General features: G+C 60.6%; 93 protein-coding genes and 11 pseudogenes (2 of these 104 only partly in view). 61 read left to right on the top strand and 43 right to left on the bottom strand.

The window, feature by feature from the left end; translation table 11 throughout:
• The 4 genes from J7302_RS12890 to J7302_RS12905 form a co-directional block, all read left to right on the top strand.
• Nucleotides 1–826: the 3' portion of a LysR family transcriptional regulator gene (locus J7302_RS12890; protein ID WP_215374967.1), read on the top strand. Its footprint begins 101 nt before the window's first position; only the last 826 of its 927 coding nucleotides appear in the window; the start codon falls outside the window, past its left edge; it ends in the stop codon at nt 824–826.
• Nucleotides 827–949: 123 nt separating this feature from the next.
• On the top strand, nt 950–2,404 hold the full coding sequence (tcuA, locus tag J7302_RS12895; RefSeq protein WP_215374970.1) for an FAD-dependent tricarballylate dehydrogenase TcuA: 1,455 nt from the start codon (nt 950–952) through the stop codon (nt 2,402–2,404).
• Entirely contained in the window at nt 2,385–3,566 is a 1,182-nt protein-coding gene (gene tcuB / locus J7302_RS12900; RefSeq protein ID WP_215374973.1) for a tricarballylate utilization 4Fe-4S protein TcuB, read from the top strand. Before tcuA ends, tcuB begins: the two co-directional genes overlap by 20 nt.
• A gap of 203 nt (nt 3,567–3,769) precedes the next feature.
• Nucleotides 3,770–5,074, top strand: coding sequence for a CitMHS family transporter (locus tag J7302_RS12905; RefSeq protein WP_215374976.1), 1,305 nt, complete (start codon nt 3,770–3,772; stop codon nt 5,072–5,074).
• An 8-nt stretch (nt 5,075–5,082) separates the two neighbouring features.
• On the opposite strand, the gene J7302_RS12910 is transcribed toward J7302_RS12905, so the two are convergent.
• The gene (locus tag J7302_RS12910; protein ID WP_394359089.1) at nt 5,083–6,153 is read right to left on the bottom strand and encodes an AbrB family transcriptional regulator; all 1,071 of its coding nucleotides are present in this window, start codon (nt 6,151–6,153) and stop codon (nt 5,083–5,085) included.
• Nucleotides 6,154–6,268: 115 nt separating this feature from the next.
• Between J7302_RS12910 and J7302_RS12915 the strand changes: the two genes are divergently transcribed.
• Both J7302_RS12915 and J7302_RS12920 read left to right on the top strand, forming a co-directional pair.
• On the top strand, nt 6,269–7,177 hold the full coding sequence (locus J7302_RS12915) for a LysR family transcriptional regulator (protein ID WP_215374979.1): 909 nt from the start codon (nt 6,269–6,271) through the stop codon (nt 7,175–7,177).
• Between the two features lie 6 nt (nt 7,178–7,183).
• Nucleotides 7,184–7,408, top strand: a complete 225-nt coding sequence (locus tag J7302_RS12920; protein ID WP_215374982.1) for a DesA/ISL3 alpha bundle tail domain-containing protein — start codon at nt 7,184–7,186, stop codon at nt 7,406–7,408.
• A 202-nt stretch (nt 7,409–7,610) separates the two neighbouring features.
• On the opposite strand, the gene J7302_RS12925 is transcribed toward J7302_RS12920, so the two are convergent.
• Both J7302_RS12925 and J7302_RS12930 read right to left on the bottom strand, forming a co-directional pair.
• Nucleotides 7,611–8,384: an SDR family NAD(P)-dependent oxidoreductase gene (locus tag J7302_RS12925; RefSeq protein ID WP_215374985.1), complete on the bottom strand. Its 774-nt coding sequence runs from the start codon at nt 8,382–8,384 to the stop codon at nt 7,611–7,613.
• 170 nt (nt 8,385–8,554) lie between these two features.
• Nucleotides 8,555–9,307 carry a helix-turn-helix domain-containing protein gene (locus J7302_RS12930; RefSeq protein ID WP_215374988.1) on the bottom strand — a complete coding sequence of 251 codons (753 nt, stop codon included), beginning with the start codon at nt 9,305–9,307 and terminating at the stop codon, nt 8,555–8,557.
• Between the two features lie 240 nt (nt 9,308–9,547).
• Here J7302_RS12930 and J7302_RS12935 point away from each other — a divergent pair.
• The 7 genes and pseudogenes from J7302_RS12935 to J7302_RS12965 form a co-directional block, all read left to right on the top strand.
• Nucleotides 9,548–9,736, top strand: a pseudogene (locus J7302_RS12935) (thiaminase II); the annotation flags it as partial.
• A 388-nt stretch (nt 9,737–10,124) separates the two neighbouring features.
• Nucleotides 10,125–10,874, top strand: a complete 750-nt coding sequence (locus J7302_RS12940; protein ID WP_215374993.1) for a hypothetical protein — start codon at nt 10,125–10,127, stop codon at nt 10,872–10,874.
• 308 nt (nt 10,875–11,182) lie between these two features.
• Nucleotides 11,183–11,462: pseudogene (locus J7302_RS12945) on the top strand (PAS domain-containing protein); the annotation flags it as partial.
• Between the two features lie 539 nt (nt 11,463–12,001).
• The gene (locus J7302_RS12950; RefSeq protein WP_215374996.1) at nt 12,002–12,685 is read left to right on the top strand and encodes a DJ-1/PfpI family protein; all 684 of its coding nucleotides are present in this window, start codon (nt 12,002–12,004) and stop codon (nt 12,683–12,685) included.
• 117 nt (nt 12,686–12,802) lie between these two features.
• Nucleotides 12,803–14,278, top strand: coding sequence for a M20 family peptidase (locus J7302_RS12955; protein ID WP_215374999.1), 1,476 nt, complete (start codon nt 12,803–12,805; stop codon nt 14,276–14,278).
• 123 nt (nt 14,279–14,401) lie between these two features.
• Nucleotides 14,402–14,887: an alpha/beta fold hydrolase gene (locus tag J7302_RS12960; RefSeq protein ID WP_215375002.1), complete on the top strand. Its 486-nt coding sequence runs from the start codon at nt 14,402–14,404 to the stop codon at nt 14,885–14,887.
• A 79-nt stretch (nt 14,888–14,966) separates the two neighbouring features.
• Nucleotides 14,967–15,878 carry a GlxA family transcriptional regulator gene (locus J7302_RS12965; protein ID WP_251702050.1) on the top strand — a complete coding sequence of 304 codons (912 nt, stop codon included), beginning with the start codon at nt 14,967–14,969 and terminating at the stop codon, nt 15,876–15,878.
• Between the two features lie 82 nt (nt 15,879–15,960).
• Here J7302_RS12965 and J7302_RS12970 read toward each other — a convergent pair whose 3' ends face one another.
• Nucleotides 15,961–17,439, bottom strand: a complete 1,479-nt coding sequence (locus J7302_RS12970; RefSeq protein ID WP_215375009.1) for an MFS transporter — start codon at nt 17,437–17,439, stop codon at nt 15,961–15,963.
• Nucleotides 17,436–17,978: a cupin domain-containing protein gene (locus tag J7302_RS12975; protein WP_215375012.1), complete on the bottom strand. Its 543-nt coding sequence runs from the start codon at nt 17,976–17,978 to the stop codon at nt 17,436–17,438. The genes J7302_RS12970 and J7302_RS12975 overlap by 4 nt, the downstream gene beginning before the upstream one ends.
• Before the next feature lie 144 nt (nt 17,979–18,122).
• Here J7302_RS12975 and J7302_RS12980 point away from each other — a divergent pair, with 144 nt between their 5' ends.
• The 9 genes and pseudogenes from J7302_RS12980 (at nt 18,123) to J7302_RS13020 (ending at nt 28,435) form a co-directional block, all read left to right on the top strand.
• Nucleotides 18,123–19,019 (top strand): LysR family transcriptional regulator, encoded by an 897-nt coding sequence (locus J7302_RS12980; protein WP_215375016.1) that lies wholly within the window; start codon nt 18,123–18,125, stop codon nt 19,017–19,019.
• 26 nt (nt 19,020–19,045) lie between these two features.
• Nucleotides 19,046–19,656 (top strand): annotated as a pseudogene (locus tag J7302_RS12985) (transposase); the annotation flags it as partial.
• A 236-nt stretch (nt 19,657–19,892) separates the two neighbouring features.
• The gene (katG, locus tag J7302_RS12990; RefSeq protein ID WP_215375020.1) at nt 19,893–22,088 is read left to right on the top strand and encodes a catalase/peroxidase HPI; all 2,196 of its coding nucleotides are present in this window, start codon (nt 19,893–19,895) and stop codon (nt 22,086–22,088) included.
• Nucleotides 22,089–22,412: 324 nt separating this feature from the next.
• The gene (locus J7302_RS12995; protein ID WP_215375023.1) at nt 22,413–23,081 is read left to right on the top strand and encodes a TIGR04211 family SH3 domain-containing protein; all 669 of its coding nucleotides are present in this window, start codon (nt 22,413–22,415) and stop codon (nt 23,079–23,081) included.
• 322 nt (nt 23,082–23,403) lie between these two features.
• On the top strand, nt 23,404–24,252 hold the full coding sequence (locus tag J7302_RS13000; protein ID WP_215375026.1) for a TauD/TfdA dioxygenase family protein: 849 nt from the start codon (nt 23,404–23,406) through the stop codon (nt 24,250–24,252).
• A gap of 51 nt (nt 24,253–24,303) precedes the next feature.
• Nucleotides 24,304–25,359, top strand: coding sequence for a BKACE family enzyme (locus J7302_RS13005; RefSeq protein ID WP_215375029.1), 1,056 nt, complete (start codon nt 24,304–24,306; stop codon nt 25,357–25,359).
• A gap of 278 nt (nt 25,360–25,637) precedes the next feature.
• The gene (locus tag J7302_RS13010) at nt 25,638–26,141 is read left to right on the top strand and encodes a GNAT family N-acetyltransferase (protein ID WP_215375032.1); all 504 of its coding nucleotides are present in this window, start codon (nt 25,638–25,640) and stop codon (nt 26,139–26,141) included.
• Between the two features lie 204 nt (nt 26,142–26,345).
• Nucleotides 26,346–26,774: a nuclear transport factor 2 family protein gene (locus J7302_RS13015; protein WP_215375038.1), complete on the top strand. Its 429-nt coding sequence runs from the start codon at nt 26,346–26,348 to the stop codon at nt 26,772–26,774.
• Between the two features lie 626 nt (nt 26,775–27,400).
• Nucleotides 27,401–28,435 carry a GlxA family transcriptional regulator gene (locus J7302_RS13020; RefSeq protein ID WP_215375044.1) on the top strand — a complete coding sequence of 345 codons (1,035 nt, stop codon included), beginning with the start codon at nt 27,401–27,403 and terminating at the stop codon, nt 28,433–28,435.
• Between the two features lie 167 nt (nt 28,436–28,602).
• Here J7302_RS13020 and J7302_RS13025 read toward each other — a convergent pair whose 3' ends face one another.
• The 3 genes from J7302_RS13025 to J7302_RS13035 all read right to left on the bottom strand — a co-directional run bounded on the left by J7302_RS13025 (nt 28,603) and on the right by J7302_RS13035 (nt 30,932).
• Complete coding sequence (locus tag J7302_RS13025; protein ID WP_215375068.1) at nt 28,603–29,496, bottom strand: polysaccharide deacetylase family protein; 894 nt, start codon at nt 29,494–29,496, stop codon at nt 28,603–28,605.
• Complete coding sequence (locus tag J7302_RS13030) at nt 29,496–30,368, bottom strand: GNAT family N-acetyltransferase (RefSeq protein ID WP_215375075.1); 873 nt, start codon at nt 30,366–30,368, stop codon at nt 29,496–29,498. Before J7302_RS13030 ends, J7302_RS13025 begins: the two co-directional genes overlap by 1 nt.
• A 162-nt stretch (nt 30,369–30,530) precedes the next feature.
• On the bottom strand, nt 30,531–30,932 hold the full coding sequence (locus J7302_RS13035; RefSeq protein ID WP_215375080.1) for a hypothetical protein: 402 nt from the start codon (nt 30,930–30,932) through the stop codon (nt 30,531–30,533).
• A 349-nt stretch (nt 30,933–31,281) separates the two neighbouring features.
• Between J7302_RS13035 and J7302_RS13040 the strand changes: the two genes are divergently transcribed.
• A complete protein-coding gene (locus J7302_RS13040) occupies nt 31,282–32,076 on the top strand; it encodes an alpha/beta fold hydrolase (RefSeq protein WP_215375085.1) in 795 nt (264 codons plus the stop codon).
• A 150-nt stretch (nt 32,077–32,226) separates the two neighbouring features.
• Here J7302_RS13040 and nahR read toward each other — a convergent pair whose 3' ends face one another.
• Complete coding sequence (gene nahR, locus J7302_RS13045; RefSeq protein WP_215375091.1) at nt 32,227–33,129, bottom strand: HTH-type transcriptional activator NahR; 903 nt, start codon at nt 33,127–33,129, stop codon at nt 32,227–32,229.
• 161 nt (nt 33,130–33,290) lie between these two features.
• On the opposite strand from nahR, the gene salA reads away from it, so the two are divergent.
• The 3 genes and pseudogenes from salA to J7302_RS13060 all read left to right on the top strand — a co-directional run.
• A complete protein-coding gene (gene salA / locus J7302_RS13050; RefSeq protein ID WP_215375095.1) occupies nt 33,291–34,586 on the top strand; it encodes a salicylate 1-monooxygenase in 1,296 nt (431 codons plus the stop codon).
• Nucleotides 34,587–34,661: 75 nt separating this feature from the next.
• The gene (locus J7302_RS13055) at nt 34,662–36,014 is read left to right on the top strand and encodes an MFS transporter (protein ID WP_215375099.1); all 1,353 of its coding nucleotides are present in this window, start codon (nt 34,662–34,664) and stop codon (nt 36,012–36,014) included.
• A 135-nt stretch (nt 36,015–36,149) separates the two neighbouring features.
• Nucleotides 36,150–36,431, top strand: a pseudogene (locus tag J7302_RS13060) (carbon-nitrogen hydrolase); the annotation flags it as partial.
• 44 nt (nt 36,432–36,475) lie between these two features.
• On the opposite strand, the gene J7302_RS13065 reads toward J7302_RS13060, so the two are convergent.
• Nucleotides 36,476–37,453 carry a GGDEF domain-containing protein gene (locus J7302_RS13065; RefSeq protein WP_215375103.1) on the bottom strand — a complete coding sequence of 326 codons (978 nt, stop codon included), beginning with the start codon at nt 37,451–37,453 and terminating at the stop codon, nt 36,476–36,478.
• Nucleotides 37,454–37,548: 95 nt separating this feature from the next.
• Entirely contained in the window at nt 37,549–37,980 is a 432-nt protein-coding gene (locus tag J7302_RS13070; RefSeq protein ID WP_349814447.1) for a group II truncated hemoglobin, read from the bottom strand.
• A gap of 231 nt (nt 37,981–38,211) precedes the next feature.
• Between J7302_RS13070 and J7302_RS13075 the strand changes: the two genes are divergently transcribed.
• Nucleotides 38,212–39,768, top strand: a complete 1,557-nt coding sequence (locus J7302_RS13075; protein WP_215375109.1) for an alkaline phosphatase D family protein — start codon at nt 38,212–38,214, stop codon at nt 39,766–39,768.
• Nucleotides 39,769–39,810: 42 nt separating this feature from the next.
• Here J7302_RS13075 and J7302_RS13080 read toward each other — a convergent pair whose 3' ends face one another.
• The 9 genes and pseudogenes from J7302_RS13080 to J7302_RS13120 all read right to left on the bottom strand — a co-directional run bounded on the left by J7302_RS13080 (nt 39,811) and on the right by J7302_RS13120 (nt 45,604).
• Nucleotides 39,811–40,302: a thiol-disulfide oxidoreductase DCC family protein gene (locus tag J7302_RS13080; RefSeq protein WP_215375463.1), complete on the bottom strand. Its 492-nt coding sequence runs from the start codon at nt 40,300–40,302 to the stop codon at nt 39,811–39,813.
• A 70-nt stretch (nt 40,303–40,372) separates the two neighbouring features.
• Nucleotides 40,373–40,954: a DUF3501 family protein gene (locus J7302_RS13085; protein ID WP_215375112.1), complete on the bottom strand. Its 582-nt coding sequence runs from the start codon at nt 40,952–40,954 to the stop codon at nt 40,373–40,375.
• Between the two features lie 17 nt (nt 40,955–40,971).
• The gene (locus J7302_RS13090; protein WP_215375115.1) at nt 40,972–42,315 is read right to left on the bottom strand and encodes a (Fe-S)-binding protein; all 1,344 of its coding nucleotides are present in this window, start codon (nt 42,313–42,315) and stop codon (nt 40,972–40,974) included.
• An 84-nt stretch (nt 42,316–42,399) separates the two neighbouring features.
• Entirely contained in the window at nt 42,400–42,819 is a 420-nt protein-coding gene (locus J7302_RS13095; protein WP_215375118.1) for a rubrerythrin family protein, read from the bottom strand.
• A gap of 340 nt (nt 42,820–43,159) precedes the next feature.
• Nucleotides 43,160–43,411, bottom strand: coding sequence for a hypothetical protein (locus J7302_RS13100; RefSeq protein ID WP_215375121.1), 252 nt, complete (start codon nt 43,409–43,411; stop codon nt 43,160–43,162).
• Nucleotides 43,389–44,093, bottom strand: coding sequence for a YebC/PmpR family DNA-binding transcriptional regulator (locus tag J7302_RS13105; RefSeq protein ID WP_215375124.1), 705 nt, complete (start codon nt 44,091–44,093; stop codon nt 43,389–43,391). Before J7302_RS13105 ends, J7302_RS13100 begins: the two co-directional genes overlap by 23 nt.
• 263 nt (nt 44,094–44,356) lie before the next feature.
• A pseudogene (locus J7302_RS26515) lies at nt 44,357–44,590 on the bottom strand (alpha/beta fold hydrolase); the annotation flags it as partial.
• Nucleotides 44,591–44,612: 22 nt separating this feature from the next.
• Nucleotides 44,613–44,819, bottom strand: coding sequence for a tautomerase family protein (locus J7302_RS13115; RefSeq protein WP_215375130.1), 207 nt, complete (start codon nt 44,817–44,819; stop codon nt 44,613–44,615).
• Between the two features lie 53 nt (nt 44,820–44,872).
• On the bottom strand, nt 44,873–45,604 hold the full coding sequence (locus tag J7302_RS13120; protein ID WP_215375133.1) for an SDR family NAD(P)-dependent oxidoreductase: 732 nt from the start codon (nt 45,602–45,604) through the stop codon (nt 44,873–44,875).
• A 136-nt stretch (nt 45,605–45,740) separates the two neighbouring features.
• Between J7302_RS13120 and J7302_RS13125 the strand changes: the two genes are divergently transcribed.
• Nucleotides 45,741–46,661, top strand: coding sequence for a LysR family transcriptional regulator (locus J7302_RS13125; protein WP_215375136.1), 921 nt, complete (start codon nt 45,741–45,743; stop codon nt 46,659–46,661).
• Nucleotides 46,662–46,799: 138 nt separating this feature from the next.
• Entirely contained in the window at nt 46,800–47,276 is a 477-nt protein-coding gene (locus J7302_RS13130) for a YbhB/YbcL family Raf kinase inhibitor-like protein (RefSeq protein ID WP_215375139.1), read from the top strand.
• 62 nt (nt 47,277–47,338) lie between these two features.
• Here the strand turns inward: J7302_RS13130 and J7302_RS13135 are convergent, their stop codons facing one another.
• Nucleotides 47,339–48,043 (bottom strand): DUF2459 domain-containing protein, encoded by a 705-nt coding sequence (locus tag J7302_RS13135; protein WP_215375142.1) that lies wholly within the window; start codon nt 48,041–48,043, stop codon nt 47,339–47,341.
• Between the two features lie 160 nt (nt 48,044–48,203).
• Here J7302_RS13135 and J7302_RS13140 point away from each other — a divergent pair, with 160 nt between their 5' ends.
• From J7302_RS13140 to J7302_RS13150, 3 genes are read left to right on the top strand one after another with little or no spacing between them, the layout of a single operon-like run.
• Nucleotides 48,204–48,872, top strand: coding sequence for an ABC transporter ATP-binding protein (locus J7302_RS13140; RefSeq protein WP_215375145.1), 669 nt, complete (start codon nt 48,204–48,206; stop codon nt 48,870–48,872).
• A gap of 1 nt (nt 48,873) precedes the next feature.
• Nucleotides 48,874–51,348: an FtsX-like permease family protein gene (locus tag J7302_RS13145; RefSeq protein WP_215375148.1), complete on the top strand. Its 2,475-nt coding sequence runs from the start codon at nt 48,874–48,876 to the stop codon at nt 51,346–51,348.
• The gene (locus J7302_RS13150; RefSeq protein ID WP_215375151.1) at nt 51,338–52,414 is read left to right on the top strand and encodes a lipocalin-like domain-containing protein; all 1,077 of its coding nucleotides are present in this window, start codon (nt 51,338–51,340) and stop codon (nt 52,412–52,414) included. The genes J7302_RS13145 and J7302_RS13150 overlap by 11 nt, the downstream gene beginning before the upstream one ends.
• 9 nt (nt 52,415–52,423) lie before the next feature.
• Here J7302_RS13150 and J7302_RS13155 read toward each other — a convergent pair whose 3' ends face one another.
• Nucleotides 52,424–54,376 (bottom strand): alkaline phosphatase D family protein, encoded by a 1,953-nt coding sequence (locus J7302_RS13155; RefSeq protein WP_215375154.1) that lies wholly within the window; start codon nt 54,374–54,376, stop codon nt 52,424–52,426.
• Between the two features lie 326 nt (nt 54,377–54,702).
• On the opposite strand from J7302_RS13155, the gene J7302_RS13160 reads away from it, so the two are divergent.
• Both J7302_RS13160 and J7302_RS13165 read left to right on the top strand, forming a co-directional pair.
• Nucleotides 54,703–55,554 carry a CAP domain-containing protein gene (locus tag J7302_RS13160; RefSeq protein ID WP_215375157.1) on the top strand — a complete coding sequence of 284 codons (852 nt, stop codon included), beginning with the start codon at nt 54,703–54,705 and terminating at the stop codon, nt 55,552–55,554.
• A gap of 513 nt (nt 55,555–56,067) precedes the next feature.
• Entirely contained in the window at nt 56,068–56,424 is a 357-nt protein-coding gene (locus J7302_RS13165; protein WP_215375160.1) for a BON domain-containing protein, read from the top strand.
• A 111-nt stretch (nt 56,425–56,535) separates the two neighbouring features.
• Here the strand turns inward: J7302_RS13165 and J7302_RS13170 are convergent, their stop codons facing one another.
• The 3 genes from J7302_RS13170 to J7302_RS13180 form a co-directional block, all read right to left on the bottom strand.
• Nucleotides 56,536–57,246, bottom strand: coding sequence for an rRNA pseudouridine synthase (locus J7302_RS13170; protein ID WP_215375163.1), 711 nt, complete (start codon nt 57,244–57,246; stop codon nt 56,536–56,538).
• A 222-nt stretch (nt 57,247–57,468) separates the two neighbouring features.
• Nucleotides 57,469–59,229 carry a SulP family inorganic anion transporter gene (locus J7302_RS13175; RefSeq protein WP_215375166.1) on the bottom strand — a complete coding sequence of 587 codons (1,761 nt, stop codon included), beginning with the start codon at nt 59,227–59,229 and terminating at the stop codon, nt 57,469–57,471.
• Nucleotides 59,230–59,451: 222 nt separating this feature from the next.
• Nucleotides 59,452–60,696 carry a putative bifunctional diguanylate cyclase/phosphodiesterase gene (locus J7302_RS13180; RefSeq protein ID WP_215375170.1) on the bottom strand — a complete coding sequence of 415 codons (1,245 nt, stop codon included), beginning with the start codon at nt 60,694–60,696 and terminating at the stop codon, nt 59,452–59,454.
• A gap of 280 nt (nt 60,697–60,976) precedes the next feature.
• Here J7302_RS13180 and J7302_RS13185 point away from each other — a divergent pair, with 280 nt between their 5' ends.
• Complete coding sequence (locus J7302_RS13185; RefSeq protein ID WP_215375173.1) at nt 60,977–61,159, top strand: hypothetical protein; 183 nt, start codon at nt 60,977–60,979, stop codon at nt 61,157–61,159.
• On the opposite strand, the gene J7302_RS26520 is transcribed toward J7302_RS13185, so the two are convergent.
• The 3 genes and pseudogenes from J7302_RS26520 to J7302_RS13200 all read right to left on the bottom strand — a co-directional run.
• Nucleotides 61,156–61,488 carry a BRO-N domain-containing protein gene (locus J7302_RS26520; protein WP_251702052.1) on the bottom strand — a complete coding sequence of 111 codons (333 nt, stop codon included), beginning with the start codon at nt 61,486–61,488 and terminating at the stop codon, nt 61,156–61,158. The genes J7302_RS13185 and J7302_RS26520 overlap by 4 nt on opposite strands.
• Nucleotides 61,489–62,427: 939 nt before the next feature.
• On the bottom strand, nt 62,428–62,772 hold the full coding sequence (locus tag J7302_RS13195) for a hypothetical protein (RefSeq protein WP_215375176.1): 345 nt from the start codon (nt 62,770–62,772) through the stop codon (nt 62,428–62,430).
• A gap of 258 nt (nt 62,773–63,030) precedes the next feature.
• Nucleotides 63,031–63,883, bottom strand: a pseudogene (locus tag J7302_RS13200) (transposase); the annotation flags it as partial.
• Nucleotides 63,884–64,388: 505 nt separating this feature from the next.
• On the opposite strand from J7302_RS13200, the gene gcvA reads away from it, so the two are divergent.
• From gcvA to J7302_RS13225, 5 genes are all read left to right on the top strand, one after another.
• The gene (gene gcvA / locus J7302_RS13205) at nt 64,389–65,288 is read left to right on the top strand and encodes a transcriptional regulator GcvA (RefSeq protein WP_215375179.1); all 900 of its coding nucleotides are present in this window, start codon (nt 64,389–64,391) and stop codon (nt 65,286–65,288) included.
• Nucleotides 65,289–65,619: 331 nt separating this feature from the next.
• On the top strand, nt 65,620–68,115 hold the full coding sequence (locus tag J7302_RS13210) for a CoA transferase (RefSeq protein WP_215375182.1): 2,496 nt from the start codon (nt 65,620–65,622) through the stop codon (nt 68,113–68,115).
• 259 nt (nt 68,116–68,374) lie between these two features.
• Nucleotides 68,375–70,021: a BCCT family transporter gene (locus J7302_RS13215; RefSeq protein ID WP_215375185.1), complete on the top strand. Its 1,647-nt coding sequence runs from the start codon at nt 68,375–68,377 to the stop codon at nt 70,019–70,021.
• 116 nt (nt 70,022–70,137) lie between these two features.
• Complete coding sequence (locus tag J7302_RS13220) at nt 70,138–71,295, top strand: iron-containing alcohol dehydrogenase (protein WP_215375188.1); 1,158 nt, start codon at nt 70,138–70,140, stop codon at nt 71,293–71,295.
• 65 nt (nt 71,296–71,360) lie between these two features.
• The gene (locus tag J7302_RS13225; RefSeq protein ID WP_215375191.1) at nt 71,361–72,857 is read left to right on the top strand and encodes a CoA-acylating methylmalonate-semialdehyde dehydrogenase; all 1,497 of its coding nucleotides are present in this window, start codon (nt 71,361–71,363) and stop codon (nt 72,855–72,857) included.
• Between the two features lie 754 nt (nt 72,858–73,611).
• Here J7302_RS13225 and J7302_RS13230 read toward each other — a convergent pair.
• Nucleotides 73,612–74,521: pseudogene (locus tag J7302_RS13230) on the bottom strand (transposase); the annotation flags it as partial.
• Nucleotides 74,522–74,767: 246 nt separating this feature from the next.
• On the opposite strand from J7302_RS13230, the gene J7302_RS13235 reads away from it, so the two are divergent.
• The 3 genes and pseudogenes from J7302_RS13235 (at nt 74,768) to J7302_RS13245 (ending at nt 77,987) form a co-directional block, all read left to right on the top strand.
• Nucleotides 74,768–75,697 carry a malate dehydrogenase gene (locus J7302_RS13235; protein ID WP_215375195.1) on the top strand — a complete coding sequence of 310 codons (930 nt, stop codon included), beginning with the start codon at nt 74,768–74,770 and terminating at the stop codon, nt 75,695–75,697.
• A gap of 107 nt (nt 75,698–75,804) precedes the next feature.
• A pseudogene (locus J7302_RS13240) lies at nt 75,805–76,218 on the top strand (transposase); the annotation flags it as partial.
• A gap of 389 nt (nt 76,219–76,607) precedes the next feature.
• Nucleotides 76,608–77,987 carry a purine-cytosine permease family protein gene (locus tag J7302_RS13245; protein WP_215375197.1) on the top strand — a complete coding sequence of 460 codons (1,380 nt, stop codon included), beginning with the start codon at nt 76,608–76,610 and terminating at the stop codon, nt 77,985–77,987.
• Nucleotides 77,988–78,135: 148 nt separating this feature from the next.
• Here the strand turns inward: J7302_RS13245 and J7302_RS13250 are convergent.
• A pseudogene (locus J7302_RS13250) lies at nt 78,136–78,766 on the bottom strand (transposase); the annotation flags it as partial.
• Between the two features lie 534 nt (nt 78,767–79,300).
• Between J7302_RS13250 and J7302_RS13255 the strand changes: the two are divergent.
• Nucleotides 79,301–80,263 (top strand): helix-turn-helix domain-containing protein, encoded by a 963-nt coding sequence (locus tag J7302_RS13255; RefSeq protein ID WP_251702053.1) that lies wholly within the window; start codon nt 79,301–79,303, stop codon nt 80,261–80,263.
• On the opposite strand, the gene J7302_RS13260 is transcribed toward J7302_RS13255, so the two are convergent.
• Entirely contained in the window at nt 80,250–80,633 is a 384-nt protein-coding gene (locus J7302_RS13260) for a helix-turn-helix domain-containing protein (protein ID WP_215375200.1), read from the bottom strand. The two genes, J7302_RS13255 and J7302_RS13260, sit on opposite strands and share 14 nt — an antisense overlap.
• A 229-nt stretch (nt 80,634–80,862) precedes the next feature.
• On the opposite strand from J7302_RS13260, the gene J7302_RS13265 reads away from it, so the two are divergent.
• From J7302_RS13265 to J7302_RS13285, 5 genes and pseudogenes are all read left to right on the top strand, one after another.
• Nucleotides 80,863–81,981: an SMP-30/gluconolactonase/LRE family protein gene (locus tag J7302_RS13265; RefSeq protein ID WP_215375203.1), complete on the top strand. Its 1,119-nt coding sequence runs from the start codon at nt 80,863–80,865 to the stop codon at nt 81,979–81,981.
• A gap of 145 nt (nt 81,982–82,126) precedes the next feature.
• A complete protein-coding gene (locus J7302_RS13270) occupies nt 82,127–82,951 on the top strand; it encodes an alpha/beta fold hydrolase (RefSeq protein WP_215375470.1) in 825 nt (274 codons plus the stop codon).
• Between the two features lie 41 nt (nt 82,952–82,992).
• Nucleotides 82,993–83,499, top strand: a pseudogene (locus J7302_RS13275) (catalase); the annotation flags it as partial.
• Nucleotides 83,500–83,531: 32 nt separating this feature from the next.
• Complete coding sequence (locus J7302_RS13280) at nt 83,532–84,377, top strand: alpha/beta fold hydrolase (RefSeq protein ID WP_215375206.1); 846 nt, start codon at nt 83,532–83,534, stop codon at nt 84,375–84,377.
• A 336-nt stretch (nt 84,378–84,713) separates the two neighbouring features.
• A pseudogene (locus tag J7302_RS13285) lies at nt 84,714–85,307 on the top strand (transposase); the annotation flags it as partial.
• Between the two features lie 246 nt (nt 85,308–85,553).
• Here the strand turns inward: J7302_RS13285 and J7302_RS13290 are convergent.
• Entirely contained in the window at nt 85,554–86,993 is a 1,440-nt protein-coding gene (locus tag J7302_RS13290; protein ID WP_215375474.1) for an HD domain-containing phosphohydrolase, read from the bottom strand.
• Nucleotides 86,994–87,103: 110 nt separating this feature from the next.
• On the opposite strand from J7302_RS13290, the gene J7302_RS13295 reads away from it, so the two are divergent.
• Nucleotides 87,104–87,880, top strand: coding sequence for an alpha/beta hydrolase (locus tag J7302_RS13295; protein WP_215375209.1), 777 nt, complete (start codon nt 87,104–87,106; stop codon nt 87,878–87,880).
• A gap of 946 nt (nt 87,881–88,826) precedes the next feature.
• Here the strand turns inward: J7302_RS13295 and J7302_RS13300 are convergent.
• Genes J7302_RS13300 through J7302_RS13310 form a run of 3 tightly spaced genes read right to left on the bottom strand, consistent with a single transcriptional unit; the run spans nt 88,827 to nt 94,016 of the window.
• Nucleotides 88,827–91,172 (bottom strand): hypothetical protein, encoded by a 2,346-nt coding sequence (locus J7302_RS13300; RefSeq protein ID WP_003451022.1) that lies wholly within the window; start codon nt 91,170–91,172, stop codon nt 88,827–88,829.
• Entirely contained in the window at nt 91,169–92,107 is a 939-nt protein-coding gene (locus J7302_RS13305) for a TniB family NTP-binding protein (RefSeq protein ID WP_081608068.1), read from the bottom strand. Before J7302_RS13305 ends, J7302_RS13300 begins: the two co-directional genes overlap by 4 nt.
• Entirely contained in the window at nt 92,082–94,016 is a 1,935-nt protein-coding gene (locus J7302_RS13310; protein ID WP_003451024.1) for a DDE-type integrase/transposase/recombinase, read from the bottom strand. The genes J7302_RS13305 and J7302_RS13310 overlap by 26 nt, the downstream gene beginning before the upstream one ends.
• A gap of 956 nt (nt 94,017–94,972) precedes the next feature.
• Here J7302_RS13310 and J7302_RS13315 point away from each other — a divergent pair.
• On the top strand, nt 94,973–95,947 hold the full coding sequence (locus tag J7302_RS13315) for a hypothetical protein (protein WP_131679694.1): 975 nt from the start codon (nt 94,973–94,975) through the stop codon (nt 95,945–95,947).
• A gap of 147 nt (nt 95,948–96,094) precedes the next feature.
• Here the strand turns inward: J7302_RS13315 and J7302_RS13320 are convergent, their stop codons facing one another.
• Nucleotides 96,095–97,084, bottom strand: coding sequence for a DNA-binding protein (locus J7302_RS13320; protein ID WP_003454594.1), 990 nt, complete (start codon nt 97,082–97,084; stop codon nt 96,095–96,097).
• A gap of 180 nt (nt 97,085–97,264) precedes the next feature.
• Between J7302_RS13320 and J7302_RS13325 the strand changes: the two genes are divergently transcribed.
• Nucleotides 97,265–98,254, top strand: a complete 990-nt coding sequence (locus tag J7302_RS13325) for a site-specific integrase (RefSeq protein ID WP_003454597.1) — start codon at nt 97,265–97,267, stop codon at nt 98,252–98,254.
• Nucleotides 98,255–98,804: 550 nt separating this feature from the next.
• Here J7302_RS13325 and J7302_RS26845 read toward each other — a convergent pair.
• Entirely contained in the window at nt 98,805–99,098 is a 294-nt protein-coding gene (locus J7302_RS26845) for a BPSL0761 family protein (protein WP_069776293.1), read from the bottom strand.
• 372 nt (nt 99,099–99,470) lie between these two features.
• Here J7302_RS26845 and J7302_RS26965 point away from each other — a divergent pair, with 372 nt between their 5' ends.
• From J7302_RS26965 to J7302_RS13345, 4 genes are all read left to right on the top strand, one after another.
• Nucleotides 99,471–100,382, top strand: a complete 912-nt coding sequence (locus J7302_RS26965; protein ID WP_003454599.1) for a site-specific integrase — start codon at nt 99,471–99,473, stop codon at nt 100,380–100,382.
• 205 nt (nt 100,383–100,587) lie between these two features.
• Complete coding sequence (locus tag J7302_RS13335) at nt 100,588–100,794, top strand: antitoxin Xre/MbcA/ParS toxin-binding domain-containing protein (RefSeq protein WP_036993563.1); 207 nt, start codon at nt 100,588–100,590, stop codon at nt 100,792–100,794.
• Between the two features lie 78 nt (nt 100,795–100,872).
• Entirely contained in the window at nt 100,873–101,730 is an 858-nt protein-coding gene (locus J7302_RS13340; protein ID WP_051050765.1) for an inositol monophosphatase family protein, read from the top strand.
• A gap of 191 nt (nt 101,731–101,921) precedes the next feature.
• Complete coding sequence (locus J7302_RS13345) at nt 101,922–102,236, top strand: hypothetical protein (protein WP_036993597.1); 315 nt, start codon at nt 101,922–101,924, stop codon at nt 102,234–102,236.
• A 253-nt stretch (nt 102,237–102,489) separates the two neighbouring features.
• Here J7302_RS13345 and J7302_RS13350 read toward each other — a convergent pair whose 3' ends face one another.
• The 6 genes from J7302_RS13350 to J7302_RS13375 form a co-directional block, all read right to left on the bottom strand.
• Nucleotides 102,490–102,933: a hypothetical protein gene (locus tag J7302_RS13350; RefSeq protein ID WP_131679695.1), complete on the bottom strand. Its 444-nt coding sequence runs from the start codon at nt 102,931–102,933 to the stop codon at nt 102,490–102,492.
• Nucleotides 102,934–103,305: 372 nt separating this feature from the next.
• A complete protein-coding gene (locus J7302_RS13355) occupies nt 103,306–103,731 on the bottom strand; it encodes a MarR family winged helix-turn-helix transcriptional regulator (protein ID WP_036993564.1) in 426 nt (141 codons plus the stop codon).
• 238 nt (nt 103,732–103,969) lie between these two features.
• Nucleotides 103,970–104,527 (bottom strand): GTP cyclohydrolase I FolE, encoded by a 558-nt coding sequence (gene folE, locus J7302_RS13360; RefSeq protein WP_036993599.1) that lies wholly within the window; start codon nt 104,525–104,527, stop codon nt 103,970–103,972.
• On the bottom strand, nt 104,517–105,155 hold the full coding sequence (locus J7302_RS13365; protein WP_003454609.1) for a TetR/AcrR family transcriptional regulator: 639 nt from the start codon (nt 105,153–105,155) through the stop codon (nt 104,517–104,519). Before J7302_RS13365 ends, folE begins: the two co-directional genes overlap by 11 nt.
• A gap of 52 nt (nt 105,156–105,207) precedes the next feature.
• Nucleotides 105,208–106,389 (bottom strand): acetyl-CoA C-acetyltransferase, encoded by a 1,182-nt coding sequence (locus J7302_RS13370; RefSeq protein WP_036993566.1) that lies wholly within the window; start codon nt 106,387–106,389, stop codon nt 105,208–105,210.
• 97 nt (nt 106,390–106,486) lie between these two features.
• Nucleotides 106,487–110,053, bottom strand: coding sequence for an indolepyruvate ferredoxin oxidoreductase family protein (locus J7302_RS13375; RefSeq protein WP_003454616.1), 3,567 nt, complete (start codon nt 110,051–110,053; stop codon nt 106,487–106,489).
• 298 nt (nt 110,054–110,351) lie between these two features.
• Between J7302_RS13375 and J7302_RS13380 the strand changes: the two genes are divergently transcribed.
• The 5 genes from J7302_RS13380 to J7302_RS13400 all read left to right on the top strand — a co-directional run.
• Nucleotides 110,352–112,016 (top strand): DUF1302 domain-containing protein, encoded by a 1,665-nt coding sequence (locus tag J7302_RS13380; RefSeq protein ID WP_003454618.1) that lies wholly within the window; start codon nt 110,352–110,354, stop codon nt 112,014–112,016.
• 106 nt (nt 112,017–112,122) lie between these two features.
• Nucleotides 112,123–113,475: a DUF1329 domain-containing protein gene (locus tag J7302_RS13385; protein WP_003454620.1), complete on the top strand. Its 1,353-nt coding sequence runs from the start codon at nt 112,123–112,125 to the stop codon at nt 113,473–113,475.
• A 22-nt stretch (nt 113,476–113,497) separates the two neighbouring features.
• Nucleotides 113,498–114,295, top strand: coding sequence for an SDR family NAD(P)-dependent oxidoreductase (locus J7302_RS13390; protein WP_003454622.1), 798 nt, complete (start codon nt 113,498–113,500; stop codon nt 114,293–114,295).
• Nucleotides 114,296–114,344: 49 nt separating this feature from the next.
• On the top strand, nt 114,345–114,791 hold the full coding sequence (locus J7302_RS13395; protein WP_003454623.1) for a nuclear transport factor 2 family protein: 447 nt from the start codon (nt 114,345–114,347) through the stop codon (nt 114,789–114,791).
• Between the two features lie 26 nt (nt 114,792–114,817).
• Nucleotides 114,818–115,343, top strand: partial view of a phosphotransferase family protein gene (locus J7302_RS13400; protein ID WP_003454625.1) — the 5' end (the start) only. 851 nt of this gene lie beyond the right edge of the window; the window shows 526 of its 1,377 coding nt (coding positions 1–526); the start codon lies at nt 114,818–114,820; its stop codon lies off the right edge, out of view.

The following is a 115,343-nucleotide window of genomic DNA, read 5'->3' on the forward strand; positions in this document are numbered from 1 at the left end:
ACAGATCAGCAAGCTGGAGAGCGAACTCTCCACGCGGCTGCTGAACCGCACCACTACAGGTGTCTCCCCAACTGCGGCTGGCCTTGCCTTCGAACACCATGCACGCCTTACCCTGCGTCAAGCAGAGCACGCCGTACTAGCAGCCCAGAGTGGCCGTATGAGCGGCTATACCAGCGTCGGCCTGGCACCGACTACAGCTTCGGTCCTTGCATTGCCGCTGATTGCCGCCATGCGTGAGCGCTATCCGCAGGTGCGCCTGCATCTGGTCGAGATGCTATCGGGGTACCTGGTTAGCCAGTTAAACGCGCGTCATCTGGACTTGGCGGTACTGTTCCAGTCAGAAGTGGGGCCTCGCCTAAGTATTCGCCCGCTGCTGCAGGAGCGCCTGTTCGTCATTGTGCCGCCCAAACTGGTTCGACCCGAATGGGGTGAGGAGCTGTCATTGGCTGAACTCGATGAGTTGCCGTTGGTATTGCCCAGCCAACAGCACGGCCTGCGTACCACGCTCAATGCCGCTTTCGAACGTATCGGACATGAGCCGCGGGTAATCATGGAGATTGATGGCCTGTCACTATTGATGGATGCGGTTATCGCTGGTCACGCTGCGACGATTCAGCCTGGTGCAACGGTGGCGCGTTCGTTGCACGCGGGTCTCAGGGTTCTCCCGATTGCTGACGTGGACGCAGAGCGACGCAATCTGCTGGCCAGTTTGTCGGACGATGAGCTGTCCCCGGCGGCCCTGGCCACTCGTATTGTCCTCCTGGATGTGGCTCGTGATCTGGTCACGCGTGGCCAATGGCCGGGCGCACGGCTTTTGTGTTCGTAGATCTTTAGAAAAACTAAATACCTGCGCAGCCGCAGCGCGTTTCGGGCCAAACGCCCCCGCTCTAAAGTCCTCGCCATTGCGGGGAGCAGCTTAACTTCCGTCTCCTCGCTCAGAGGAGGGAAGATGATCGATGTCCTCGTCATAGGGGGCGGCAACGCGGCGTTGTGTGCGGCGCTGATGGCTCGAGAAGCTGGCGCCAGCGTACTGCTGCTGGAGGCGGCGCCGCGGGCCTGGCGCGGTGGTAACTCGCAACACACCCGCAACCTGCGCTGCATGCACGATGCGCCGCAGGACGTGCTGGTGGATGCCTATCCCGAAGAGGAGTTCTGGCAGGATCTGCTCAAGGTCACGGGTGGCCTGACCAATGAGAAGCTGGCGCGCTTGGTGATTCGTGCGTCCTCTAACTGCCGAGGTTGGATGCGTCGCCATGGAGTGCACTTTCAGCCCTCATTGTCTGGAGCTCTGCACACGGCTCGAACCAACGCCTTCTTCATGGGCGGAGGCAAGGCCTTGGTGAACGCCTACTACCGCAGCGCTGAAAAGCTGGGCGTCGAGATTCGCTACGACTCGCCCGTGGCTCGCGTCGAGGTTAAAGGTGGCCGCTTCATCGCCGCGCACATCGGTGAGCGTGAGGTGGACGGCCGACGCCTGCCTGCTGAGCGCCTTGAGGCCAGGACCTGTGTTCTGGCTGCCGGTGGCTTCGAATCCAATCGCGAATGGCTACGCGAAGCCTGGGGCCAGAATGAGCGAGGCGAATGGCCGGCGGAAAATTTCCTGGTCCGGGGTACCCGATTCAACAATGGGGTACTGCTGCGCGAACTGATGGGGCAGGGGGCCGATACCATCGGCGATCCAACTCAAGCCCACATGGTAGCCATCGATGCTCGCGCGCCGCTCTACGACGGAGGCATTTGCACCCGGATCGATTGCGTATCGCTGGGTGTGGTAGTCAACCGCAATGGCGAGCGCTTCTATGACGAAGGCGAGGATTTCTGGCCAAAGCGTTACGCCATCTGGGGACGTCTGGTCGCTCAGCAACCGGGGCAGGTGGGCTTTTCCATCATCGACCAGAAGGCATTGGGGCGCTTCATGCCGCCAGTATTCCCCGGCACCACAGCCAACACCCTGGATGAACTGGCACGCCAGCTTGGGCTGCCCGAAGCTACCTTCGTTGCCACTGTAGAAGCCTACAACCGAGCCTGCCGAGTCGGGACCTTCGACCACACCAGCCTGGATGACTGCCATACCGAGGGCATCCAACCTGCCAAAACTCATTGGGCGCGCCCGCTCGACTCGCCGCCGTATTACGGCTATCCGCTGCGTCCAGGGGTGACCTTCACCTACCTCGGGTTACGCACCGATGAGACAGCCACCGTGCACTTCGACGGAAAACCCAGCCCAAATCTCTTCGTAGCGGGAGAAATGATGGCCGGCAATGTCCTTGGCAAGGGCTACACCGCGGGCGTTGGCATGTCCATTGGCACCGCATTCGGCCGGATAGCGGGTACCAGAGCAGCAATGGCTGCTGGCTACCGAACCACTTCCAGAGAGAACGAACATGACTGCGCAACTGCCTGAACCACGATTAGTCGATCCCGCAGAGGCGAGCCGCCAGTTGATTCCGCTACTCAACATTGACGAGAGCGAAGTGGACCGACAGATGCGAATCTGCAACGCCTGTCGTTATTGCGAGGGCTTCTGCGCCGTATTCCCGGCCATGACGCGCCGGCTGGACTTCTCCAAGGCCGATATTCATTACCTGGCTAACCTCTGCCACAACTGTGGCGCGTGCCTGCATGCTTGTCAGTACGCAGCACCCCATGAGTTCGCGGTCAACGTGCCGCAGGCGATGGCCAAGGTGCGCGTGCAGACCTACGGTGACTACGCCTGGCCCAGCCTGTTTGGTCGCTTTTACCGGCACAACGGTACATTCCTTGCTGTTGCGCTGGCGGTTGGGCTCTCGCTGTTCTTGGTACTGACCCTGGTGATGAAGGGCACGCTGCTTCCGGGCAGCCTCAAAGGTGACTTCTACGCAGTGTTCCCGCATAACACCCTGGCGTGGATGTTCGGTGGTGTGTTCGGTGGGGCGGTGCTTGCCTTGGCAGTGGCGGTGCGCCGCTTCTGGCGCAATGTGACACCTGCCTCCGACCCAGTGGAAACACAACCTGGTGCAGTCCGTGAAGCTTCAGCGGCCGTGCTTACCCTCAAGTACCTGGATGGTGGACATGGACAGGGCTGCAACAATGAAAGTGATCGATATACGCTCTGGCGTCGTCGTTTCCACCATCTGACGTTCTACGGTTTCATGCTGTGCTTCGCCGCTACAGGTGTCGCCACCAGCTATCACTACCTGCTAGGTAAAGTGGCTCCTTATTCGGTGCTGAGTCTCCCAGTGGTGCTTGGCACATTGGGTGGTGTCGGCTTGCTGATCGGGCCCGCCGGCCTTCTGGTGCTCAATTATCGCCGTGACCCGCTCCAGGGCGACATCACTCAGCAACCAATGGATCGTGGCTTCATCGTGCTGTTGCTGCTTGTGAGTCTCACCGGCCTGGCCCTATTGGTTGGTCGCGATAGCCCTGCAATGGCAATCCTCCTCGCTATCCATTTGGGAAGCGTGATGGCGTTCTTCCTGACACTGCCTTACGGCAAGTTTGCACACGGGATATTTCGCAGCGCCGCGCTGCTGAAGTTCGCAATCGAAAAGCGCCAGTTAGAGAAAGTCAATCTCGGCAGCGAGTAGCGCGTTCACGTCCAGCAGACCTCTGGTTTAGCGCCACAGAGGTCTGGTCCCTCACCTAGACAGTACCGGAACCGGCCATCCGTTCAAGTTGCGGCCACCGGGGCGTCCGTGCGCCCCGGCGAATGAGCACCTTCGCGACCACCGCAGTTCAACTGGGGAGGTTTCGCGAGGGGGGAACCCCATAATTACAAGAGTCCAACGCCATGCTTTCTCTGCTCGGTTTGTCCATGGTGGTCGTGTTCACCTATCTGATCATGACCAAACGCCTGTCCCCGGTAGTGGCCCTGACAGTGGTTCCCATCGTCTTCGGAGTTCTTGGCGGCTTCGCCCCCGACCTCGGCAAGTTGATGCTGGACGGCATCAAGACCGTGGCTCCATCGGCGGCATTGCTGCTGTTCGCCATTATGTTCTTCGGCATCATGATCGATTCCGGGTTATTCGACCCGCTGATCCGCCGCATTCTGCAGACCGTCAACGGCAACCCGGTGAAGATCGCCATCGGCACCGCAGTGCTGTCGCTGCTGGTGGCGCTCGATGGTGATGGCACGACCACTTACATGATCACCGTGGCCGCCATGTGGCCGCTGTACAAGCGCATCGGCATGAACCCGCTGATTCTCGCGTGTCTCGCCATGCTTTCACTCAGCGTCATGAGCGGCATGACCCCTTGGGGCGGTCCGGCAACTCGCGCCATTGCAGTGCTTGGACTGGACGCCAGCGAGTACTTCATACCCATGGTGCCGACCATGGCCGGCGGCGCACTGTGGGTGGTGTTCACGGCCTGGATTCTCGGGCGAAAGGAGCTTAAACGCATCGGCAACACTCACCTGAAGACCGGCGGTAATGACTGCTACATCAAGGCCATCCTGGCCGACAGTCCGCACAAGCGGCCACGGTTGCTGTTACTCAACTTGCTGCTGGTAATTGCATTGATGGCTGCGCTGGTGATCGGCGCGATGAACGCGGCGGTCCTGTTCATGCTCGGTTTCGTGGTGGCGTTGATGATCAACTACCCGCGCCTGGAGGAGCAGAAGGAGCGCATCCTGTCCCATTCGGGCAATGCCCTGACTGTGGTGCTACTGGTGTTCGCCGCTGGCGTGTTCGCTGGGATCTTCTCTGGCACCAAGATGGTGGATTCCCTGGCCAACTCCCTGGTAGAGATGATCCCGACCTCGTGGGGCAGCTTTTTCCCGCTGGTGGTGGCCATCACCAGCATGCCGCTGACCTTCGTGCTGTCCAATGACGCCTACTACTTCGGCATGGTACCCATCCTCGCCCAGGCGGCCGCCGCCTACGGTATCGACCCGGTGGAAATCGCCCGTGCGTCCATCCTTGGCCAACCGGTGCACCTGATGAGCCCCCTGGTAGCTTCGACACTGTTGCTAGTGGGGATGCTGGATCGTGATATCGGCGACTTCCAGAGATTCGCCTGGAAGTGGGCAATGCTGACTTCCTTGGTGATGACTCTTGTGGCCCTGCTTACTGGCGCCATCAATCTAAGCATTTGACGGTGCGCTCATCGAGACAGGCGGATGATCTGTCGCGCCAAGTATGGGCCGACCAGAATGACGCCGAACAGGCGCATGGTCTGCATGGCCATCACCAGACCGACATCCGCCTCGGTATCCAGAGCCATGATTGCCATGGAATCCAGCCCTCCCGGGCTGGTGGCGAGATAAACGGAGAGAAAGTCCTTGCCCAGCAGTTTCGCAATGAAAAGTGCGGACAGGGCGCAAAGAGCAATCAGAGCAAGTGCGCTGAGGAGCATGGCGGGAAGCCGGTGGACGACGAAGTCGAAGGTTTCGCGATCGAATCGTAATCCCACGTAGCAACCAAGGGCGCCGTAGGCCAAGCACAACAGCCACTGTGGCAGGTCGATGATGAATACACCGCCCAATTGCATCACCGCTCCAACCAGTAGCGGAACGAGCAGAGCGCCTGCTGGGAAGCGAGCACCGATCAACACACTGCCGATCAGAACAAGGATAGTGAGGATGCCGTTGGCAGGCACAGCGAAGCCGAGGGAGGCTGTGCCAGCCGGGATCTGGGGGGAAGTAATTTCGCTACCGAGGGCGTGGCTGACGACTGCACCTATTAGCACGACGCAGACCACTCGCACGTATTGCATAGTGGCGACCACTCGGGAGTCTGCTCCGTGATCCTCGGCCATAGCCACCATGGCGGACGCCGCCCCGGGAGACAGGCCCCAGGCCGCTGCGCTACCCGGTAGGTCACCGTAGCGAACGAGGAAAAGCGCCACGAGCAAGCTCATAACCACCGTTATCGCGGTGGCCAGCAGCATAACAGGCCAATCATGAGCAATGCTGGCAAGCGTTTCGGCACTCAGTGAATGAGCCACCAGCAAGCCGATGCAACCCTGACCGAACTTGAAAGCGAGCGTTGGTACGCGGATGCGCGCGCCCCGCACGCCAAGTCCAATGGCTACCAGCATGGAGCCGAGGAAGTCAGCCGCTGGCATTCCGATCAGTCGCAGCACTTGACCTGCGATTACCGCAAGAACGAGCAGAAGCAGCCACTGCCGCATAAGGGCAAAGGAGTCGAGAGAGTGGCGGGTAGGCAAGGCGATTCTCCGTACGCGCTGTGGGGCAGGGTGTGTCCAACGCGCATCGGCAGTATTCTGGTGCTGATTCATCAAGTCTATTTTCTAATTGTGAAGAACCGATAATTAAGAGTTATCGATTATGGATCTGCGTGACCTTGCCTATTTCGAGACCATTGCTGAGCTAGGCCACCTAGGCCGCGCTGCGGAGCGCCTGTGTCGTAGCCAACCTGCGTTAACCAAGAGCATTCAACGCCTGGAGGAATCCCTTGGAGCCAGCTTGTTCCAGCGTGATGGCCGACGCATCAAGCTGACCCCAGCGGGGCATTTGCTCTTGGAGCGAAGCCGTCAGCTACGGCACAGCGTTGATGAGACGCGCCGTGAGGTACGCGACTTTGCCAATGGTTTGGTAGGAAATATTCGACTGGGCTGTGCAGTCTCTATGGCCGAATACCTGCTGCCACAGCTCACGGCGACGCTGCTGAGCCTCGCTCCCAATGTGACATTGACACTTACGGTTGGGATGGACGATGTGCTTCGCGAGGGTCTGTTGCAGGGAAATCTGGACTTGGTCATCAGCCCCTACGTCGACAAGGTAGAGGGACTGGAGACCCACGCTCTGCTGGAAGATCAAGCCGTGGTTGTGGCACGCCGCGATCATCCGCTTTTCAGCGGGCCAATCAGCCAGCGCGATCTGTGCCGTTACCGCTGGGTGCTGCCGCCTCTCTCAGCCAGTGCGCGCAAGTGGATTGATAATGCCTTCATCAGCCGGCAACTGCCGACACCCATGGTGCAGGTGGAAAGCACGTCGATTTCCTTGATGCCACGTTTGATTGCCCGTACTGACTTACTCAGCTTCATTGCGCGTGAACACCTGTTAGGTGGAAAGGCGGAGGCCAGTCTGCGGGAAATACCCTTGGCGGAAACCACCATGACGCGGGTAATCGGGGCGAGCTATCGCTCTGAGGGTTACAAGTCGCCGGCGACGGCAACTCTCCTGGAAATTCTGCTGACTCATCAGGCCAGCCTATTTCTGCAGCTTGATTCGTGAGGTCCGGTGAACCGTCGCCAGCATGGCAAATCGACGCGACGGGGCATCAAGCAGGCGCGTTGGCTATTGCTGCGCAATCCGGAAAATCTGCGCCAGCCCGAGCAGCAGGTCCAACTGGACAAGTTGCTGGGCTCCAACCAGGCGCTGATGATCGTGTCCCTGATGAAAGCTCAACTCAAAGCACTGGCACCTAATGACGCGCCATCCAGGGCCTGGTCTGTCCCGGACTGAGTGAACAGACTACACCTCTTAATGGACCTCATTTTGAGACTTGGAGGTGTTTACGAAATTGGGAGCGATTCATTCGTCGCAAGCTCGAGGCAATGCCAGCTACGGGTATACCGATCCGGCAGCGGTCCAACCTTGGTCTGGTACACCGGCGCCATTGCGCAGCTGGCGGCCTCGCCACGCAATGTGCGTCATCACCAATGCCCTAGATGCCGTATCCGCCTGACACGTTCAGTTGCTGCCCAGTGATGTAGGCTGCGTTATCGGATGCCAGGAACACGGCGGCACGACCGATTTCCTCGGGCTTGCCCCAGCGCTTGAGTGCAAGCATCGTCATCGTTTCGTCGATCCACTTCTGGTTGAACTGACCCTGCTCCAGGAGCTGCGGGAACATGCCGGCCTCAATGACACCGACCAGAATGGAATTCGCACGGATGTTGTGGCGGCCCTCCTCGCGGGCGAGGCCCTTTACAAGCGATTCATTGGTGGCCTTCGGCGCGACCGACAAGCCGTCGCGATCCGGCCAGCGCAAATGGCCGGCAGAGCCCAGCGTAACGAACGAACCGCCCCCCGAGGCGCGCAGATGTGGCAGCGCAGCCTTGGCGGCATTGAAGAACCCCATGACTTCGACATCGATGGCGCGCCGCCAGTCGTCACGGCTCATTTCGCTGATATGGAGCTGGTTCACGAAAGGGCCAGCCGCCCAGACGATGGTGTGCACGCGGCCGTGGGCTTCAATGGCTGCAACCAGCGTTGCCTTGACCTGGGCGGCATCGGTTACGTCAACCTGGTGGGTGCTCGCGTTGACGCCCTCTTCCCGGATCTGGTCGGCGACACGCTGTGCCACGTCGGCCTTGCTCCGGTAGCCGACTGCGACCGGTACTCCAGCGCGGGCGAACTCAAGGGCAACGCCTTGTCCGATGCCACCGCTACCGCCAAAAACCAATGTGGCGCCATCTGGGAATCCGCTCTTGCTCATCTTTGCCTCTCCTGTCCTCGGTATATCGACACGTTGTCGTTGAGGAAAAGTATCAGCAGAAGATCCGACAATAACCGCTCAATAGTGGACTTTCGATAAAGTATCTCAAGGTGATACTTTTCGGTGGCGCATTGCGGTACGCCGCACGAATGGCAGCACCACGGCCAGTGTCACTTGGCCCAGAAGATTCGGGGATCGGTAAGGCGAGCCACGTAAAGCATGCTGTACCAGTCTGTCTGCCCGGCAGGCAGGGAGCGGTCGTCGGTCGCGAGTTCTCGCATGCGCTGCGAAAGCGACGCCATCATCTGGCGCAACTGGTCTATTGATCCGCGCGACAACTTGACGGTTTCGAGCTGCCAAAGCGACTGCGGGTCGTGGAAATCCATCGTTTCAAAATGCCGGCGCATCGCATCGTCCACTGCCCGTCGCAACGGGCCTCCCGGAATCCACTCCGGATGCCGCACAGTCAGCAGACGGACACGGTTGCCGGGAAACAAGTCGAGCAAACGGAGTTTTTCGAGTCGCCGCAAATGAAGGAAGATGCCCGGCTCGTCTAGCTCGAACTCCTGTTGTATCTCCCGGGGTGTCCAGTCATAGCGCAACAGCAGGAAGATGAACGCCGTGAACGGGGCGTCGGCCAATCCCTGCTCCTGCTCGATGCTCAACGCATGAATCTTGGTATCGCTGCGTCGCGCCGCCAGCTCGGCAAGATCGATGAGGCGGACGCCTGCAATGGAACAAACCGACTCGAGCATCGCGACGCTCAGACCATGCCCGGTCAACTTGCGCTTGATGGTTGTCTCGCTCACGTTCAGCTGCTCGGCGATATCGCAATAGCGGATATTGCGATCCTTCAATAAGCGCTTTAGCTCCGCGAGCAGCAGCGTTTCATCGGTGGCTCCATCGAGGTTCTTCGGATGCATTGTCGGGTGTCCTTCCAGTCGCACATTCGGAACGTTCGCCATGCCGTGCCGGGTTGCGCTGCTTGGTGGGCATCAAGGGTGGGCACGCACTATATATCCAGCCAACTTAGCTGAGTAGGCAATGCGCACGTGCGTGCACGCCCCCGCGGGGCCTACAGCGCTACTTGGGCTACGATGATCAGCTATCGCCGCAGGAAACACTTCGATGTACACGCGACCATTCGCCATCCACAGTTCGCTTTGGGTCGCAACCTGACGCCCGACGGTGTTGCGGCACTGGGTGATCTTCCCGACCGCGAGTGGATTGGCGAGTACGTAGGCTAGGTGTATCAGGGCGTGGCCGCAGCGGCATGCAAACACCTCGACGAACTGGCGGCGGGCAGCATGACGGAGCGACGTTTCGAGGAATTGGTGGCCGTGTTCGCCTAGGCGTCGCGCCTGGAGGCAGACACCTGGCAGATGGGCTTGGCGAGTGTACAAGCCTGACCAGGGAAACGTGGACAGATTAACTTTCTGCTCTTTTTATCTGCGCGCATGGCGCATGGAGATGCGTGGCGTATGAGGGAAGATTGGAGTAGCGAAAGTTAATCTGTCCTCCTTTTGGAGTATGCCCCCCTTTTGGGTCCCGATTACTATCCGCCAGCTGGCCGACCAGCTTCTCACCTGTGCAGGAGTCTTGATGCCCCGTTGTTGTAGGCCTGGCGAGCCACGATGAACCTCGTTGCGCCGGAGGCAGGACGCATGGGGAGCCGGTCGGACGGGCTGCATGGCTTTGCGCTGCAACCCAACATAACAACAAGAATTGAGGATATGGATCATGCAAAAGAAGTTGCTGCTGCTCCTGTTGTGCCTGATTTGCCCGCTGGTCTGGGGGGATGGACGAAGCGCCGGGAAGTTGAGTGAAATCCTCAGTCGCAGCCAATTGATGTGTGCCAGCGCGATGGTCTATTTCAATCCGGCCGAACGCACACCGGACCCGCGAGGTTTAAACGCTACCTTCGAGCACCTCAATATAATGGAAACCTACATGGTACAGCTGGGGCAGCCCGAGGCGTTGGTGCAGCCACTGCGGGCCATGAAGGAAGTTTTCGAAACCCTCGATCGACTGCCTCCGGCCGAGCGCGAGCGTTACCCGGAGCTGATCCAGCAACTGCTTGGCCATCAGCAACAGCTGCAGCAAGCCGCCTCCACTGCTTATGCCAGTGCCGGGCCCGATCTGGCCGCCGCCGACCTGGAGGCGCAAAGCCAGGCCCTGGCCACGGTGTTGCTGGACTATCAGGTTCGTCTCTACCCGCTGCCGCGGAAGGGCGGCCTGACGCTGACGCCAGACCAGGCAAAGGAGCTAGACCAGACGATCGAGCAGCGTTTCGAGACGTTACTGGCGCGCCATGTCGAGCATGCCGATGCGTTGTCGAAGGTCAAGGCCAGCTACCTGTTCGTACGTCCGCAACTGCAGCAGGTGAGGAGTGGCGGTAACGCTGGCAGCGGTGGTGCCGAGTTTTATCTCAATCGCGCCTCCGTCGATCTGGACGAGCTGGCGGTTGCGGTGCTGACACCCGCCCCCTGAACTGGATATACCTCCCCCCACCTTGCAGCCGCTGATGCGGCTGCCTCCCAAGTGCCTGCAGTCCAACAGACGGCGGGCAATCGGCCCGTCTCTGACGAACCCGCCCTTTGGCGTCTGTCGCGAACCAGAAAGTGCCTGGCAGCCAAAGCGAAGTCGGGACGAACCGTCATTCCTAGGGCCTTGAGCACCGGACCGGGACTGCGTCACGCAGCAACGTGACCCTGCATACCGATATTCCTTGGCCTGTCGAGGATGGGATTCCCTGGCTCCCATACACATCCGCAGCGTTGCTATTAGCAGGTATACAGATGCGCAAGAACATGCCGATCACCCAACGGGAACGCAACTTCCCGGCCCACCAGCATCTGACTTCGGTCACCGATTGCCGCGGCGTCATCATTTACTGCAATGACGAGTTCGCCGCTGTCAGCGGCTTCAACCGCGAGCAACTGATCGGAAGCCCGCAAAAACCCGGTACGCCACCCGGACATGCCAGAGCAGGTATTCGGGCAAATGTGGGACTACCTCAAGGCTGGCAAAAGCTGGATGGGCATCATCAAGAACCGCTGCAGCAATGGCGATCTCTACAGCTTCATGTCTGGACTCCCTCTCACGGTTGACTCTGGTTCGCACCTTCAGTCTGTCACTCGAGATGCCGAAGTGAGGGGGAGTCCATCCCATTGCTTCGGGCCAATATCGGGCAGGCTGCAACGAAGCAGACGGCTGCAACGGGCCGCGGCGGCGGGAATTGATTGGGGCTATAGCGGCGTTAGCCTCAGCCGAGGCAGAACACCACGAGCCAAGGACACTGGACGGGCTCAGGAGAAGCCGAGGCTATTCATGCTGCCCTGCCGTCAGTGCGGTTGCATGCATATATCCGATCTGTAGTGGGGGTTACCGCCCCGGCCACTCTGTAGTTCGCGCAGCGGGAAGCCAAGCGTCGAGGGCAAACTTATGTCGGGTTAGTGCATGACATTTTCGTAGTCGGCGCCGAGATCCGTAATCCTGGCAACGCGTTCGGTGCGGTTCGGTTTGGATGGCAGAAAAAGCTGTAAGTGTGACATGGCAGCCATAACGCCAGGCGACGATTCTGGTGACCTGTCCTCACTACGTCGCCAGGTGCAACGATGAACACCCCCATCCACATCGGATTCCTCCTCTTTCCCCATGTCACCCAGCTCGACCTGACCGGGCCGGCCCAGGTGCTCAGCCGTGTGCCGGATGCCAAGGTGCATCTGGTGTGGAAGACCCTCGATCCGGTGGTCACCGACGTTGGCTTCGAGATCGTGCCGACCACAACCTTCGCCGACTGCCCGCCACTGACCGTGTTGTGTGTGCCAGGCGGCTTCGGCATCGGCGACCAACTCAACGACAGCCAGACGCTGGCCTTCTTGCGCCGCCACGGCGAGGACGCACGCTACGTCACTTCGGTGTGCAACGGCGCGCTGCTGCTCGGCGCCGCCGGGCTGCTGCAGGGCTACCGCTCGGCGTGTCACTGGATGTGGCGCAAGTACCTGCCGCGCTTTGGTGCGGAGCCTGTGGCTCGACGCATCGTCCGCGACCGCAATCGCATCTCCGGCGGCGGGGTGACGGCCGGGATCGACTTCGGTCTCGCCCTGGCCGCCGAGTTGGCCGGTGACGACGTGGCCAAGACACTGCAGTTGGCCTTCGAGTACGACCCCGAGCCGCCGTTCGACTGCGGCTCGCCCGAGAAGGCCGGCCCTGCGCTGGTTGAGCGTCTGTGCGCGCTGCAGGCCGAGCGCGTGGCTTATGTCGAAGCGCGCATCGCCCAGGCGGTGGCGCGGCAATAGCAGCGCGCCGGCGATCACCGGGGCAGGCTTGCTTGTGCGGCTTCCATCGAAGCCGGGCCTCCGGCCGAAGCATGAACCGTGAGCCGCAATCGAGCAGTTTCGTGGAGGAGCTCGTTGATGTTGAAGAAATCGTTACTAGGGCTACTGGCGGCTCTGGTGTCCCTGGCGCTCGTGCTGTTGGCGAACACCTACCTCAAGGAGTCGAAGCAGATTGAGGTACAGGCAGTGCAGCATACCGAGATAGATGGCCTGGCAGCCGCTGAACGGCTGGCCGCGGCGGTGCGGCTGCGCACCGTTTCGTACGACGGCAAGCCGAACCTTGCGGCGGCCGAGTTCCTCAAGCTGCACAAGCACCTGCAGGACGCGTTTCCGTTGGTGCACCGCACGCTCAAGCGCGAACTGGTGGGAGGCTACAGCCTGCTCTACACCTGGCAGGGGCGCGACCCGCAGGCCAAGCCGTTCATGCTGATGGCGCACCAGGATGTGGTACCCATCGCCGAAGGCACGGAGAAGAACTGGTCTGTCGATCCCTTCGCGGGCACCATCAAGGACGGCTATATCTGGGGCCGCGGTTCCTGGGACGACAAGGGCAATCTGCTGTCAATGTTGGAGGCCATAGAAACCCTGCTGGCCCAGGGCTTCCGGCCGAGGCAAACGATCTACATCGCGGCCGGCCACGACGAAGAAGTCGGCGGCAGTCGCGGCGCAAAAGAGATCGCCGCGCTGTTGGCCGCGCGGTCGGTCCAACTGGACTTCGTGATGGACGAGGGCACGCTGATAACCGAGGGCGTGCTCAAGGGCCTCGACAAGCCGGTTGCGCTGATCGGCGTGGCCGAGAAGGGCATCATGACGTTGTCGCTGTCCACGCATGACGGGCCCGGCCATGCTTCGATGCCTCCGCGCGAGACGGCCATCGGCCTGCTCAGCGCCGCGCTGGCGCGCCTTGAGCAGAACCCCATGCCGGCTGCGATTGGAGGGGTGGCCGCCGAGATGTTCGACACCCTCGCCCCCGAGATGCGCGGAGTCCAGCGCGTGCTGCTGTCCAATCTGTGGTTGTTCGGCCCGCTGGTCAAGCGCGAGCTCGAGAAGACCAAGAGCTCGAATGCCTTCACGCGCACGACGTCGGCGCTGACGGTGATTCACGCGGGCAACAAGGTGAACGTGGTGCCGGCACACGCCGAGGCGTTCGTGAACGTGCGCATGCTTCCAGGGGACACTCAGGACGAGGTGATCGAGCATACGCATGCGGTTATCGATAACCCCTCCGTTCAGGTGAGTCGTCAGGGCATGGTCTCTGAAGCCTCGCCGATCTCGGGTACGCAGTCGGATTCTTATCACCTGATCAACTCCACCATCCGCGAGGTCTTTCCGGGCACCATCGTTGCGCCAGGCCTGATGGTGGCGGCCACCGACTCGCGCCACATGCTGCCAATCGCCGACCACATCTACCGCTTCTCACCGGTGCGTGCCACCGAGAGCGACCTGTCGCGTTTTCACGGCACCAACGAGCGCATCTCGATCGAAAATTACACCGAGATGATCGCCTTCTATCACCGCCTGATCACCTCGGCCTCGCAACGGGCTACCCAATGAATGCTGAGTTGCAGGTGAAATCCCATTTTCAAGCTTAAACGCGTGGTCCCCCTTGCCGCCGCGGTGCTGACCAGCGCCGTGGCAGCTTTTTACCGGGCTCCGGCGTTGTGGAAACTGCCTCTGGTGGAACTGAATCGCAAGGTCGCCGGGCCCTCGGAACGAACGGTGAGTGTGGGTACGCATGAGGTGCGCTATCTGGAGGGTGGCCAGGGCGAGGTGGTGGTCTTGCTGCACGGCATCTTCGGCGAGAAGGATCACTGGGTCGACTACGATCGGCAACTCACCCATCGTTACCGCGTCATCGTTCCGGATCTTCCCGGATTCGGCGGCAGCAGCCGCTTGACCGGCGAGTCGTACGGCTATGCCGCGCAGATGCAACGGCTCGTGATGTTGCTCGTGCGCCTGGGCCTCAAGCGTGTCCATATCGCCGGCAGCTCGATGGGGGGCACCTTGGCCGCGCTGCTCGCGATGCGCGAACCGCGACGTGTGGCCAGCGTTGCATTCATCGACGCGCCGCATGGCATCCGCACGCCCCGGCGCAGCCAGATGGGCTCGGCGATCGAAGCCGGTGAGAGCCCTTCCCACGGGGGGGAAGGCAGACCGTTTTGACGCGGCTAGCGCCGTGGACTAACGTGCTGGCTGAATCTCTAACTAAACCTCTATTCCTGCCATGTCGCACCGCGTTGCAATGCTCGTGTTTCCGGACTTCCAGCTACTCGATGCTGCCGGGCCGATCGCGGCCTTCGAGGCGGCGGGGGGCTACGCCATCCAGGTGGTCGCCCTCGAACCTGGTCTGGTGCACAGTTCGTCGCGCGTGGCCTGGCAGGCCGAGCAGCTGCCACGGCTGTCCGACATCGACACCTTGCTGGTATCAGGCGGTGATGGTGTCGACCAGGCAATGAACGACGGGCGCCTGCTGGATTTCGTGCGCTGCGCGGTGGCTCGGCAGGTGCGCGTTGCCAGCGTGTGCTCGGGCAGCCTGCTGCTCGCCGCGGCAGGTGTACTCGATGGTCGCAGTGCGACTACGCACTGGTCGCGCACCGGGCAGTTCGAGCGCCAGTTCCCAAATGTGCACCTCGACGCCGACCGCATCTTCGTCAAGGAGGAGTCCGTGTGGACCAGTGCCGGTATCAGCGCCGGCATCGACCTCGCGATAGCAATGATTGCCGAGGACCATGGCCACGAGCTCGCTCGCAGCGTCGCGCAGGAATTGGTCGTCTACTACCGTCGGCCAGGCGGGCAGTCGCAGTTCTCCGCGCTGCTCACGATGCAGGGATCGCACGACCGCTTCAACGTGCTGCTCGACTATGTACGCTGCCACCTCACACAGCGTCATGGCGTCGAAGACCTCGCGGCCATAGCCTGCATGAGCCCGCGCCATTTCGCGCGGGAGTTCCGCGCAAAGACAGGTGTCACCCCGGCCAAGGCCGTGGAGCGCCTGCGCGTGGAGGCTGCTCGTACTGCGCTGGAGAACGGTGCCAACTCGGTACAACGCGTGGCCACCGAATGTGGGTTCGGCGACGTCGAGCGCATGCGGCGCAGCTTCATGCGCTTGCTGGGGGTGCCCCCGTCATCGCTACGACGCTCGGCCAGCGATTAACCTTCAGTCGTGACAAGCCGGGTTTGACCCCAAGGAGGCATCGGCAACACGTGAGCAGGAGCAAATTGCGGCGATAAAGAGCCTATGAAACTTCCGAATGGGTGCTTTCCGTCCGTCTGCCTTGTAGCGTGCTCGTCAGGGCTGCGAGCAGGGTTAAAACAGCTCCGACACCAAGACCGATCTGAGGCGCAGAGTCGGTTGGGAACAGGTTAAAGAGCAGCGTCATGATTATTGCACCAGCGGTTTGTCCAAGTAGTCGAGCGGTGCCCTGCATGCCTCCGGCAGCGCCACTTCGCTTTATCGGTGCCGATAGGAACATCTTGCGATTGTTGGCGATATTAAACAGGCCGAAACCGAGACCACACAGCATGGTGAATGGTACGAGCAGAAAGGGGATGCCCTTGAGCGGCCACAGTGAAGCGGCCCCTAGCCCGACCGCAAGACATAAGCCGCCTGCGGAGCAAAGCCAGGCTGTCGACCATCGGTCTGCAAGGCGGCCAGCGAGCGGAGCGACAATTGCAACGGTCAATGGCCAAGGAATCATATAGAGGCCGGCCATTAGAGGCTCTTGCCCAAGGCCGTTCTGCAGGTAAAAAGGTAGCGCCACCATGCCTGCGGTCTGTCCTGCAAAGCAACAAGTCGAGGCGATCACTGAAACGCAGAATGAATTGGATCTGAGCAAGTCAAGCGGGATCAGTGGTGCTTCCTTTGGCATTTCCCGCCTCACCAGCAGCATCAGTTGAATGGCTGATATGGCGAGCAGCGCGCCAGCCAGAAGGGGCCTGTCTGCCAAGAGCCCGGCAGCAATGACCAACGACGCAAAGGCTCCGGCATTCAACACGACGCTCAACAGATCTGTTCGGCGAGCAGTGCCCTCGACGTCAGCTAGCGCACTGGTAGACAGAAGCACCAACACCCCTAAGGGGAGGTGGGCAGCGAAGAGCCAAGGCCAGCTTGTCATTGAGAGTATCGCCGCGCCGATTGCCGGGCCGGCAGCTGATGACAGACCAACAGCAAGGGCATTCCAGCCGATAGCGGCCCCTAGCTGCCGATGCGGTACCTCGAGACGAAGCAGCGCAATCCCGAGTGCCATGACGGCCGCTCCCCCAAGCCCCTGCAGGAAACGGGCAGCGATAAGCCAAGACAGGGACGGCGCTAATGCGCAAAACAAGGTGGCGCCTGTAAACAGCGCAACTCCCCACCTGAATACCCGTCGATAACCAAGACTTTCCCCGAGCGCCGCACAAGGCAGCAAAGCCATCAGGAGGGCTGCCTGGTAAGCCGTGACGATCCAGATGGACATGGCAGGCGTCACTTGCAGCGATTCGGCGATCGTTGGTAGGGCGACGTTTGCTACCGCCGTGTTCAGCACCACTAGCACCATGGCAGCCAGCACGGAGCCGATAGCAATCGCATGCCTTGGCTCAGGCAGACCTGACAGCGCGTCAGCGGCATGCCCTGAAGGGCGTCGGACAGGCGATATCGATTCACACTTTTCGCCAGGGCGAATGGGCTCCGCAGGCAACCGGAGCTCCATGGTTTTAGCCAGGCGGGGGCTCACAGCCTCGCCCCTGGGATCCAGGCGCCGTCCTGCTCTACATACCTCGTCAGCCTATGGGCCTCTTTGTCCTCCTTCTTCAGATCCCGATCTGTAAAGCGGAATAACAGCGCAGGCCCTGAAATACAGCGTGTATCGTGAATGTCTCCGGGCAGGTACACCTGAGTCTGACCGGGGCGGACCAGAGTGGAGCCCCGCTTCACGAGTTTCACCCTGCCGTCCTGGTCCTCGATTCGGGCATAGGTCCCCATTTCGATCTCACCTTGCTGAACCGCATAGATGACCCATCCCCTGCCATGATCATGCGGTGGTCTGTAGAGCCCTTCAGGCTCAGTGTGCGCCAGCAGCACAAATCCATTAGTCGGATCTCTGTACATTTCCTGTTGAGCCAATGCTTCCAGGTGCAATGCCGCCAGCCACTGCTCCGTGAGCGGAGTCTTCAAGAGTTCATCCAGTTGCTGCTGGCAGCCTGCGACCACTTCAGAGCTTAGAGCTCCCCAAATTGACCTGACTCCGCCAACAAATTTTTCCAACGAATTCATACGTTCTTTCCCGATCCTGTTCGGTACGGATGTGCCGATGGATCGGACTGTAAGTAGTGTTTGGATATGGCGGAAGGCGCACCATTTGCACTTTATTGATGCGTTTGACGCTATGTCACCAGCAGGCTGAGCTAACATCAACGCATGCCGACTCCAGATTTCAATTTGCTCATTACTCTTGATGCAGTGCTCGCTGAGGGGAGTGTTGCTCGTGCAGCCAAACGCTTGCGGCTTAGCCCGTCGGCGATGAGCCGAGCACTTTCGCGATTGCGAGAGACAACTGGCGATCCACTTTTAGTCAGGGCGGGCAGGGGGCTCGTCCCCACCCCCAGAGCGATGGAGCTCCGTGACCGGGTCAGTCAACTCGTACGGGATGTGCAGGAGGTTTTGCGTCCCGCAGAAATACTCGACCTCAAACAACTCTCCAGGACGTTCACGCTAAGGACCAGCGAAGGCTTTGCAGAGTGCTTTGGGCCGGAGCTTATCGCGCGCATCGGGGAAGAGGCCCCTGGAGTGCGGCTGTGCTTTTTGCAGAAACCAGACAAAGACAGCAAGCCACTTCGCGATGGAGTTGTTGATCTGGAAACCGGTGTTGTAGAGCTGTCGACCGCTCCAGAGCTGCGGGGACAAGCGTTGTTCCGAGACAATTACATTGGCGTTGTGCGATCCGGGCATCCACTGAGCCGAGGGAAGATCACACCGGCGAAGTATGCTGCAGGCAAGCATATCTTCGTGTCGCGAGAGGGGGGCGACAAAGGTCCTATTGATGACGCGTTGCTGCCACTTGGATTGGAGCGAAAGATTGTCACGATCGTTGGCGGCTTTTCGACCGCTCTGGGTTTGGCTCGTGGATCCGACCTGATCGCCAGCGTTCCCGAACGCCATACTGCGAATTTGCGCCAGGGGATGTACAGCTTTCCGCTTCCAGTCCGTACTCCGGAGTTCACCGTTTCATTGCTTTGGCATCCGCGATTCAGTGCTGACCCAGCTCATCGATGGCTTCGAAACCTGGTTCTGGAAATTTGCGCAAGGAGTCATTGAAGGAGCTTGGTGGCTGCTCCTGGCCCATGAAGCGTTTTATCCAGGGAGAGCGTCAAGGCCAAAGCACGCTGCTTCCCGAGAGCCTGGTTGACTACGCAGCGGACACCAACCCGGTGCGGGTGGTCGATGTGTTCGTCGACGAACTCGACCTCGGCACGGTGGGTTTCGACGGTGTCGTCCCGGCGCAAACTGGCAGACCGGCCGACCACTCTGCCGACTTCCTGAAGATCTACATCTACGACTGTCTCCACCGCATCCAGTCCAGCCGCCGTCTTGAGCGAGAGGCCCAGCGCAAGGTCGAATTGATGTGGCTGACCGGACGTCGGATACCGGACTTCAAGACCATCGCCAATTTCCGCAAGGATAACGGCGAGGCAATCCGCGGCGTCTGTCGGCAGTTCGTAGGGCTGTGCCGGCAGCTGGCCTGTTCGCGGAAGCGCTTGTGGCCATCGATGGCAGCAAGTTCAAGGTGGTCAACAATCGTGACCGCAACTTCAACAGCGCCAAGCTGCAAAGGCGAATGGCGGAGATCGAGTCCAGCATCAATGGTTAGCTGACGGCGCTCGATACCGCAGATCGTCAGGAGCCTGCCGTTGCTCAGGTCAAAGCCGAACGCCTCCACGACAAGATCGGATCACGGCAAGCGCTCTACGGGAGTTGCCCATAAAGCCGTCGACAACCTGTCCATCACGCTCAATGGCGTTATCCAGAATCCACGCGTGCAGGATTTCTTCCGAACGGCGACGCTCTGCTCATCGGACTCGGATTCCCTGACTACTATGAATCCCATTGCCGAAACTTATTGGATAGGTCCGTGCCCGACAGCCCAGTCTGTATCGAGCGGTTGGATGAAGATAACGACAGGAGCGAACCATGTCAGACGAAGCAAAGTGCCCGTTCTCAGGCGGGGCTGGTAAACACACAGCGGCGGCAGGCCCTACGAACGCAGATTGGTGGCCCAATCAGCTGAACCTGAAGGTCTTGCATCAGCACTCCGCTCTGTCCAATCCCATGGGGGAGGCGTTCAATTACGCCGAGGAATTCAAGAGCCTCGACCTGGATGCCGTGATCAAGGATCTCCATGCGTTGATGACGGATTCGCAGGATTGGTGGCCCGCGGACTTTGGCCACTACGGCCCCTTGTTCATCCGCATGGCATGGCACAGTGCTGGCACGTACCGCGTCGGAGACGGTCGCGGTGGCGCGGGGACCGGGAACCAGCGCTTCGCTCCCCTCAACAGCTGGCCCGACAACGTCAACCTCGACAAGGCGCGCAGGCTGCTCTGGCCAATCAAGCAGAAATATGGCCGGAAGATTTCATGGGCCGACCTGATGATCCTCGCGGGCAACGTCGCCCTGGAATCGATGGGGTTCAAGACCTTCGGTTTCGGCGGTGGGCGGGAGGATATCTGGGAACCCGAAGAAGACATTTACTGGGGCGCCGAGAGCAAGTGGCTGGCAGACGAGCGCTACAGCGGCGACCGTCAGCTCGAGAGTCCTCTCGCCGCTGTGCAAATGGGCCTCATCTATGTGAATCCGGAAGGACCGAACGGCAACCCGGATCCGATCGCCGCGGCGCGGGATATCCGCGAGACCTTCGCTCGCATGGCGATGGACGATGAAGAAACGGTCGCGCTCATCGCTGGCGGTCACACCTTCGGCAAAACTCACGGTGCCGGCGATGTGACGGCGGTGGGTCCTGAGCCGGAAGCGGCCGGCATCGAGCAACAAGGCCTGGGCTGGATCAGCAGCTTTGCCACAGGCAAAGGGGGTGACACGATCTCCAGTGGCCTGGAGGTCACCTGGACTTCGACACCGACGAGGTGGAGCAACAACTACTTCTGGAACCTGTTCGGCTACGAATGGGAACTGACGAAGAGCCCTGCCGGTGCGCATCAATGGATACCGAAGCATGGCGCCGGCGCCGGCTCCATACCGGATGCCCACGACCCGTCCAAACGTCATGCACCCTCCATGCTGACCACGGACCTTTCCCTGCGCCTCGACCCTGCTTACGAGAAAATCGCACGGCGCTTCTTTGAAAACCCGGATCAGTTCGCCGACGCGTTCGCTCGGGCGTGGTTCAAACTGACGCACCGGGATATGGGGCCTGTGGCTCGTTATCTCGGTCCGCTTGTTCCGGCAGAACAACTGCTGTGGCAGGACCCGATTCCCGCGCTGGACCATGAGCTGATCGAGGAACAGGACATCGCTGTCCTGAAGGCCAAGATCCTCGCGGCGGGCCTTTCCATCTCCCAACTGGTCACGACGGCCTGGGCGTCTGCGGCAACCTTCCGTGGCAGCGACAAGCGCGGTGGGGCGAACGGCGCGCGTATTCGCCTGGCGCCACAGAAGGATTGGGAAGTCAACCAGCCGGCCGAACTGGCCAAGGTCCTGCCGAAGCTGGAAGCGATCCAGAAGGACTTCAATGGCTCGCAGTCCGGCGGCAAGAAGGTCTCGCTTGCTGACCTGATCGTGCTGGGCGGCTGCGCTGCCGTCGAGGCAGCGGCGAAGCAAGCCGGCCACGACGTGAAGGTTCCCTTCTCGCCGGGGCGCATGGATGCGTCGCAGGACCAGACCGATATGGCTGCAATGGCTGTGCTGGAGCCTATCGCAGATGGATTCCGCAACTACCTGCGCAAGGAACACAAGGAATGGGCGGCTGAGGTGCTGGTGGACAAAGCTCAGTTGCTGACCCTGACCGCGCCTGAAATGACAGTGCTGATCGGCGGTCTGCGCGCCCTGAATGCGAACTTCGAGCAGTCCGCACACGGCGTCTTCACCCAACGGCCGGAAACACTGACCAATGATTTCTTCGTGAATCTTCTCGACATGAGCACGAAGTGGGAGAAATCGGCGGCAGATGACGGGGTGCTGGAGGGGCGAGATCGGGCAACGGGTGCGCTCAAGTGGACGGGAACCGTCGTTGACCTGATCTTCGGTTCGAACTCCCAGCTCCGGGCCCTCGCTGAAGTCTACGCAAGCAGCGACTCACAGGACGTGTTCGTGCGTGACTTCGTGGCCGCCTGGGACAAGGTGATGAACCTTGATCGCTTCGACCTTGCGTGATCTCTGAGGCTAGACACAAAGGTTTATGCCTCTAAGCCGTGACCTGGTTTGGGATGACCCGAACCAGGCCACGGCTGCATGTGTTTCGCTGCAGTCCTTTCATACCACCTATCCCACGCCCATTACCCCGAGTGAACTCCCGCAGGTGGCCTGGTGTCTGTCTCCTGTCGGCTCATCAGGGGGGTGTATGGCCGTTTGCAACTTGGACGGCTGCGCTGTGCCCCCTTCACTCCGATCGCATTCCGGTCTGCAACAAATTGCCTGGCCGGCTTTTATCGCGCCCGTTTGCAGGGTTTCGCTCTAACGTCATGTGAAGATTGCCCAATGTCCCTATCCCGTCATTTCACCGCCTGTGTTTTCCCGCTTCAGACCCTCGCCCTCGGCGCCTGCCTGCTAGGGGGCCTGCTGGCGACCGGTGCCCCGGCGCAGGCCGAGGACACCGCCGGCAATGCGCGCTGGGTGAGCGATAGTCTGAACACCTATGTGCGCAGCGGTCCCACCGACGGCTACCGCATCGTCGGTACGCTCACCTCCGGGCAGAAGGTCGAGCTGTTGGGCACCCAGGGGGATTACAGTCAGGTGCGTGGCGAGAACGGCAACACCGTATGGATTCCCAGCCGCGATCTGCAGGAGATGCCCGGCCAGGCCGAGCGCCTGCCGCAGTTGGAACAGAAGGTCGCCGAGCTCAGTGCCGAGCTGGAAGGCATCAACGACACCTGGAAGACTCGCGTGCAGGGCATGCAGGAGACGCTGGATTCGCGCAAGGTGCTGATTGACGAGTTGCAGGCGGCGCGCACGACGCTGGACAGTAAGCTGAGCGAGGCCCGCTCCGAGGTGCGCGAGTTGGAGGCGCAGTTGGGCGAGGAGAATCAGCACGTGCTGATGCGCTACATGCTCTACGGCGGCGGCATCGCCGGTGCCGGGCTGTTCGCCGGGCTGCTCCTGCCGACTCTGCTGCGGGTGCGGCGCAAGCGTAATGACCAGTGGATCTGATGATCCTGGAATTCCTTTTCACCCTGATGGCGCAACGCCGATCGAGGGGACCGGGGCAGGCAGTGTGGTACCCCAAAGCCAAGCCAACCTGCTCGCTGATGCCTGCTCAAAAACTGACGCAAGTCAACGCCAGGCCAGATCCCAGATAAGGCGTCTGGGTTTTGTCATGAAATGAAAATGTGCTGTCGCCAAATGAGAGGTCGACAGCCCCACCCGTCCATAGATTCCTCCTCACGGCCTGCGCGGTGAGCCCCTGTCTGGTGGCTCACCCGGTCGGCGCAATGCCTGGCCGAACAACCTTCGCTCTGAGGAGAACAACAAGATGCGCGTAGAACAACTCACTTGCAGTATCGGCGCTGAACTAGTCGGCGTGAACCTCGCCGATGCCGTCCGCGACGACGGCCTGTTCAACGAGATCAAGGGACTGCTGCTGCGGCACAAGGTGCTGTTCCTGCGCGATCAGGACATTTCCCGTCCGGACCACGTGGCCTTCGCCCGACGCTTCGGCGAGCTGGAGGATCATCCGATGGCGCCGACTCACCCGGAGGCACCGGGCCTGGTGCAGATCTACAAGCGCCCCGACCAGCCGATCGACCGTTATGAAAACGCCTGGCACACCGACGGCACCTGGCGCGAGACCCCGGCGATGGGCTGCGTGCTGCGCTGCGTGGAGTGCCCGCCGGTGGGTGGCGACACCATGTGGGCAAACATGGCGCTGGCCTATGAAAACCTGCCGCAGGCGATCAAGCAGCGGATCGAAGACCTGCGCGCCAACCACAGCTTCGAGGCGTCCTTCGCCGCCGCTATGCCGCTGGACAAGCGCCAGGCGATGAAGGCCCAGTACCCCGATGCCGAGCATCCTGTGGTGCGCACGCATCCGGAAACCGGCGAGAAGGTCCTCTTCGTCAACGCCTTCACCACCCACTTCACCAACTACCACACCAAGGAGCGCGTGCGCTTTGGCCAGGACGCCAACCCCGGCGCCGCTGACCTGCTGCGCTACCTGGTGAGCCAGGCCTTCGTGCCCGAGTACCAGGTTCGTTGGCGCTGGAAGCCAAACAGCATCGCCATCTGGGACAACCGCAGCACCCAGCACTACGCGGTCATGGATTACCCATCCTGCCATCGCAAGATGGAGCGCGCGGCCATCGTCGGCGACAAGCCTTTTTAAACGTTCCGAACAGCACAACAAGCACAACACCGCTAATCCGAGGAGCACACCATGAACTTCATCGATGGTTCCCTGTTTGTCGAAAACATGCAGAAACTGGTCATCACTGCCGCCCCCTATGGCCCGGAATGGATGCCGTCCGACTTCCCGGAAGACATCCCGGTGAGCATGGAGGCGCAGATCCAGAAGGCAGTCGACTGCTACAACGCGGGTGCCACCGTGTTGCACGTCCATGTTCGCGAGGAGGACGGCAAGGGCTCCAAGCGGTTGTCCAAGTTCAACGAGCTGCTGGCCGGTATCCGCGAAGCCTGCCCGGGAATGATCCTGCAGGTCGGTGGCTCGATCTCCTTCGCCCCCGAGAGCGAGGGCGACGTCGCCAAGTGGCTGTCGGACGATACCCGTCACATGCTGGCTGAGCTGACACCGACCCCGGACCAGGTGACCATTGCCATCAACACCAACCAGATGAACGTCTGCGAGCAGATGACCGTTGCCGACATCCGCGGCACCTCGCTGGCAGACCCGGCGATGCTCAAGGCCTACCAGGAAATGACCATCCCGGCCGGCCCGGCCTGGGTCGAGGAGCACATCCGCCGCCTGTCCGCCAAGGGCATCCAGACCCACTTCCAGCTGGCCAACATCACCCAGCTCAATACCGTCGAGCGCATGATGCGCCGGGGTGTGTGCAATGTGCCGCTGATCCTCACCTGGGTAGCCATCGGCGGTGGCTTCGACTCGCCGAACCCCTACGACATGGCCAACTTCGTGCGCGCCTGCCCGGACGGTTCGGTGCTGACTCTCGAGACCAGCATGCGCCACGTGCTGCCGCTGAACATGATGGCCATCGCCCTCGGTCTGCACGTGCGCTGCGGCATCGAGGACAATATCTGGAACCAACGCCAGACCGCCAAGATCACTACCGTCGAGCAGATCGAGCAACTGGTGCGCATCTCCCGCGAATTCGGCCGCGAGGTCGCCAATGGCCAGGAGGCCCGTGAGATCTACAAGATCGGTACCTTCTACGAGAACGCCGATGAGACCTTGGCCAAGAACGGCTTCGCGCCGAACCGCAAGCCAGGACAGGTGGGCTTCACCCAGCACGCCTGATTCCCTCAGCGACCTGGGCTGAGACTGGCTGGCGATCGCCGGCGCTCGCGACAGGACCTGCACAGTGGTTTAGGTCTGCCACAGGCGCCGGCTTTTTACATGTGACCCCGCCGGGTGTATTTCCCGATGGCATTGGCAACTCGTTTTGTAAAGAATACCGCCACGCAAAACGGCGAGCCCTGAATGGGACCGTCGCAATCTGTTCCCTTCAGCGAGATTCTCATGCCTTCGATCGCCGATTTCTTACTTGCTCGCCAGCCCGGGCGCGAGACTCAACCATGAGCGGCGCCCCGGTCGAACTGGTGCAGACCGGCCCGGAACAGGCCGAGCTGATCCGCAATCTGTACCAGTTCTATGCCTACGAGTCCTCGGACTGGGAGCAGGAAGACGTGGAGGTGGACGGCCGCTATTACATCCACGAAGATCATCTGGCGCGCTATTGGCAGGATCCGGACTGGAGTGCTCATCTGATCCTCGTTGACGGCTTCATCGCCGGCTTTCTGCTGATCGAGCGCAGCGAGTTGCCAGGGCTCGACGCCCTGGAGCTGGCAGATTTGTTCATCCTGAAGAAGTACCGCCGACAGGGCATCGGCCGGGCTGTGGCCACGCAGGTGTTGATGGGCGGGGCGGATGCCTGGCTGGTGCGTTTCTACCGTCAGGATGAAACGGCCCTGGCGTTCTGGCGCACGGTGCTGGATGAACTGCCGCGGCCGGTGCAGGCCATCGAGCCGGATGACGATCCACAGCTGTTGAGTTTCATGGTGACACGGGCAACCCACTGAGCGGTTCAGGGTTGCCTGCGCTCGGCTCACCCAGGCGGATTGCATGCGTCCTGGCGGAAGCTGTGCGACAGGATCATTCAACTGTCATTTTCGATCATTGAGCCTGGGTGCTTCGGTTCGTATCGTTCGTGCTCACCAGAATGATCCGCGCCGCGATTCGCGCCGAGCGGGCCTCCACAAGAAGAACGATCGAGAGGAGCACCAATGTCCGAACTGAACCTGCATCCCCTGGCCGCCGCCTCGCTGCAGCGTTGGCACGACATGCTGAACCAGCGCGATCTTGCCGCGCTGCCCGAGCTTCTGGCTGCGAACGTGGTGTTTCGATCGCCCATGGCGCACACCCCTTATCCGGGGCCGGCAGTGGTCTCGACCATCCTCAATACGGTGATCGAAGTCTTCGTCGACTTCACTTATCACCGCCAGCTGGTCACGGCCGATGGCCTCAGTGTGGTGCTGGAGTTCAGCGCCCGGGTCGATGGGCGTGAATTGAAGGGCATCGACATGATCCGTTTCGATGAGGATGGAAAGATCGTCGAGTTCGAGGTGATGGTCCGCCCCATGAGCGGCCTGCAGGCCCTTGGCCAGGAGATGGGCCAGCGCCTGGGCGCTTACCTGGCCGCAACCAAGGCTTAGGGCAGAGGAGGGATGCGGCTCGCTGTGAATGACGGGAGACGCCGCGAAGCATTCAGCCAGAAGCGTCCCATCTACCGAAAAGTTTTATCGAAACGGTCAGCATTTAGCATTGCCCCCAGTCGATGCCGTTACAGCTCAAGCCCAAGTGATGCCCATGACAGTCGAAAGCGGACATGGGCATGGGGAAGTGCTGGTGAGGGTAGGGATCTGAATCGGCGACGACATCGTCCGGCCGGTTGCGGACCTTGTAAGAGAGGGACGTTACTCGCCAGCGCCCCAATACACATAACGCTCCTTCCTGTCGCAAGCACTCCAGTTGCGCTTGCCCGCTCTTTCCCTCATTTCTCTCCGGCGCCAGTCACGGTCAATCTGGTGGCCGGGGTTGACGACCCGAACATACTGGCGCGAGTGCGCTGCAAGGTGCATGAGGAAAAGGCGGCCGCTTCTTGCTGGCCGCCATCAGTCCAGGCGCGGCGTCGCGTCGGGAAATGGAAGTGGCGATTGCGGCACTGTCCGGAAGTCTCAACTGTGACAAGCTGTTTACGTGGGTGCCGGCCTACGGACCGATATCCGAGTATCAGCAAGGGGATTGTCGATTCGTACCCTAAGTGCCCGTGAGTCGAGACATGAGAACCTCCTTCGAGAGCGTTTTGAAGAGCAAGAACCTGGCGCATCTGGACAAGGCCAGTCGCGCAGGGTTGACGACACCGGTACGTCGAGTGTCTTTCATCCTGCGCGAGCATTTCTCGATGATGGCGTTCACCGGCGCGGTAGATGCCCTGGTCACTGCCAACCTCATGAGTTCGACGCCGGTGTTCGAGGTTCAGGTAGTCGGGGCAGACAGTCTGGTCGTGAGCGACCTGGGGATTTCTATTTCCACCGATTGCTCCCTGGCCGAACTGGACGAAAAGCATCAGGACATCATTGTTGTGTGCGGCGGTTATCGCGTCCGCCTGGAAGGTGAGCCTTTGCTGCGCGCCAAGCTGCGCTCGGCTGATGCGGCGGGCACAGTGCTGGGCGGCCTGTGGAATGGCGCCTACTTCCTGGCCGAGGCTGGGTTGCTGGATGGTCATGACTGCGCATTTCACCCCGATGGTCGGGCGATGATGTCCGAGCTCTTCCCCAAGGTAAATGTGACCAACCACTCTCATGTGCTCGACCGTAAACGGATCAGTTGCGCCGGCGCGAACAGTTCGTTGGGCATGATGCTGGAGGTGGTGCGCCACAGCGCCGGTCAGGAGCTGCTGAGTGCCGTGGAGGAGGTGCTGAGCTGCGACAAGAAGCAAGACATCATCGATGTTTCAGTCGTATCGATCGACTTCGATCCGACCTTGCCGCAAAGCCTCAAGCTCGCACTGGAGCTGATGCACAGCAATATTGAGGATCCTATCGGGATAGACGACATCGCTCGTTACGTGGGTATTTCCAGGCGGCACCTGGAACGCCTGTTCCGACGTCACGTCAAGGCGACGCCTCCGCGCTATTACCTGGAATTGCGACTGACGCATGCACGCCAATTGCTGCAGCACACCAACAAATCCCTGATCGAAATAGCCGTGGCGAGCGGATTCGTTACCCTCCCGCATTTTCAGCGCTGCTTCCGCGAAATGTTCGATATTGCCCCTGGCATGTTCCGCAAGCGCAGCCATTTCAAGGTCTGACAACTCCGTAGTTGGAAAGGTGAATCGCCGGCGTTCCGCCTTCAACCCACGACAGCTCTCGGCAAGTCCGCAGACGCCACGCGGGCCTTGACCGCCCGGAGCATGGACTACGCGGCGCTGCCACACGGATGATCGGCAAGGCAAATCGACCATGGAGATGAGCAGCCCTACGCGGGGAACTCGGCGATCCAGTGCCTGGCAATCTCCTCCCGTCGGCAGATCCACACCGAGTCATGGCCTTGTACGTAGTCGAGAAAGCGCGCCAGCGCCATGGCGCGTGCGGGATGACCGCTGATGCGGCCGTGCAGGCCGACGCTCATCATCTTCGGGTGGCGCGCCCCTTCGTGCCAGAGGAAGTCGAAAGCGTCCTTGAGCAGCCGGCAGAAGTCCTCCCCGGAGGAAAAACCGTTCGGCAGCAGATAGCGGGCGTCGTTGTTGACCAGCGTGTACGGAATCACCAGGTGTGCGGGCGAGCCCGGGAGCCAATAGGGCAGGTCATCGTTGTAGGCGTCCGAGCTGTAGAGCAGCCCGCCTTCCTCGCGCAACAGGCGGCGAGTGTTCTGACTGACCCGGCCCGTGTACCAGCCCACGGGGCGCTTGCCACAGATCTGCTCGATCAGGTCGAGGGTAAGGCGTATGTGGCGTCGCTCATCATCTTCAGGGATGTCGCGATAGTCGAGCCAACGGTAGCCATGCCCGGCGATCTCGTGGCCGGCCGCGCAGAGTGCATGACCGATCTGCGGATTGAGTTCCAGTGCCCGGCCGACGGCGAAGGCGGTCAGCGGTAGGCCTCGGGCGCTGAACAGTTCGAGGATGCGCCACACGCCGGCGCGCGACCCGTATTCGTACATGCCCTCGACGCTCAAGTCCCGTTCTCCCTGGCGCGGTGGGCGGCCCGGCAGCTCGTGGAGATAAGCTTCTGACTGGGCATCGCCATTGAGGATGCACGACTCCGCACCTTCCTCGATGTTGAGCACGAACTGAACGGCAATGCGTGCCTCACCCGGCCATCGCGGATCGGGTGGGCAACCGCCGTAACCGACCAGGTCGCGCGTGGACATCAACCCAGCTCGAAGGTCGTGACGCCAAAGACCCGCTCGTGTGCGAGGGCCGGGGGCGGGCCGAGATACATGCGCGCGCAGCCGAAGACCTCGATCATTCCCTCTTGGCGCACAAGCTCCATCGCGGCAGGGTTGTTCTCCGGGGCGTCGAGAAACAGCGGGCCGCCTGCCGCGAACCCTGCCAGCTGCGAGTAGAGGGCGTTGGCCGCCAGGGCGTCATCGGCGAACAAGGGGCCGATCTTGCAACCCTCCCGGCAACGCCGTATCACGCCATAGCCGCTTAGCCTCCCTTCGCGCCGGCACCCCAGGGCGAGTGCATCGGGTTGGATTATCCAGCCGCTCAGGAAGCTCGGGCGTGGGGCGGGAAAACAGGTGCGGTCGTAATCGAGAACCTGATCGAAGGGAAAGGCCGCCAGCGAGACGATGTCCTGCTCGCCAATACGCGGGGTCACCCAGCGTTCCGGAATGTCGGCACGAAATCGCATGTTGCGGTGGGAGAAGACGAAACCACCCTTGGCGTAGTAGTCCTGCATCGCGAAGACACCGTCCATGCCGATGCTCGCGCCTGGGTGCAGGCGGGCGAGGAGCCGATTGCGGCGGGCGTGCCAGAGGGTATTGCCGAGCCCCTTTCCGCGATATTCGGGCCGCACGATGAAGAAGCCCATGAAGCCGAATTCGCCGTTGTAGGAAGTGATGGCTCCGCCGCCGATCAACTCGCCTTCCAGGTCCGCCGCGATGAATGCTTCAGGGTCCGTTGCCCAGAACAGCTCGGCATCGTGAAGGCCGGGATTCCAGCCCTCCCGGGCAGCCCAGCCGACGAGTTCATCCAGCTCGGGGCGGGTCATGTTGCGTATGACAAGCTGATTCGACACTGCCATGTTTTCCTCAGTCGCTAGTCGTGTTCACGATCGATACTCCGGGGCAGGGGACCTGGGGGCGCGCAGTCCGGAAAACCAGGGCCCTGTCCAGTTCGGATCTTTTCGGTATAGCGGCAACTTGAGTACCGATCCAGGCCGTTGCAGGCAGACGATACCTCAGGCATCGCGCAAGAGGTCGTGGGCATCGAGCAGCCTGTAGGCAATCTCCGGATGCTTTTCCAAGCCCCGGCGAATCGCCGCTGGAATCGATTGGCGGGTCTTGCGACAGAGTCCTGGCAGTTCGCCGATGTGAATAGCGATGCCGCGCATGCTGCGTACTTCGTTGAAGCCCGGGGCGATTTCCAGGCTGATCCCCAGCTGCTCGTACATCCGGCGCTGCATATGCTGGAGGTCGGCCAGGCTCTCGATATTTTCCAGTCGGTCGAGCAGACGCCTTTCCTCCTGGCGAGTCAGGCGCAAGATGCGCAGATCGGCGCCTGGCGTCTCCAGGAGTGGCTCAAGCCCGCAGTCGCAGACTCCGGGTGGGCAGGGTTGGCGGATCGGGAATGAGGGTGTCATGGACTACGATCATAGCCATCTCAGAGCCCGGCGCGAACATCCCCCCGTGCGGTACCAATCTGGTACGCGGCGGAAGTTGCCGAACATCGCATTGCCGGCGGAAACATGTGTGCAAGAGACGCCGAGATAGGTCGTTGGGTAGCACCCATGAATGCGCCTTCGACCATATAGCGTGCTTCTGGCCGTTTCCTCCCGATCTCGACCACCGCCAACTCGATTGTTACCTTCGCAAGCTACAGCCGTTGTGGCCCTGACTATTGGCGGATCACTCTGGCCAATCGCCCCACTAATCCAGGCTATTCGCTAATTGCCGGAACGCGCGATTCAGCCAACTGCTTCGAGGAGCGTCATGCTTTCCACCAGCCCCCATGAGGATCACTGGATTCAAAGCCCCTTCGGGAAACTATTCGTACGCCGATGGCAGCCCGATGCCGCGGGCGAGGCTGCGGATGAGGCGCCGATCATCCTGCTCCACGACTCGCTGGGTTGCGTTGAGCTCTGGCGGGATTTCCCTGGGCGACTGTCGGCGGCGACCGGGAGGGAGGTGATCGCGTACGACCGACTCGGTTTCGGGCGTTCGGATCCCCATCCGGGGGAGTGGTCGGTGGACTTTATCCGCGATGAGGCGGAGCGCTTTTTCCCCCTCCTGCTGTCGAGCCTGGGCATCCAGCGTTTCATTGCCTTTGGCCATAGTGTTGGCGGAGCGATGGCGGTCAACTGTGCCGCCCGGTATCCAGCGCATTGCCAGGCGCTGATAACCGAGTCGGCGCAGGCCTTCGTGGAAGACAGGACGCTGCAGGGTATCCGGGGTGCCAAGGACGAATTCCGTAAACCCGGCCAACTGGAGCGTCTGCAGAGGTATCACGGTGACAAGGCCCGCTGGGTGTTGGAGGCCTGGACGGAAACCTGGCTCGCCGACGCCTTTGCCGCATGGTCGCTCGCGGAGAACCTGGCACCCATCGAATGCCCCTTGCTGGTGATTCATGGCGAACAGGATGAGTACGGGTCGCTGCAACACCCCGAGCGGATTGCCGGACTGGCCAAGGGGCGCGCAGAAACACTCATTCTGGTCGGCTGCCATCATGTTCCCCATCGGGAGATGTCGGAGCGTGTAATCGGCGCAGTCAGCCGTTTCCTGCAGTGAGGGGGACGGCGTTTCGGAACTTCCGGAATCAGGGCAGAAGCGCTCCGTTCTTTTGCCCGCGATGGAAAGCGCCGGTTGGCCGAAGCCAACCCTGCGAAGGGATGGTGTCCAGTGCGGCTCTTGCTCGAACGGGCTGGATGTCGCTGGCGATCAATCGGAAAACAGGTCAAACATCAATTGCCTCAACCAGCGATTTGCCGGGTCCTTGTGATACTTCGCGTGCCAGAACAGGTTGATGGCGATTTCCGGCAGGGCCACCGGGTGGGGCAGGGAGGTGAGGCCAAACGGTTCTTCGCAGCATGCGGCGAAACGTTCGGGCACGGTGGCGAGGAGGTCAGTGCGCTGGAGGATGTGGCCGACCGCGACGAAGTGCGGCACTTCCAGGCGGATATCACGCTGGATACCGATCCGGGCCATGTGGGCGTCGACTTCACCGTGCCCGGTGTTAGCGGAGATAACGCGCACATGGCCGTAGGCGCAGAAGCGTTCCAGGGTCAGGGGCTCGCGGGTGGCTGGGTGGTCCTTGCGGCACATGCACACGTAGCGGTGGTGGAACAGCCGGCGCTGGAAGAATCCCGCCTGCAGGTAGGGCAGTAGGCCAACGGCTAGATCGACGGTGCCGTTCTGCAGGGCTTCGACCAGGCTCAGGGAGCTGTCGCGCACGGTGCTGATCACGCATTTCGGCGCCAGGCGGGTGAGGGCATCCATCAGCCTGGGCATGAAGTAGATTTCGCCGATATCGGTCATCGCCAGGGTGAAGGTGCGCTCGCTGGTATGCGGGTCGAAGTGGTCCTGCCGGTTCAGGGCGTCGCGCAGCGTGTGCATGGCAAGGGCGACGGGCTCGGCCAGTTGTGCGGCATAGGGTGTGGGTTCCATGCCCTGGTACGTGCGCACGAAGAGTTCGTCCTGCAGAACGGTGCGCAGGCGTTTGAGGGCGTTGCTGACAGCGGGCTGGGTCAGGCCCAGGTTATCCGCGGCAGTGGACACGCGCCGGTCAACCAGCAACTGGTTGAACACCACTAGCAGGTTCAGGTCCAGGTCTCGCAGTTCCATAGGCCCTCGCGCAGTTGCGTCCTGACGGGTCGCCGCCGGGTGGGGTCGGCAGGAATATTCATACTCGTAATAGTCTGTATGCGGTCTGGTGCATTTATCAATACTACTGCCTTCTCCATGATCGGTCGCACACCAACAACAACACCGTCATGGGTACGAGAATGAACAAGAAGCCTGCACCTGCCTTGCGTATCGGCATCATTGGCGGCGGCATTTCCGGCGTCGCGCTGGCGCTGGATCTTTGCCGTCACGGCCATCTCGACGTTCAGCTGTTCGAGTCCGCGCCGGCGTTCGGCGAGGTGGGCGCGGGTGTCTCCTTCGGGGCGAATGCGGTCCGTGCCATCGCCGGCCTGGGGCTGGGCGAGCCCTATCGGCAGATCGCCGACCGCACGCCGGAGCCTTGGCAGGACGTCTGGTTCGAGTGGCGCCGCGCTAACGATGCCGGCTACTTGGGTGCCAGCGTGGCGCCGGGTGTGGGCCAGTCATCGGTGCACCGGGCGGACTTCCTGGATGCCCTGGCCGCAGGCCTGCCCGCCAGCGTCGCGTGCTTCAGCAAGCGTGCCGCCCGCGTCGAGCAGCAGGGCCATGAGGCTCGGGTGGTGTTCACCGATGGCACGGATTACCGCTGCGACCTGCTGATTGCTGCGGACGGTATCAAGTCCTCGGTTCGCAATCATGTCCTGGAAGGCCTGGGCTGCGAGGCGGTGGCACCGCGCTTCACCGGCACCTGTGCCTATCGCGGGATGATCGATAGCCTGCGTCTGCGCGAAGCTTACCGGGCCCATGGCATCGATGAGCATCTGGTGGACGTGCCGCAGATGTACCTGGGGCTCGACGGCCACATCCTGACTTTCCCCGTGAAGCACGGCCGCATCATCAACGTGGTGGCCTTCGTCTCCGACCGCAGCCAGCCAAACCTCACCTGGCCACAGGACGCGCCCTGGGTGCGCGAGGCCAGCCAGCGCGAGATGCTCGATGCCTTCGCGGGCTGGGGCGAGGCGGCGCGGGTCCTGCTGGAGTGCATCCCCGCGCCGACCCATTGGGCGCTGCATGATCTGGCCGAGTTGCCGGGCTATGTACACGGTCGCGTGGCGCTGATCGGCGATGCTGCCCACGCCATGCTGCCGCACCAGGGGGCCGGCGCCGGGCAGGGGCTGGAAGACGCCTACTTCCTGGCGCGCCTGCTCGGCGACCCGCAGGTGGATGGCGGCAACCTCTCCACCCTGCTGGCGGCCTACGACGCTTTGCGCCGTCCCCGCGCCTGTCGTGTGCAGCGCACCTCCTGGGAGGCTGGCGAGCTGTACGAGCTGCGCGATTCCGTCGTGGGTGCGGACGAGCAAGCGCTGGGTGCGATGCTGGCGAGCCGTTTCGACTGGCTGTGGAACCACGACCTGGATGCCGACGTGGCCGAAGCCCGCGAACGCCTGGGTTGGGCGGCCCTGAGCACCTGCGACTGAAGTTCCGGTGCGGTTACCGGGGGCGTGCCCAGGCTTCGCTCCCGGCTCTATAACAATGACAAGAAGAGCCATGCCATGCGGACTATCGATGTATCGGCCCTGCTAGACGGGGCCTGCTTCAATGCCTTTCACCGGCGCGTGTTGTTCTGGTGCGCGCTGATCATCATCTTCGATGGGTACGACCTGGTCATTTATGGCGTCGTCCTGCCTGCCCTGATGAAGGGCTGGGGCCTGACTGCGCTTGAGGCCGGTCTGCTCGGCAGCTGCGCGCTATTCGGCATGATGCTGGGGGCGCTGTTCTTCGGCCCGCTGTCTGATCGCATCGGGCGGCGCAAGACGATCATGACTTGCGTGATCCTGTTCAGCGGCTTCACGGTAATCAACGGCTTTGCGCGCAACCCCGTGGAGTTCGCGCTCTGCCGCTTCATCGCCGGGCTCGGCATCGGCGGTGTAATGCCGAACGTGGTAGCGCTGATGAATGAGTACGCGCCACGGAAGATACGCAGCACCCTGGTGGCGATCATGTTCAGCGGCTACTCGATTGGCGGCATGCTGTCGGCCGGCCTGGGGATTCTGCTGATGCCGGTCTGGGGCTGGCAGGCAGTGTTCTTCGTGGCGCTGGTCCCGCTGCTGGTGCTGCCGCTGCTGGTGCGGCAGTTGCCGGAGTCCCTGAACTTCCTGCTGCGCGATGGGCAGGTGAGCCGAGCCCAGCAGCTGTTGTGTCACGCTGTGCCGGATTATCTGCCCCAGCCGGATGACCAACTGAGCCTGGCCAAGGGACAGGCGAGCAAGGTGTCCATCCTGCAGTTGTTCCAGGAGGGCAGGGCGGTGAACACGCTCATGCTCTGGCTGGCATTCTTTTGCTGCCTGTTGATGGTGTACGCCTTGAGCTCCTGGCTACCCAAACTGATGAACGCCGCCGGCTATGGGCTGAACTCCAGCCTGGCCTTCCTGCTGGTGCTGAACTTCGGGGCCATCTTCGGCGCCATCGGTGGCGGCTGGCTCGGCGATCGAATCGGCCTCGGGCGGGTGCTGCTGGCGTTCTTCGTCATGGGTGCCCTGGCGCTCAGCCTGTTGGCGCTGAAGTCGCCGCTGCCGGTGCTCTACCTGCTGATCGGTATCGCCGGGGCCAGCACCATCGGCACGCAGATCCTGGCCAACGCCTGCACGGTGCAGTTCTATCCGGCCCATATCCGCTCCACGGGCCTTGGCTGGGCCATGGGCATTGGGCGAGTCGGGGCCATCATCGGTCCGTTGCTGGGTGGTGCCTTGCATGCGGCGGCGTTGCCGATCCAGGCCAGCTTCCTGGCCTTCGCCGTACCGGGCGTGGTAGGCGCCGCCGCCATCCTGGCATTCCTCTGGTATCAGCCGGGCCGTCGCTCGCTCGGCAGCGCCGAAGCGGTGGAGCCGCTTCGCGGGGCGAGCTGAGCGGCAGAAGCGGTATGGCGGGCCAACCCTTGCGTGCGAGCCGGCAAGGGTTGGCCTTCCGTCCCTTTGTAAGTCTTTACTCAATCTGTTTCAGACCGTATTCCCCTCTGGTTACGAGACCATGAGCGAGCCTGGGCCGAAGTTGTGAGAGTCCAGGCCAATGCTTCGGTGAACCGCCTGTTCATCGCGGCCTGTGATCGGCATGGGCTGGAGCGCGGGGTGAACTGGGTGCAGGGATCGGTGATCGTCGACGCGGACGGTTACCCGCTGGTGGGGCCAGTCGACACCGGGGGTGAGCAGATCCTGATGGCCACGCTGAACCTCGTCGATGCGCGCAACAAGCGCATCAGCGACAACAATCATCTACATGAGGATCGTCGTCCTGAACTCTACAGCGCAGGTGGGTTGCTGGCATAGCAGGTGTTGGGTTTTCGACGTTGCAGGCCAGCTTGAGATCCGGGCTACGCAGGCTTGGTGCTCCGCAGCTCCACAGCATCCTCGATGCCCCACTGTGCGGCCTCGACGCGGTTCCGTCCGGTCTGCTTGGCCCGGTACAGCAGCTTGTCCACCGCCTCGATGAACGCAAGTGGCTGGTCGTGTTGCTGGGGAATGATGGTCCCGACGCCCAGGCTGATGGTCAGCAGCGAGGCCACGTCGGAGTTCGAGTGCGGGATGCACTGCTCGTGAATCAGCTTGCGGCAATGTTCGGCCACTCGCTTCGCCGCAGCGCCATCCGTCTCCGGCAGGATCAGCACGAACTCCTCGCCACCGAAGCGGCCTATGAGGTCTCGCGGCCGGGAAGCGGCAGCCGCGAGCAGTTGGCCAACGCTCTTCAGACAGTCATCACCCTGGATATGGCCGTAGTGGTCGTTGTACTGCTTGAAATAGTCGATATCCAACAGGATCAGCGACAGCGGCTGGTGTGTGCGTCGAGCGTTGGCCCACTCCACGTCCAGCACCGAATCGAACATGCGCCGGTTGGCCACGCCGGTCAGGCCATCCTTGTAGGAGTATTCCTCAAGCTGCTTTTGCAGGCGGATCAGCTCCTCTTCGGCCTTCTTGCGCTCGCTGATGTCGAACATGAAGCCGATCAGGGCCTCGACCTCGCCGTCGGCATGGCGCATCACATGCACCACGTCGCGAATCCAGACGTAGTCACCGGCGGCCGTCAGTGCGCGGTAGTCCGCCTCATGATCGGTGCCCGCCTGGGACTGGGCCACGCAGAAGGCCACGACCTTCTCCCGGTCCTCGGGGTGCATCCGTTCCGCCCAGTCGTTCACGCTCACCCAACTTGACCGGCTCCAGCCCAGGAGCGTTTCAATCTGCGGCCCGATATAGGCGAAGGTCATGGTTTTCCAGTCGATCTTCCATGGTATCGCCTTGGTCGACTCCAGCAGAGTCTTGTAGACCGCGTTATTGGTTTCGACTTCGTCTTTCATGGTTGTCCCGTACTGGTTGATTCGGTCATGACCTGGGGCGAGGCCCGACCCTTATACCAACAGACTTCGGCGCTCGCAGCCGCCGCCGACGGGAGTCAGGTCTGGCCCGACCCGTGGCGATTGCGACTGGCCTGGACGATGCGCTCTGCCGGCACGCGCAACTGCGCCAGCAGGTATTCGGCGAAGTCCGGCGAGTAATCCTGCAGGGCAATGGCCCGCGCCATGCAGTCCAGCCACATGCCACTGCGGGTTTCATCGATAGGCCACTGCGCGTGGAACGACGGGATGGCGATGGAACCGTACTTCTCGCTGAACAGCTTCGGGCCGCCCAACCAGCCGCTGAGAAAACAGGCCAGCTTGTCGCGGGATTGCTCCAGACTCTGCGGGTGCATGCCGCGCAGTGCCGCCGCCTCGGGCAACTCGTCCATCAGACGGTAGAAGTCATCGACCAGGCGGCGCAGGCCATCGATGCCGCCGGCAGCCTGGTAAGAGGCATCGCCAACACCAAAAAGAGGATTGCTGCTCACAACACGGATTCTCAGCCGGAAAAGCCGCATTCTAGCGCGACAGCGCCAAGGGCACGGCTAACCCTTCGTCACTTGCCGAGGGTGAGATGGGGCATCTGCACGGATGCCCAGGGTCTTGCGCCAGAACCCGCCGCCAATTCGGAAGTCTGATAGGCGTTGCCTGAAATCAGCGTGGTGTGACCGGGAGGTCAAGCGAGCGCTGCACATAACAATCGTCAAGGAGGACAGCTCATGAGCCTTGTACTCGGCCCCATCCTGCAATTTCGCGGTCATTCAGCCCCTGATTACAACGTCTCGGCTCTGGTGGTGACCGACATGAACGCCGCCACTCCAGTGGTGAAGAAGCCCGTCGGGATTACCGCGGGAAAACCGATCCCCATCGCTGACATTCCGCTGTTCAATCCCTTGTATCGAGTGTGGCGTGTCGATTTCAAAGCTACGCCTGCGGCCCAGGAAGCGACCTTCTGGATCGATATCGATGGTGGCGCCGCGAGCTTCACGGTGCCGCGCAAAGGGCAAGCGCCACGCTTGGCCTATGCCTCCTGCAATGGCTTTTCCGACCCGAAGTACATGGAGAAGGTCGACAGGAATTTCGAGCGCTGGGAGCACATGGCTTCGGTGCACGAGGCCAAGCCGTACCACCTCCTGTTGATGGGCGGTGACCAGATCTACAGCGACGAGATGCGGGTGACCGTGCCGTCGATGAAATCCTGGTTTCGAAAGTCCTTCGCCGAGCGCGCCAAGGCTCAGTACACCAAGCAGATGGAAGCCGATCTCGATCGGTTCTTCACCAGGCTTTATCTGGACCGCTGGAAGCAGCCCGAGCCTGCGCTGATGTTCAGCAGGGTCCCAACGATCATGATGTGGGACGACCACGACATCATCGACGGCTGGGGCTCCTACCCGGAGGCGCTACACTCCAGCCCGGTGTTCCAAGGGCTGTTTGCGACGGCGAAGCGGTATTTCAGGATCTTCCAGCAGCAGCTCGTCCAGACCCATCCACACCTCAAACCATCGGCGGAAACCCACCCCTGTGCCATTCCAGGTGTTGCCGATGGCTTCCACCTGGGTTTCAAGGACCTGGGTGGCCTGTCCATCCTGGTCCCTGACCTTCGCAGCGAGCGCCACCCGGACCTCAAGGCGCCGACCGCCAAGCCCACCCAGATCATCTCCTTCGACAGCTGGAAGGCCATCTACGCCTGGCTCGATGGTGTGACGCAGCACAAGCACCTGCTGGTGATGACCAGCATTCCGGTCGGCTACCTGGACTTGCAGGCCGCGGAAAAAGCGCTGGACCTCATCCCCGGACAGCAGGAACTCGAGGACGACCTGCGCGACCACTGGCGCAGCCTCCCGCACCGGGACGAGCGCAAGCGCCTGATCATGCGTCTGCTCGACTACGCAAGCGCCCCTGGCGGCTGCAAGGTGACGCTGTTGTCGGGTGATGTACACGTGGCAGGCGCTTGCATCATCGAGTCGCAACTGGCGCAGCATCGAACCGACGGTGCAGGCGTGATCTTCCAGCTCATTTCGACCGGGATCGTCCATCCATCCCCGCCGGCACTCGGGGTGTACTTCCTGGAGTCGCTCGGCGCGGCCCAGGAGCAGATCAGCTATCGGGTAACGGGATCGATGGTGCCGCTCGGGACGCGCGGCCGGTATCTGATTCCTGCGCGGAACTGGCTCGCCATCGAGCCGGATGAGAACGGCAAGAATCGTCTATGGGCCAACTGGCATATCGAGGGTTCCGAACACCTGGTTACTCAGGTGATCGATCCGATCGGCTGACGATAGGTATCGCTGCGCTCAGCCGGGCGCAGCCCAACCGTCCTACGGGGCTGCTTCGCTGCCCATCCCACCCGCACGTCCGCTATTGCCACCGCCCGCGGGCTGCTGTCCATGCCCGATAAACCTGTTCCGATGCTCCGGCGACGGCACGATGCATCGGTCGTATCGTCCGAATAACCGATAGCGGTTTAGCGCGATGCGGTCGTAGCACCAATCCCGAATCCCTTGGGGAATGACTTTCAGCCAATGCGCGTAGCGCCAAGGGGAGGGCAGTTCGCGCACGACATACAGGACGGCGTCGCTCCTATCAAAGACGCGGGCCCCAGCGACGAAGAGCATCGTGGGGAAGTGATCGGTCGGCAAACCGAACCAGGCCAGGATTGCCTGCCCTTCGGGCGACTGAACACTGCACAGTTTCAGGGTGCCAGCGGTGTCATGGCGGATCAGGAACTGGCTCCAGCCATTGCAGAGTTTACAGACACCGTCGAACAGCACGACCTTGTCTCCTTCCTTGAGATGCGGAGGCAGTTGCATGGCGATGGTTTCCTTCGTCCAGAAGCGGAGATCAACACATAGGGTGGTGCCCTTCACCAGGGCGTAATCGTCAATCAAAATCCGCCGCCAACGCCAGCCATTGCTCACGGCTCAGCACCACTTCCACAGGTAGCGCGGGCAGGGTCGAGGCCAGCGTTACCGTTGCGCCCGCTCTCCACGCGGCTATCTGCTTGGCTGTCAGCGGAAAGCGCAGGAAGTGCACGGCAGCGGTCTTTTCCTCATTGCTGCGCGGCAGGTCCTCGTCGGCGATCGCGAGCACGGGTGGAAAGCCATCGATGGATAGCTCGAACGCATGCTCGATGTCGCGCAAGCGCATCAGTTCGCGCTTGCGTTGCTCCACGTCGGGATATTCCAGCAGCAGGGTGGCCCTGAGATCACTGCCGCTGGGTATCAGCGGGTTATAGGCGTCGAGTTCATCCTGAATGGCGTCGGCTTCGAACAACCGCTCTATGCGCAGCATCTCCTGCACCTGGTACTGGATGCTCAGGCGGTCCTCGAAGATCAACGTCAAGTGGTCGCCAATGTGCACCGTGCGCGCCTTCTTGTGCGCCATCACGCGGGCGCGGAACTCCGTCCGCTGCTGGGCGTAGCTTTCCAGGGTGAGCAGGTCTTCTCGGGCAAGCGGTCTCATGGGCTCGGGCTCATCGGTCAGATGCCATAGGCCTTGCGCAGCAGGCACAGAGGGTGCTCTGCCGCAGGTTTGTCTCCGAGGCCATGGGCGATGTGGCCGCCAGCCATCGGGCAGTCGCTGGTGAAGTGTTCAGGCTGGGTCTGGGCCACCAACTTCTCGACCGGCCGGGCCAGCTTGCGTGAGAGTGCATAGCTCTTGTGCTTGACGCCGTAAGTGCCGTCGTGGCCGGAGCAGCGCTCGAGGGTGACGACTTCGGTGCCCGGCACCAATTGCAATATCTCCCGGGTTTTCGGGCCGATCTTCTGCACGCGCTGGTGGCACGCGACCTGCCAGGCGACCTTGCCGAGCGCTGTTTTGAAGTCGGTTTTCAGCAGGCCTGCGCGGTGGCGCTCGTGCAGATATTCGAAGGGATCGAAGAAGCGCTGCTGCACCAGGGCCACGTCCTCATCGTCGGGGAACATCAACGGCAGTTCCTGCTTGAACATCAGCACGCAGGAGGGCATGGCCGCGATGAGGTCCCAACCTTCGCGCGCCATCCTGGCCAGCACGGGAATGTTGTACTCCTTGTACTTGCGCACGGTTTCCAGATCGCCCAGCTCCAGCTTGGGCATGCCGCAGCAGCTTTCCCGTTCCACCAGGCGGGTCGGGATCGCATTGTGCTTCAGCACCGCGGCCAGGTCTTCGACCACGCCGGGGTCGGAGTGGTCGCAATAGCAGGTGGTGAAGAGGGCGACCTTGCCCCGCGTGCGGCCTGCTGCCTGCGGGGTGCCGGCCCCGTCGAGGGTCTTCAGCCGCGTGCGCGCGCTGGGTGAGTGATAGGTCGGCACCCGCGCCAGGGCATCCACATCCATGGTTTTTTCCAGCAGCTTGCGCACGGTCGGGTTGCGGTTGACGGCATTGACGGTCTGTACCACCACCGGTACCGATGCCACCCGGCCAACGGCCCGCGTGTTGGAGAGAATTCGTGCCGAGAGTGACGCACCGTGCTCGCGGAATTCCACCGCCTTGCCGCGCAGCATCAGGTGCGGGAAATCCACGTTCCATGGATGTGGTGGCGTGTAGGGGCACTTGGTCTGGTAGCAGAGGTCGCAGAGGTAGCACTGCTCGGTGACCTTCTTGTAGTCAGCCTTGGCGACACCATCGACCTCCAGGGTGTCGGAGCTGTCGACCAGGTCGAACAGCGTAGGGAAGGCATGGCACAAGCTGACACAGCGGCGGCAGCCGTGGCAGATGTCGAATATGCGCTCCTGCTCGGCCTCCAGAGCCGAGTGGTCCCAGAACTCCGGGGCTTCCCAGCCCAGCGGATGGCGGGTTGGGGCCTCCAGGTTGCCTTCGCGGGTGCTGTCGATTGGGTTGGCCATGTGCGTCTCCCCGATTGTCGGCGGTGCCCTGTTCAGGGCATGCACTGCCTCAGCGACCCCGGCGGGGTCGCCGGCAAGAGACCGTCAGCCCAACTCGTTCAGCGCCTTCTGGAAGCGATTGGCGTGGGAGCGCTCGGCCTTGGCCAAGGTCTCGAACCAGTCGGCGACCTCTTCGAAACCTTCATCGCGCGCGACCTTCGCCATGCCCGGGTACATGTCGGTGTACTCGTGAGTTTCGCCAGCGATGGCGGTCTTGAGATTCAGGTCGGTCCCGCCAAAGGGCAGGCCAGTAGCGGGGTCGCCGCATTGCTCCAGGTATTCGAGGTGGCCATGGGCATGGCCGGTTTCGCCTTCGGCCGTGGAGCGGAATACTGCGGAAACATCGTTGTAGCCCTCAACGTCCGCCTTGGCAGCGAAGTAGAGGTAGCGGCGGTTGGCCATGGATTCGCCGGCGAAGGCGTCCTTCAGGTTTTGCTCGGTCTTGGAACCTTTCAGCATGCTCATGACATCACCTCGTGCGTCGGGCTGAGATGGAAGTGCAGGAGACGGCCTTGCGGTCGTGACCGTATTAAGGCTAATCCGGTATTCGAGGGTGCTAGATAGATTATTTGGATTGGCTTGATTGAATTCCGCTATAAGCGGCGACGGATGGTTCGGCCCGGTCAACGAATTGTTGGCCGGGCACAGCCAAGGTTGGTGCTGGGCAGAGCGAAGGCCGGCAATGTAGGGCTTGCGTCACCCACTTCTGTTGAGCGTCCCTACCGTTCACACGTTGGGCTTCGCAAGCTCAGCACCAACCTACGTCAGGGCGCTACGTTGCAATCTTGCCGTGTCCACCGGGCTATCAATGCACGTGCTGCGAGGCATCCCCGAACTGGCGATGGGCGGCGCTCAGGCGCTCCAGCTCGCGGCGCACCATGTTGGCGAATTCGGGCGGCTTGAAGTGGTACAGCTCGTTGGCGACCCAGGCCAGCCAGCGCGCGCCCAGGGCTTCGCGCTGCTCCAACAGGCGCAGCGCTTCGGCGCGAGCCTGCTCGGCATGCTCCTGGTGGAACTGCCGGCGGCTCTTGGGCTCAGTTGGCTTGCAGGCCGACATAGATGTTCTGCACGTCATCGTGGCCATCCAGCGCTTCGAGGAAGGCTTCGACTTCCGCAAGCTCGGCGCCGGAGAGGCTGACCGGGTTCTTCGCCTTGTAGCCGAGGTTGGCCGACTGCACGGTGAAGCCGAACTCCGGCAGCGCCTTGCACACGGCGTCGAGGTCGGTCGGCTCGGTGTAGAACAGCGCGCTGCCTTCCTCTCCGGCTTCGAAATCCTGGGCGCCGGCCTCGATGGCTGCGAGTTCCACATCAGCGTCCGCACCGGTCGGTTCGGCTTCGATCATGCCCAGGTGGTCGAAGTCCCACGACACCGAGCCGGAGGTGCCCAGCTGGCCCTTGCGGAACAGCACGCGGATTTCGGCAACGGTGCGGTTGAGGTTGTCGGTCAGGCACTCGACGATCACCGGCACGCGGTGCGGGGCAAAACCTTCATATAGGGTGCGCTCGTAGTTGACTACCTCGCCGGACAGCCCCGCGCCTTTCTTGATGGCGCGCTCCAAGGTGTCCTTTGGCATCGAGGCTTTCTTCGCCTGGTGCACGGCCAGGCGCAGCTTGGGGTTCATGTCAGGATCGGCGCCGTTACGCGCAGCAATCATGATTTCTTTCACCAGTTTGCCGAAGATTTTCCCTCTGGCATTGGCGGCTGCTTCTTTTGGTTTGGCTTTCCACTGGGCGCCCATGGCGGTTCACTCGCTGGTTGGGAATGGGGAGCGGGCTTCGCCCCGCTCGCAAATAGGTCGGGGATTCTACTGGGCGGGTGGGGGAGGCTGCCAGCCAGGGAAAGCGTAGGTCGTCGTCCAGACTCGAATCCTGGGATGGATCGTCCGCAGAGTGCCCTGGAAGCGATCAAGTCCGACCGGGTCGTGTTTCAAGCCCTTTCAATCCTGGATCGATACTCGCCGGGACCGCCAGAGCCAAGCGCGGCCGAGCACTCCCGAGGCGCTCAGCCGCCATGGCGTCCGGCCTGCGCTTTGCCGATGACTTCCCGGATCCGCGACGCAATGTGGTCCACGTGGGTTTCGAGGGCAAAGTGACCGGTGTCCAGCAGTTCGACGACAGCGTTCGGGTTGTTGCGCTTGAACGCCTCGGCGCCCGGCGGGATGAAGAACGGGTCGTGTTTGCCCCAGATGATCAGCTATGGCATCTGCGTGTTGCGGAAGAAGGCCTGGAACTCTGGCTAGCGCGTCAGCAATAGCAGGTCACTCGGACGTTCGCTGTCGGTACTCGGTGGTGGTCATGCCGGCGTAGCCCCAGTTATCCGTGTCGACCTCCTCGATCACGATGTGGGTCAGGTCCGGGCGTTTGCCCAGCACGCGTTGCAGGGTGTCGGTGATCTCGCGGATCACTTGGGCCTTCTGCTCGCGGGTGACACCGTCGCGGGTGATGCGCACATTGACGAAAGGCATGTTCGTTCTCCTTCAGGGGGTGGAACGGGAGGCGCGCTGGCCTCCCGTAAGGGTTACCACTTGCCGACGCTCATTCCGCCATCGACCGGCAGGACCGCGCCCGTGGTGAAGTCGGCATCGGACAAATAAAGCACGGCATCGGCGATTTCTTCGATACGACCCACGCGGCCGGCGGGTTGCAGACCATTGAGGAAGTCGCGCGCTGCCGGATCGTGCATGGGTGTATCGACGATCCCCGGCGCTACCGCGTTTACCTTGATGTTGAACGGCGACAGCTCCAGCGCCAGGGCGCGGGTCGCCTGGTTCAGACCGCCCTTGATCAGTACCTGCAGCGCGGCCGGCACGGCAAGGTTCGGCTGCAGCGCGATGCTGGCGGTGATGTTGATGATGTGCCCCTGACGCCGCTCGATCATGTGGCGGGCGGCGGCCTGCGAGGCGTACACCACGCCCTTGAGGTTGGTCGCCAGCAGACTCTCCAGATCGTCGACGCTGTAGTCGATGAAGGGCTTGGGCAGGAAGAAACCTGCGTTGTTGACCAGCACATCGACCTTGCCGAAACGCTCGACGGCGCGTTCGATCAGCTCCACTGCGGTATCCGGTTGGGCGATGTCTCCGGCCACGTCGAGGAAGCGGTCGGCGCCGCCCAGCTGTTCGGCGGCTTCCGCCAGACGCTCGGCGGAGCGCGCATTGCCAACTACATTGAAGCCCTGAGCGAGATAGGCCTTGGCCAGGCCGAGACCAATGCCGCTAGAGGCGCCGGTGATGACGACGGTTCTGTTGTTCATGGCGATAGTCCTGTGCTGAAGATTGAGTGAATTGGGCAGCGGCGGGTCTCGCGCTGTTGGACAAGACTTTATTTGTGCGTCGGGTGCTGATAAATACGGCGCAAGGCACTTCACTTGATACATGGTGTAATCAATCATGCGGCGCCAATTCGACGATGTGTTGCTGGGCAGCATTGAGCTGTTCTGCCTGGCGGCGGAGATCGGCAGCTTCACCGGCGCCGCCCTGGCCGCCGGGGTGACGCCTGCAGCGGTGAGCCGTTCGGTGTCACGGCTGGAGGAGCGTCTCGGGGCCCGGCTGTTTGTCCGCACCACGCGCAGTATTCGTCTGACTGAAGGTGGGCGTGCCTATCACCAGCAGTGCCGCAGTGCGCTGAATCAGATGCTCGAAGCCGAGCGTGAGTTGATGGGCCAGCAGCAGGAACCTACCGGCACCCTGCGCATCAGCCTTCCCACCACCTACGGGCATTACCGCATCCTGCCGCTGTTGCCCGAGTTCCGGCGTCGCTGCCCGCAGGTGAAAGTGGATATCAACCTGAGCAACCGCAACATCGACTTCGTCGACGAAGGCTACGACATGGCTATCCGCGTGCGTGCCCAACCGGATTCCGGGCTGATTGCACGGCAGCTGGAAGATGCCGCGCTGGTCGTGGTGGCAACGCCCGAATACCTGGCGAGTGCCGGCGTACCGCAGCACCTCGACGACTTGGCACGGCACGAATGCATCCAGTTCGAGCTACCCAGCAGTGGCCGGCGCATCTCCTGGCTGTTCACGGACAACGGGGCGCCTTGCGAAATCCTTGGCGAAGGAGCCTACGTTTGCTCGGACGACGTGCTGGGTGGCGTGACGTTGGCCAAGTACGGTGCCGGTCTGTTCCAGACCTACCGCTTCATCGTCGAACGGGAACTGGCGGATGGCTCCTTGGTGGAGGTGCTGCAATCCTACGCAGGCCGCTCCCGGCCCTATACCTTGCTCTATCCCCACGGGCGCCATGTGCCGCTGCGCCTGCGCGCGTTCATCGAATTCCTGATGGAAAAGCGCAAAGGCTGGGGGGCCTGAAAGGTTCCAGCGCCAGCGGTTTTCCTGGGCAGCCGCCGCCGGACCACTATTATTCTATGGAGTGTTCGGGCGGGCCGACTTGCAAAGCCGCCTGTCGCGATTGCGCTCAATCAACCTGGCAACTCAGGAGATACGGCCATGACCTTCAGGCTCAGCTCCACAGCGTTCGCTCACAACGAGGCGATCCCCGCCGTGCATAGCTGCGACGGTCGGAATATTTCACCTCCCCTGAGTTGGACGAAGCCGCCGGTCGGCACCAAGAGCCTGGTGCTGATAGTCGACGACCCGGACGCACCCGATCCCGCAAAGCCGAAAATGACCTGGGTCCACTGGCTGCTGTACAACCTGCCGCCAACCGCGGGCAGCCTGCCTGCGGCGGTGGCTGATGCAGACCTGCCGGTTGGCACCCTGCAGGGGCTCAATGACTGGCAGCGAACGGGCTACGGCGGTCCTTGCCCGCCGGTCGGCAATCACCGCTACTTCCACAAGCTGTATGCCCTGGATAAGGTGCTCGCCGACCTGCGTCACCCAACCAAGGTGATGCTGGAACAGTCGATGAAGGGGCACATCCTGGCCCAGACGGATCTGGTCGGCCGTTACCAGCGACATCATTAGGTGGCGGTCCGGCGTCGCCCGCTTTCAGACACTCCGAAGGGCCGCACGTCGGTCCTGCCTTGTCAGTGAGTGTCCGTGGGCTTCTCGAGCCCACAGGCGCCGCTCACCTCCGATGCCTGTTGCACTTGGGACATGACGCCCTTGGCCGTCAGCACTGGAGTCGATGACATGGGCACTCCGCTGATCGCCACCGACTCGGCGACCCAGGTATTGCAGTTGTTGAAGAGCGAGTAGCGGCCGCGAGCCTGGTAAAAGCGGCTGCTGCCATAAAGGCCCGGGCCTAGCATCTGCACAGCGCCTTCAGGGTTGCGTGCGAAGCTCGCCGCGAGATGGGCCAGCAAGCGTTGATAGCCATCCTGGCTGACCGCCAGCGCGACCACACTGCCGCTCGGGAAGTAGCCGCCTGGTTCGCCTGGCACCTGAACCAGATGCAGTACGCTGCCGCCCGACCAGGACACGGCGCTCAGCGCCTGAGCCACGCCAGCCTGCGGAGCCCGGTAGAAGCCTTCATCGCCCCACCCCAGCTCAATGAAATCGTCGCCGCTGAAGTCCTTGCCAAGTTCAGGCAACTGGCGAATCAAGTCGTGAGTGGCGACCACTATCCCGGTATGCCAGCCGTGATTCACCACATGGAAGGTCCGCGTCAGCTCGCAGCTCTCGGAGGACGATGCCTTGCCCGGTTGCGTGGCGGTGCAGCCGAACAGCAGGAGAAGCAGTGACAGGGCGATCAGCACGGGCACGATTTGCAGGCTCGGTGGGCGAGTCACTCAAACATAAACCACTTCGGCGTCCGCGCAGTTGTCGATCACCTGCTGGAAAGCGAAGCCTACCTGCCGGGCCAACGTCGCCTTTGGTCGACACTTAGCAAATCCGAGTCAGGTTCTAAGCTGGAAGGACATACCCGTCCCCCTCGAAGGCTCCTCACCGATGCTGAAAATCCAGGGTTTATGCAAGAGCTACCCGACGCCCCAAGGGCCGCTGGCAGTGCTACGGGGCATCGACCTCGAACTGGAGAGGGGCCACAGCCTGGCGCTGATGGGTGAGTCCGGCAGCGGCAAGAGCACCTTGCTGCACCTGGTCGCCGGGCTCGATCGATTCGACGCCGGCAGCATCTGCATTGGCGGACGCGAATTGGCCGCGCTTGATGAGCGCCAGTTGGCGGCCTGGCGACGTACGGGGATCGGCCTGGTGTTCCAACAGTTCAACTTGATTCCCAGCCTGCGCATCGAAGACAACCTGGCTTTCCAGGCGCGCCTGGCTGGCCGCGATGATCCGAGCTGGCAGGCTGAACTGGTCCAGCGGCTGGGCCTCGGCGATCTACTCGAGCGCTATCCCGAGCAACTTTCCTGCGGGCAGCAGCAACGGGTGGCCCTGGGACGCGCATTGGCGGCCAGGCCGCCCCTGCTCTTGGCCGACGAACCCACCGGCAGCCTCGACGAGGCCACCAGCGACGAGGTGCTGGGGCTGCTGCTGGAACTGCTCGCCGGCAGTGCGACCAGCCTGCTGATGGTGACCCATAGCCCGCGCATGGCCGCGCACCTGGAACGGCAGGTGACCTTGCACGACGGCCATCTTCTGGAGCGGGGCGAGGCCTGACATGCGGGTGTTCTATTGGACGCTGCGCAGCTTGCTCAGCCATTGGCGCCGGCACCCCGTGCAGTTCTTCAGTGTGCTGACCGGCCTCTGGCTGGCCACCAGCCTGTGGACCGGTGTGCAGGCGCTGAACAGCCAGGCGCGGGAAAGCTACGCCAGGGCGAGTCAGTTGTTCGGAGATGAGCAATATCTGCTTGGCGCTAGCAACGGTGGATTGATTGCCCAGCGCACCTTCATCGAGTTGCGCCAGGCCGGCTGGCCGGTATCGCCGATTCTGCAGAGCCGGCTGCGGTTGCAAGGGCAGGGTGACCAACGCCTGCAACTCATCGGCATCGAACCCCTGACCTTGCCGACCGGTACCGCGCTAGCCGGGCAAGCGCTCGATACGCTGGACCTTGCAGCCTTCCTCGGCCAGCCGGGACGTACCTGGATCGCCGCCGACACCTTGGCGGACCTGGGGCTGGTCGCCGGTGCGCGGCCGCTGAGCGAGTCCGGGCAGGCCTTGCCGCCGCTGGAGGTGCACCCTCAAGTGGCGCCTGGCGTGTTGGTGGTGGACATCGGCGTTGCCCAGCGGCTGCTCGATGCCCCGGAAAAGCTCTCATCGCTGCTGCTGACCGGCGAATTCGTCCGCAGCGCCCCGCGCCTGCCGCCACATCTGGCCGAACACCTCGTACTCACCCGGCGTGACGAGGCCGCCGATCTGGGCAGGCTCACCGAGAGTTTTCATCTCAACCTCACCGCCCTCGGCCTGCTGGCCTTTGTCGTGGGGTTGTTCATCGTGCATGCCGCCGTTGGCTTGGCCCTGGAGCAGCGACGCGCTTTGTTGCGTACGTTGCGTGCCTGTGGAGTGAGCCTGCGCCTGCTGCTCGGCGCCCTGGCGCTGGAGCTCGGTGCACTGGCCTTGCTCGGCGGCCTGGCTGGCGTGCTCAGCGGTTACGGGTTGGCCAGCCTGCTCCTGCCCGATGTGGTGGCCAGTCTGCGGGGACTGTATGGCGCAGAGGTGGCCGGCCAGCTCAGCCTCGGCCCGTATTGGTGGCTGGGCGGGGTGGCCATCAGCCTGCTGGGCGCTTCGCTCGCTGGAGTCAGCAGCCTGGTCCGGGCCGCACGGCTGCCGCTGCTGGCCTTGGCCCAGCCCGAGGCGTGGCATCGTGCCCAGGCCCTCTGGCTGCGTCGCGAGGCCCTGCTGGCCGGGGCGCTCAGCGTGCTGGCAGTGATCGCGCTCGGCGCAGGCGACAGCCTGATCGCCGGGTTAGTCCTGCTCGCCGCCATACTGCTGGCTACTGCCCTGTGTTTACCGTTGTGCCTGAACCTGCTGCTGGAAGCTCTTTTACCGTGCTGCCGTGGGCCGCTGGCGCAATGGTTCATTGCCGACAGCCGGCAGCAACTGCCCGGCCTGACGTTGGCGCTGATGGCCTTGCTGCTGGCGCTGGCGGCGAATATCGGCGTCGGCAGCATGACCGAGGGGTTTCGCAAGACCTTTAGCGGCTGGCTCGACCAGCGCCTGTTCGCTGAGATCTACCTGACCCCTCGCGACGCTGAGCAGGCGGCTGCGATTGGTGACTGGCTGAGCCGTCAGCCGCAGATTCGCGCGGTACTGCCGAGCTGGCGACTCGACCTGCGGTTGGAGGGGTGGCCAGCACAGCTCAGCGGCATACTCGACCACCCGATTTACCGCGACCGCTGGCCATTGCTGAGCGCCAGCCCCGATGCCTGGGACCGGTTGGCCCGGCAGGAGGCCCTGATGCTCAGCGAACAACTGGCGCGCCGCCTCAACCTGCATCTGGGCGAGCGCGTGAGCCTGGCTACCCCCCAGGGTGAATGGGCACTGGAGGTCGCTGGCATTTATGCCGATTACGGCAACCCGAAGGGCCATCTGCTGGTCAATGCGCAGGGCCTGCTGCGTCACTGGCCGGGGCTCGGCCCGCGTAGTTACAGCCTGCACCTGCCAGCCGCGGAGGTGCCTGCGCTGATGCAGGCCTTGCAGATGAAGTTCGGCCTGGACAGAAGCCGGCTCATTGACCAGAGCGAACTCAAGGCGTGGTCGACCCGGGTCTTCGAGCGCACCTTCGCCGCGACCGCCGCCCTGAACAGCCTGACCCTTGGGGTTGCCGGTCTGGCGCTGTTCATCAGTCTGCTGACCCTCGGTCAGGCACGCCTCAACCAACTTGCACCGCTCTGGGCGCTGGGAGTAGGGCGGCGGCAGCTGGCGATGCTCAGCCTCGGCCAGACCCTGCTGCTGGCTCTGCTAACGCTGCTGCTCGCGGTTCCGCTGGGGCTGCTCCTGGCCTGGTGCCTGGTGGCGGTGATCAACGTGCGGGCATTCGGCTGGCGTCTGCCATTGCATATCTTTCCCTGGCAGCTGCTGCAGCTGTCGGGCATGGCCCTGCTCGCCACGCTGCTGGCGGCTGCCTGGCCACTGTGGAAACTCGGCCGCTGCACCCCGGCCGAGTTGTTGAGGACCTTTACCCATGAGCCCTAGCTTGCGTGTGGCGCTATTTACGGGACTGCTGCTGGTTGGCTGCGATGCCGAGCCGCCCTTGGAGGAAGGGTTTGCCGGGCTCGGCAGCGCTGCAGCGCAGTTTGCCCAGGTGACACCGGACAGGGCTTTCAGCTTCCCGGCCGATCACGGCGCGCACCCGGATTACCGCATCGAATGGTGGTACGTGACAGCCAACCTGGAAGATGAGCAAGGCCGCGCCTGGGGCGTGCAATGGACCCTGTTCCGCAACGCCCTGCAGCCCGGCTCCACCGAGCCGGGCTGGAACAACCAGAACCTGTGGATGGGCCATGCTGGGTTGACCGGACCCGATGGCCATCGCTCGGCGGAGCGCTTCGCCCGAGGCGGCGTCGGCCAGGCCGGCGTCGAGACCTCGCCCTTCAAGGCCTGGATCGATGATTGGCGCTTCAGCAGCCAATCGCCGGCCAACGAGGGGTTGAGCGATCTGCAGCTACTCGCCAGCGGCGGCAGCTTCGAGTACCAGTTGTTCCTCGCCAGCCGCAGCCCGCTGGTGTTGCATGGCGAGCAGGGTTTCAGTCGTAAATCCGGGCAGGGGCAGGCCTCCTACTACTACAGCCAGCCCTTCTTCCAGGCACGCGGCACAATTCGGCTGGAGGGCACGACTTACCGGGTCAAGGGCCAGGCCTGGCTGGATCGTGAATGGAGCAGCCAGCCCCTGGCGCCCGACCAACAGGGTTGGGACTGGTTCTCCCTGCATCTGGACAGCGGCGAAAAGCTCATGCTGTTCCAGCTACGCCAGACCGACGGCAAGCACTATCGCGCCGGTACCTGGATCAGCGCAGCCGGCGAGCCGCGCATGCTGGGTAATCAGGACGTCGTCCTGACCCCCTTGCAGCAAAGCCGGGTCGCCGGTCGCCAGCTACCGACCCGATGGTCGCTGCGCGTCCCCAGCGAGGGCTTCGATATCACCAGTACGCCTGTTCAGGAAAATGCATGGATGGATACCCGCTTCCCGTATTGGGAGGGGCCGGTTCGATTCAGCGGCAGCCATCAAGGGGTGGGCTATCTGGAAATGACCGGTTATTGAGACGGGGAATCAGATCCGCCGTACCACGGGATGTTCAGCAGCCACCTCGTCGCGGTCCTCGAGGAACTCGGTAGGCGCGGAGCCATCGGCATTCAGCTGGAAAATGCGCGTTGGTCGGCCTTGGACGTCGAAGAACACCTGGCCGAGACCGGCGGAGTTCCACAGCCGCTCGCCAGCCTTGCTGTGCTCCGGAGTGCGCGGCACCACCTGCATGCGGCGCCGCTTGGTCAGCCAGTTGAGCGGCGAGCGCGGTGCATAGAGCCAGCGGTTCAGGCGGTCGAAGACATCCAGCAGGCGCCGGGGGAATTCGTTCTTCACGCCGCTGCTGGTGATTTGCCAGATCTTCGGGCCCTGCTTGCGATGGCGGATCAACACCTCGTAGACGAAGGAGTAGTGCACGTCACCCGAGAGGACCACGTAGCAACCCGGCGTTCGCGAGTGGCGGAAGATGTTCAGGATCACCTGGGCCGCGCCGCGGTGGGCCATCCAGTTCTCCGCATCCACCAGCAGCGGATGACCGAACCAGCTGAATACCCGTTGCACCGTCTCGATCAGCTTGACCCCGAAGATGGGGGCGGGGGAGACGATGATGGCTGAGGGGTGGTCCAGCAATTCGTGCTGCAGCTCGCTCAGGGCCTCCCAGTCCAGCAGGCCGGAGGGCCGCTTCAGGTTGATTTCGCTGCGCCAGCGCCGGGTACGGGTGTCGAGCACCAGCAGCGCCGGCGTGGTGGGCATTACGTACTGCCAGCGGTTGAAGACCAGCAGTTCGTCGATCAGTTCATCCAGCGCGCGGCTATCGAAGTGGTGGTCGGCTTCGGCAGTGGCGGCCAGCGACTGGGCCTTGTCCAGCACATCGGTGAATGCATCCGGGTTGTTGCCCCAGCCCTGGCAGAGCATGTAGGCCAGCAGGGCGTTGCCGATGATGCGCTTGGAGAAGGGGTGGCCATAGGCGGTCTGCTCCCACTGGGCGGAGAGGTTCCAATCGTCGGTGATGTCGTGGTCGTCGAATATCATGAGCGTCGGCAAGTGCGCGAAGACCCGCGCAGTGCCGGCAAGGCCGGCCCGAAAGGCGTCGATCCGTTCCTGCTCCAGTCGGTAGCGCTCCTCCTCCTTGGTCCCGAGCGATGGCACTTGCGGCTCGATCAGGGTCCAGGGCACCGGCGACCAGACCAGCAGGTACATGGCCAGCACCTCGGCCAGCGTCACCAGGTGGTTGTCGGCGTTGCTGCTGGTGAAGATGGGCTTCCTCGCGCCGCCGAAAAAGCGCTCGCGGAGGGTTTCGTTGCTCTCCAGGGCGGGTAGCAGGTCGGCGCGGTGGTAGTAGCTTGCCGGGTGGCTATAGAGCACCGCGCTGTCGCTCACCACGGCGCCCTCCAGGCGCTCGCCGAATAGCCCCAAACGCGCGATCAACTGGTGGATAGCCCGCAGCATGGGGCCGGCCACATCGTCGGCGTAGACCTGGTCGCCGCTCATCATCAGCAGGGCAGGGCGCTGTTCCGGTGCCGGGCCGGTGGCCAGCAGGTGGTCGGCGCAGAGCAGGCCCTCTGCAGAGGGATAGTGGGGCTTGCGGCAGGATCCGTGGAGCAACTGGTCGATGCGCGAACGCAGGACGAAGCTGGGCTGCCGGGCGGCTCCATAGGTCAGGTGTGGCGCCCACTGGGCGATGCCCTCGTCGCCTAGACGCAGGTCATAGTCGATCTGCTGGTCGCAGGGCAGGGGGGCGTCCAGATGCAGGTCGATCAGGTGCAGGAAGGCGTGCCGGCCCAAGGGAATCACTCGGCAGGCATCACCTTCGAGCCGGTACTCGGTGCTGTGGCCATCGAAGGAAAACCGCAGACTCAGCGCCAGTGCACGGGAGCCCACCAGCCAGAGCACCACGCGCCGGGCTTCGAGCCGGCGCAGCATGGGGCCGGCGAGGACGGAAGGTAGGCTTTCCTGGGCAGACGGCAGAACTGGGGACATCGGGACAATGGACCATGATCGAACGAGCACGACAGGATATCGCGTCTGGCGTCGATACCTGAACCTAACCCAACGGGGGATGCACAACTTTGTAGGAGCGAGCTTGCTCGCGAACGGCGCCTATTTGCGAGTAAGAACTCGGCGTTCCCCTTGTAAGTCGCTGCAGGGAATGCAGCCGCACGGACATCGCGGATTGCATCCGGGCTACGGCCCCCGGCTGGCCCCGCAGAGTTCGCCAAACAAATTTCCGTTCGATGTGCCACGGCGTTGCACAGGAGGGGGCGGAATCGAGCATCATGGACGCAGTCAGGTCGAGGGAGACTTCCATGCGCGTTATGTCATTCGTTGGGCGTTTTGCCACGTTGTCGCTGGGACTGGTGATTGCCGCTACGGCCGTGGCGGCCGAAGAAGCGCAGCTGGTCGAGTCGATAAACGCCTACCGCAGCCAGGTCCAGCGCTGTGCGGGACAGGCCTCCGAGGAACTGCCACCGCTGGCCTCCGATCCGCGTCTGGTCCTGCCTGCCAGTGGTGGCGGTGACCTGCAGGAGGCACTTGGGCGCGCGGCGTATCCGCTGGTCAACGTGCAGGCGATCAGCCTGGCGGGGCCGCGCGATGCGCGGGCGGCCATGAAGGCGCTGCAGGAGAGCTTCTGCCAGGTCGTGCTGGACCCACAGTTCGTCGATATCGGAGTGAGCCGCCAGGGGGAAAGCTGGCGCATCGTGCTAGCGCGTCCGCTGATGGCTGCGGGCCTGGGTGACTGGCAGGCGGAAGGGCAGAAGCTACTCGAACTGATCAACGCCGCACGCGCGCAGTCGCGCCAGTGCGGCGCACAGCCCTTCGCCGTTGCGTCTCCGCTGGCCTGGAACGCCACCCTGGCAACGACGGCCGAGGCCCATACCCGGGCGATGGCCAACGGTAACTTCTTCGGCCACCGGGACCGCGATGGCCGCACCCCAGGCGACCGGGCGGAGCTCGCGGGTTATACCGGGCAGACGATCGGCGAGAACATCGCCGCCGGGCGGGACACCGCTCGCAAGGTGGTCGACGGCTGGCTGGCCAGCCCTGGCCACTGCGCCAACCTGATGAACCCGAAGTTCCTTGAGCTGGGCGCGGCCTATGCGGTCGATCCGAAGAGTGATGCGGGGATCTACTGGACGGCGCTGTTCGGGGCGCCTTAGGCACCTGGACTCGGCGGTCGAGACCAAGCCTGCCTGGCCTGCCCTGCAGGCCCGCTGCGCGGTTCATCGTGAATGAATTCGCTTCCACAGGGCGCCTACCAGCGTCTGTCTCTCTATGGTTACTTGAGCGGATGCTTGGGGCTTCTGTCCTTGGCTATTGACGTGGCAGCGATACTCATCAGCCGCTGGAGCTAGGGACATTCAAGGTGGCTGGCTTCTGGGCGGGATGCTGCATGACGGAGACCGTCACGTATCGCACAAAGCCATTGGATGGTGCGATCCAGCTGGTCGGCCTTGGCCCGTAGCTGGACACGATGGCTGGCTGGCTGGCGTCGCGCGGGGTGGAGCAAGGCGCGGCGCACGGCCCGCAGGCGGTCGCACTATAATCGTTTTGTGTGCATGTCTTCCTGGTGGACGCAGCAAAGCGCATCAGCTATCCGCGGCGCTCGCCCGGAGGGCAGCACAGTAGGTGGCACGGAAGGCACTTCTGATTCTGTAAGAGAGGATCCTGCCATGAAAATGCACTCCTTCCAGCATTACTCGCATGATCTGGGGATGGCTGTTCACGACGCGTGGATTACCGCGAAGGTCAAGTCGACCCTGGCATTTTCCGAACAGACCCGCAGCGAGCATATCAACGTCAAAACCCACGCGGGCATGGTGGCGTTGAGCGGCCGCGTCAAGACGCATAAGCAGTGTGAACAGGCTATAAGCCTGGCCCGCTCGATTCACGGTGTCATCGACATCGATGCCAGCGATCTGCAGACCCATATGGTCCCTCCTGGGAGCTTCCCTGAAGCGCCCAATGCAGAGGAAAGCGTCGAGAATCGGCCGCAATCGTCAGCAAAGTCGGACGATGAATGGCGATGACGATCGAGTGACATTGGCGTACGAGGGTGGGTCGTCGCTCGGATGCACCCTCCCGGATTCCTGGACCGGATAGCCAAACGGTTTGATCGCGGCCCACGAGCGCGCTCAGCCTCAGAACCGCTCACCCGGCGCCAGGTAACGCCATTGGCCGGCAGGGATCTTGCCCATGGGAACGCCGCCGATGCGGATGCGCTTCATGGTGACAACCTGCAGGTTAACGGCGGCGCACAGGGCGGCGACCAAACCTGGCCGGGGATTCTTCAGGGGGAAACGCAGGTTGGTTTCGTTCTGCCAGCTGGCCTTGACCGGCGGCAGCTCCTCCCCCTTGACCTTGATTCCGCGCCTGAGTCGCTCCAGGCCGTTCTCCGCCAGCGTGCCGCTGACTTCAACCACATACTCCTGCTCCAGCTTGGCGACGTCTTCGTTGAGCTTGCGCAGCGTGCGCCAGTCCTGGGTGAGCACCAGCAGGCCGCTGGCCTGTGACTGGAGCGGCAGGGCGGTGGTCAGGCGGGAGAAGTGGCTGTTGAGCGGACGCACCTCAGCGCGGTCTTCTGGCCAGTGGCTCGCCAGCGTCAGCAGCCGCTGGGCCGCCTCGAACGTTAGGCCGGCCGGCTGGTTCAGCAGCAGTGTCATTGGCTCCAGCGGAGTGGGTGTGGCGCCGGGTAGCAAGTTTACCGTCTGGTCCGCCACCTTGAACTGAGGCTGACCCACCACCACGCCATCGACCGTCACCCAGCCGCCCTCGATATACAGCTCTGCCTCGCGGCGCGAACAGCCGGTCAGCTCGATAACACGCTTGGACAAACGGATTGGGTCGGTCATGGGTACAGCCACAAAGTGAGAAAGGCCGCCATGGTAAACCCTTTGCCCGGCCGGCTCCCACAGGAAACAGTGGGTTTCGCGGATGGTTGCCGGAGTTTGGTGGCTTGCAGGTGGACGCTGGAGTGCCCAATGCGCAATTCCCACGCTAAGCGTGGGCATGATCCACTCAGACAGCTCGATGGAGCGCCAACCCGGGCCATTCCCCAGGCATGTTCGGCCTGATTACGCAGGCTCAGGCAAATCTGGAGGGATTTCAGTTGCGGCCTTGCCCTGGAACTCGTCGATGACATCGGCCACGGAGAGCTTGCGACCGAAGTAGCCGAAGCGTTCCTCCTGTCCTTCGGCGCGCAGCAGATCCCGCACCGCCGCATGGGCCGCGACGGGTCGCAGGCGTATCCCGGCCGCATGCAGTTCCCGGTGCAAGGTCTCAAGCATGCGTACGCCGGCCAGGTCGATGAAGGGGGAGGAAGACATGTCGCAGACCACCAGCTTAAGCGTGTCTGGGGTAGAGCGGATTCTCTGCCAGAGCACATCACGCACGTGCTCGACGTTGAAGTACAGCAGCGATGCCTCGACGCGGAACACCAACACGCCCGGTACGGCCAGGTTGTCCGGGTGGCGATCCATGTCGGAATATTTCCGGGTGCCGGGGATCTGGCCGAGAAAGGCCACGCGGGGGTACGCGACGCGCCGTATCAGCAACAGGAGCGACACCACGACCGCCAGAATCACCCCTTTGAGAATGCCCAGCAGCAGCACGGCGGCGAAGGCCACCATCGATACGCTGAATTCGAAGCGACTCACGCGCCACACGTGGAGCAGTTCGCGGATGTTGATCAAGCCTTTGACGGCCACCAGCACGATGGCCGCGAGCACCACGTTGGGCAGGTTGGCCAGCAAACCCGTCAGAAACATCAGGCATACAGCGATGGTGACCGAGGCGAAGACCAATGCCAGCGGCGTCTTGGCACCGGCTTTGTCATTCACCGAGGACTGGGACAGGCCACCGGCCACCGGATAGGCTTGGAACAAGCCCGCCCCCAGATTGGCTGCCCCCAGGCCAAGCAGCTCCTGGCGCGGATCAATCTCCTGGCCATGGGCTTCGGCCAGGGCGCGGGCCGCAGAAACGCTTTCCACGTAGGCCAGCAGCATGCAGGCGAAGGCCAGAGGAATCACCCCGTCCACATCCTTCAGCCGCAGCTCGGGGGGGTGGAAGTCGGGCAAGCCGGTCGGCAGCGCTCCGACGACATTGAAGCCAAGGCTACTCAGCGGCGTCACCGACAAGGCGATGATCGATATCACCACGACGACCAGAGCCACCGGACGGCCCGGCAGAAATCTTTCCCCGAGCAGCAGCACTGTAATGACCGCGATGCCAAACGCCAGCACGGCGAGGTTCGTATCGGGTAGCTGGCCGGCCAGGGCGATGATGCGCTCGAAGAAATGGTCCCCGCCCCCCTGGACCCCAAACAGCTTGGGCAGCTGAGTCATCGCAATGGTCAGCGCTGCGCCAGCCTTGAAGCCAAGCAGAATGGTTTCGCTGATGAAGTTGACCAGGGAACTCAGGCGCAGCAGCCAAGCCAGCGCGCACATGGCGGCAATGACCAGCGCGGTCAGCGCCGCAATATCGGCCCAGCGTCCCGGATCGCCCCCCGCCATGTCCGCGACCGTGACGCCAATGAGCATCGAGATCGCGGATGTAGGGCCGATGGCCAGCTGGCGAGAAGAGCCAAACAGGGCATAAAACAGGCCACCGACCATATAGCAGTAGATGCCGTATTGCGGCGGAAGACCCGCCAGCAGGGCGTAGGCGAGGGATACCGGAATGCCGTAGGCCGCGAGGGTAATACCAGCGATGGCGTCTCTCGGAAGCCATCGAGCCCGGTACGCAGGGAGCCACTGAGCCGGAGGGAAGGCCGCCCGCCAGCCACGAACCGGAGCGCTGGCTGCAAGATTTGTTGCCGCCGCCGATTCTTCAGTCATGGGATCATCGCTTTTCGGCATTGGTCCATCCGGTCTGCATGCAGATCACAACGTCGGCTCCGTCAGGGTCACGACATGGCCGGAGCGGAACTCATCGCCCTGTGCAGCCTAGGTCTTGTCGCTCTGGTTCGCAAAAGCAAGGGAAAGCCTCTCCATTGCCTTTTCTCCACGGCAGCACCAGCCTCTGCCAAGTCAAGCGTGGTACTGAAACCGGGGAGCAGGTCACACAGACCACAGGAAACTGCTCTTCCACTCTTGAAAGTCGTTGCCGGGGATCGGCTTGCTTATGCAGTACCCCTGAGCTTCCTCACACCCCCAGCCGGCAAGTAAATCCATGATGGATCTGGATTCGACTCCTTCGGCCACAACCTCAAGGCCAAGATTGTGAGCAAGGTCAATGGTGGAGCGCACGATCACCGCAGAATCTTCATCACTTTCCATGTTGGTGACAAAGGATTGATCAATCTTGATGTAGTCGACCGGCAATCTTCGAAGATAGGAAAGAGAGGAATAGCCTGTGCCGAAATCATCGATGAACAACTTGAACCCCAAGTCGTGTAATTGCTGCAGTACTTTTTGGGCAACGGGCAAGTCCTCCATGAGGCAGCTCTCCGTCAACTCAAACTGAATCCACGTCGGTTGAGCCCCCCACGTTGTCAGCGATTCCTGGATATGGCCCAGCAGGTTGGGATCACGTAAATCATGAGATGAGAGGTTGACCGCTATCGGAACAGCCTCGCCTGAGTTATGCCATGCGTAGCTTTCACGAAGGGCTGCATTAAGTACCCAATAGGTAACGCGCGTGATGAGTCCGGCATTCTCGGCGAGCTTGATGAACCTGTCTGGATTCACCAAGCCATGCTCTGGGTGTATCCAGCGGATCAAAGCTTCCGCACCACAGACCCTTCCAGAAACTACCTTTAACTTTGGTTGGTAGAGTAAGAGCAGCTCTTCACAATCGATTGCGCGGCGCAGATCCGTCATCAACGTGAGGCGTTGGGTATTTTCGTTGTCCAACGCCCCGGCATAAATGGCGACTCGTTTATTGAGAGGGCCCGCCTGATAATGAGCCACGTTTGCACGACGAAGCAGAGCATCTGGATCGTTGCCGTGACCTGGGAACAACGCAATACCTATGCTGGAGTCCACATCCAGTAGCAGTCCGGATAGCTCCAAGGGCTCGGCAAGCGTATCGAGTATGCGTTTCGCCGCCCGACAAGCTCGGGCCGCATCTGCCTTGGGGAGTAAGACCGCAAAGGATGACTCCGCGATATGGGCGGCCGTCTGCCCCTCCTCAAGCGCCGTGCGCAGCCTGGTTGCGACTTCTTGAAGAAGCCTGTCTCCTTCACGATAGCCAAGGGTTTCGTTGATCTCGCGAAAGGTACCAATCTCGATATGCAGCAGCGGCCTCTGGCGACGTATCGAGGATTTTGAATCGTTGAAGCACCACAACCCTTGCTGCGTCATCTTCTGCGTTAAGCAATGGCGGCGTGTTCATCTATGCACCTTCATCGCTGATGGCATAAACGCGATGGCTGGTTCGATCCCCTACGCCGAAGCAACTGATCGTGCTTGTGCAGCCCTTGGCGAGGGGATTCAAAGCGTGATGGGGCCTCAGTACAGGCTTAAGTGTAGCTTCAGGGGCTTGTTCGTAAGCGCTGCATGAACCCTGGCTCCGGGACAGGCCAGAGAGCTGCCATGCCCCCCAATTATCCTGCTGCTGCCTGACCGCGGTGACCCAGCGGCCATGACCAAACTGCTCGGGTTCGCCGGTGTCGCCCAGGCGCTGAGCACCACGACCTTGAAACGGGACGCTCTGGCGTTGAAGGAAAATCTGCGCAGTGATGTTCTGCCGGTAAAGAACGAGCAGTGCTCCTTTTTGCCGTGGTGGGTATCAGCTGCGCCTCAACCCACCTTTCATCGCAATTAGCCGATCACGAGCGGCGGTCGCCGTAGCAGGCGCGGGCCGTCGCCAAGAGGTAGCCACGCTGTGCCTCGCCAATGCGGAACTTCTACTTCCCCCAGCCAATGCATCACCAAGCAGTCGGGGCGAAGGTCGTCGAAACGCTCGTCTTCCCGGAGGCGCGGAACCACCTGCTGGGTAATCCATTGGCGGATGCAGCGGCTTTCCGGGTGGTAGAAATGGATCAGCGTGGCATGGACGCTGGACTCGCTGATCAACAATTCCTGCTGGTACTCGCCGTGGCCATTGCGCAGCCAGGCCACCTGCAACTGGTCCTCGTCCAGATTGCGTGGCACGCGCTCGCCAGTGGTGGGTGGTTCATCAAACGGCTCAGATCGCTGACGGCAAACCAGGGCTCGTCATCCAGCAGCAGGGCACGCAGCTGGCGTTTGTGGCGGACGAAGAGGGCGGGCATCAGGACTTCGAGGTTTGACTGGTGATCGGAGGAGTGCGGTGATTGGCCTTTATGCCGAAAGCGAGGGGAGACAGGCATTTCCATGACATCTGGTCGCTTCTTAGTGCGTGATTGGAGTGGGAGCTAAGAAAACCACCAGAGACGGGCCGGACGTACTTCCCTTTCGGGTCTTGTATTAGTCAACTACGGACAGAGCAGAGGTTTGTGCAGGCGCGATTATGCCGCGAGCACAAAAAAGCCGCATTGCTATCGGGTGCAGAGGACCGCTCTGGTGAAGGCGTTTCTCAGGCACTGGGGACAGAGGGTTTGGATGAGGCAGGGAAGGAGCAACGCCATTGCCGTGTGGGATTTGGCTGATTGGTCTGCCGGCTATCTCGCTGCCAGCGGGTCAAAGATCAACCCGGTGGTCCCACGGGTCGCTCTTCGCCCGTCGATCCCCCTGCCTGCGATCCTTCTCAAACCGAATGGTCTGGCGGCGATCATCGGACTTGCGCCGATCACCCGCCCCACGGGTATCGATCTGGAATTTGGCTGGACCACGGGGAGACGGAGTCGCTCCGGCCGGCTCGATCGGTTCCAGGCTGAGTGATTCGGGGTTTAGCTCATCGTTTTTTATTGTCATGGCATGACTCCGGTGGGCTGGTCTTGCTGGGCGTTTATCAGTACCCAGAGGGTAGGGCTCCAATCCCGAAATGGCCTGGAGCGACGGTATGAGCGGGCAATTGGGTTTACCGATGGGCAGGTCTCGGTGACAACGCATAACGCTACCCCAAGATTAGAAGAATCGCTGCGTGAGCTACTGCGGTACTTTGGCCAATAGCTACAAGCCGGACCCATGCAGTAGGTCGGTGGTCGAGTTCGTCGCGTCCCGAGCCGCATCCGCAACGGCGGCCTGGGACAGGCGTTGCTGTTCCTTGATGCAGAACAGGACCATATGGAAATCGGCACGCCATTCGGACTCGCAGCGACTGCGTACCGGGCCGCCGTAGCTGGCAATGGCCTCGGCGGCTTCGCGCTGTTCTTCCTGGCAATAGGCACGCATGGCCTCGCCGCTCCACTTCTCCATGCAATACGCCTGAGTAGCCGAATCGCTGGCATGGGCGTTGGACATGAGGCCGGCCGCAACCATTGCGGCAGCGACCATCAGACGTTTTCGATACGGCATGAGTACGCTCGCTCTCCACTTTGGACGTCGGCCCTCCTGGCCAGCGAATGACTAGATGCAGGATTGCTGATGCCACGACCGGAACTGCAGCCAGGCAGGTCTGCCGGCGCGGCAAGGGTGCAGTCTAGTACAGCGCCGCATTCTGCCCAGATCACCTGGCAGCGACCCGACGTGCGGCCTTCGAACTGTTCCACTGCATGTTCTTTAGTGCGGATGAAATCCGGGGATTGGTCGACGCCACCCCGGATTGCGTCAGGCCTTCTCTTCGACCAGCCAGGCCAGCATCGGGGCCGTGCCATAGGCGGTATCGCCGATGAGGCGTTCCGGCGTGAGGTCGAACTGCGCTTCGACGCGCTCCACCATCGTTTTGGTCGACTCGACTTCGGTGGTCCGATGCGCAGGCGTGGCTTCCACATCCAGGATCACGCCGTGCGCGGTGTCGATCAGGTAGTTGGTGGCGTAGGCAAAGTAGGCTGGGCCACCTGGCGCGGCGGACCAGCGCGCCAGCGGATCGGTGAACGACATTTTCTTGGGGAGGGCTTCGGCCCACGCTTCCTCATCCAGCGCTTCGAGGTACTCGCGCACGGCGCGGGTGCTGAGCGCCGGATCGCGCCAGTGGACCTCATCGCCCGCCACCCCACGTTGCCGGCTGGCATCCGCCCTGATGATGCTGGCGTCGACGGCGAAGCCTTCGCCTTTGACCAGACCGGCTGCCATGCAGCGCCGCAGCACTTCATTGAACAACCAGCGAAACAGATCGCTGTCACGGAAACGGCCGTGGCGATTCTTCGAGAAGGTCGAGTGATTGGGCACTTCATCTTCCAATCCCAGCCGGCAGAACCAGCAATAGGCCAGGTTCAGGTGCACCTCTTCGCATAGCCGTCGCTCGGAGCGAATGCCATAGCAGGAGCCGACCACCAGCATGCGCACCATCAATTCCGGGTCAATCGACGGGCGCCTGATGGGGCTATAGAAGTCGGCCAGGTGGGCGCGCAGATCACTGAGATCCAGGCACTGGTCGATGCTGCGCAGGAGGTGTTGGGGCGGGATGTGCTCGTCCAGATTGAACGAGTAGAACAGGCGCTGCTTGTCCCCCCGGTAACTGTCCCATCCTGCTGTTCGCCCCCGCGCTCGCTGACAGAGCAATTTTGCCGGCGGCATGGGGAGGCCGCTACTTTTTCAGCAGAATCGGCCAAAAGCAGACGCTGGCGTGCACGCGCTAAAGAACGGTTGCTATTGGTACATACATGGAAGTGGGGTAGAACACACCCCAAAGCACGAGTAGCGAGCTCACCAGCATGATCCAAGACGGTAATTTTGTGCCCTCAGATGATCCTGGAGCCAAGAGTAGACGCGATACGGTACACCGCTGTAATGCGCTGCCGTGACCCCATGCGTGCCAGCTTGCTTAAGCTCTCTGTGTGTCCTGTGCTCGGTCCGAACTCGAGACCTCAGGACGTCGTAATGTCATTTTCTGCTTCGAGGGCAAGGCCGGATACTGCTATCTGCTTGTATCTGCTTGTATCTGCTTGTATCTGCTTGCTGCCCATCCCCCTATCAACCCGCTGCAGTGAGATCCGCAGTGGGTGATTCACAATTCCTGGAGACTGCCCTTTATGAGACAAAGCTTGCCGCCGCTCAATTGGTTGCGGGCGTTCGAATCTGCGGCTCGCCACCTCAACTTTACCCATGCCGCAGATGAGCTGAACCTGACACAGGCAGCCGTGAGCCAGCAGGTCAAGGGGTTGGAGATGAGACTGGGCGCTGCGCTATTCAAGCGCCTTCCCAGAGGACTGGAGCTCAGCGAAGCCGGTCAGGCCTATCTGCCGGCTGTTCACGAAGCCATTGAGCGCTTGAGCGCTGCCACCGATGAGATATTTGGCCAGGGGCACCGCAAGGTGCTGACCGTGCGCGTCAATCTGGTTTTCTTCATCCACTGGCTGGCGATGCGCCTGCCCGAGTTTCGCAGGCTGCACCCCGATATCAACCTGCACATCACCAGCAATATCTGGGTCGGCGACACCGACGTCGAGGCCGACCTGGAGATCCGACACGGCCAAGGCAAATGGGCTGGCCTGAAAGCGGATCGACTGACCTGGGACTGTCTGGTGCCGGTGTGTTCACCATCCTTGGCGACCGAACAGAAGCCACTCAACACGCCTGGGGATCTTGCGCGTCATCAATTGCTGCATGTTCTGGGGTATGAAGAAGGTTGGGGCTACTGGTTGAAAAAGGCCGGGGCAGATCGAGTGGATTCATCCCAGGGGCTGCAGTTCGATACATTGATCTCGGCCTTGAGAATGGCCGAGCTGGGCCAGGGTGTGGCCTTGGCGCGCTCGTCTTTGGTCGAGCATATGCTCGACCAAGGCGCCCTGATCGCGCCCTTCGAGCAGCGTTTCACCACCCAAGAAGCCTTCTACCTGGTGTATTCCCCCCTTGCTATGGCCAATCCCCAGGCCGTTGCATTCATTGCTTGGCTGGTATCGCAGGCTCAGGCCGTGCACCTCGAAAACTGAGCCTCACCGCTCGCCCCAAGGCCCGCGCCAGCCAGGCCTGCACATCTCCCAGTCCTTCCCGCTCAATAGTCGGCTCCTGCCTCAGGAGCCGGCTTTAACGCCTGTGAGCCGGACGCCAGAGCCTGGTCACCCATAAGCACCCTTATCCATCCATAAAAAAAATCGTGTCATAGGGTTTTTTTTTATTGCTTTTCGCCTTTCTCCATTTTTCCCAAAGTACGACCCCAAGGCGTCGCCAGCTCTTCCGGTAAAGCAGGGGCTTGGCGTGTCGACGATCACTCACAACAACAAAAGCCCGCACTGCAGCGGGCTTTGCAAGCGATGGTGAATCATGGGACAGCTCAGCCAACTCCCCCTCAATGGCGTCAAGGTCATCGACTTCGGTCAGTACATCGCCGGGCCCGCCGTGGCCATGATCCTTGCGGATCTCGGTGCCACGGTCATCCATATCGACCCCCCCAGCGGGCCAATGTGGGATAGCCCGGCCAACGCCGTACTCAACCGCAACAAGTACTGCCTGCAGCTTGATCTTAAGTCTGTCCAAGGTCTGCAAGACGCCAAGGCGCTGATCGCCAGCGCCGACATCCTGATCGAAAACTTCCGCCCGGGCGTCATGAAGCGACTGGGTCTGGATTTCACCGAGTTGCGCCGCCAGCGCCCCGAACTGATCACGCTGTCCATCCCGGGCTTCGCCAGCAACGACGAGTTGCGCCGCGACTGGCGTGCCTTTGAGTCGATCATCGCGTCGGCATCCGGGGTGTTCACCGACATGGGGCAGAATCGTGTGCTGATGGGGATCAACCCGAGCTTCTCGCCGCTGCCGCTGGCCTCGTCCTACGGCACCATGCTGGCCGTCTCGTCCGTGGTGCTGGCCCTGCAAGCTCGCCAGCGCAGCGGCCAGGGCGATGAAATCGAAGTGCCTCTGGCTTCTGCCGTGATGGAGGGGCTGTCGTACAACTCGATCAAGATCGATGGCTATCCGCTGCGCTACAAGACGCTGCGCGAGAAGGAAATCGAACGCCGCCGCGCCGAGAACCTGCCCATGAACCTCAGCTACGAGGATCTGCAGGAATACCTCGACCCGTTCTACCGCACCTATGAATGCGCCGATGGCCGCAAATTCTATGCGGTGTGCCCGTCGCACCGTTCCCACGCCAAGCGTTGTCTCCAGGCCATGGGGCTGTATGAGGAAATGCTCGCCGCCGGCCTGCCCAAGGTCGAAAACCCTTATCTGCCGATGGAGCAGTGGGAGGGCGATGCCTCGCTTGGTGTCTATCCGCTGCCAGCGCACTGGGCCCAGCGTATCTCGACGCGCATGAAAGAAGTATTCCGCACCAAGACCGCAGCAGAATGGGAGAAGATCTTCGGTGAAGGCCAGTTCCCGGGAGCCCCGCATCGCTCCACTCAAGAATGGCTGCATGATGAGCATGCCAACACCGCCGGCCTGGTGGTCGAGGTCGATGATCCGCAATACGGCAGGATGAAGCAGCCGGGTGCGATCAGCTGGCTGGAAGACAGCGCCGCCATGATGCTGGCCCCCAGCCCGCGCCGCACCGTCAGTGTCAAAGAAGCCCTTGCCACCCTGGCCGAGTGTGTGTCACCCCCCCTGCCTGCTCCCGCCGAAAAGGCCGTTGGCTGGCTGGACGGGTTGCGTGTCCTCGACCTGACCAACGTCATTGCTGGCCCGCACTCGGCTTCGTTCCTGGGCCGCTTCGGCGCTGAGGTGATCAAGCTCGACCCGGCAACCCCCAATTACGATCCGTGGAATACCGTGGTATTCGGCATGTCCTCGGCGCGTGGCAAGCAAAGCATTCTGGTCGACCTGAACCAGGCCGATGGCCGTGAGGTGTTCAACACCCTGGTGCGTTCGGTGGACGTCATCGTGATGAACGCACCTGATCGGCAATTGGCGCCCTTGGGCCTCGATGAAGCCAGCCTGCAGGCCGTGAATCCCGGGGTGATCTTCTGCCAGCTGGACTGCTTTGGCGGTCCGCGTCGCGGCCCGCGTACCGATTATCTGGGCTATGACGACCTGATTCAGGCCACTACCGGCATCATGCTGCGTTTCGGTGGTGGTATGGAAACTCCGGAAGAGCACGCCCACGTCGGCACCATCGACGTCATGTGTGGCTTCGCCGCCGCCCTGGGCGTCGCCGCCGCGCTTTACCGCAAGGCGGCAACCGGTCATGTCAGCCGGGCGCGCACCTCCCTGGCGTCGCTGGGCAACCTGGTACAGATTCCCTTCTGTTTCGACTATGCAGGCCGTGGCCCCTTCAATGAGCCCTCCGGCCGTGATGCGGTGGGGTACAGCGATCTGTCGCGTTTCTACCGTACTGCCGACCACTGGCTGTACCTGGACAGCAGTGAGCAGGAACTGGCGCGTCTGGAGCGCGTGGCCGGCCTGGCCGGAATCAGCGCCGCCACCGACCGGGCGGCCTTCCTCAGCCAGGCGTTGGTCTCGGAAACGGCTTCCACCTGGCAGCAGCGCCTGCACGCTGCCGATATCGCCGCGGTGGCGCCGGACAACCTCGACAGCCTGCGCCAACGCTACAGCCGCCCTGCTGACGGTCGCCCTGGCACGGACAACGGCAGCTATTCGTTCAGCGTCTATGCCGATCACCCGAGCGGTCATTGCGTCACGCAGTTGGATCCCTACGCGATCCGTCCGCGCTGTGCGCCCATTCGTGCCCTGCCGCCGGCTGAGAAGTTCGGTGCATCGACCCGCCGCGTGCTGCAGGAATTCGGCTACAGCCAAGCCCAGATTGACGCGCTGATCGAGCGCAACTGCATCAGCGAAAGCTGGAGTGAGGAGTATCTGCCGAGCTAACCGCCCGGTGCCAGTTGTCGCCCTGGCAGGCCGCTGCCCAGCAGGCCGGGGCGATTTCCCCTGAAACGACCTTATGAGAAGCATCATGAATAACAAATACAAAAAAGCTATGCCCGATGTTCATCGCCCTCTCTTCGACCGGCAGCGCTTTCGCGCTGAGTGATACGACGGATAACCCACAAGCTGTTTCCGCGGATTACGGCTGCGGCGGCTATTCAAAGTCAGCCGCTGTTGCCACCCCATAAGAGGATATTTAGCGATGAGCAACATCAACCACGGCTCTGCCCTAGACGGGCGAGTATTCTGGCCCTCAATAGCCGTCATTCTTGGTGTCACCATTCCCCTGGCCCTGTTTCCTGAGTCCGGAAATTTGATCATCAAGCAGTTGTTCGGCTTCGCCACCGGCAATTTCGGTTGGCTCTATCTGATCGCTGGCCTTGGCACGGTGGTGTTTCTGCTGTGGCTCGCCCTGGGTCGCTATGGGCACGTTCGTCTCGGGCGTGCCGAAGATCTCCCTGAGTTTTCCTACTTCAGTTGGGTCGCCATGATTTTCTGTGGCGGCATCGGTATTGCCATCGCCAACTGGGCGTGGGTCGAGCCGATTTACTACTTCGATGGCCCGCCCCGCGGCCTCGCCAGTCACAGCAAGGAGGCTGCCGAGTGGGCGCTCGCCTACGGGCAGTTCCACTGGGGTCTCACGCCCTGGGCCTTCTACTGCTTGCCGGCAATTCCGATTGCCTATTCCATGTACGTTCGTCGTCAGCCAGGTGTTCGTCTCTCGGTTGCCGCGCGCGGGATCTTGGGCGACAAGGCCAACGGTTGGCTGGGGATTCTGCTGGATACCGTTGTGGTGTTTGGCATCGTTGGAGGCGTCGGTACCTCGCTGGGGTTGGCTGTACCACTGGTGTCGACAATGGCTTCGAATGTGCTCGGCCTGCAGCCGTCGTTCGGTTTCGACATGGTGATCCTGTGCCTGTGGACCGGCCTGTTCGGCTTGAGCGTATGGTTCGGCTTGAGCAAAGGCATCAAGATCCTCAGCGACATCAACGTCTATCTGGCGGTGCTGCTGTTGCTCTTCGTTCTGGCCATCGGCCCAACCCTGATCATTATCAACGGTTGGTCCAACAGCTTCGGCCTGATGGTCAACAACTTCGTGCAGATGAGCCTGTGGACTGATCCTATCGCCAAGGGCAGCTTTCCGCAGGACTGGACCATCTTCTACTGGGCCTGGTGGATCGCCTATGCACCGATGATGGGCCTGTTCGTCGCGCGCATTTCCCGTGGTCGAACCATCCGGGAGCTGGTGTTCGCCGAGCTGATCTGGGGCAGCCTGGGATGCTGGGTATTCTTTGCGGTGTGGGGCGGCTACGCCTTGGATCTTCAGCTTTCGGGGGCCCTGGACGTCAGCGCCATTCTGAATCAGCAAGGCATCCCGGCGACGGTGCTCGCGATCCTGCAAACCATGCCGATGGCTAATTTGGTCATCGTGGTCTTCATCTTGTTGTGCTTCGTCTTCCTGGCCACGACCCTGGACTCGGCCGCCTACGTCCTGGCTTCGGTCACTTCGCGCGAGCTGTCCGGTTATGAGGAGCCTCGTCGTTGGATTCGCATCACCTGGGCTCTGCTACTGGCGGTCGTTGGCATCGGTCTGATCAAGGTCGGTGGGCTCAAGGCAGTGCAGACTTCCACGATCATCGTGGCCCTGCCATTGATTCCGGTGCTGGGCATCCTTGCTTGGTCGCTACTGCGCATGCTCGAGCAGGACTTTGGCAAGCGCCTGAGTTCGCCGACGCTTACCGTCGATAGTGTGGCTTCTTCTAGCCAGAGCGCAGCAGCTGCTGAGGGGTCGCACTATGCCTACGGCGCAGCCCCTAGTCCTGCGGCGCCACTGAGTTCAAACCAGTAGGGTAACTGCCGGGCATCGTCACTACCCGGACTGCGCCAAACATTTCTTCGACAACGCATGGGATGGCCTCGCCAGTTCCCCGAGGTCTTCTCATGCCAAAACAACCTGGAGTGCACATGACCAATCAAGTGATACTGCCCCGCATCATGCAGTTAGGTGCCGGTGCCAGCGAGGCTATCCCCAACGTTCTGGGCAGTCTTGGCTGTTCACGGCCGCTGCTGATCACCGACAAGATGATGGTTCAACTCGGTTACGCAGCGCGTATTCAGGATACTCTGGCCGCCAGCGGGCTCAGGGCTGACATTTTTGCCGACACCGTCCCCGAACCCACGGTCGATTCGATTCGGGCCGGGGTGGAGAAGGCGCGCGCTGGCGATTACGACAGCATCATCGCATTGGGTGGAGGTAGCCCAATCGACAGCGCCAAGGCCATCGGCATCCTGGCCAAACTGGGCGGCGAAATGCGCGACTACAAGTTTCCGCGCAACGTCACCGAGACCGGCCTGCCGATCATCGCGGTGCCGACCACGGCTGGAACCGGCTCGGAGGTGACCCGGTTCACCATCATCACCGACGAGCAGAACGACGAGAAAATGCTCTGCGTCGGCATTGGTTTTATGCCCGTCGCCGCGCTGGTCGACTACAGCCTGACGCTTAGTCTGCCGCCGCGTGTCACCGCAGATACAGGCCTCGATGCCCTGACTCACGCCATCGAGGCTTACGTGAGCCAGAAGGCCAACCTCTATAGCGACAGCCAGGCCCTAGCGGCTATGCGCCTGATCGGTCCGAACCTGCGCCGCGCCTACCATGACGGCTCCGACAAGGCCGCCCGCGAGGCCATGATGCTGGGCTCGACCCTCGCAGGAGTCGCCTTTTCCAGCGCCTCGGTGGCACTGGTGCATGGCATGAGCCGGCCGATCGGCGCCTTCTTCCATGTGCCCCATGGCCTGTCCAACGCCATGCTGCTGCCCAGCGTGACAGCTTTTTCCATCCCCGCCGCTGCAGATCGCTACGCCGACTGTGCGCGGGCCATGGGGGTCGCCACTGGGCAGGACAGCGCCGAGCAGGCCAACGCCAAGCTGCTCGCTGAACTACAGGCGCTCAATGACGAGCTGCAGGTTCCGACACCGGCGCAGTTCGGCATCGACCGCGAGCGCTTTTTCCAACTGATGCCGACCATGGCTCAGCAGGCGCTGGCATCCGGCTCGCCGGGCAACAACCCGCGCGTGCCCACGGTTGAGCAAATGATCGAGCTCTACCGCAGCCTCTGGTAGGCCCCATTTCCCAACGTTCAGGCAGCGGCTCTGCGCCCTGTCGCTCACATCTGAGGAGTTACCCCATGAACACAGTAGGACACCTGATCAACGGCCAGATCGTCAACGACGCCGCCCGTCTGCAGGACGTTTACAACCCCTCCACCGGCGAAGTCAGCAAGCAAGTGGCACTGGCCTCCAAGACCACTGTCGAGCAGGCCATCGCCGCCGCCGAAGCGGCCTTCCCGGAATGGCGCAACACTCCGCCGATCAAGCGCGCGCGGATCATGTTCCGCTTCAAGGAGCTGCTAGAGCAGAACGCCGAGCGCATCGCCCAGATGATCGGTGAGGAGCACGGCAAGATCGCCCATGACGCGCTGGGCGAGCTGCAGCGCGGCATCGAGAACGTCGAGTACGCCTGTGGTGCCCCGGAGCTGCTCAAGGGCGAGCACAGCAAGAACGTCGGCCCGAACATCGACTCCTGGAGCGAGTTCCAGCCGTTGGGCGTGGTGGCCGGCATTACCCCGTTCAACTTCCCGGCGATGGTGCCGCTGTGGATGTTCCCGATGGCCATCGTCTGTGGCAACTGCTTCGTGCTCAAGCCGTCCGAGCGCGACCCCAGCTCGACCCTGTTCATCGCCCAGCTGCTGCAGGAAGCCGGTCTGCCCGATGGGGTGATGAACGTGGTCAACGGAGACAAGGAAGCGGTCGACACCCTGCTCGGCGACTCGCGCGTGCAGGCCATCAGCTTCGTGGGTTCGACGCCGATCGCCGAGTACATCTACAAAACCGCCAACGCCAACGGCAAGCGCTGCCAAGCCCTGGGCGGAGCGAAGAACCATGCCATCGTGATGCCCGATGCCGACATGGACAACGCAGTCAATCAACTGCTGGGTGCTGCCTTCGGCTCCTCCGGCGAGCGCTGCATGGCGCTGTCCGTGGCCGTCGCCGTGGGTGATGCGGCCGCCGACGCACTGATCGAGAAAATGCAGGCCGCCATGCAGTCGCTGAAAGTCGGCGCCTACTCGGACAAGAGCAACGACTTCGGCCCGGTGATTACCAAGGCCCATCAGCAGAAAGTGGTCGGCTACATCGACAGCGCCGAGGCGCAGGGCGCGACGATCGTGGTCGATGGCCGCAACCCACAGGTGGCGGGGCACGAGAACGGTTTCTTCGTTGGCGGTACGCTGATTGATCGGGTGAGCCCCGACATGCTCAGCTACAAGGAAGAGATCTTCGGCCCGGTGCTGCAGGTAGTACGAGTCGATAGCATGCAGGCCGCGATGGACCTGATCGATGCTCACGAATACGGTAACGGTACTTGTATCTTTACTCGTGATGGCGAGGCAGCGCGCTACTTTTCCGACAACATCAAGGTAGGCATGGTCGGTATCAACGTGCCCCTACCGGTGCCGGTGGCCTACCACAGCTTTGGCGGCTGGAAGCGTTCACTTTTCGGTGACCTGCACGCCTATGGCCCGGACGCCGTTCGCTTCTACACGAAGCGCAAGACCGTCACACAGCGCTGGCCGTCGGCAGGGGTGCGCGAGAGCGTCTCGTTCTCTATGCCCACGATGAAGTGATCCTGCCCCCTGCATATCCACAATAGTGCTGCTCCCCGGATAACGGGGGCAGCACTCAAAATGCTGATCAGTTAGGGAAACCTGACGAAGGCCAGAATCAATGAAGATTAAATCCAAGCTGCAGGTGAGCTTTCTGGTTGCCACGCTGATTCCAGTATTGGTGGTGGCGCTGCTGACTACTCGCAATGTTACGCAGCAGGCCAGAGAAAACTTTCTGGTATTCAGCAGTCTGGACATGAAACTGGTTAACAGCAGTTTCACCACCTTTTTTGATTCGGTGGGCTACACCGTTTCGGCCTTGGCAGAATACCCCGCAGTAAAAGATGCCAAGAGCGGTGCGCTGAGTACTTATTTTGGTGAGGCGCGCAAGCCTGGCCAGGTCGCCACGTCCAATGGCGGGCGTGAGAGGCAGATTTTCGATTACTTTTTCAGTATCGGTAAGAGCAACCCTACGCTTGGCTACGTCTACATAGGCGATACCCTTGGTGGCCATGTGGAGTGGCCGGGTACCGGCGATTACGGCGATTGGGATCCGCGCAAGCGCGAGTGGTACCGCATTGGCCATGACGCCAACTTCACCCTGGCCCGCCGCGACGGCTATTACTGGGAACCGGATGACGCGGTTTATGTCGCGGTGCTCAGGGGCTTCAAGGATAACGCTGGGGAGTTTTCCGGGGTCGTGGCGGCGGATGTGTCGCTCAAGGCGCTGACGGATATGGCGCAGAAGGTGCGCTTCGGCGAAACCGGTTTTCGGATCCACCGTCTTGCGCTCGCAGCGAGAGGCGAGGTACTCCGGTGTCTTGGCAATGCGTCGCGCTACGTCGCGAGCAACCTCATGGATGCTGCGAACGGTCTTGCGGTTCGGCGTGTTGGGGCAGCACTTGGCTTTCAGCGGGCAGGTGGCGCAGTCAGCTTGGCTGGAGCGGTAGATGATGGTGTTGGCCTTGGTCACCCGCGATCGTTGCCGGGTGAAGGCGCGCCATTCACTGCGTAGCGGTTTGCCGGTTGGGCAGCGGTATTCATTGGCTGCCTGACTCCAGTGAAAGTCGTGGCTGGAGAAACTGTCGTCCTTGCGCTCGGTCTTGTCCCACACCGGCACATGCGGCTCGATGGCCTTCTCTTCGACCAGCCAGGCCAGCATCGGGGCCGTGCCATAGGCGGTATCGCCGATGAGGCGTTCCGGCGTGAGGTCGAACTGCGCTTCGACGCGCTCCACCATCGTTTTGGTCGACTCGACTTCGGCGGTCCGATGCGCCGGCGTGGCTTCCACATCCAGGATCACGCCGTGCGCGGTGTCGATCAGGTAGTTGGTGGCGTAGACAAAGTAGGCTGGGCCACCTGGCGCGGCGGTCCAACGCGCCAGCGGATCGGTGAACGACATCTTCTTGGGGAGGGCTTCGGCCCACGCTTCCTCATCCAGCGCTTCGAGGTACTCGCGCACGGGGCGGCTGCTGAGCGCCGGATCGCGCCAGTCGACTTCATCGCCCGCCACCCCACGTTGCCGGCTGGCATCCGCCTTGATGATGCTGGCGTCGACGGCGAAGCCTGAGCCCTTGATCCAGGCACTGGTCGATGCTGCGCAGGAGGTGTTGGGGCGGGACGTGCTCGTCCAGATTGAACGAGTAGAACAGGCGAGCCTGTCCTCCCGGTAACCGTCCCATCATGCTGCCTGCCCCCATGCTCGCTGAGCGCGTGATTTTGCCGGCGGCATGGGGCGGCCGCTACTTTTTCAGCAGAATCGGCCAAAAGGGGACATTAGGGTAGGAAAAATAGATCTGTCCCCTTTTCGACCGCTTTTCGACCGGCCCATTAGCGACGGCTTCGGCCGCTTTCGGGTGGCCTTTTTGCATTAGCGGGTAATACTTTTCTGCACAGGTGGGCGTGTTGCGGGTGGCGCGCGGAGGTGTGAGGTGAACAAGCTATCAATTGTGGGTGCCGGTATGGTGGGTGAGGCGGCGGCTCAGATCATCGCCCGGGAAGAGTTCTGTCGTGAGTTGGTGTTGATCGATGTGCAGGGTGAGTTGGCAAAGGGCAAGGCGCTGGACGTCTGGCAGGCGGCTGTTGAGTCAGGTTCTGATACCCGGGTTTACGGCGGGTCCAATGCCGAAATGCTGCAGGATTCTGACCTAGTGGTGATTACGGCGGGTGTGCCCCGCAAGCCTGGTCAGTCGCGCCAGGATGTATTGAGTATCAATCTGCCAATTCTCGATAGCATCATGCTGGATATTAATCGTCATGCTCCGGCAGCGACGGTGTTGGTGGTGTCGAACCCGGTCGACGTGCTGACCTATCGGGCTTGGAGTCTCAGTGGGCTGGGACGCGACAGGGTGTTCGGGCAGGCGGGGGTGCTGGATACAGCGCGCATGAAGTGTTTCATTGCCGAGGAGACAGGGTTTTCTGCTCGGGATATCACGGCGCTGGTGCTGGGAGGGCATGGCGATAGCATGGTGCCGCTGATGCGATACTGTGCGGTCGGTTCGGTGCCGCTGTCTCACTTCCTGTCCAGTCAGCAGCTAGAGCGGATTGTGGAGCGCACGCGTCAGGGTGGCGGCGAGATTCTGGGTTTGAAGAAGCTGGGGAGCGCCTGTGATGCGCCGGGCGTGGCAATTGCACAGATGGTGGATGCTATCGCCAATGGGCGAAACCGCATTTTGCCGACGGTCGCGATTCTCGAGGGCGAGTACGGGCGAACAGGTATTGCCATGGGTGTCCCCTGTGTGCTGGCAGCGGAGGGGCTTGTGCGGGTGATCGAGTTACCTCTGGATGCGCAGGAGCAGGCGATGTTCGACCACTCTGCAGATCAGGTGGTGCGTGATATTGCTGAAATGAATGCTTTGTGAGCAGGGGTATATGAGAAAAGGGGACACCCATTAGCCGGCCTCCCCACCTCATGGAGGTGGGGAGGCCGGCTAGATGATTCTCAGATTTATCTCCTTTGCTCTAATCCTGCCCAACCGGCAAACCGCTACGCAGTGAATGGCGCGCCTTCACCCGGCAACGATCGCGGGTGACCAAGGCCAACACCATCATCTACCGCTCCAGCCAAACCGACTGCGCCACCTGCCCGCTGAAAGCCAAGTGCTGCCCCAACACGCCGAACCGCAAGACCGTTCACAGCATCCATGAGGTTGCTCGCGACGTAGCGCGACGCATCGCCAAGACACCGGAGTACCTCGCCTCTCGCTGCGAGCGCAAGAAGGTGGGGATGCTCTTCGCCCTCCTCAAACGGATCATGAAACTCGACCGTTTACGACTGCGTGGCCTGACCGGTGCGACTGACGAATTCACCTTGGCCGCGACGGTGCAGAACCTGCGACGCATGGCCAAGCTCATGTCTCACGGGCCGCCGCTCACGGGATAGGTACGCCTGCCGCGAGCAGAAACCCTCGGATTAACCCGCAAAACTGAGCAAGAACGCTCAGACAAATGCCGAAAGGCAATTCGGAGTGGCTTGCAGCCACTTCCAAAGCTGTCACCCCTGGCCGGCTGGCTACTGCAAAACCGCCTTTTTCAACAGAATCAACCCGAAGCTGCCGGTGGCGGTAGGCAACCATTGGTCAAATCGGAATGATTTCTCCAGTAGTGCCGGCGTCTTTCTAAGGCAGGAAGGTCTCTAGCGATTCCGGGGCTATTCAAGGGGAGACGAACCGCTGATCGCAGGGGTCGTTAATAGCTACGAGGTGTTCGGCTTCGGGCCGAAGTGCTCTCAATCGTCAACTGATAATTGCGGGGATAAATCAGGAGGCGATCGTGAAGCTTGAAAAGCGAAGTATTGAGTTTGTCCCTCACTCTGAGCGCTATGGCGCACCCAGACGGTTGTTCACTATCTGGTTCAGCTCGAATTTCCAAGTGACTGCTCTGGTCGTCGGCACGTTAGGTATCGCCTCAGGGTTGAGCTTCGCCTGGACATTGCTCGGCCTGCTGATCGGCAATCTCGTCGGCACCATATTCATGGCCGCACACTCCGCCCAAGGCCCACATTTGGGCGTCCCACAGATGATTCAGAGCCGCGCACAATTTGGTGTCTACGGCGCTGCGATTCCCTTACTGGTGATGGTCACGGCGGCGGTGCTATTCCTGGCCGCCAGTGGCGTCCTGATGCGCGATGCCTTGAAGGCACTGGTGCCCATCGGCGATGACCAGGCCATCGTGGCGGTGGGCATTCTGACCTTCATTATCGGTTTCGTAGGCTATGAGCTGATCCACCGTCTAGGGGCGTGGATGAGCCTGATGTCAACTCTGGTATTTGCCAGTGCGCTGGCTTTGATCCTGCTGCACCCCAGCGACGCGATATCGACCACGGTAGCAGGCGAGGGCTTTTCGCTGACGGCCTTTAACCTGGTCGTCGCGCAGGCGGCTTCCTGGACGTTAGGTTACGGCCCCTACGTGGCGGATTACTCGCGTTACCTTCCGGCCAATGTCAGCACACGCGCCACGTTCTGGACAACATACTGCGGCTGCGCGCTAGGCTCTTTCGCCATGATGGCCTTGGGCGCTCTAGTGGCCGTTGCGATCCCGGCAGCGCTTGGGCATGACCCTGCAACCGCAATCGCCATGCTGTTCGGCCCCTGGGCACCATTGGCGTTGGGTGTGATTGCGCTCGGGGTGATCCAGTACAACGTGCTCTGCCTGTACAGCGCCTACATGTCTTCGGTGACGATCTTCGGAGCCTTTGGTGGGCTGCGATACGTCACAGCTACTGCAAAAGCGTTGGTGATGGCAGTGCTGACCGTAGCTGCAACCCTGATCGCCATCGCCACCCAGTATCGTTTTGACACCTTCTTTGCAGACATTTTGATTGGACAGCTCTATCTGCTGATCCCCTGGAGTGCGATCAACCTGGCCGACTACTACTGGGTGTGTCGCGGTCACTATGAGGTGGGCGAGCTGTACGATCCCAAAGGTCGATACGGGCGCTTCAATCGACGCACGCTAATGGTGTATGCCGTCTCGATCATCGGCACGATCCCGTTCATGAAGCTTTCGTTCTACAACGGCTTTGTAGCGAACTGGCTAGGGGCCGACATTAGTTGGGCTGTGGGCCTGGTACTCGCAGGGGCGCTGTACTGCATAGTGAACAGCCAGCCCTCAATCAAGCAACATCAATCCCAATCTCCTGTTCCTGACTGATTCCTTGGTGACATGGGCGATACGGAGATGATGAAGTCGATAGCAGCTTGTCCATGGTCTGTTTCTGGCCAAGACCCTGTAAAAACGCAGCAAGCGATGGCAATCAACTGCTGAGTGATTTTCTTAGTCCCAGGAGGCCGTGAGAGGCTCAATCAGGCGCAATCGTCATGGGCACCTCCGGCTTCGGCGCGCCTGCCGGAGGGCGGCAAGAGTCGTAAGCCATCAAGGCACCGCTGCCCAACACATTCAACATGCGCTTGGGATTGTAGGCGAGCACATGCAGGCTCATCTCAGTACTCACCCGGTCGAGTGTTCTGGTGAGGAAGTGGGTGGCGCCCATCCAGGACTTCCGCGTGCCGAACGGGTGCTCGACCGTTTGGCGGCGGATCCGCATCATCTCGGGCGCTTGATCCAGGCGACTCTGCATCGCCTCGAGCACTGCCTCATGCTCCCAGCGGCTCACTCGCCGCTCTGAGCTAGGCGTACAGTGTTCTTTCAAGGCACAACCTTGGCAGTGTGAACTCCAGTAGCGGTGCGGCTTCAGCCCTTTCTCGACGCTAGAGAAACGCCAGATCAGGCTTTGCCCTGCCGGGCATCGGGACTCGTTCCTTGCTGCGTCATAGATGAAATCGCCTTTGCCAAATCGGTGCGCGGCTGTTGCTCCCGAGGTCAGCGCCTTGGGCACAAAAACGGTGATTCCAGCCTCATGACAAGCGAGTATTTCCTCGCCTTTGAAGTACCCCTCTATCTGCGACCGACGATAGATCCTCGACACCCATGACCGCCACGTAGTCATCCAGGCTCTCGGGAAGCAGCGCGCTTTGGCCTCGGTGCTCTCCCTGAATAAAAACGCTTCATTGGCGTCCCCCGCTGATTTGAATCGATCAAATCACAGCGAGGTCGATGCCAACGTTTTTTTACACGGTCTGGGCCAGAAGCGGCCCATCGGTCCAACACTCTGACTTAGGGCCATGAAAATAAATGCGCGTCCTCTTTTCTCATAAGCAAAAGGAGCGGCCTGCCCCCTGACTCACGCGCACGTAAGCACTTCGACTGGAGGTGCCCGATTGAGGTAATGCCAGAGATGATGGGAAACGATGGCGATGCAGCGTAATGCGTCCGCTTCAATTCAAGAACCGTGTTGCACTCAGCTTCTGCAACCGCCTGACATATCATGGTTGACGCGACACTAGTCTGCTTACTTCCATTTGCCCTGTGCACAACGGGCAGCTGCGAATGCTTCTACACTGGATGCTTGCTGAACTGCGGTTGTCCAGTCCCGGCGCAGGGCACTCTTCTGGGGGGGGGGTAGCATGAGCCGGCTGATCTGTGCCGACTTCGACGAGTTCGAAGAAGCCTTGTATGGGGTAGCGGGACATTATGTTCTGCGCTCGCGGCAGCAGCGCGATTGGCGTCTGCGCGTCGTCGAGCTGGACGGTGTGGCCCTGATGTTCGGCCGCGAGGGCGCCGGCACCGTCTACAGTGGTATCGGCCTGCCCGGCTTCTTCAATATCTTCCTGCCGTTGAGCCGACACGAGTGCACTGTGCTAGGCGGGCAGCGCCTGGATCGGCGCCTGATCGGCTGGATGGTGCCCGAGGCTATGTTCCATATCGACGCCAGCCAACCGGCCAGTTGGATGACGGTGGCCATGTCCTGCGAACTGGTGCTGCGTTGGGCGCAGCAGCACGAGGACGAGTTCGACGCGTCGATCCTCTCGCGCAATCTGGTCTGCCTGGCCCAGCAGGACCTGGCGCCGTTGATCTGGCTGGCGCTGCGCCTGCTGCGCATCGATCACTGCGCACCGCAGGAGCTGCACGCCCCAGCGGCCGAGTGTGCGGCGCGCAGCGAGCTGATGGATCGGGTGTTCCGCAGCCTGTTGCCGGCGACTCCGGCACAGCGCGGTCAGGCTACCCTGCACAGTCATCAGCAGATCCTGCGGCGTGCCTTGGAACTGTTGGACGCCATGCCGGATACCCCGCTGCACATGGCCGACCTGTGCCAGACCTGCAACACCTCGGAGCGCACGCTGCGCAACCTGTTCACCCGCCATCTGGGCATGAGCCCGCACCGCTACCTGATGCAGCATCGCCTGCACGCAATCCGCCGCGCCATTCTGCGCGCGGCACCGGGAGAGACCATCACCGAGATCTGCACGCGCTTCGGCGTGTGGGACTTCGGCCGCTTCGCCGGCCTCTACCGCCGCTACTTCGGCGAACTGCCGTCGCAGTCGCTGCGCGGCCGGCGCTCGCTGCCGACGCCGCTCAGCCAGGCCTGACCCCGCGCAGCAGGGTGGCGCTGGGGTACTCGCCGAACAGTGCGCGGTAGTCCGCCGCCATGCGCCCGCAATCGGTGTAGCCGAAGTGCCGGGCGATCTCCGTGACGCTGGTCTGATGCTGATCGGCGACCGCCAGTGCGGCGCGCAGCAGGTGCAGGCGGCGCAGACGCAGATAACGTGCCGGCGCCATACCCAGGGTGGCGACGAAGGCGCTGCGCAGGGTGCGTTCGCTGACCCCGAGCGTGCGGCACAGCTCGGTCAGGCGCGGCGTGCGCCCGCTGCCGAGCGACAACAACTCCAGCACCCGCTTCAGCAGCCGCTCGTAGGAGGCCTGGCGGGCGCGTTGGCGTGGCGTGATTCGCGGTGGCATGACAATGTCCTGGCCAAGGGTGACGGCCCCAGGCTGCGCCGAGACAGGCGCTGCGGCTACGTAAAACAGGCAGATCCTGAGCGTCGGGCATTTTTGCCGATTTTACGTAGCCGCCTGCTGCCGCGCGCAGCGAGCATCGACGCATCGCTCGCCATCCGCTGCCCTGGCATTCGGCGTCCTGACGAGCCCCCGGACGCGTTCGACCAGCGTCGACGCGAGTGGAGGCGATATGAAAATGTCGAAGTGCTGCATGGGCATCCTGAGCCTGTTTCTGGCCACAGCTACCGCCGGTGTGTGGGCCGAGGCGCAGGGGCCGCAGTTGCTCGAGGTCGAGCTGTTCGCCGAGCTGCCCGCCGGTGTGCGCTACCCGGAAGGGCTCGCCGTCAACCCGGTCAACGGCGAAATCTACGTGGGTACTTTCGATGCTCGTCAGCCTTCCAGTGTGCGTAACAACCAATTGCTGCGCTACGCGGCAGACGGCCAGCTGCTGGCGCAACGCTCTTTTGTCGCTACGCCGCTGACCGGTCTGGGCTATGCCGACGGCCAGATTTACATCCTCAACTTCGGCGCCGGCAAGCTGCAACGCATCGCGGCCGATTTCACCGCGGACACTCCGGTCGAGGACCTGCTCGACTTCCCCCGGCTCAGCCCGGCGGCACCCGCCCCGCGCAGCGTTGCCAACCCGGACGGCAGCCAGGACCAGATCTACTTCGGTTCTGCTGGTGCGCCTGCGCCAAATGGCCTGGTGTTCGCCGACAACGGTGACCTCTACGTTTCCGACTCTTTCCAGGGGGCGCTCTACCGCATCGCCAACGCCACGCGCTGCGCCCCCTGCGCGATAGAGGTGCTGTCGCGCGATCCGCTGCTGGCCACCGCGGGCTTTCTGCCCTTCTGCGCCAATGGCCTGGCCTTCAACGCCGACGAGAGCCTGCTGTATATCAACAATGCCGGCGACGGCCGCCTGCTGCGCATGCGCCTGCCGAGCGGCGAGCTGCAGGTGCTGGCCGAGAGCTTGCCCGGAGCCGACGGTTTGCTGTTCCACGATCACCTGCTGTGGCTGCTGGCCAATCAGATCGACCAACTGCTGGGGCTCGATGAGCGCGGGCTGATTCGCATACGTGCGGGAAGCTTTCAGGGCATCGCCAGCAACGGTGCCCCGCGTGGCCTGCTGTTTCCCGCCAGCAGTGTGGTGCAAGGCGAGTGGATGGTGGTCAGCAACCTGGCCCTGCCGCTGACGCCTGTCGAGGGCGACGAGTGGGAAGAGCGGGTGAGCACCTGGAACCTGATGCGCGTGCGCCTGCCGCAATCGCCAACCAAGGGAGAGTTAGCCGATGCCGCAAAACCCTGAACTACTTCTGAATAGAGGCCGTCGCCAGCTGTTGCTCGGCTCGGCCGTGCTGGCTACGACGATGTTGTTACCCTTAGGCGGTTGTATGCGCAGCAGTGGCTCCGCAGCAACCCGTCCGCAACCTGAGAATGGAGAGCGCAAGACCATGGGCACCATTACTACTCGCGACGGTACCGAGATCTATTACAAGGATTGGGGCACAGGCCCGGTTGTCGTCCTCAGCCACGGCTGGCCACTCAACTCCGATAGCTGGGAAGCGCAAATGTTCTTCCTGGCCAGCAACGGCTATCGGGTGATCGCTCACGACCGCCGTGGTCATGGCCGCTCCAGCCAACCCTGGAATGGCAATGAGATGGACACCTATGCCGATGACCTGGCCCAGTTGCTCGACCATCTGGACGTACGTGGGGCCTCGCTGTTCGGCTTCTCCACCGGAGGCGGCGAGGTGGCGCGTTACATCGGTAGGCATGGCACCGCGCGGGTGGCCAGGGCTGGACTGATTTCGGCGGTTCCCCCGTTGATGGTCAAGACCGAGGCCAATCCCGGCGGCCTGCCCCTCTCGGTATTCGACGGCATCCGCACCGCTTCGCTCGCCGACCGCTCGCAGTTGTACCGGAATGTCGCCAGTGGCCCCTTCTTTGGCTACAACCGCCCCGGTGCCAAGCCCTCCCAAGGCGTGATCGACGCCTTCTGGATGCAGGGCATGATGGCCGGGCACAAGAACGCCTACGACTGCATCAAGGCCTTTTCCGAAACCGACTTCAGCGAAGACCTGAAGAAATTCGATATCCCCACGCTGATCCTGCACGGCGACGACGATCAGATCGTGCCCGTGGATGCCGCCGCCCGTGCCTCGGCCAAGCTGGTGCCGCACGCCAAACTGGTGATCTACCCCGGTGCGCCGCACGGCATTACCGATACCCACAAGGAAAAGCTCAACGCCGACATGCTGGCCTTCCTGCGCGGTTAAACGGACTAAACAACCAAGAGGAAGCGCTTATGACTACTGTCGCCTTTTCGCCGGCCAACATCGTTCCAGGTATCGGATTTTCACCGGACAAGATGCTGCAGGCGCGGCTGTTTTCGTACGGCGATACCCAGCGCTATCGGCTGGGCGTCAACTTCAACCTGATCCCGGTCAACGCCCCGCGCTGTCCTTACCACAGCTACCACCGTGACGGTCAGATGCGCACTGATGACAATCAGGGCTCGACCATCGGCTATTACCCCAATAGTCATGGCGTCTGGGAGGATCAGCAGGAGTTGCGCGAGCCGCCGTTGCTGCTCGACGGCAATGCGACCAACCGGGACCAGCGGGTCGACGACGATCATCACCAGCAGCCCGGCGACCTGTTTCGTCTGATGAGCCAGGCGCAGCAACAGGCGCTATTCGACAACACGGCGAGGGGGAGGGGCGATGCGCCCGACGAGGTGAAACTGCGTCATATCGACAACTGCAACAAGGCAGACCCGGCCTACGGCGCAGGTGTGGCGAAGGCGCTCGGGCTGGCGCGCTGAATCTGCCTCCCTTTGACTTGGAGCGAGCGATCATGACCATTTCCACATCCGCCTACGCAGTTCCCAATCAGTTCGTCGAGGTCGACGGACGCCGCTTGGCTTATCGAGTCATCGGCGAAGGCACGCCACTGGTGCTCTGCCTGCGCTTCAGGGGCATCATGGACGATTGGGACCCGGCTTTTCTCGATGCGCTCGCCGCGCAGCGTTTTCGGGTTTATGTTTTCGACTACAGTGGCCTCGGCTGGTCCACAGGCCAGCCGACCTATGACCCAGCTTCGCTGGCCAAGGATGCCGTCGATCTTATCGGCGCGCTGAAGCTGGGCAGGGTGGTGCTGGGTGGTTGGTCAATCGGCGGCGTGGCGGCGCAACTGGTGTTGTTGCAAGCGCCGCAACTGCTCAGTCACCTGTTGCTGATCGCCACCACGCCACCCGGACCGCTGGTCAAGACCGGTGAGCCGTTGTTCTACCAGTTGGCCGCCCGCTCGAATGATTTCGAGGACTTCGTCAGCCTGTTTTTCGAGCCAACCTCGGCGAGCAGCCGGGAAGCTGCGGTGCGTTCGGCCGAACGAATTGCCCGGCGCAGTGAAGGGCGTTGCACTCCGGTGCCTTATGCCTGGGCCGCGCAGTCGCTGGGCGACGGGCCGCGCAACCCCATGTTCCCAGTGCAGGTGGCATTGGACGCCCTCAAGCAAACGCAAACGCCAGTGCTGCACCTTGGTGGCGATCACGACATCGTCTTTCCCGTGGAAAACTGGTACGCGCTCAACCGCACCCTGCCCACTTTGCACCTGGTGACCCTGCCCAGCTCGGGGCATGGCCCGCAACTGCAGTATCCCGTTGCCAGCGCGGCACATATAGCGGCGTTTGTTGCAGGGTAACGAGTCTCGTTGTGTACTCGATTCGATCACCCAGAACGCAAGGCTGGCTATAAAAATCAGGGATACGGTATTGGTGCTGATGGGCAGCTCTTGGCCGATTCTGTTGAAAAAGTAGCTGCCGTCCCATGCCGCCGGCAAAATCACGCGCTCAGTGGGTGTGGGGTAGGCAGCATGATGGGGCGGATTCCGGGAGGACAGGCTCGCCTGTTCTACTCGTTCAATCTGGAAGAGCACGTCCCGCCCCAACACCTCCTGCGCAGCATCGACCAGTGCCTGGATCAAGGGCGCAGGCTTCGCCGTCGACGCCAGCATCATCAAGGCGGATGCCAGCCGGTCGACCTCACGCCGGAACGCCTCATCGGCGATACCGGCTGTGGCACGGCCCCGATGCTGGCCTGGCTGGTCGAAGAGAAGGCCATCGAGCCGCATGTGCCGGTGTGGGACAAGACCGAGCGCAAGGACGACAGCTTCTCCAGCCACGACTTTCACTGGAGTCAGGCAGCCAATGAATGCCGCTGCCCAACCGGCAAACCGCTACGCAGTGAATGGCGCGCCTTCACCCGGCAACGGTCGCGGGTAACCAAGGCCAACACCATCATCTACCGCTCCAGCCAAGCCGACTGCGCCACCTGCCCGCTGAAAGCCAAGTGCTGCCCCAACACGCCGAACCGCAAGATCGTGCGTAGCATCCATGAGGCTGCTCGCGACGTGGCGCGACGCATCGCCAAGACGCCGGAGTACCTCCGCTCCCGTTGCGAGTGCAAGAAGGTGGAGATGCTCTTTGCCCACCTCAAACGAATCATGAAACTCGATCGTTTACGACTGCGTGGCCTGACCGGTGCGACTGACGAATTCACCTTGGCCGCGACGGTGCAGAACCTGCGACGCATGGCCAAGCTCATGTCTCACGGGCCACCAATCACGGGATAGGTACGCCTGCCGCGAGCAGAACCCCTCGGATCAACCCGCAAACCTGAGCCCGGACGCTCAGCGAAACGCCGAAAGGCAATTTGAAGTGGCTTGCAGCCAGTTCGAAAGCTGTCACGCTTGGCCGGCTGGCTACCGCAAAATCGCCTTTTTCAACAGAATCGGCCGGTAGCAGTCATGGTCAGCGGCTCCTACCGGCCATAAGCAGCTGTCACTAGGGCTACAGAACCCGATGCGATTGTTTGCCACTCACATAAATCCCATAGTCAGTGCCTTCAGAGTCGCCGCGGCACGAGTAGTGCACTGCAGCTTGCGGAACACACTTTCGACATGAGTGCGTACTGTGCTCGGACTAATACCAAGCTGGCGTGCCACCTCTTTGTTGCTCTCGCCAATGCTAATGCGATGAAGAATTTGCGTCTCACGCTCGGTCAGTGGACTGCTATTTACTTTGCCTAGGGCTACAACGCTTTCGCCACGGGCTGCAGCGATGACCGCCTGGCAGGCTTGGGGATCAAAACGCCCCTGACCAGCTTCTTTGAGTAGAAGCCGCTCTGCATCACCATCATTGAAGGCTGGGCGCCAAGGCCTCTCGGAACGCAGTGCCTGCCAAACTAGCGCTGCCGCCAGCAAGCGATGTTCAGGTTTCAGTACATCACTTTCGAGCTCCCGAAAGTATCCACTCCCATCCAGTCGCTCATAAGCGTTGCCAGCCAGTCGACCTGGCACTACCAATTCAGGAATCTGACTGCATGAACGCGACGTCCAATAGGGCACCAATCTTACCTGTTCGAAATCGCCATCCAGCAGTGCGCCTGTCGTGTTCCAGATTCGGTTGGGCACTGCAGCCCGACCGATGCCATGAATCAATGCTGCCTTCGCTGCCTGCTCAGTTGATAGTTCCGACAGGCCCCAGAGCCTAGCGGCTTCCCGTATCAGTTCGGCCGAGCGACGCGAGTAGCCAGCTAGCCAGGGCAATTTCAGGTCGATCACATCCCCTACTAGGGTGAGCGGTACCTTCCCGCCCCCCTCGCGAGGTTCTGAATCAGAGGCTTCGGGTATGCGCAATGCTTCCAGCCAATCCCTGGCATGCCGCGAGAGCTCCGCAGCGAGCGATGCCGGGTACCGCCGATTGGCCTTGGACGCGATCCATTTCAGTGCAGCATCCAGCCCGTGAACCCGTGAGAGGATCTCCAGATCACCTGCCAGCATTACCTGATACACCACCTCCGGTACCTCGGGATGTCGCAAACCAAAGGGTTTGCCCTCACCGTCGAACTGCTCGAACACATGTCGAAGCCCCTGCTCGACCGGCGCGCTCAGGCCGAGTGTGTGAGCGATGTCGCCCGATACCTCGCAATGCACTACAGCCAAAGGAGCGGACTTACGCATGGCACGCAGGCCAGCCGCACCTAACGTCTGGCTGAGCATGGCGTTGCGGCCCTCAACGTCATCGCCGAGAAGACGGTCGAAGCCCTCAGCATTGGCAGTACAACCCGACCAGCGCAGCAAAGCCACTTGTCGAGCGCCTTCTGTGTGTTCACCCACACCGTTGCAGGACTGTGCGAGTAACTGGACCAGGCGCGCAGTGCGGCGTGATTGGTCGAGGGGCTGTCCCATGCTCAGGTCGCCCACCATGGACAACGCCAGGATCGCCCCCTCCAGTCCGATGTAGTCACTCTCCACCAAATCGCTCTCCACATCCTCGCCTGAATATTGCTGGCCTCGGATAAACGACCGATACCTGAACAGCCGAGAGTCTCTGAAACTGAATGTCACCAAACACAGGAGATTTCACCATGTTCAAACCCAAGACACTCGCCCTCGCACTCGCCATAACGGCTTCACTCTTCGCCGTGGGCAGCTACGCGTCCACCCCGAAACCGTCGGTCGTGATCGTGCATGGTGCCTTTGCAGACGGCTCCGACTGGGCCAAGGTAGTACCGCTGTTGCAGGCCGAAGGCATCAAGGTCACCGTGGTGCAAAATCCGCTGACTTCGCTGGCCGATGACGTGGCGGCCACGCAGAGAGCCTTGAACAACCAGGAAAACGATGTCGTATTGGTCGGGCACTCCTGGGGTGGAACCGTGATCAGTCAGGCCGGCACTGACAAAAAAGTTCGTGGCTTGGTATACGTTGCAGCCTTCGCCCCTGACGCAGGTCAAGCCAGCAAAGAGATAGGCAAAGACTATCCCGCACCGTCCGGTGTAAGCGAAATTGCAACTGACAAGAACGGCTACCTATACATGACTCCCAAAGGCATGGCTAACGGCTTCGCTCAGGACCTTTCCCCAGAGCAAACCGCTGTCATGGTCGCCACGCAAGGGCCTATCCGCGCGTCGGCATTCGACGACAGAACTACCGCTGCGGCGTGGAAAAACAAACAGAGCTGGTTTGTTGTTGCCAGCGAAGACCGCATGATCCAGCCCGATCTGCAGCGCGAACTCGCGAAGAAAATCGGCGCCCAGGTCACTGAGGTCAATGCCAGCCATGTGCCGCAGCAGTCTCGCCCAGGTGATGTAGCTAAGGTCATCATCCAAGCGGTCCAAGAGACCCACTCCTCAGACCACAACTGAGGCTAATTCGCCGCAGAGTATGTTAAGCGCAGCTGGCTAGACACGGTTGGATCAAGAAGCGCACGCCGCTAGGTGTGCGCATTCTTGCATTGTGATTTGGCAGTGGCCGTCCCAGGAACACACTTAACTACGACCTCGGTCGTGGTCACTAGTGACGGCGTGGCCTAAGCCATCCATCGATGGGACATGCCCCGAAAAGACAGAAAAAATTCACAGACCCGCAGCGGGGCGACGTCTAGGTGAGCCACGAGGTTGATTGTGCGCAGCTCTTCCCAACAGTGAAAAAGGGCCGGTGAGCATTGCTCACCGGCCCTTTTCTCCTACTCCCTTCTACCCCAGTTCCTTTGGGGGTAATGGCCTTGCCCTGTTGCTAACGCCAGCCTGGGGTGGCTGGCGCCGCTGCCTCCCCAGGCAGCGGCTGTGGACCGTCTCGGTGCATCCGTTTCAACATTCAGTGAAAAAGTTTCAGTGTTTGTTGAAAAACTACGCGACCCGAAAGATATCTAACGGAGAAGAAATTGGTGCTATGAAAATCAATGGGTTACAAAGCTGGCGATCACCTATAAGTGAAATGACGTGTCAAAAAAAAGAAATAACAGATTTTTTTGCGCAAAATGGTCGGAAATCTAGGTTCTAGCCCTAGCCCCCCGATTGAAGGAGGCTTTCTTAGGGAGCACTCTAACAGGAAAGTGGTTGAGAATATTCGTTCGAGGGGGGGGATGAAATGAATAAATTAACAATAAATTCAGTGGTACTGGAATAACGTAAATAAAAAATACTTAATTTGGCTAAATAGCTGAGCAGTAGATTATTGGGCTATGGGCTATGGGCTATGGGCTATGGGCTATGGGCTATGGGCTATGGGCTTGTATGGAGTCAATCGCGAGATCTGGCTGAACGGCAGGCGCTGAATTTTGATGGGCTAAAAGACGGGCGGGTAAGTTGACTAGGTCGACGATTCTATGTTGATAGGTTTACTTATTTTGCGGCGTATTAGTGGTTTGTAATCCATTGATTCAATTTCCTTTCTATCCAGGAGTAATTTTCCGGTTAGCAGAGCTTCTGGACAGTGCGCAGCGCGAAGTAACCCCCGGCTTAACAATTGGTATGCGTGGCCCTTAGGTGCGCCCATGATCACGTCGGCCATTTTTAAGTTGCAATATTTGCTTGTAAACTCAGTTAGCTTAGTAATGTCCTCCTTGTTGATGTGCGGTATCCTTTTGATGAATAACTCAGAGATAATGTGAGTGTTCAAGAATATTTTGCAGAAAGTTTTTCGAGACATCCAAGTGCCACGTAGCACTTCTCTAGTGGCTTTATAGTTACTCAAATGGTCGGTTATGGTTTGTAGTTCTGCTGGTGAAATGCCAACTATTGACTTGTTATCTTGAGCGCGGAGGGGAATGATCAGGGCGGCTTTTACAGCCAGCATATCCGCTTGTGTTAAACCGGTTTGTTTGGCTGCGTGCTTTATGGGAATTAAATTCGATTCTGCCTGGCTTTCCGTATGGCATCTGAGTTTTGATTTGAGCTTGACTAGTTTTCGTCCGATAAAATCGCTTCGTAAAAATAAAACATTAGCTTCTCCATCCACGAGCGGTCCGGTACATTGTTGTATTCCATTGCTGGCTAGGGTGCAGGAAACTTTTACTGTGGGGATTTCTAAGAGGGATGCTGCTTCAGATACACCTATGTATTTACGTTGTATTTGATGGATTTCATCTTTGTGGAACAGGTATCCTGGTTTATTTTCTCTATAGTGAACATGCAGGATATTGACTCGAACAAGTTGCCTTAATAAGGTCGTGGACAGACTTGATATCTGTGACGCTTCTTTTGTGTTGTAATAGGAGCTTCGATCTTCGCTTTTTACACGTAGAAGATTCGCTGAGCGCTTAGGGGATCGATGCATAGGCTTTTCGTAGGGAGTAAGGTGGTTCTTAATTTTTTCTATGTCTTTCTTGAGTATTACTGTGGTAAGTATATGTTTGTGCGGAAGTGGTGGAGTTAATAGGTTAAGATCTACGATGACTTTTCTGAGCGTACGAACAGAAATTTCCAATTCTTCAGCCAGTTGATGGGCGAGAATGTAGTTTTCATTAAAATTTGATATGGCGTTGCAAGAAATTCGATGGGGTCTTATTGATTTGTTGACATTTCCCAGCAAGTTCGCGATTTTTAATTCGTAAATAACGTCTAGATTTGTTTTAAATTGACCTGCGACTTCGTGTGCGGTTAACGATTCCTCAAGTCCTTGAGTGTCATTCAAAGATTGCAAGATTAGATCTTCATGAATCTCCTTGATTCGCATAATTTTCGAATGATCGAATCGGGATTTATGGTTTCCCAAATTGGTGAATTCTTCATGCCTTTGGATCTTGGTCCATTCAGTTTGTGAGAGGCCTAGGTAGATCTTCAATTGATGGCAGGTAAGTGGTGCTGGAATTTCTTTAGAGATTCCTTTGTGGGCATACTCCCTATAAAGAATATCCTTAACCGTGGTTAAGGTTTTTTCGGGGGTAAAGGGATTCAACTTGGCAATATAAAAATCCAAATTGTTGCCGCGGCTATCTCCGTAGAGATTAACTAGTGATGAGGCTATTTTTTCGGGTTCGTCCAGTGAAATAGCTAGCGCAATTGATAAAATCTTTCTTCGTTCTTCATAGGAGCTATTTTCTATGTTCCAGTACAAGTTTTTTAATGATGTGGCGAGTAAGTCGAAGGCTTTTTGAGACTTAAGCCGAAGTAAGAATAAGATTTTTCTATCGAGAATAACGTCATTTGCAGGGCAGCTAGGGGACTCTAGTCGGTTACCACATTTGCACGCAAGGAGTACCTGGTTTACCCAAGTTATTTTTCGTTCACAGCTTGGGCAATGCGAAATGTATTTTTTTGAATGATATGGGCAGTTTTCAACAGGTAAGAGGTCTTTGACTTGCTTTTCCCAGCCGTCTCTAACGCAGTCTGTGCAAATTGCGGCCGCGCTATAGCGTATTAGTCTTCTATCAATTGCCATCTGGTTAATGCATACTCGTACTCCTGAGTAAGTAGAATAGTTAATTTCGTAAAATGATTGTCTGACCTCGTGTGCATACTCTCCTGCTTGGGCGCACAAAAGCATAGCAAATTGAGAGTCAACCAACATGGGATGGTTTTGGGCCTTATATGCTGCATTTTGCCAAGAGAGGAATTGTCTACAGGTACTGTAGCCATTTCTAATAGCGGCGCGCTTGAGAAGGCTTAACGGGCTTTCCTCTGGTAAGGGTATAGGTATGAAATGCAGATCCTTCATTGTGAGTGCGTCTCAATAATTGAATAGCACTTAGCTAGGTCTAGTGAAAAAGGGTTCTGCTTCGGGCTGAGACTAAGTTCTAGTTCTATAAGAGCGCAGGCATCGTGAAAGTCGGCGAGAATGATCTTTTTGTCATTCCGATTAAGGCAGAAGCTAAATGCGAGGGAAAGAATCTGTCGGAGGTACTCGAGATTGCCTTGGCTTGCGACGTACAGGCGAGTGCAAATGCTGGGGTCGGTCAAATGTATTCCGGGCTTTAAGTTTCCTATTTCATAGAGTTTTTCATCGAGCCCGCGAAGCGTTGTAATGTACTCCGAGTCCAGTTTTTCATTGAATTCCAAGTACTTAAGCCTAACCAGAAAGGGAAAGCGCCTGGCAAGTTGAGGCTCCCGATAGATTATTTCCGCACATTCTTCCGTACCTACGATGATTATGGGAATGTTTATGCTATTTGAAAGTGCCAGGAGCCAGTCCTTCAATCCTTCTAAATGGTTATAATTGCCTCGTTTCGCGAGTATCTGGAACTCGTCTATTATGATTATCTGTGTTTGGCAGGTTTTCAGGAGTTCGATGATTCGTAGTTCCAGGTCGACAGTGTCGCCGGATGTGTCATTGCAGTGAAGTCCGCTGAGTATTGCTTTGCAGAAGGACTTAATCGTTACTTTGGCAGGCACGCTGCAATAGAATGCCGGAATTACGTGGTAGATCCCCTCGTGTTTGTGCTCTATGTGAGGTGAGGGAAAAGAATTTTGGAAGATGGTACTGAGTGTGGATTTTCCTGCGCCAGAAGGGCCAATTAAAACCGCAGAGGTGGGTATGCCTCGTAGTCGTGTACATTCGACTGCCTTCTCGAGTTTGGCAAACGCTTGGCGATAGTTTTGAAAGAAAACGATTTGTTGCTCAAAAAGCTTAACTTTCTCCGTTGTGTTTATCATGCTTGGCTCCAATCACTTGAGAAAGTCCGGGTACTTGACTGTTGGCCAAGTGTTTGGACGGGTCGATCATGAAGGTCTCATTCGTTTCTGACGGCGTCGAAGCTAGGGGAAGGGGAGGGCTATACGAGCCATTCTCTGCCATTCGCGCTTGCTGCTTGCGGGCACGCTTACCCTTGGCTGCGGCCAATCGGAGGTTGATCCTCACGCGATTATTACGGGCATCCTTGTAATTAAACTTGCTGTGTTTCTCTTGCAGCTCTTTCCTAATTAGCTTATGCATGTGCATAGTCAGACCAATCTGATAATCCGGATCGGCCGCCTCTATGCTAAATAGCTCGTCCGGGGTATCGGGGTGACACACCCAAGCAGTGCCCAATTCACTCGGGTCATAGAAGAGAGTCAACTTGTCTTTATTGCCCTTAAGGGTGCTTAGGTACGCGACAGCTGGGCCCGTCCATTGCAGATCCTGGAAGCCGATGCGACCATTTGCCGGAAGCGCGCTCCTCTTGCTGAGAAAGAAGCGATTCAGATCCTCATGCGAATACCTTTTCGGGGGGAAGGCGTTATCAGTATGGGTATTCCAGAAGATGTCCGGCGACGTTCCAAGTCCGCGATGGAAGTCACTGTGGTACACGGTGTCTAACCAATCCTTGAAAGTCTCGCTCAGTTGCCCCAGGGTGAACACGGCATCTTTTTCCGAGTCGTAATCGCCCCGCTCAAGTATGTTTGAGAACGTTGTCCCCTTCATATGATGGATAAGGCTGATCGTCAGTGTTTTGAACCAGCGCTCGACGAAGGGTTTCTGATTGGGTTCGCCAGGTTCACAGAATGTTATTTCGGCGCCCAGCAGTCGCAAGCAGTCCTGAAGTTTTTTGGCTATAAATTCAGCGCCGTTGTCAACAATATAGTGTTCCGCCAATCCATTGCGCTCATACGCACTAGACAACGACATTTTGATCGCGCGGATAGTTTTCTCGATGCTGGGGGGATTCAGAGAAATGTCCCAGCCGATCACTCGGCGTGAATAAACATCAAGAGCAATCGTCAGGTAAGGTCGTCCAAGGACCTCCCCGTGCTCATTGACGACGATCAGGTCAAGGACGTGTGTATCGCACTCTACACGCTGCAGTCTTCGACGTAGCTTCCTGTATACCCTACTCCAACGTTGGTTCTTGATCGCAGCTCCGTGCCCAAGTTGATGAGACTCTGTCAGGAAAGTATCAATTTCATTGATGATTCGACGCAGTGTCGACCTACTGGGTACCTGAAGTTGATCTGAAATGGGTCTCTTGGAGTTTAGGTCTTCGATGCTAAATTCAATGGCTTCAATGACAGCTTTAACTGGGCAGGGTGTACTCGAGTGGTATAGCAATTCAATGTTGTAATTGATTTGCTCTTGGATTTCTTCCGGCTGTCGTGTGAGCCTGTATTTTCTCTTCCTAACGCGCATTGAAATCAATGAGGTGGGGTTTTCGCCGGCGTGAAGATATGTTCTCACCCAGTTGTAAATGGTCGTGTAACCAGGGGGAGAGGCGTCGCCGATTATTTTTCCGATTTCGGCCAGAAACGTGGTGGTTTCTTGTCTAGGGAGAGACCCCTCAAATTTTTCCAAGACCCGGCGTACATACTCCAAGCGTTTGTCCAGTTGCTCGCGGACTTTTGTGCTTAGGGCGGCTATGATTTTGTTTACTTCTGCAAGTAGAGGCGCTTCCTGTATTTTGTAGAAGATACCTCGTCGGTAAGCGAGTGCTAGTGTTTCGTAACTCTGGAAGCAAATATTTTTTCTCTGGAGTAAGCTTCTCAGTTGTATCTTGTTGCCATCAATGGAAATTATTACAAATCCTTGGCTGCGGTAGTGATAGTGCTCGCCAATGCGAAGATCTAGTTGATTAGTGTTTTCATTTTCCATCATTGACTCCACACCGAAGCCGGGAATGTAAAGTAAATGGGCGGGTTAAATTAGTTACGATCGATCCATAAAATACTGCATGGGCAATGTCCTCAGTACGTATTTGTTTGGTTATCAAGTCCTCGACTAATAGTTGTTTTTGGGGTGATTCTTGTATTAGTGATCGAATAGTTGAGGCTGAGCGAAAATTGGAGCCAAAGCTTTGCTGATACAGAAGGTGGAGGTTGTCGGTTTTGATGGGATGGAAAAATTGGTTTTCGAATACACGTTCTAGTTCATAGCCGCACTCGTTTAAGAGCTCCCGCCAACCGTCTAGCCGATCGAGTGTTAACAAGTCGTTTCGCACGGCGTCATGCTTGATTTCGTAGAGCACGATTGTTCCGTCCCGATGGCATGCTACGAAGTCTGGGGTATAGCACTTACGACTGTTGGTTAGGGCCAAAGTGAATGGCTGAGCCTGGTAGTGAGTGATACATGGGCTGCGCTCGAGCTCGATACAAAAATGCGTTTCGAGAATGGTTTCACAGACTATTGTTCGACCATTTTTGCGCGAGGGAACGCATGTGACATGTTTTCCATATTTGCCGCGTCGGAGTTTGGGGCCTGGCCTTAACGAAAGAGTACTTCTCAGTTCTTCGGGTATCGAGATCATCGCATTGCCTCCGGGAATTGCCGCTAGGCAGGTTTCTTACGCGAGGAGAAGTTAGCCCGGTGGCGGCCAGTACCGCCTTTTGCAAGATGAGGGGCTTTCGGTTGAGAGGGCATGACAAACCTCCTGCCACGAATCGAGGTTCGCAGCCTCCGAGGAAGGGGCCATTACGCTTATTACATAAGACTGTGAACCCTAATCAGGAACTGGTCTAGTACAGCAAAGACGCCCGGCTAGAGTTTTCCGATGGCTCTACAACGCTGGTTGTAGGTGTGCAACAAGTTCCAGTTTGTTCGGGCGGACCTTTATGAACAGTTCAGAAGGTGGGCGAAACAGGCCATGGTGTGATGTGGCCGTGCGCGATACGTACAACTCCGCGGTGCGTAAAACGCGGGCCATGCTGTTTGCGCATACGTTGGCGGACCTAGCGGGTGTGCCGCACAACGGGCACGCACTGGGGGTTTGGTGGGTCAAGACCCACGGTCTGCAGCACGACGATCCATACAGTAGTAAGTGGATCGCCTATTTCGAGGGCAGCTTGCCTCGCGATGCGCTTTTGCAGCAGATGCTTGGAGAATTTCCAGTTTTGCGGCAGGTCTTGTGTGACCCACTATGGCTGGCACTTAGCGGGCTTTCTGCAGACCGATCCTTCTGGGATAGGTGTGCAGCAGCACTCCGAATGGATGGTAAACCGTTACCCGACTTCACCAACCTAGCAATGGCCCGGCTATGCAGTAGCCCCAGTTGGACCAAGATCGGCCCTTTGCTGATCTTGATGCGCAGCGAGGCGAGGTCGCTTGTGGGGCAGCGTGCTTGGCTGAAGAAGAATTTCTCCCTGTATTTTTACTTGGCCTGCTTGCGCTCGCCGTTATGGCATATCAGATACCAGCTACTGGATCTGATTAGTGCCTTGCTTGACTGTGAGCTATTGGTGGATGGTGAACTGAGGGCGTGGGAAAGGAAATATAAAAACCTTAACCACACGTTGAATGTTTACCAGGATATCTTGGAATGCATGTTCGAGTACGAGTGGGTGCATGCGTGGAATGACGAGGCTTTCTTATTGCTGTGGGAAGCGCTTGAAGATATGGAGCTTGTTAACGCGCTATTGAATTCAAAAACCAGAATGGTAATGCCTGATCGACTTCGCATGCAGTGGTCTCGTGCGAAGAAAACCATCTTAACAGCGCGGGTTTCGCTGCCTTGGACAGCTATAGGCCTGAGTCGCGACGTCGCCAAGGGTGATCTCCGGATAATGCGGCGTGTGGGTGTTAAGGCTTGACGCAATCACATTGGCTAACACAGTTTCTTGATGGTCAATGCGCGTCACCTGCATTTCACCAGGTATTCTTACTCGACGTACTTAAGCAACTCACCGGGCAACAATGCTTTACTCCAGGCTTCGTATGCGTTACTCGAAACTTACCCGCTACCCAGCAGGAGGCGATGGAGGGGACATAGTCGGAGATATTGCCTGAAGCTGATGTAGCTGTTTCTCTTGTCGATGTATTTGGCGTCGGCACTGGCGATACTCCCCCACATGCCGCTTCAGTCGTTCACGCAGGGTGGCGTTTTCTGTCTGCGACGAGGTTAGTAGAGCGCGCGCGGTGGCCAGGTCGGTGGATAGAGCAGAGGACGTCTCCTGGAATTGTTGGCGCTGAGCGATCAACTCGCGCTCCCATTGGCGCTGTTGTTGTTGCTGGGCCCTGACGTCGCTGAGTAGCCGCTCGTTGTCCCGGTTGAGGGTGGTCAACTCGTCCTGCTTGCCGATTAGGCTTTGCTGCAATGATCGGATTTCCCGGCGCAGTTGCTGAAGTTCTTCGTCATGACGGCGGAGTTCTTGAGCTCGCTGATCCTGCTGGCTCTGTCGATAATGCTCGAGGGCTTGACGAGCCCGCAGGTGTTTCTCCTCAAGTGACTGCACTTGTAGAGCACTTTTCTCTAGCTGGGCCCGCAGGCTTTGTTCGACCTCCTGCAGTCGGCTCCGCTCCATTTCACTGTCTGTCATACGGTTTTGCAGGGTCAGCTCCAGTTGCCGTTGCGCCTGTACCTGCTCCGTTAGTGCGGCGACGATCCCCTGCAGATCCTGTATCCGCTCCTCGCATTGCTGGCGTTGCAGGCGGAACTCCAATTGCTGGCGGGTAAGGGTTTCGCGTTCTGCCGCTACTGCCGCCTGAGCATTTTCGCGTAAGTGGTCCCCCATCTGATGCGCCAGGGTGATTATCACGTCGTCCTCCCCGGGGGCATTGTGCGGCGGGATCCGCTCGGCCAGTTCCTTCAAGCATCGATGGATGGTGCTCTTCGAGCCGGTATTCCCCAGCTCAATGCGCACCGCGTCGACTGTCGGCCGTAGCCCGCGAGCCAGTAGCGCGTCCCGCGCTATCTTGACGACTGCCTTGTTCACGCCACCGCGTGCCATAGCGTCTCTCCTGACGATTTCGTGTCATGCCATGGATTATGGGATTACGGCTGTAACGGCGCTCGTGACGAAGCATTCGAGCTGACGGACTAACATGGGATAATGCGGAGTTATCTCATGTGAGAGCGCAATTCGACCCAATTCCGGCCTTGAGGCGGTATGCCAAGGCGGGGAGGCGCGATGAATGAGGTGGTGGAGCGCTATCTGCAGGCCGGTACCCGGGCCAACACCCGACGCAGCTACCAGCAGGCGATCGAGCATTTCGAAGTGAGCTGGGGCGGTTTCCTGCCCGCCACCAGCGACGCCATCGTGCGCTACTTGGTCGACCATGCCGGCACGCTGGCTGCCAATACGCTGAAGCTGCGTCTGGCCGCGCTCGCGCAGTGGCACGTCGCTCAGGGCTTTCCGGATCCGACCAAGAGTCCCCTGGTGCGCCAGGTGTTGAAAGGCATCCGCACCCTCCACCCGAAGCCGGAAAAGCAGGCCGAACCGCTGCAGTTGCGCGAGCTGGAGCAATGTGTCGCCTGGCTGGAGCGGATAGGGGAAGCGGCTCGGGTCGCGGGAGACCGACCACGATGGCTGCGCTGTTGGCGGGACCGGGCCTTGCTGCTGATTGGCTTCTGGCGGGCCTTTCGCAGTGACGAGTTATGCCGACTGCGGGTCGAGCATATCCAAGCGCGAGCCGGGGAGGGCCTGCGGCTGTTTCTGCCCTGGAGCAAGAGTGATCGTGACAACCAGGGCCAGTCCTTTAGCGCGCCAGCGCTGGTGCGCCTGTGTCCAGTCCAGGCCTATCTCGACTGGATCGAAGTAGCAGAGGTTACCAATGGACCGGTGTTCCCGGGCATCGATCGTTGGGGGCATTTGAGCAAGCAAGCGTTGCACCCGCATAGCGTGATTCCACTGTTGCGGGCGGTGCTGCACGGCGCCGGGCTGCCGGCTGTGCTGTACAGCAGTCACTCGTTGCGTCGTGGCTTCGCCACCTGGGCGACGTTCAATGGCTGGGACATAAAGGCGTTGATGGGCTATGTGGGATGGCGCGATACCAAGTCCGCGTTGCGTTATGTCGAGAGCACGGGGTCCTTCCCCGGGCAACTCCACCCATTGATGCCCGGTCTTGAGGTCGAGTTCAGGCCGGGCCTGTCGGACCTAACTACGCCGCCAGGTGGTTGATCAGCTTCAGTGGTCTGGCCTGCAGTCCGCTTTGGCCGATATACGCCTAGGCGCGGGGCATCAGTTTGGCATCTCGCGTGGCTGAGGGCTGGATCGCGCTGTCGATGCCGCATGGGCTGTTTTTTGACCGCGCAGCGAGGCGGCCGCATTGTCATCAGTTCGGTCACGAGTACGCTCCGCCAGCCAGACAACGGGCTACCTGCAGGTGCTCACCCTCGTGCCTGCTTAGTGGAATCTTCCATGGCGAGTTGGGTCGTTTGGAGTGAGTAGTCAGCCAGCAAATCTTGCCTTATGGGCTAATCATTAGCCCAAATCCCATGATTAGCTGGACAGCTAAACAAGCCATTTGAGCTAAAAGAAACCACTGTTTGGATCGGCGGGTTGACCCGTTCCTCGCCCCCCGCTTCAGGGACGGTATATCAGAGGACTGCAGCGGTAATCCTGCGCGGATGAACTACGAGGCCTTGTGTGCGTGCAAGGTGGGCTACAGGCTGTCCTCCCATAGTCAGCGAGCTATTTGCTGGCCCGTGGGGAGCGATCGTGTGGCCAGTCACTTCTGACAATTCAGCAAGATGGCGGCCAATTTGCGGCAGAGCCTGTCTCGCCAGCGATCGACAGGTCGGTAAGTGGGGCTCGAAGTGAAAAATGGAGAAAGAAGAAGCTTCGCTGGGAGCCTTTCTTCGAGCAGCCCTTGCAGTAGGACTTCCGCGCGACTGGGGTAGTGGCGGAGCAACTGCGTGGCCATACAGCGAACGTCCTCGCTTAGCGACGCGTCTGCTTCCAATCGCTGCAGAAACGCGTGGGTCTGTATGACTGCTCGGGTTCGCTCATGAGGCATTGTCATGTGACAACCTCCTCTCAAGGATTTGTGCGCAACAACCAAAAAACAAACCCCCTGGTGCGCAGTACGGGAGCGTCCCGCCCGAGGCGTGGGGGTTATGGTCAGTTGTCATCCTAACCGAAGACTGCCAGGCATTCTACCTACGGTGACCAGACGTTGCTCCACAACTGACCGCGTCTGCAACGTGTCAGGCGCCTATCTGTCGCACCAGCGGTTTCATGGTGTGTCATCAAGTACGGAAGTAGAGCTGTATCGGCATCCGGCTCGACGTGATAGATCCAGACAAACTGACGTTTGCGAAGCGGGCATTCTCAAACCTCAGCGGCGGTGGAGGCGGGAAAGGGCGGTTTTTCCAGTACACAGGAGGGCGCGACGGTGACGGAGAAGGTCGATCGCTACCGGCAGGCCGCGCGGCGCGAAAGCACCGAGCGCCGCTATCAGCAGGCGCTCGCCCATTTCGAGGACACCTGGGGTGGCTTCCTGCCCGCCAGCAGTGAGGCGATTGCCCGTTATCTGGCGGATTACGCCGAGACCCTGGCCAGCTCGACCTTGCGGGCGAACCTCGCCGCGCTGGCCAAGTGGCACCTGAATCAGGGCTTTCCCGATCCGACCAAGGCGCCGTACGTGCGCGAGGTGCTCCGCGGCATCCAGGCCCTGCATCCCCGGCTGGAGCGGCAGGCGGAGCCGCTGCAGTTGACCGAGTTGGCCCGCTGCATCGACTGGCTGATGGCGCAGGAACAGATCGACCGCCACGCCCTGCTGAGCTGCCGCCGCGATCGCGCCCTGATCCTCCTGGGGTTTTGGCGGGCGTTTCGCAGCGATGATCTGTGCCGGCTGCGCGTGGAGTTTATTGAGGCGCGGCCAGGGGAGGGGATGGACTTGTTTTTGCCCAGCAGCAAAGGCGACCGCGACAACACCGGACGGTCGTTCACGGTGCCGGCCTTGAAACGTCTGTGTCCGGTGGAGGCCTATCTTGACTGGCTCGCGGTATCGGGTTTGCACCAGGACCCGGTGTTTCGTGCGGTGGACCGTTGGGGCAACTTGGCGGATGAAGGGCTGCACGCGTACAGCATCTCGCGCATCCTCCGTCGGGCGATGGTGCGCAGTGGCTTGGAGGGTGAGCGCTACAGCAGCCACTCGTTGCGTCGCGGCTTTGCCACCTGGGCCAGTCGCAACCAGTGGAGCGTCAAGGCGCTGATGAGTTATGTCGGCTGGCGCGATGCCAAGGCCGCTTTACGCTATGTTGAGCCGGAGATGCCGTTTGGCGAGCTGCGCCGCTCGCAGTGAAGGGCCCGTTATTGGTTGTTTGTTCCGATTTGCCCGGTGGGTGCGGGGGCAGGTGGGGAACGCGCGAGCGAGCCTGCCGACAGGAGGGCAGCCGATCCGATTGGACTTACCCTAGCACCCATCAGCATCGGCGTAGGAGGGCAGGGAGCTTAGGCTTGGCTAACTGGGACCGGGCGCCTGCATGGCCCGGCGAGGAGCGACCACCATGACTGAGAATTTTGCTGTGCAGTATTCCAGAATGCTGAAGCGCGCCACGCAAGTTTTCGGCAGTCGGGAGGCTGCCGAACGCTGGATGGTGGCGCCCGCCTTGGGGCTCGAGCGGCGTCGTCCGATCGACATGCTCGCCAACGAAGAGGACCTGGAAGTGCTCGAGACCTTTCTTGGGCGCATCGAGTATGGGGTTTATCACTGACCCTGAGTTGTAAGGCCGCCGTTGGCGGCCTGGCGTGACCTGCTATCCCCTTTGCAAGCCCACTGTGAGGGTACCGGCATGCGTGAACGACCTGTCCCGTTGTCACCGGGGGCGTTAGCTCGCCAAGGCGTCGATCGCGTGCTGCTCGATGCGGTGATCGCGCTGGTACGGGAAGCGGGGTGCCTGATCGCTGCTGAGGTGGTGCGACCTGGAGGGCCGAGAGGCGCCGGGGACAAGGCCGAAATTGATGGCGAGGTCGAGGTCATGCTGCACCAGGGACTGACGAAGCTGCTCCCTTGCGACTTTGTCGGTGAGGAAACCGGTGTGCAACTGACGGGGCATCACTATTGCTGGGTTGTGGATCCCAACGATGGCACCCGTGACTTCCTGCAGGGGCACTTGGGCTCGGCGATTTCCGTGGGTTTGCTACGAGAGTGTGTGCCGGTGCTGGGCGTCGTCTATGCGCCGATGACGGAGCGCGGGGCGGATTGTGTTGCTTGGACTGAGGGGATGCCGCACTTGCTCCGTAATGGCGCGTTGATCGTGCAGAATGTCGCGCAAGGCGGACTGGCGGAAGGTGCCCAAGTCTTCGTCAGTCTCGCGGCGCGTGCCCGGCCCACCCAGAACGCCGAGCTCTGCGCGCCCGCCACCTTCTATGCCATGCCGAGCGTTGCCTATCGGCTTGCCCGGGTGGCGGCGGGGGATGGGATCGCTGCAGTATCCTTGTACGCGGTGTCGCCCCACGATGTGGTGGCGGGTCACGCGTTGCTGCGGGCAGGTGGCGGTGGCCTTTGGAACGAACAGGGACAGGCCCTGGGCTACGCGACACCGGCGACATTCAATCAACCAGTCGGGTATTGCTTCGGCGGCGGGGAAATAGCCTGTCAGGAGCTGATGAGGCGCCCGTGGCAGATTGTTCTCGCAGACAGAGCATAGTTGTGTGGCGAGCCTACAAGCGGGCAGTCTCCCCAGCCTATGTGCAAACCACTGCCGAGTTCTGCTGCGGGTCCGGAGCACCGAAGGGCCGTATTCGGGGGAGCACGTCACCCCCACCGAGCAAAGCTTCTACAGGAGTATCGTGTGCCAGATAAACGAAGGCGTACATGTACCTTGGTAGGAGGTTCTCGATGAAGATCACTGCTATGGAGCAGGCCGAATCGGTCAGTGATGTCCTGTGCGACGTTTGCGGCGCTAGCACGCGTGTTGAAGGGGGTGGATTGCAATTTGGCACGCTTCGCGCCAGTTGGGGCTATGGCTCGGCCCATGATGGCGAGTGCTATGAGGTCCATCTGTGCGAGCCCTGCTTTTTCAGCACGCTTTCAGGCCTCAGACGCGACCGCATGGTGAACTTCATGTTCAGCGAGGAGGATCAAGACCTCACCGATTTTGGGCGCGTTGCTCGCGATGATCTGTCCAATGACGGCGGGAGCTCGGCCACCTGATATTTCCCTGCTGGGGCAGCACCCATCCGATTGCAATTTCATCCAGGGCAGGCTCTGTGCCGGCATGGGAGTTTTTCAACAGAGTCGGCCGGTTGCTGGCGTATAGGTCGAACGCAGTCCTATGAAGCTACTGGCTAAACGTTCCTCACACCCATAATGCAGCAGTATCGGTAGGCGCAGCGCCGACGATTGTCAGCCGCTGCAAGCTACCAAATCCGGCCATTCGCAACTTGTGCTCCTGGGTAGCGCGAATTCAGCTGATTTCTCCGCAGAATATCTCCCGGTTTCCGTCTGCAGGGCCGGTGCGTAGCACAATAGAGTAGGCCGCGGACCGTAAAGTATTCAGAGGCACGTTCGCCCTTCTCGAAAGCGTCCAGCCATGTCTGTTGTCTTTATCTGCCAATACTCGCTGGTTCATCTCGAATGCAGGGGCTGAATTTTGCCTCTTCGTGCAGGTACCTGAATAGATATAGGAATAGATGTGGACCGGCCGCGTCGTTTCGCTGGGTACCCCGCTGATGAAGATCGACATGGAAGTCTCTTCTCCGTCGGCGGCGAGGGTTGCTTGGCCAATCTGGCCTACATTGTGCTGACTGGCGACAAGGGGAATGTTGACCACTTGGCGGTCTTCTACTGATGCACAGCTGACCAGGCCTGCAGCAATCGCGATTGCTGCAAGGTGCTGTTTGCGCTTCATGGTTTGCCTCCGGCTGGATGAGGCTTTCGACAAGGAAATCAGTATCTGCTCACGGCGGCTTATACGGATGCCAAGCGCCACTCATAAGTAAATGCCCAATTCTCTTTCTTGTCTTGGCAGCCAGATACCGCTGATCCCTCAATCCATGGCGAGTGCGAGTTACGTGCGTTTGGCTGGGGCCCACAGCAGTAGCGTCATTGGGGCTGCGGGTAGGGTGATGAATATCATCAGGCGGTAGTCCTGCAGGTAGGCCAAGATCGACGCCTGGCGTACTACTTCCCTGTCTAGCTTCATGAAGTCCGCTGGCGAACTGAGATTGTGGACGCCTGCCTGACCTGTTTGAAGAATGGATTTCGCTAGTCTTCGGCCGACTCAAGAAGTGAGATTGGTACGCATGTGTTGTAAGGCAGAAATCAGGGTGCGGGCCTCGTCCTCTGAGAAGTTGCGAAGCGCTTCTTGCCGTGTCACCTCAGCTACGTGAGCAATGGTCGACAGTTCAGCACCAGCTTTGGGGCGCAGAAAAAGCCGGTAGGCGCGCCTGTCGCCTGGATCCCGTCGGCGCTCAACCAGATCTGACTGCTCCAACTGGTCGATGAGCCGGGCCAGCGTGATCGGCTTGATCTCCAACATGTCTGCGAGCTCGACTTGTCGACAGCCCTGGTGCTTTGCCACGTATAGAAGCGCCCGTGTCTGGCTAAGGGTCAGGCTTTTGCCTTGCAGGTGGCGTTCGAAAGAACGCCGTATCAATTTGGCAACGTCTGCGATCAAGAAGCCCAGGCTGCTTAGATCGGGGTTCATGGCGTGTATTCCTCATAATGAGTACTACGTACTAATTGCATGTAGTTCTGCCCTGTCCAGACTGGGCTGAGTGGACACTTGCTTAAGGTGGATAATGTCCGCCGCAAGGAGTGTTCATGATCCAGGCCTGACGACGTTGTCCCGAGTCCTTTACTACTACGCAGATGTCGAGAATGTTCAAGCATGGGGAGAGGAGGGCATGCAAACTCGCCGATGAGGCGAGACGCCAGTTGGGAATTTACTTGCTCCTTATGAGTTGAAGAAACTCTTGCCTAGAGTTGGAGGACTCGCGGAAGGCTCCGAGCATCACTGATGTGGTCATCACCGAGTTCTGCTTTTCCACACCGCGCATCATCATGCACATATGTTTTGCCTCTATTACGACGGCGACGCCAGCGGCCTGAGTGACGCTTTGTATTGCGTTGGCGATTTGCTTGGTGAGGTCCTCTTGAATTTGCAGGCGACGGGCGAACAGATCGACGATTCGCGCGACCTTCGAGAGTCCAAGGACCTTCCCTGTGGGCATATAGGCGACATGTGCCTTACCGATAAAGGGCAGCAGGTGATGCTCGCAGAGCGAATATAGTTCGATGTCGCGCACGATCACCATTTCATCGGTATCTGACGCAAAAAGGGCGTCAGAAACTACCTCCTCTAGCGACATCGTATAGCCTTGGCATAAATAGCTCATGGCTTTTGCGGCGCGTTTGGGAGAATCGAGCAGGCCTTCTCGGTTTGGATCTTCACCCAGACCAATGATGATTTGTCGGAAGTGTTCTGCCATCTTATCTTTCATGGTGATTCCCATTGCTGCGCTCGTCCTTGGCTAGAGGCGTACTAAATAGAGTTGATCCTTGGAGAGCAGGAAGAGCCCTCATTCCCATTGCATTGGCAACCATGCAGCTGAATAGTCCAATCACATTGGACTGGAAGTTGGCCGTTGCACCTTCAAGCATGGAAAGAATCGCATGGGCGGCTACTTCCGGGGGTAGTGGCTGAAACAGTTGCTGTGCAACGCCCTGCTGTAAAATGTTCTGCAAACACTCTCGTTGTAGTCGCCGCAGCGACTGGATGCTCGACTGTTGTTCATCTGTCAGGCTGCGTAGTTCCCGACGTGCCAGATCGTGATGTTGACGATGCTGCAAGTTGAACTCGATGTGCGCACGCACGAAGGCTTCGAGGCGCTGGATTGGATGCGGGATGTTACTGCTTTCATCGACGAGGGTGTCGAGCAGGTCCGCCTCGTACTCCTCAACCAATTCGAACAGCAGTGATTGCTTGCTATCCATATGGTTGTACAGCGAGCCGACTTGCATACCTATTGCCGTGGCCAGCTGGCGCAGGCTTACCGCGTCGAAACTCCGGTCGACGAACAGTTCCAGCGCGACTTGACGGAGGAGCTGGCTCGGCGAAGGGCTTTCCATGCAATGCCCTGGCGACGGAGTGATTGAGGAAGCGGAGGCCGGAAGCAATTGTTCAGTTCCTTTCCAGAGCCAGAGCAATGCCTTGACCACCGCCGATGCACAAGGTCGCGAGTCCTTTCCTGGCGTCGCGCTTGAGCATCTCGTGAATCAGGGTAACTAGCACGCGACAGCCAGACGCCCCTATTGGGTGACCGAGAGCAATTGCACCGCCATTGACATTGACCTTGCTCATGTCCCAGCCAGTCTCTCGACTAACTGACAAGGACTGTGCGGCAAAGGCTTCGTTGGCTTCGATCAGGTCCAAGTCGTCCAGGGTCCAGCCCGCCTTCTCCAAGCATTTCCTAGTCGCCGACACAGGTCCGATGCCCATGATTGCGGGATCGACCCCAGCACTGGCATAGGACCTGATTGTCGCCAGTACCGGTAGACCCAGATCTCGAGCTTTAGCCGAACTCATTAGAAGGACTGCGGCTGCTCCATCGTTGATGGTTGAGGCGTTTCCCGCCGTGACACTGCCGTCGGGCTTGAAGGCGGGGCGAAGTTTGGCCAGTGATTCAGGCGAGGTTCCGTCCCGTGGTTGTTCATCTGTCGCGAATGAAGTCGGTTCACCTCCTCGTTGCGGGAGCATGACCGGCGTGACCTCCTCCTTGAATCGATCTGCTTCGATGGCTGCCGCTGCCAGCTGCTGGGAGAGCGCCGCATAAGCATCCTGTTGTTCGCGGGTCAGCTTGTAGCAGTCGACCAGATTCTCGGCAGTGATCCCCATGTGATAGCCGTTGAACGCATCTGTCAGCCCGTCTTGCAGCAGCGAGTCCGTCAACTGCGCGTTGCCCATACGCAAGCCGCTACGTGCTTTGGCCAGGGTAAAGGGAGCCTGGCTCATATTTTCCATTCCACCGGCAATAACGATTTCGGCGTCACCGCTGCGAATGGCCTGGGCGCCCAGGCTCACCGTTTTCAAGCCGGAACCGCACAGCTTGTTGATAGTCATGGCCGTAACCGTTTGGGGTAGCCCGGCATTCAGTGCGGATTGTCGGGCGGGGTTTTGTCCACACCCCGCTGTCAGCACCTGCCCGAGAATTACTTCGTCAACGTTGGCAGGATCCAGGCCGGTTTGCTCCAGCAAACCGCGAATGACAATGCTGCCTAGTTCAATAGCGCTGACGTCGGCCAGACTGCCCTGGAAAGCTCCGATAGCAGTGCGGGTGGCGGCTACTATTACGGCCTCTTGCATGATCACCTCTGAATAAAAGACGTGGCTCTATAACCTTTTGAGTCGGAGCCACGGTCTGCCAAACGGGGGGCAGAAAACTCACTTGGATGGGGCCTAATCAAAGCTGGGCCGCATGTATGCGCACCACCTTGTCGACCTGGCCCGCATCGTGGAACTGCGAGGGAGTGCCATGCCACTGCTCCAACAAGCGTGTTTTCTGCTGTTGGGCGTGCGCCAGATAGCGCTCTTTGACTGCGCCATAGCCACGTACGGCATCCGGTAGCTTGGCCAACTGCACGGCAGTGTCGAGCTTGTCAGGCGTGAGCCCGGACAGCAGTTCCTCAAGGATTTGCTCGTAGTTACGTAGCCACTCGCGTTCGACCTTGCGCTCATGGGTGTAGGCGAACGGGTCGAGCCACGTGTTGCGTATGCCCTTCAGCTTGGCAAGCAGCTTGAAGCCTTTGAGCATCCAGGGACCGTAACTGCGCTTGGCCGGCTCGACACCGGGGCCTGCTTTGTTGAGCAGCGGCGGGGCAAGATGAAAGCGCAGGTTGTAATCGCCCTCGAAAGTTGCCTCGATCTTCTTGAGGAACTCGCCGTGAGTGAACAGACGAGCGACTTCATATTCGTCTTTGATCGCCAAGACCTTGAAGTAGTATCGGGCCACCGCTTCGGTCAGCTCGCCGGGCTTGCCCGACAAAGCGCGTTCCGCTGCGCTGAACTGTTCAACACGACTCAGGTAGCGATTGCCGTACTCTGCGTTTTGGTACGCCGTGAGATACTCGACGCGCCGCGCAACGGCTTCATCCAGGCTCTGGGATATTTGCCTGTCAGGGCTGACCACCTTCCCTGCTTCAAGAATGCCTCGTACGCGTTGCAGGTCCACCGCGGCGCGACGCCCCCAGGCGAAGGCACTGCGGTTGAACGCCACGGCGGTACCATTGAGTTCGATGGCTTGAAGCAAGGCAGCTTCACCCACCGGCAGCCAACCCTTTTGATAGGCATAGCCGAGCATAAAGGTGTTGGTCGCAATCGAATCGCCCATTAGCGCTGTCGCAATATCGCTGGCATCGATAAAGGTGGCGTGGCTGTCCCCGACAGCCTCCCGGATCTGTGAGGCCATCCCTTGACTACGAAATTGTGGGTCAGGATGGGCCGTTAGGTCACCGCTTTCGGCTTGCTGCGCGAAGGTTCGGATAAATGCGCTGGTGATGCTTTCCTCGCTATTGATCAGCGCATAGGTGACACCCTGGCGGACTTTGGCGAGAGTCTCGGTATTGGCGCTGACTACCAGATCGCAGCCCAGCAACAAACTGGCCTCACCTTCTGCGATGCGTGGAGCGAACAGTTGATCCTGGTGCGCGGCGATGCGGATATGTGACCAGACCGCGCCGCCTTTTTGCGCCATGCCGGCCATATCAAGGTTCAGCGCACCTTTGCCCTCGATAAAAGCCGCCATGCCGAGGAGGGCGCCGATGGTGACCACCCCGGTGCCGCCTACGCCGGTGACCAGGATGCTGTAAGGCTCATCCAGACTCATAGGCGGAGGGGCTGGAAGATCCCATCGGTCCTCTGGGTGTTCTGCCATAGCCTTGGGTTTGCGCAGGTTACCGCCTTCGACTGTGACGAAACTCGGGCAAAAGCCGGACAGACAAGTGAAGTCCTTGTTGCAGGATGACTGGTCGATCTCGCGTTTGCGGCCGAACTCTGTTTCTACCGCGACCACGGACATGCAGTTGGATTTGCTGCTGCAGTCGCCGCAGCCTTCGCAGACGGCTTCGTTGATTACGACCCGGCGTGCCGGGTCGGGAAACTTGCCGCGCTTGCGGCGGCGGCGTTTCTCGGCGGCGCAGGTCTGGTCGTAGATGATTGCCGACACGCCGGGAAACTCGCGCAGTTCCTTCTGCACCTCTTCAATCTGGTCGCGGCGCAGGACCGGCACGCCGGGCGCCAGGTCGTGCACATCCCGGTACCTGTCCGGGTCGTCGCTGACCACCACGATGCGCTGCACGCCTTCGGCGGCGAGCTGGCGGGAAATCTGCGACACGGTCAGGCTACCGTCCACCGGCTGGCCGCCGGTCATCGCCACCGCATCGTTGTAGAGGATCTTGTAGGTGATCGGCACCTTGGCCGCCACGGCCGCGCGGATGGCCAGCAGGCCGGAGTGGAAGTAGGTACCGTCGCCGAGATTGGCGAACACGTGGCGGGTTTCGGTGAATGGCGCCTGGCCGACCCAGGCCACGCCTTCGCCGCCCATCTGGCTGAAGGTCTCGGTCCGCGGGTAGATCCAGGCGGCCATGTAGTGGCAGCCGATGCCGGCTAGCGCGCGGCTGCCTTCCGGCACTTTGGTGGAGGTATTGTGCGGGCAGCCGGAGCAGTAGTGCGGCACGCGGTCCATCAGGTTGCTGAACTGCTGCTTGCAGCCGAGCTGGGCCTCCAGCACACCCAGTCGCGCCTGCAGCGGCCCATGCGGATGCAGGTGCAGGATGCGCTTGGCCAGGGCGCGGGCGATCAGCGTCGGGGTCAGGTCGTTGATCGCGGGTAGTAGCCAGTCGGTGTGCGGCAGGCTCCACTCGCCCTTGTCATCGAACTTGCCGACGATGCGCGGGCGCACGTCCTCGCGCCAGTTGTAGAGTTCCTCCTTGAGCTGATACTCGATCATGTGGCGCTTTTCCTCGACCACCACGATTTCCTCCAGCCCTTCAGCGAACTGGCGCACGCCCTCAGCTTCCAGCGGCCAGACCATGCCCACCTTGTACACCCGTATGCCGATTCGTTCGGCCATCTCCTGGTCGATGCCGAGCATGTCCAGCGCCTGGCAGACATCCAGGTAGGACTTGCCGGAGGTGATGATGCCGATGCGCGCATTGCGTGAGTCGAGAGTCACGCGGTTCAGACCGTTGGCGCGGGCATAGGCGGCGGCGGCGTACAGCTTGTGCTCCAGCAGGCGCTGCTCTTGAGCCAGCGGCGGGTCCGGCCAGCGGATGTTGAGGCCGCCCTCCGGCAGATCGAAATCGGGAATGACCGGCTGCACGCGGTTGATGTCGAGATCGACGATGGCCGCGCTTTCCACAGTGTCGGCCACCGCCTTGAGCGCCACCCAGCAACCGGAGTAGCGCGACATGGCGAAGCCGTGCAGGCCATAGTCGAGGTATTCCTGCACGCCGGATGGTGCCAGCACCGGCATCATCACGGCCTTGAAAATGTGCTCGGTCTGGTGAGGCAGCGAGGAGGAGCGGGCGCCGTGGTCATCGCCGGCGATAGCCAGCACACCGCCGAACTTCGAGGTGCCGGCGGCGTTGGCGTGGCGGAACACGTCGCCGCAGCGGTCCACGCCGGGGCCTTTGCCGTACCACATGCCGAACACGCCGTCGTACTTGGCGCCGGGGAACAGGTTGACCTGCTGGGTGCCCCATAGCGAGGTGGCTGCGAGGTCCTCGTTGACCCCCGGCTGGAACCTGACGTGGTTCTGCTTGAGGTGGTCGCGGGCCTTCCACAGCGCCTGGTCGAAGCCGCCCAGCGGCGAACCACGGTAGCCGGAGATGAAGCCGGCGGTGTCGAGGCCGTCGATGAGGTCGCGCTGACGCTGCATCAGGGGCAGGCGCACCAGTGCCTGGACGCCGGTCATCAGGGCTTTCCCGGTTTGCTGGACGTACTTGTCTTCCAGCGAGGGCGATGTGCTCATGGCTAACCTCCAATTGTTCTTCGATGCGGCCAACCTGTGGGCGTCGCATTTTTCTTTGAACAGATTATTGGTTAGTGTTCAGATATCGTTAAGCAATAAAAATTAGTCTTAGGTATCTGTTTATCAAATACCTGGGTGATCCCCCTGCTGTATTTCGGCGATAGCCTTTTGCATTTCGGCGATAGCCCGATTCGTTGTCTCCGCCTCCGTCCTTCCGTTTACTCGTTTTGCGGTCCCGCTGAGAGGGAGCGCCAGCACCGGCTGAAAACAACAACAACGAGCGAGACGGAGATTTCTGATGTCGAGTGCCAACCTGATCGGCGGCCGTTTGGTAATTGGCTTGGCGGCGGCCCTGGCCTGTGGCGGTGTGCTCCAGGCGAAGGAGTTCGGGACCGGGAATCCGGACCTGAGCCTGCGTTGGGACAATACGCTGCGCTACAACTTGGGGGTACGGGCCGAGGAGCGGGAGCGCGCGCTGGCCAACAACGCTACCTATGACGAATCCGACTCCAAGTTCGACCGTGGAGATGTGGTGACCAACCGCCTCGACCTGATGAGCGAGTTCGAGCTGGCCTACCAGCAGTACCATGGCTTCCGTGTCAGCGCCGCGGCCTGGTACGACCAGGCTTACGCGGATGGCGACGTGGAGACCGCCGAGGGCAACGTCTTCTACCCCGGCGCCTTTCCGGGGCCGAGCACGCCGAGCTACCGGGGGGGCGAGTACTCCGGTTTCACCAAGCGCTATCACCGGGGCGTCAGCGGCGAACTGTTGGATGCCTTCGCCTTCACCCGTTTCAACCTCGGTGACGTACCAGTCAGCCTGCGCGCCGGCCGGCACACGGTCTACTGGGGCAGCGGGTTGCTGATCGCCGGCCACGCCATTTCCTACTCGCAGGCTCCGCTCGACGGCCGCAAAGCGGTGAGCAACCCCGGCACTGAGACGCGCGAGATATTCCTGCCGCTGACCCAGCTCTCAGCCCAGGCACAGGTGACCGATAGGCTGTCGGTCGCCGCCCAGTACTTCTTCGAATGGGACACCACTCGCGCGCCAGAAGGCGGCACGTACCTGGCCTCGGCCGACATCGCCCTGGAAGGGCCGAACCAGTTGCCGGTCGCGCCTGGCTTCGTGCGGCCTCTGATCGATCCGCTGACTCCGGGCGACAGCGGCAACTGGGGGGTGATGGGCACCTACAGTCTCGATTTCCTGCACTCCGATATCGGCCTGTACTACCGCGAATTCGACGACTACAACCCGTGGGGCCTGCAGGTGGGTGGCAACTTCGCCCGCTACGTATATGCCGACAACGTCAGGCTCTATGGCCTGAGCTGGTCGGCCGGGCCGGTGCTGGGGGGCGGCTCGGTAGGGGTGGACCTGTCCTATCGGCAGAACACTTCGCTGATCTCGAGCAATTTCAGTTCCGTGGATAACCAAGGGGCGCGTGGCGACACCTGGCACCTGGTGGTCAACGGCCTCTGGCTGCTTCCACGTACGGACTTCTTCGACACCGGTAACGTCATAGCCGAGATGGCCTACAGCCACGTGCAACGCGTGACCGACCGCAAGGAGCTGTTCAAGGGCGAAGGCTACTCCGGCTGTCCGACAGGCCAGGACAAAGAGTGGGGCTGTGCCACGCGCAACTATGTTGGTGTCGCCTTCAGCTTCGCGCCGCAGTGGCTGGGAGTGTTTCCGGGCTGGAACATCTCCGCGCCCATGAGCTTTGACTACGGCGTGTCGGGCAATGCCGCCACCGGCGGCGGCAGCGAGGGTAAGTACAGCTACAAGATCGGCATCAAGGGCACGCTGGATGAGCGTTATGACGTGACCCTGGCCTACATCGGCTACGGCAGCCCTCGCAAATACGCCGACATCCCCAGCGTGGGCAAGACGGTGGTCGGCGGTGCCGGCGACATCGGGCTGTCCGATCGCAACTGGATCTCGCTAACCCTGAGCACCGCGTTCTGATCCGCTGCCGGCTTCGCGGCCGGTGCGACACCACGGCACTGCGCTTGTGACGAAGACGCGCGGCGCGCCCGCCTGGTGTTTCCCAAGACCATGACTGGAGATTTCCATGCAACCGAACATCTACACGACGGGGCTGCTTGCCATCGTACTGGCCGGCCCGGCTCTGGCCGAAGGCAGCGATTTGCCAAGCGATCTCGGCGGCAAGCTGACGCGTTTTGGTGCCATTGCCGTCGGCAATGCGGAGGGTACCATCCCACCCTATGACGGGGGCCTCAAGGTGCCGGCCGGATTGCAACCCGGTGACGGCAGTTGGCCCAACCCGTTCGAGGGTGAGAAGCCTCGGCTGCGGATCACTGCGGCCAATGCTGATCAGTATGCCGAACAGCTATCCGCAGGGCAGATGAGGCTGCTCAAGCAGTACCCGGATACCTATTTCATGGATATCTACCCGACTCACCGTACCGCCGCGTTCCCGGAGAATTTCCTTGCGGCGACCCAGCGCAACGCCAGCGACCCCGATTGCAAGGCCATGAACGACGGGCTGTCCATTAGCGAGGCTTGTCGCGGCGGTTTGCCGTTCCCATTGCCCAAGGATGGCCGGCAGGTGATGTGGAATTACATTCTCAACTACCAGGGTGTGAACGGCTGGGACTGGAACCACAGCGCCTATGTGGTCAACCAGGGGCGCCCGACCCTGACCAACACCAACCGCTCCACTGGCGAAAAGCCCTTCTACCAGCTCGATGTGTCTGGGCGTGATCCGAAGATCGCCCAGCGCATCTGGTCGCGCATCGTCGCCCCGGCACGCACCGCCGGGCAGGCCTCGGGCTACTGGGACTATCTCGACCCGGTGGATAACGCGCGTTATGCCTGGAGCTACTCGACCGGGCAGCGCCGCGTGCGCAAGGCGCCGGAGTTCGCTTACGACACGCCCAATTCGGCGTTCGGCGGGGTGGCGTTCTACGACGAGATATTCCTCTTCTCCGGGAAGATGGACCGTTTCGACTGGAAGCTGCTGGGCAAGAAGGAAATGTTCATCCCCTACAGCAGTTACGACCTGAAGTGGAAATGCGACATGGACACCAAGCTGATGGAGAAGCACATCAATCCGGCCTGCGAGCGCTGGGAGCTGCACCGCGTCTGGGTGGTCGAGGCCACGCGCAAGGAGGGCGTACGCCACGCGCAGAAGAAGCGTCGCTACTACATCGACGAGGACACTTTTGGCGCCGCGTTGTACGACGCCTGGGACGACAGTGGTGCGATGTTCCGCGCAGGCGCGCAGTACAACATTCAGGCCTACGGCATGCCGAATAACCCGCTGCAGGACTCCTACTCGCTGTACGACTTCACCCGCGACCAGTACGGCATGTTCGGCAACGGCCCGACCCGTTACCGCGCGGCCCCGGTCGTTGAGCGCGAGGCCAATCCGCAGACCATCGCAGGCGGGCAGACCCGCTAATCCCCCTGAGGAGAACCGACCCATGCAACGTCTGGAAGGGAAAGTGGCCGTGCTCACCGGGGCCGGCAGCGGCATCGGCCGGGCCACGGCCTGGATGTTCGCCGAGCAGGGCGCTCGGGTGGTAGTGACCGACCTCCATGAAAGTGCGGCGGAGACGGTCGCCCAAAGTATCGCCGAGGCTGGTGGTCGCGCCATTGCGCTGAGGGTCGATGTCGGCGTGGAGGATGAGTTGCGACAAATGATCGCCAGCACTCTGAAGGCTTTCGGGCGCATCGATGTGCTGTTCAACAACGCCGTCAACAAGAACCCGGCGACCGTGCGCGACGTGGACTTCCTCGACTTCAACGAGGAGCTGTTCCACGCCAACATGCGGGTCAACGTGCTCGGCGGCGTGTTGGCCTGCAAGCATGCCCTGCCGCAAATGCTGGAGCAGGGAGGCGGGTCGATCATCTTTACCTCGTCAACCAGCTCGATTGCCGGCGAGGTCGCCCAGTTCAGCTACGGTGCTTCGAAGGCGGCGCTGAACTGGTACGTGCAGAGCATCGCCGCGACCTTCGGCAAACGCGGTGTGCGCTGCAACGCGATTCTCCCGGGCGTGATCCGCACCCCGGCGATGGAGAGCTGGGCCAACTCGGCTATGCAGGCGGCTTTCCTCGACATCCAGAACGTCCCACGCCTCGGCGAACCGGAGGACATCGCCGGCATGGCGCTGTACCTCGCCTCGGACGAGTCCCGCTACGTAAACGGCGCGCTGTTGCGCGTCGATGGCGGCATGAGCTGTACCACGCCGATGGTGCCAGTGGTGCGCGCCTATCTCTGAACCCCGGCGCGGGCCCGGTGCTCGCGCCGAACGAACCTGGAACTTTCCAATGGGCTTACGACAAGAAGATTTCATCCGCAAATTCTGTGCTGCCTGGGGCGACGGCAGCGAACAGTCGCGACCGCAGGTAGACAAGATCGTCTCCATGCTGGCCGAGGATGCCGTCTGGCAGCTCTGGGTGCCGGGCGGGCCGGTCATCCGTGGGCGCGCCGCGCTGCGCCGGGAGATCGAGCGGCAGATGACCTACACCAGCCACAACCTCTGCACCATCAGGCACATCGTTTCCTCTGACACGCTGGTGATGACCGAGCGCGACGACTACGCGGTGTCCAGTGGCAAGCCGATGCCGCATTCGATGGTCGCGGTCTACGAGCTTGACGAGCAGGGCCTGATCAAGGCCTGGCGTGAGTACCTGGATACCGCTGACCTGGCGAAGAAGAAGGGGGTGGAGATCGACCTGGTCGGTGGGCCGGCCCTTGATGAGCCGACACGCTGAGTCATGGATAAAATCTGGAGAAGTGGATGCAATCGCTAGACACGCAAGAAAGCGCTGGAGCGCTCATCGAACAGAAGCTGCGAACCTTTGTCGAGCAGCTCACCGGCGGGCGGGTGACGGTCATGGAGCGCCTGCCGCGCTGGCGGCCGGCCTGGAACCTGGACGTGCGCCGCGGAGAGGAGGTCCTCCGGCTGCACATCCGCGGCGAACGCGGCGGCGATGTCAGCCCGTTCCCGGAGCTGCGCCGCGAGGCTGACATTCTCAGGCTGCTCGGCGAGCAGGGCATCCCCGTACCGCATATCCATGGCTTCTGCGAGGACCCGTCGGCCATCGTCATGGAACGGGTGCCCGGGACGCGGGACCTCTCCGCCGCGGCCAGCGACGAGGAGCGACGTTCACTGGCTCGCCAGTACGTGCGCGCCATGGCGGCCATGCACCGGTTGCCCTTGGAGCCCTTCGTGGCACAGGGTATCCGCCTGCCGCAGGGCGCCGACGAAATCACCCTGGCCGGGCTGGAGGCCTATTACCCGCTGTACCTGCGCAACAAGACCC

The sequence above is a fragment of the Metapseudomonas boanensis genome, assembly GCF_018704125.1.
GTDB lineage: Bacteria > Pseudomonadota > Gammaproteobacteria > Pseudomonadales > Pseudomonadaceae > Metapseudomonas > Metapseudomonas boanensis.

What these genes read in the sequence shown, in the direction of transcription:
- J7302_RS13365 (WP_003454609.1), bottom strand. Translation starts at nt 105,155, where the DNA reads ATGGAAAGCCCTTCGCCGAGCCAGCTCCTCCGTCAAGTCGCGCTGGAA.
- J7302_RS13180 (WP_215375170.1), bottom strand. Translation starts at nt 60,696, where the DNA reads ATGACGCAGCAAGGGTTGTGGTGCTTCAACGATTCAAAATCCTCGATA.
- J7302_RS13175 (WP_215375166.1), bottom strand. Translation starts at nt 59,229, where the DNA reads ATGACTGAAGAATCGGCGGCGGCAACAAATCTTGCAGCCAGCGCTCCG.
- J7302_RS13080 (WP_215375463.1), bottom strand. Translation starts at nt 40,302, where the DNA reads ATGCAACTGCCTCCGCATCTCAAGGAAGGAGACAAGGTCGTGCTGTTC.
- J7302_RS13325 (WP_003454597.1), top strand. Translation starts at nt 97,265, where the DNA reads ATGAATGAGGTGGTGGAGCGCTATCTGCAGGCCGGTACCCGGGCCAAC.
- J7302_RS13160 (WP_215375157.1), top strand. Translation starts at nt 54,703, where the DNA reads ATGCGCGTTATGTCATTCGTTGGGCGTTTTGCCACGTTGTCGCTGGGA.
- J7302_RS12905 (WP_215374976.1), top strand. Translation starts at nt 3,770, where the DNA reads ATGCTTTCTCTGCTCGGTTTGTCCATGGTGGTCGTGTTCACCTATCTG.
- J7302_RS13150 (WP_215375151.1), top strand. Translation starts at nt 51,338, where the DNA reads ATGAGCCCTAGCTTGCGTGTGGCGCTATTTACGGGACTGCTGCTGGTT.
- J7302_RS13390 (WP_003454622.1), top strand. Translation starts at nt 113,498, where the DNA reads ATGCAACGTCTGGAAGGGAAAGTGGCCGTGCTCACCGGGGCCGGCAGC.
- J7302_RS13035 (WP_215375080.1), bottom strand. Translation starts at nt 30,932, where the DNA reads ATGACACCCTCATTCCCGATCCGCCAACCCTGCCCACCCGGAGTCTGC.
- J7302_RS13075 (WP_215375109.1), top strand. Translation starts at nt 38,212, where the DNA reads ATGAGCCTTGTACTCGGCCCCATCCTGCAATTTCGCGGTCATTCAGCC.
- J7302_RS13010 (WP_215375032.1), top strand. Translation starts at nt 25,638, where the DNA reads ATGAGCGGCGCCCCGGTCGAACTGGTGCAGACCGGCCCGGAACAGGCC.
- J7302_RS13385 (WP_003454620.1), top strand. Translation starts at nt 112,123, where the DNA reads ATGCAACCGAACATCTACACGACGGGGCTGCTTGCCATCGTACTGGCC.
- J7302_RS12980 (WP_215375016.1), top strand. Translation starts at nt 18,123, where the DNA reads ATGCCGACTCCAGATTTCAATTTGCTCATTACTCTTGATGCAGTGCTC.
- J7302_RS26845 (WP_069776293.1), bottom strand. Translation starts at nt 99,098, where the DNA reads ATGACAATGCCTCATGAGCGAACCCGAGCAGTCATACAGACCCACGCG.
- J7302_RS13195 (WP_215375176.1), bottom strand. Translation starts at nt 62,772, where the DNA reads ATGCCGTATCGAAAACGTCTGATGGTCGCTGCCGCAATGGTTGCGGCC.
- J7302_RS13370 (WP_036993566.1), bottom strand. Translation starts at nt 106,389, where the DNA reads ATGCAAGAGGCCGTAATAGTAGCCGCCACCCGCACTGCTATCGGAGCT.
- J7302_RS13115 (WP_215375130.1), bottom strand. Translation starts at nt 44,819, where the DNA reads ATGCCTTTCGTCAATGTGCGCATCACCCGCGACGGTGTCACCCGCGAG.
- J7302_RS12915 (WP_215374979.1), top strand. Translation starts at nt 6,269, where the DNA reads ATGGATCTGCGTGACCTTGCCTATTTCGAGACCATTGCTGAGCTAGGC.
- J7302_RS13140 (WP_215375145.1), top strand. Translation starts at nt 48,204, where the DNA reads ATGCTGAAAATCCAGGGTTTATGCAAGAGCTACCCGACGCCCCAAGGG.
- J7302_RS13305 (WP_081608068.1), bottom strand. Translation starts at nt 92,107, where the DNA reads ATGATAAACACAACGGAGAAAGTTAAGCTTTTTGAGCAACAAATCGTT.
- J7302_RS13005 (WP_215375029.1), top strand. Translation starts at nt 24,304, where the DNA reads ATGAACTTCATCGATGGTTCCCTGTTTGTCGAAAACATGCAGAAACTG.
- J7302_RS12995 (WP_215375023.1), top strand. Translation starts at nt 22,413, where the DNA reads ATGTCCCTATCCCGTCATTTCACCGCCTGTGTTTTCCCGCTTCAGACC.
- J7302_RS13185 (WP_215375173.1), top strand. Translation starts at nt 60,977, where the DNA reads ATGACCAAACTGCTCGGGTTCGCCGGTGTCGCCCAGGCGCTGAGCACC.
- J7302_RS13220 (WP_215375188.1), top strand. Translation starts at nt 70,138, where the DNA reads ATGACCAATCAAGTGATACTGCCCCGCATCATGCAGTTAGGTGCCGGT.
- J7302_RS13310 (WP_003451024.1), bottom strand. Translation starts at nt 94,016, where the DNA reads ATGGAAAATGAAAACACTAATCAACTAGATCTTCGCATTGGCGAGCAC.
- J7302_RS12940 (WP_215374993.1), top strand. Translation starts at nt 10,125, where the DNA reads ATGCAAAAGAAGTTGCTGCTGCTCCTGTTGTGCCTGATTTGCCCGCTG.
- J7302_RS13120 (WP_215375133.1), bottom strand. Translation starts at nt 45,604, where the DNA reads ATGAACAACAGAACCGTCGTCATCACCGGCGCCTCTAGCGGCATTGGT.
- J7302_RS13335 (WP_036993563.1), top strand. Translation starts at nt 100,588, where the DNA reads ATGACTGAGAATTTTGCTGTGCAGTATTCCAGAATGCTGAAGCGCGCC.
- J7302_RS13260 (WP_215375200.1), bottom strand. Translation starts at nt 80,633, where the DNA reads ATGCCACCGCGAATCACGCCACGCCAACGCGCCCGCCAGGCCTCCTAC.
- salA (WP_215375095.1), top strand. Translation starts at nt 33,291, where the DNA reads ATGAACAAGAAGCCTGCACCTGCCTTGCGTATCGGCATCATTGGCGGC.
- J7302_RS12975 (WP_215375012.1), bottom strand. Translation starts at nt 17,978, where the DNA reads ATGAATTCGTTGGAAAAATTTGTTGGCGGAGTCAGGTCAATTTGGGGA.
- J7302_RS13090 (WP_215375115.1), bottom strand. Translation starts at nt 42,315, where the DNA reads ATGGCCAACCCAATCGACAGCACCCGCGAAGGCAACCTGGAGGCCCCA.
- J7302_RS13015 (WP_215375038.1), top strand. Translation starts at nt 26,346, where the DNA reads ATGTCCGAACTGAACCTGCATCCCCTGGCCGCCGCCTCGCTGCAGCGT.
- J7302_RS13320 (WP_003454594.1), bottom strand. Translation starts at nt 97,084, where the DNA reads ATGGCACGCGGTGGCGTGAACAAGGCAGTCGTCAAGATAGCGCGGGAC.
- tcuB (WP_215374973.1), top strand. Translation starts at nt 2,385, where the DNA reads ATGACTGCGCAACTGCCTGAACCACGATTAGTCGATCCCGCAGAGGCG.
- nahR (WP_215375091.1), bottom strand. Translation starts at nt 33,129, where the DNA reads ATGGAACTGCGAGACCTGGACCTGAACCTGCTAGTGGTGTTCAACCAG.
- J7302_RS13130 (WP_215375139.1), top strand. Translation starts at nt 46,800, where the DNA reads ATGACCTTCAGGCTCAGCTCCACAGCGTTCGCTCACAACGAGGCGATC.
- J7302_RS13270 (WP_215375470.1), top strand. Translation starts at nt 82,127, where the DNA reads ATGGGCACCATTACTACTCGCGACGGTACCGAGATCTATTACAAGGAT.
- J7302_RS13265 (WP_215375203.1), top strand. Translation starts at nt 80,863, where the DNA reads ATGAAAATGTCGAAGTGCTGCATGGGCATCCTGAGCCTGTTTCTGGCC.
- J7302_RS12955 (WP_215374999.1), top strand. Translation starts at nt 12,803, where the DNA reads ATGTTGAAGAAATCGTTACTAGGGCTACTGGCGGCTCTGGTGTCCCTG.
- J7302_RS12925 (WP_215374985.1), bottom strand. Translation starts at nt 8,384, where the DNA reads ATGAGCAAGAGCGGATTCCCAGATGGCGCCACATTGGTTTTTGGCGGT.
- J7302_RS13170 (WP_215375163.1), bottom strand. Translation starts at nt 57,246, where the DNA reads ATGACCGACCCAATCCGTTTGTCCAAGCGTGTTATCGAGCTGACCGGC.
- J7302_RS13125 (WP_215375136.1), top strand. Translation starts at nt 45,741, where the DNA reads ATGCGGCGCCAATTCGACGATGTGTTGCTGGGCAGCATTGAGCTGTTC.
- J7302_RS13210 (WP_215375182.1), top strand. Translation starts at nt 65,620, where the DNA reads ATGGGACAGCTCAGCCAACTCCCCCTCAATGGCGTCAAGGTCATCGAC.
- J7302_RS13000 (WP_215375026.1), top strand. Translation starts at nt 23,404, where the DNA reads ATGCGCGTAGAACAACTCACTTGCAGTATCGGCGCTGAACTAGTCGGC.
- J7302_RS13345 (WP_036993597.1), top strand. Translation starts at nt 101,922, where the DNA reads ATGAAGATCACTGCTATGGAGCAGGCCGAATCGGTCAGTGATGTCCTG.
- J7302_RS13340 (WP_051050765.1), top strand. Translation starts at nt 100,873, where the DNA reads ATGCGTGAACGACCTGTCCCGTTGTCACCGGGGGCGTTAGCTCGCCAA.
- gcvA (WP_215375179.1), top strand. Translation starts at nt 64,389, where the DNA reads ATGAGACAAAGCTTGCCGCCGCTCAATTGGTTGCGGGCGTTCGAATCT.
- J7302_RS13040 (WP_215375085.1), top strand. Translation starts at nt 31,282, where the DNA reads ATGCTTTCCACCAGCCCCCATGAGGATCACTGGATTCAAAGCCCCTTC.
- J7302_RS13105 (WP_215375124.1), bottom strand. Translation starts at nt 44,093, where the DNA reads ATGGGCGCCCAGTGGAAAGCCAAACCAAAAGAAGCAGCCGCCAATGCC.
- J7302_RS13225 (WP_215375191.1), top strand. Translation starts at nt 71,361, where the DNA reads ATGAACACAGTAGGACACCTGATCAACGGCCAGATCGTCAACGACGCC.
- J7302_RS13085 (WP_215375112.1), bottom strand. Translation starts at nt 40,954, where the DNA reads ATGAGACCGCTTGCCCGAGAAGACCTGCTCACCCTGGAAAGCTACGCC.
- J7302_RS13295 (WP_215375209.1), top strand. Translation starts at nt 87,104, where the DNA reads ATGTTCAAACCCAAGACACTCGCCCTCGCACTCGCCATAACGGCTTCA.
- katG (WP_215375020.1), top strand. Translation starts at nt 19,893, where the DNA reads ATGTCAGACGAAGCAAAGTGCCCGTTCTCAGGCGGGGCTGGTAAACAC.
- J7302_RS13055 (WP_215375099.1), top strand. Translation starts at nt 34,662, where the DNA reads ATGCGGACTATCGATGTATCGGCCCTGCTAGACGGGGCCTGCTTCAAT.
- J7302_RS13065 (WP_215375103.1), bottom strand. Translation starts at nt 37,453, where the DNA reads ATGAAAGACGAAGTCGAAACCAATAACGCGGTCTACAAGACTCTGCTG.
- J7302_RS12950 (WP_215374996.1), top strand. Translation starts at nt 12,002, where the DNA reads ATGAACACCCCCATCCACATCGGATTCCTCCTCTTTCCCCATGTCACC.
- J7302_RS13315 (WP_131679694.1), top strand. Translation starts at nt 94,973, where the DNA reads ATGAACAGTTCAGAAGGTGGGCGAAACAGGCCATGGTGTGATGTGGCC.
- tcuA (WP_215374970.1), top strand. Translation starts at nt 950, where the DNA reads ATGATCGATGTCCTCGTCATAGGGGGCGGCAACGCGGCGTTGTGTGCG.
- J7302_RS13020 (WP_215375044.1), top strand. Translation starts at nt 27,401, where the DNA reads ATGAGAACCTCCTTCGAGAGCGTTTTGAAGAGCAAGAACCTGGCGCAT.
- J7302_RS13095 (WP_215375118.1), bottom strand. Translation starts at nt 42,819, where the DNA reads ATGAGCATGCTGAAAGGTTCCAAGACCGAGCAAAACCTGAAGGACGCC.
- folE (WP_036993599.1), bottom strand. Translation starts at nt 104,527, where the DNA reads ATGAAAGATAAGATGGCAGAACACTTCCGACAAATCATCATTGGTCTG.
- J7302_RS13165 (WP_215375160.1), top strand. Translation starts at nt 56,068, where the DNA reads ATGAAAATGCACTCCTTCCAGCATTACTCGCATGATCTGGGGATGGCT.
- J7302_RS13350 (WP_131679695.1), bottom strand. Translation starts at nt 102,933, where the DNA reads ATGAAGCGCAAACAGCACCTTGCAGCAATCGCGATTGCTGCAGGCCTG.
- J7302_RS12930 (WP_215374988.1), bottom strand. Translation starts at nt 9,307, where the DNA reads ATGCATCCGAAGAACCTCGATGGAGCCACCGATGAAACGCTGCTGCTC.
- J7302_RS13375 (WP_003454616.1), bottom strand. Translation starts at nt 110,053, where the DNA reads ATGAGCACATCGCCCTCGCTGGAAGACAAGTACGTCCAGCAAACCGGG.
- J7302_RS13380 (WP_003454618.1), top strand. Translation starts at nt 110,352, where the DNA reads ATGTCGAGTGCCAACCTGATCGGCGGCCGTTTGGTAATTGGCTTGGCG.
- J7302_RS12965 (WP_251702050.1), top strand. Translation starts at nt 14,967, where the DNA reads ATGCTCGTGTTTCCGGACTTCCAGCTACTCGATGCTGCCGGGCCGATC.
- J7302_RS13395 (WP_003454623.1), top strand. Translation starts at nt 114,345, where the DNA reads ATGGGCTTACGACAAGAAGATTTCATCCGCAAATTCTGTGCTGCCTGG.
- J7302_RS13215 (WP_215375185.1), top strand. Translation starts at nt 68,375, where the DNA reads ATGAGCAACATCAACCACGGCTCTGCCCTAGACGGGCGAGTATTCTGG.
- J7302_RS13145 (WP_215375148.1), top strand. Translation starts at nt 48,874, where the DNA reads ATGCGGGTGTTCTATTGGACGCTGCGCAGCTTGCTCAGCCATTGGCGC.
- J7302_RS13100 (WP_215375121.1), bottom strand. Translation starts at nt 43,411, where the DNA reads ATGTCGGCCTGCAAGCCAACTGAGCCCAAGAGCCGCCGGCAGTTCCAC.
- J7302_RS13280 (WP_215375206.1), top strand. Translation starts at nt 83,532, where the DNA reads ATGACCATTTCCACATCCGCCTACGCAGTTCCCAATCAGTTCGTCGAG.
- J7302_RS13300 (WP_003451022.1), bottom strand. Translation starts at nt 91,172, where the DNA reads ATGAAGGATCTGCATTTCATACCTATACCCTTACCAGAGGAAAGCCCG.
- J7302_RS13255 (WP_251702053.1), top strand. Translation starts at nt 79,301, where the DNA reads ATGAGCCGGCTGATCTGTGCCGACTTCGACGAGTTCGAAGAAGCCTTG.
- J7302_RS13355 (WP_036993564.1), bottom strand. Translation starts at nt 103,731, where the DNA reads ATGAACCCCGATCTAAGCAGCCTGGGCTTCTTGATCGCAGACGTTGCC.
- J7302_RS13155 (WP_215375154.1), bottom strand. Translation starts at nt 54,376, where the DNA reads ATGTCCCCAGTTCTGCCGTCTGCCCAGGAAAGCCTACCTTCCGTCCTC.
- J7302_RS13025 (WP_215375068.1), bottom strand. Translation starts at nt 29,496, where the DNA reads ATGTCCACGCGCGACCTGGTCGGTTACGGCGGTTGCCCACCCGATCCG.